This window comes from Alphaproteobacteria bacterium (genome assembly GCA_040220875.1).
Taxonomy (GTDB): Bacteria; Pseudomonadota; Alphaproteobacteria; order JAVJVX01; family JAVJVX01; genus JAVJVX01.
In genome coordinates this window covers 229,813-345,155 of the sequence record JAVJVX010000009.1, presented here as the reverse complement: position 1 = coordinate 345,155, position 115,343 = coordinate 229,813, and the positions used below count along the sequence as shown (strand labels likewise).

General features: G+C 60.9%; 95 protein-coding genes, 1 tRNA gene and 2 pseudogenes (2 of these 98 only partly in view). 70 read left to right on the top strand and 28 right to left on the bottom strand.

Features of this window, described 5'->3' with window-relative positions; genetic code table 11:
* Positions 1–2,691: the 3' portion of a LuxR C-terminal-related transcriptional regulator gene (locus tag RLQ26_11105; protein ID MEQ9089271.1), read on the top strand. It extends 36 nt beyond the left edge of the window; the window shows 2,691 of its 2,727 coding nt (coding positions 37–2,727); the start codon falls outside the window, past its left edge; its stop codon occupies positions 2,689–2,691.
* Between the two features lie 148 nt (positions 2,692–2,839).
* Entirely contained in the window at positions 2,840–4,012 is a 1,173-nt protein-coding gene (locus tag RLQ26_11100; GenBank protein ID MEQ9089270.1) for an LLM class flavin-dependent oxidoreductase, read from the top strand.
* A 16-nt stretch (positions 4,013–4,028) separates the two neighbouring features.
* Here the strand turns inward: RLQ26_11100 and RLQ26_11095 are convergent, their stop codons facing one another.
* The 3 genes from RLQ26_11095 to RLQ26_11085 form a co-directional block, all read right to left on the bottom strand.
* Positions 4,029–4,349: a hypothetical protein gene (locus RLQ26_11095; GenBank protein ID MEQ9089269.1), complete on the bottom strand. Its 321-nt coding sequence runs from the start codon at positions 4,347–4,349 to the stop codon at positions 4,029–4,031.
* 22 nt (positions 4,350–4,371) lie between these two features.
* Positions 4,372–5,589, bottom strand: coding sequence for an SRPBCC family protein (locus RLQ26_11090; GenBank protein ID MEQ9089268.1), 1,218 nt, complete (start codon positions 5,587–5,589; stop codon positions 4,372–4,374).
* 130 nt (positions 5,590–5,719) lie between these two features.
* Entirely contained in the window at positions 5,720–6,640 is a 921-nt protein-coding gene (locus tag RLQ26_11085) for a LysR family transcriptional regulator (protein MEQ9089267.1), read from the bottom strand.
* 213 nt (positions 6,641–6,853) lie between these two features.
* Between RLQ26_11085 and RLQ26_11080 the strand changes: the two genes are divergently transcribed.
* From RLQ26_11080 to RLQ26_11065, 4 genes are read left to right on the top strand one after another with little or no spacing between them, the layout of a single operon-like run.
* Positions 6,854–8,173, top strand: coding sequence for a Rieske 2Fe-2S domain-containing protein (locus RLQ26_11080; protein ID MEQ9089266.1), 1,320 nt, complete (start codon positions 6,854–6,856; stop codon positions 8,171–8,173).
* Entirely contained in the window at positions 8,170–8,766 is a 597-nt protein-coding gene (locus tag RLQ26_11075) for an aromatic-ring-hydroxylating dioxygenase subunit beta (GenBank protein ID MEQ9089265.1), read from the top strand. The genes RLQ26_11080 and RLQ26_11075 overlap by 4 nt, the downstream gene beginning before the upstream one ends.
* A gap of 37 nt (positions 8,767–8,803) precedes the next feature.
* Positions 8,804–9,649 carry an arylamine N-acetyltransferase gene (locus tag RLQ26_11070; protein ID MEQ9089264.1) on the top strand — a complete coding sequence of 282 codons (846 nt, stop codon included), beginning with the start codon at positions 8,804–8,806 and terminating at the stop codon, positions 9,647–9,649.
* Between the two features lie 49 nt (positions 9,650–9,698).
* Positions 9,699–11,138 (top strand): amidase, encoded by a 1,440-nt coding sequence (locus RLQ26_11065; protein ID MEQ9089263.1) that lies wholly within the window; start codon positions 9,699–9,701, stop codon positions 11,136–11,138.
* An 88-nt stretch (positions 11,139–11,226) separates the two neighbouring features.
* Here RLQ26_11065 and RLQ26_11060 read toward each other — a convergent pair whose 3' ends face one another.
* The 5 genes from RLQ26_11060 to RLQ26_11040 form a co-directional block, all read right to left on the bottom strand.
* Positions 11,227–12,555: a DUF1329 domain-containing protein gene (locus RLQ26_11060; protein MEQ9089262.1), complete on the bottom strand. Its 1,329-nt coding sequence runs from the start codon at positions 12,553–12,555 to the stop codon at positions 11,227–11,229.
* Between the two features lie 229 nt (positions 12,556–12,784).
* Positions 12,785–13,939 carry an aromatic ring-hydroxylating dioxygenase subunit alpha gene (locus RLQ26_11055; GenBank protein ID MEQ9089261.1) on the bottom strand — a complete coding sequence of 385 codons (1,155 nt, stop codon included), beginning with the start codon at positions 13,937–13,939 and terminating at the stop codon, positions 12,785–12,787.
* Positions 13,939–15,237, bottom strand: coding sequence for a DUF1116 domain-containing protein (locus RLQ26_11050; GenBank protein ID MEQ9089260.1), 1,299 nt, complete (start codon positions 15,235–15,237; stop codon positions 13,939–13,941). Before RLQ26_11050 ends, RLQ26_11055 begins: the two co-directional genes overlap by 1 nt.
* Positions 15,234–16,679 carry a type III glutamate--ammonia ligase gene (gene glnT, locus RLQ26_11045; protein ID MEQ9089259.1) on the bottom strand — a complete coding sequence of 482 codons (1,446 nt, stop codon included), beginning with the start codon at positions 16,677–16,679 and terminating at the stop codon, positions 15,234–15,236. Before glnT ends, RLQ26_11050 begins: the two co-directional genes overlap by 4 nt.
* Before the next feature lie 14 nt (positions 16,680–16,693).
* Positions 16,694–17,884 (bottom strand): aromatic ring-hydroxylating dioxygenase subunit alpha, encoded by a 1,191-nt coding sequence (locus tag RLQ26_11040; GenBank protein ID MEQ9089258.1) that lies wholly within the window; start codon positions 17,882–17,884, stop codon positions 16,694–16,696.
* Between the two features lie 265 nt (positions 17,885–18,149).
* Here RLQ26_11040 and RLQ26_11035 point away from each other — a divergent pair, with 265 nt between their 5' ends.
* On the top strand, positions 18,150–20,864 hold the full coding sequence (locus RLQ26_11035; GenBank protein ID MEQ9089257.1) for a LuxR C-terminal-related transcriptional regulator: 2,715 nt from the start codon (positions 18,150–18,152) through the stop codon (positions 20,862–20,864).
* Here the strand turns inward: RLQ26_11035 and RLQ26_11030 are convergent.
* Positions 20,849–21,580 carry a DUF2459 domain-containing protein gene (locus RLQ26_11030; GenBank protein ID MEQ9089256.1) on the bottom strand — a complete coding sequence of 244 codons (732 nt, stop codon included), beginning with the start codon at positions 21,578–21,580 and terminating at the stop codon, positions 20,849–20,851. The two genes, RLQ26_11035 and RLQ26_11030, sit on opposite strands and share 16 nt — an antisense overlap.
* Positions 21,581–21,753: 173 nt before the next feature.
* Between RLQ26_11030 and RLQ26_11025 the strand changes: the two genes are divergently transcribed.
* The gene (locus RLQ26_11025; protein ID MEQ9089255.1) at positions 21,754–24,384 is read left to right on the top strand and encodes an AMP-binding protein; all 2,631 of its coding nucleotides are present in this window, start codon (positions 21,754–21,756) and stop codon (positions 24,382–24,384) included.
* Positions 24,385–24,416: 32 nt separating this feature from the next.
* Here the strand turns inward: RLQ26_11025 and RLQ26_11020 are convergent, their stop codons facing one another.
* From RLQ26_11020 to RLQ26_11010, 3 genes are all read right to left on the bottom strand, one after another.
* The gene (locus RLQ26_11020; GenBank protein MEQ9089254.1) at positions 24,417–24,713 is read right to left on the bottom strand and encodes a GYD domain-containing protein; all 297 of its coding nucleotides are present in this window, start codon (positions 24,711–24,713) and stop codon (positions 24,417–24,419) included.
* 71 nt (positions 24,714–24,784) lie between these two features.
* Positions 24,785–25,363 carry an HPF/RaiA family ribosome-associated protein gene (locus tag RLQ26_11015; GenBank protein ID MEQ9089253.1) on the bottom strand — a complete coding sequence of 193 codons (579 nt, stop codon included), beginning with the start codon at positions 25,361–25,363 and terminating at the stop codon, positions 24,785–24,787.
* 59 nt (positions 25,364–25,422) lie between these two features.
* On the bottom strand, positions 25,423–26,991 hold the full coding sequence (locus tag RLQ26_11010; protein MEQ9089252.1) for a trehalose-6-phosphate synthase: 1,569 nt from the start codon (positions 26,989–26,991) through the stop codon (positions 25,423–25,425).
* 651 nt (positions 26,992–27,642) lie between these two features.
* Between RLQ26_11010 and RLQ26_11005 the strand changes: the two genes are divergently transcribed.
* The 7 genes from RLQ26_11005 to treY are packed head-to-tail and all read left to right on the top strand — an operon-like array spanning position 27,643 to position 43,758.
* Positions 27,643–29,667: an alpha-1,4-glucan--maltose-1-phosphate maltosyltransferase gene (locus RLQ26_11005; protein ID MEQ9089251.1), complete on the top strand. Its 2,025-nt coding sequence runs from the start codon at positions 27,643–27,645 to the stop codon at positions 29,665–29,667.
* Positions 29,664–32,981 carry a maltose alpha-D-glucosyltransferase gene (treS, locus tag RLQ26_11000; GenBank protein ID MEQ9089250.1) on the top strand — a complete coding sequence of 1,106 codons (3,318 nt, stop codon included), beginning with the start codon at positions 29,664–29,666 and terminating at the stop codon, positions 32,979–32,981. Before RLQ26_11005 ends, treS begins: the two co-directional genes overlap by 4 nt.
* Positions 32,978–35,227 (top strand): 1,4-alpha-glucan branching protein GlgB, encoded by a 2,250-nt coding sequence (gene glgB, locus RLQ26_10995; GenBank protein MEQ9089249.1) that lies wholly within the window; start codon positions 32,978–32,980, stop codon positions 35,225–35,227. Before treS ends, glgB begins: the two co-directional genes overlap by 4 nt.
* Positions 35,224–37,308 carry a glycogen debranching protein GlgX gene (gene glgX / locus RLQ26_10990; GenBank protein MEQ9089248.1) on the top strand — a complete coding sequence of 695 codons (2,085 nt, stop codon included), beginning with the start codon at positions 35,224–35,226 and terminating at the stop codon, positions 37,306–37,308. The genes glgB and glgX overlap by 4 nt, the downstream gene beginning before the upstream one ends.
* On the top strand, positions 37,305–39,152 hold the full coding sequence (treZ, locus tag RLQ26_10985; protein ID MEQ9089247.1) for a malto-oligosyltrehalose trehalohydrolase: 1,848 nt from the start codon (positions 37,305–37,307) through the stop codon (positions 39,150–39,152). The genes glgX and treZ overlap by 4 nt, the downstream gene beginning before the upstream one ends.
* Positions 39,149–41,017: a 4-alpha-glucanotransferase gene (gene malQ / locus RLQ26_10980; protein MEQ9089246.1), complete on the top strand. Its 1,869-nt coding sequence runs from the start codon at positions 39,149–39,151 to the stop codon at positions 41,015–41,017. Before treZ ends, malQ begins: the two co-directional genes overlap by 4 nt.
* Positions 41,014–43,758, top strand: coding sequence for a malto-oligosyltrehalose synthase (gene treY, locus RLQ26_10975; GenBank protein MEQ9089245.1), 2,745 nt, complete (start codon positions 41,014–41,016; stop codon positions 43,756–43,758). The genes malQ and treY overlap by 4 nt, the downstream gene beginning before the upstream one ends.
* Here the strand turns inward: treY and RLQ26_10970 are convergent.
* Positions 43,688–44,884 (bottom strand): cation:proton antiporter, encoded by a 1,197-nt coding sequence (locus RLQ26_10970; GenBank protein MEQ9089244.1) that lies wholly within the window; start codon positions 44,882–44,884, stop codon positions 43,688–43,690. The genes treY and RLQ26_10970 overlap by 71 nt on opposite strands.
* A gap of 281 nt (positions 44,885–45,165) precedes the next feature.
* Between RLQ26_10970 and RLQ26_10965 the strand changes: the two genes are divergently transcribed.
* The 5 genes and pseudogenes from RLQ26_10965 to RLQ26_10945 all read left to right on the top strand — a co-directional run bounded on the left by RLQ26_10965 (position 45,166) and on the right by RLQ26_10945 (position 55,662).
* Entirely contained in the window at positions 45,166–45,372 is a 207-nt protein-coding gene (locus tag RLQ26_10965) for a dodecin family protein (protein ID MEQ9089243.1), read from the top strand.
* A 118-nt stretch (positions 45,373–45,490) separates the two neighbouring features.
* Positions 45,491–49,531 (top strand): annotated as a pseudogene (gene otsB / locus RLQ26_10960) (trehalose-phosphatase).
* The gene (gene ppsA, locus RLQ26_10955) at positions 49,524–51,929 is read left to right on the top strand and encodes a phosphoenolpyruvate synthase (protein ID MEQ9089242.1); all 2,406 of its coding nucleotides are present in this window, start codon (positions 49,524–49,526) and stop codon (positions 51,927–51,929) included. Before otsB ends, ppsA begins: the two are co-directional and overlap by 8 nt.
* Positions 51,926–52,927 (top strand): hydroxyacid dehydrogenase, encoded by a 1,002-nt coding sequence (locus RLQ26_10950; protein ID MEQ9089241.1) that lies wholly within the window; start codon positions 51,926–51,928, stop codon positions 52,925–52,927. Before ppsA ends, RLQ26_10950 begins: the two co-directional genes overlap by 4 nt.
* A 29-nt stretch (positions 52,928–52,956) precedes the next feature.
* Positions 52,957–55,662, top strand: a complete 2,706-nt coding sequence (locus RLQ26_10945; GenBank protein MEQ9089240.1) for a cation-transporting P-type ATPase — start codon at positions 52,957–52,959, stop codon at positions 55,660–55,662.
* 38 nt (positions 55,663–55,700) lie between these two features.
* Here RLQ26_10945 and RLQ26_10940 read toward each other — a convergent pair whose 3' ends face one another.
* A complete protein-coding gene (locus tag RLQ26_10940; GenBank protein MEQ9089239.1) occupies positions 55,701–57,044 on the bottom strand; it encodes an amidohydrolase in 1,344 nt (447 codons plus the stop codon).
* 277 nt (positions 57,045–57,321) lie between these two features.
* Between RLQ26_10940 and RLQ26_10935 the strand changes: the two genes are divergently transcribed.
* A complete protein-coding gene (locus RLQ26_10935; GenBank protein ID MEQ9089238.1) occupies positions 57,322–58,101 on the top strand; it encodes a response regulator transcription factor in 780 nt (259 codons plus the stop codon).
* A gap of 49 nt (positions 58,102–58,150) precedes the next feature.
* Here the strand turns inward: RLQ26_10935 and RLQ26_10930 are convergent, their stop codons facing one another.
* The 3 genes from RLQ26_10930 to nhaA are packed head-to-tail and all read right to left on the bottom strand — an operon-like array spanning position 58,151 to position 61,615.
* A complete protein-coding gene (locus tag RLQ26_10930) occupies positions 58,151–59,332 on the bottom strand; it encodes an acetate/propionate family kinase (GenBank protein MEQ9089237.1) in 1,182 nt (393 codons plus the stop codon).
* Positions 59,329–60,312, bottom strand: a complete 984-nt coding sequence (locus tag RLQ26_10925; GenBank protein ID MEQ9089236.1) for a bifunctional enoyl-CoA hydratase/phosphate acetyltransferase — start codon at positions 60,310–60,312, stop codon at positions 59,329–59,331. Before RLQ26_10925 ends, RLQ26_10930 begins: the two co-directional genes overlap by 4 nt.
* 58 nt (positions 60,313–60,370) lie before the next feature.
* Positions 60,371–61,615, bottom strand: a complete 1,245-nt coding sequence (gene nhaA, locus RLQ26_10920) for a Na+/H+ antiporter NhaA (GenBank protein ID MEQ9089235.1) — start codon at positions 61,613–61,615, stop codon at positions 60,371–60,373.
* A 336-nt stretch (positions 61,616–61,951) separates the two neighbouring features.
* On the opposite strand from nhaA, the gene RLQ26_10915 reads away from it, so the two are divergent.
* Positions 61,952–63,319, top strand: coding sequence for a TrpB-like pyridoxal phosphate-dependent enzyme (locus RLQ26_10915; protein MEQ9089234.1), 1,368 nt, complete (start codon positions 61,952–61,954; stop codon positions 63,317–63,319).
* Between the two features lie 12 nt (positions 63,320–63,331).
* Here RLQ26_10915 and RLQ26_10910 read toward each other — a convergent pair whose 3' ends face one another.
* Complete coding sequence (locus RLQ26_10910; GenBank protein ID MEQ9089233.1) at positions 63,332–65,476, bottom strand: lytic transglycosylase domain-containing protein; 2,145 nt, start codon at positions 65,474–65,476, stop codon at positions 63,332–63,334.
* 208 nt (positions 65,477–65,684) lie between these two features.
* Between RLQ26_10910 and dapA the strand changes: the two genes are divergently transcribed.
* Complete coding sequence (gene dapA / locus RLQ26_10905) at positions 65,685–66,560, top strand: 4-hydroxy-tetrahydrodipicolinate synthase (protein MEQ9089232.1); 876 nt, start codon at positions 65,685–65,687, stop codon at positions 66,558–66,560.
* Positions 66,561–66,567: 7 nt separating this feature from the next.
* A complete protein-coding gene (gene smpB / locus RLQ26_10900) occupies positions 66,568–67,041 on the top strand; it encodes an SsrA-binding protein SmpB (GenBank protein ID MEQ9089231.1) in 474 nt (157 codons plus the stop codon).
* Here smpB and RLQ26_10895 read toward each other — a convergent pair whose 3' ends face one another.
* Positions 67,042–67,689 carry a uracil-DNA glycosylase gene (locus RLQ26_10895; GenBank protein MEQ9089230.1) on the bottom strand — a complete coding sequence of 216 codons (648 nt, stop codon included), beginning with the start codon at positions 67,687–67,689 and terminating at the stop codon, positions 67,042–67,044.
* Positions 67,690–67,774: 85 nt separating this feature from the next.
* Here RLQ26_10895 and folK point away from each other — a divergent pair, with 85 nt between their 5' ends.
* The 13 genes and pseudogenes from folK (at position 67,775) to RLQ26_10830 (ending at position 80,500) form a co-directional block, all read left to right on the top strand.
* Positions 67,775–68,353, top strand: coding sequence for a 2-amino-4-hydroxy-6-hydroxymethyldihydropteridine diphosphokinase (folK, locus tag RLQ26_10890; protein ID MEQ9089229.1), 579 nt, complete (start codon positions 67,775–67,777; stop codon positions 68,351–68,353).
* A gap of 126 nt (positions 68,354–68,479) precedes the next feature.
* Positions 68,480–68,731 (top strand): annotated as a pseudogene (gene rpoZ / locus RLQ26_10885) (DNA-directed RNA polymerase subunit omega).
* 360 nt (positions 68,732–69,091) lie between these two features.
* A complete protein-coding gene (locus RLQ26_10880; GenBank protein MEQ9089228.1) occupies positions 69,092–71,248 on the top strand; it encodes a bifunctional (p)ppGpp synthetase/guanosine-3',5'-bis(diphosphate) 3'-pyrophosphohydrolase in 2,157 nt (718 codons plus the stop codon).
* An 18-nt stretch (positions 71,249–71,266) separates the two neighbouring features.
* Positions 71,267–71,854: a DUF2062 domain-containing protein gene (locus RLQ26_10875; protein ID MEQ9089227.1), complete on the top strand. Its 588-nt coding sequence runs from the start codon at positions 71,267–71,269 to the stop codon at positions 71,852–71,854.
* Positions 71,851–72,600 carry a pyridoxine 5'-phosphate synthase gene (locus RLQ26_10870; GenBank protein ID MEQ9089226.1) on the top strand — a complete coding sequence of 250 codons (750 nt, stop codon included), beginning with the start codon at positions 71,851–71,853 and terminating at the stop codon, positions 72,598–72,600. Before RLQ26_10875 ends, RLQ26_10870 begins: the two co-directional genes overlap by 4 nt.
* Before the next feature lie 9 nt (positions 72,601–72,609).
* Complete coding sequence (gene acpS, locus RLQ26_10865; protein MEQ9089225.1) at positions 72,610–73,029, top strand: holo-ACP synthase; 420 nt, start codon at positions 72,610–72,612, stop codon at positions 73,027–73,029.
* Positions 73,030–73,062: 33 nt separating this feature from the next.
* Complete coding sequence (gene lepB / locus RLQ26_10860; GenBank protein MEQ9089224.1) at positions 73,063–73,938, top strand: signal peptidase I; 876 nt, start codon at positions 73,063–73,065, stop codon at positions 73,936–73,938.
* Entirely contained in the window at positions 73,938–74,627 is a 690-nt protein-coding gene (rnc, locus tag RLQ26_10855; protein ID MEQ9089223.1) for a ribonuclease III, read from the top strand. Before lepB ends, rnc begins: the two co-directional genes overlap by 1 nt.
* Entirely contained in the window at positions 74,624–75,559 is a 936-nt protein-coding gene (gene era, locus RLQ26_10850; GenBank protein ID MEQ9089222.1) for a GTPase Era, read from the top strand. Before rnc ends, era begins: the two co-directional genes overlap by 4 nt.
* A 2-nt stretch (positions 75,560–75,561) precedes the next feature.
* Positions 75,562–76,287, top strand: a complete 726-nt coding sequence (recO, locus tag RLQ26_10845) for a DNA repair protein RecO (GenBank protein ID MEQ9089221.1) — start codon at positions 75,562–75,564, stop codon at positions 76,285–76,287.
* A 36-nt stretch (positions 76,288–76,323) separates the two neighbouring features.
* Entirely contained in the window at positions 76,324–78,543 is a 2,220-nt protein-coding gene (gene parC, locus RLQ26_10840) for a DNA topoisomerase IV subunit A (GenBank protein MEQ9089220.1), read from the top strand.
* Positions 78,544–78,570: 27 nt separating this feature from the next.
* Positions 78,571–79,116, top strand: coding sequence for a TRAP transporter small permease subunit (locus RLQ26_10835; GenBank protein ID MEQ9089219.1), 546 nt, complete (start codon positions 78,571–78,573; stop codon positions 79,114–79,116).
* Between the two features lies 1 nt (position 79,117).
* Positions 79,118–80,500 (top strand): TRAP transporter large permease subunit, encoded by a 1,383-nt coding sequence (locus RLQ26_10830; GenBank protein MEQ9089218.1) that lies wholly within the window; start codon positions 79,118–79,120, stop codon positions 80,498–80,500.
* Here RLQ26_10830 and RLQ26_10825 read toward each other — a convergent pair.
* From RLQ26_10825 to hemB, 6 genes are all read right to left on the bottom strand, one after another.
* Positions 80,497–81,621, bottom strand: a complete 1,125-nt coding sequence (locus RLQ26_10825) for a TRAP transporter substrate-binding protein (protein ID MEQ9089217.1) — start codon at positions 81,619–81,621, stop codon at positions 80,497–80,499. The genes RLQ26_10830 and RLQ26_10825 overlap by 4 nt on opposite strands.
* Positions 81,614–82,345: an arginyltransferase gene (locus RLQ26_10820; protein ID MEQ9089216.1), complete on the bottom strand. Its 732-nt coding sequence runs from the start codon at positions 82,343–82,345 to the stop codon at positions 81,614–81,616. The genes RLQ26_10825 and RLQ26_10820 overlap by 8 nt, the downstream gene beginning before the upstream one ends.
* Before the next feature lie 140 nt (positions 82,346–82,485).
* Entirely contained in the window at positions 82,486–83,577 is a 1,092-nt protein-coding gene (locus RLQ26_10815) for a flagellar motor protein MotB (GenBank protein ID MEQ9089215.1), read from the bottom strand.
* Positions 83,578–83,592: 15 nt separating this feature from the next.
* Positions 83,593–84,456, bottom strand: a complete 864-nt coding sequence (motA, locus tag RLQ26_10810; protein ID MEQ9089214.1) for a flagellar motor stator protein MotA — start codon at positions 84,454–84,456, stop codon at positions 83,593–83,595.
* 110 nt (positions 84,457–84,566) lie between these two features.
* Positions 84,567–86,993 (bottom strand): penicillin acylase family protein, encoded by a 2,427-nt coding sequence (locus RLQ26_10805; protein MEQ9089213.1) that lies wholly within the window; start codon positions 86,991–86,993, stop codon positions 84,567–84,569.
* A 39-nt stretch (positions 86,994–87,032) separates the two neighbouring features.
* Positions 87,033–88,052, bottom strand: a complete 1,020-nt coding sequence (gene hemB, locus RLQ26_10800) for a porphobilinogen synthase (GenBank protein ID MEQ9089212.1) — start codon at positions 88,050–88,052, stop codon at positions 87,033–87,035.
* A 204-nt stretch (positions 88,053–88,256) separates the two neighbouring features.
* Between hemB and RLQ26_10795 the strand changes: the two genes are divergently transcribed.
* The 7 genes from RLQ26_10795 (at position 88,257) to RLQ26_10765 (ending at position 94,846) form a co-directional block, all read left to right on the top strand.
* Positions 88,257–88,739: a MarR family winged helix-turn-helix transcriptional regulator gene (locus RLQ26_10795; protein MEQ9089211.1), complete on the top strand. Its 483-nt coding sequence runs from the start codon at positions 88,257–88,259 to the stop codon at positions 88,737–88,739.
* 99 nt (positions 88,740–88,838) lie between these two features.
* Positions 88,839–90,035: an 8-amino-7-oxononanoate synthase gene (locus tag RLQ26_10790; GenBank protein MEQ9089210.1), complete on the top strand. Its 1,197-nt coding sequence runs from the start codon at positions 88,839–88,841 to the stop codon at positions 90,033–90,035.
* Positions 90,032–90,913 (top strand): methyltransferase domain-containing protein, encoded by an 882-nt coding sequence (locus RLQ26_10785; protein ID MEQ9089209.1) that lies wholly within the window; start codon positions 90,032–90,034, stop codon positions 90,911–90,913. The genes RLQ26_10790 and RLQ26_10785 overlap by 4 nt, the downstream gene beginning before the upstream one ends.
* Positions 90,910–91,560: a dethiobiotin synthase gene (gene bioD, locus RLQ26_10780; GenBank protein ID MEQ9089208.1), complete on the top strand. Its 651-nt coding sequence runs from the start codon at positions 90,910–90,912 to the stop codon at positions 91,558–91,560. Before RLQ26_10785 ends, bioD begins: the two co-directional genes overlap by 4 nt.
* Entirely contained in the window at positions 91,557–92,870 is a 1,314-nt protein-coding gene (gene bioA, locus RLQ26_10775; protein MEQ9089207.1) for an adenosylmethionine--8-amino-7-oxononanoate transaminase, read from the top strand. The genes bioD and bioA overlap by 4 nt, the downstream gene beginning before the upstream one ends.
* 128 nt (positions 92,871–92,998) lie before the next feature.
* Positions 92,999–93,190, top strand: a complete 192-nt coding sequence (locus tag RLQ26_10770) for a hypothetical protein (protein ID MEQ9089206.1) — start codon at positions 92,999–93,001, stop codon at positions 93,188–93,190.
* 117 nt (positions 93,191–93,307) lie between these two features.
* Entirely contained in the window at positions 93,308–94,846 is a 1,539-nt protein-coding gene (locus RLQ26_10765; GenBank protein MEQ9089205.1) for an alanine/glycine:cation symporter family protein, read from the top strand.
* Here the strand turns inward: RLQ26_10765 and RLQ26_10760 are convergent.
* Positions 94,843–95,292 (bottom strand): MucR family transcriptional regulator, encoded by a 450-nt coding sequence (locus tag RLQ26_10760; GenBank protein ID MEQ9089204.1) that lies wholly within the window; start codon positions 95,290–95,292, stop codon positions 94,843–94,845. The genes RLQ26_10765 and RLQ26_10760 overlap by 4 nt on opposite strands.
* A 343-nt stretch (positions 95,293–95,635) precedes the next feature.
* Here RLQ26_10760 and rpiB point away from each other — a divergent pair, with 343 nt between their 5' ends.
* From rpiB to RLQ26_10705, 11 genes are all read left to right on the top strand, one after another.
* Complete coding sequence (gene rpiB, locus RLQ26_10755; GenBank protein MEQ9089203.1) at positions 95,636–96,088, top strand: ribose 5-phosphate isomerase B; 453 nt, start codon at positions 95,636–95,638, stop codon at positions 96,086–96,088.
* 15 nt (positions 96,089–96,103) lie between these two features.
* A complete protein-coding gene (gene glyA / locus RLQ26_10750) occupies positions 96,104–97,417 on the top strand; it encodes a serine hydroxymethyltransferase (protein MEQ9089202.1) in 1,314 nt (437 codons plus the stop codon).
* A gap of 27 nt (positions 97,418–97,444) precedes the next feature.
* The gene (gene nrdR, locus RLQ26_10745; GenBank protein ID MEQ9089201.1) at positions 97,445–97,912 is read left to right on the top strand and encodes a transcriptional regulator NrdR; all 468 of its coding nucleotides are present in this window, start codon (positions 97,445–97,447) and stop codon (positions 97,910–97,912) included.
* A complete protein-coding gene (gene ribD, locus RLQ26_10740) occupies positions 97,905–98,999 on the top strand; it encodes a bifunctional diaminohydroxyphosphoribosylaminopyrimidine deaminase/5-amino-6-(5-phosphoribosylamino)uracil reductase RibD (GenBank protein ID MEQ9089200.1) in 1,095 nt (364 codons plus the stop codon). Before nrdR ends, ribD begins: the two co-directional genes overlap by 8 nt.
* A 9-nt stretch (positions 99,000–99,008) precedes the next feature.
* Entirely contained in the window at positions 99,009–99,593 is a 585-nt protein-coding gene (locus tag RLQ26_10735; GenBank protein MEQ9089199.1) for a riboflavin synthase, read from the top strand.
* Positions 99,594–99,598: 5 nt separating this feature from the next.
* Positions 99,599–100,720, top strand: a complete 1,122-nt coding sequence (gene ribB, locus RLQ26_10730; GenBank protein ID MEQ9089198.1) for a 3,4-dihydroxy-2-butanone-4-phosphate synthase — start codon at positions 99,599–99,601, stop codon at positions 100,718–100,720.
* A 42-nt stretch (positions 100,721–100,762) separates the two neighbouring features.
* A complete protein-coding gene (locus tag RLQ26_10725; protein ID MEQ9089197.1) occupies positions 100,763–101,227 on the top strand; it encodes a 6,7-dimethyl-8-ribityllumazine synthase in 465 nt (154 codons plus the stop codon).
* Positions 101,228–101,287: 60 nt separating this feature from the next.
* A complete protein-coding gene (gene nusB / locus RLQ26_10720; protein ID MEQ9089196.1) occupies positions 101,288–101,806 on the top strand; it encodes a transcription antitermination factor NusB in 519 nt (172 codons plus the stop codon).
* Positions 101,784–102,767, top strand: coding sequence for a thiamine-phosphate kinase (gene thiL / locus RLQ26_10715; GenBank protein MEQ9089195.1), 984 nt, complete (start codon positions 101,784–101,786; stop codon positions 102,765–102,767). The genes nusB and thiL overlap by 23 nt, the downstream gene beginning before the upstream one ends.
* 94 nt (positions 102,768–102,861) lie before the next feature.
* Entirely contained in the window at positions 102,862–103,305 is a 444-nt protein-coding gene (locus tag RLQ26_10710) for a hypothetical protein (protein MEQ9089194.1), read from the top strand.
* A gap of 201 nt (positions 103,306–103,506) precedes the next feature.
* Entirely contained in the window at positions 103,507–105,594 is a 2,088-nt protein-coding gene (locus tag RLQ26_10705) for a sodium-translocating pyrophosphatase (protein MEQ9089193.1), read from the top strand.
* 79 nt (positions 105,595–105,673) lie between these two features.
* On the opposite strand, the gene bamE is transcribed toward RLQ26_10705, so the two are convergent.
* Positions 105,674–106,126 (bottom strand): outer membrane protein assembly factor BamE, encoded by a 453-nt coding sequence (gene bamE, locus RLQ26_10700; GenBank protein ID MEQ9089192.1) that lies wholly within the window; start codon positions 106,124–106,126, stop codon positions 105,674–105,676.
* Positions 106,127–106,395: 269 nt separating this feature from the next.
* Here bamE and RLQ26_10695 point away from each other — a divergent pair, with 269 nt between their 5' ends.
* From RLQ26_10695 to RLQ26_10655, 9 genes are all read left to right on the top strand, one after another.
* Positions 106,396–106,899, top strand: a complete 504-nt coding sequence (locus RLQ26_10695; GenBank protein MEQ9089191.1) for a ubiquinol-cytochrome C chaperone family protein — start codon at positions 106,396–106,398, stop codon at positions 106,897–106,899.
* 15 nt (positions 106,900–106,914) lie between these two features.
* The gene (locus RLQ26_10690; GenBank protein MEQ9089190.1) at positions 106,915–107,499 is read left to right on the top strand and encodes a DUF177 domain-containing protein; all 585 of its coding nucleotides are present in this window, start codon (positions 106,915–106,917) and stop codon (positions 107,497–107,499) included.
* A gap of 71 nt (positions 107,500–107,570) precedes the next feature.
* On the top strand, positions 107,571–107,753 hold the full coding sequence (gene rpmF, locus RLQ26_10685; GenBank protein MEQ9089189.1) for a 50S ribosomal protein L32: 183 nt from the start codon (positions 107,571–107,573) through the stop codon (positions 107,751–107,753).
* A 31-nt stretch (positions 107,754–107,784) separates the two neighbouring features.
* Positions 107,785–108,840 (top strand): phosphate acyltransferase PlsX, encoded by a 1,056-nt coding sequence (plsX, locus tag RLQ26_10680; protein MEQ9089188.1) that lies wholly within the window; start codon positions 107,785–107,787, stop codon positions 108,838–108,840.
* A 2-nt stretch (positions 108,841–108,842) separates the two neighbouring features.
* Positions 108,843–109,814: a beta-ketoacyl-ACP synthase III gene (locus RLQ26_10675; protein MEQ9089187.1), complete on the top strand. Its 972-nt coding sequence runs from the start codon at positions 108,843–108,845 to the stop codon at positions 109,812–109,814.
* 99 nt (positions 109,815–109,913) lie between these two features.
* Positions 109,914–110,228, top strand: coding sequence for an integration host factor subunit alpha (locus RLQ26_10670; GenBank protein ID MEQ9089186.1), 315 nt, complete (start codon positions 109,914–109,916; stop codon positions 110,226–110,228).
* An 8-nt stretch (positions 110,229–110,236) separates the two neighbouring features.
* Positions 110,237–110,674 (top strand): MerR family transcriptional regulator, encoded by a 438-nt coding sequence (locus RLQ26_10665; protein ID MEQ9089185.1) that lies wholly within the window; start codon positions 110,237–110,239, stop codon positions 110,672–110,674.
* A 74-nt stretch (positions 110,675–110,748) separates the two neighbouring features.
* Positions 110,749–110,825, top strand: a tRNA-Pro gene (locus RLQ26_10660).
* A gap of 578 nt (positions 110,826–111,403) precedes the next feature.
* A complete protein-coding gene (locus RLQ26_10655) occupies positions 111,404–111,652 on the top strand; it encodes a DUF2312 domain-containing protein (protein MEQ9089184.1) in 249 nt (82 codons plus the stop codon).
* Between the two features lie 51 nt (positions 111,653–111,703).
* On the opposite strand, the gene RLQ26_10650 is transcribed toward RLQ26_10655, so the two are convergent.
* Positions 111,704–112,387, bottom strand: a complete 684-nt coding sequence (locus RLQ26_10650) for a S24 family peptidase (protein ID MEQ9089183.1) — start codon at positions 112,385–112,387, stop codon at positions 111,704–111,706.
* Between the two features lie 405 nt (positions 112,388–112,792).
* Here RLQ26_10650 and RLQ26_10645 point away from each other — a divergent pair, with 405 nt between their 5' ends.
* The 6 genes from RLQ26_10645 to RLQ26_10620 form a co-directional block, all read left to right on the top strand.
* Positions 112,793–112,993, top strand: a complete 201-nt coding sequence (locus RLQ26_10645) for a hypothetical protein (GenBank protein ID MEQ9089182.1) — start codon at positions 112,793–112,795, stop codon at positions 112,991–112,993.
* A 575-nt stretch (positions 112,994–113,568) separates the two neighbouring features.
* Positions 113,569–114,006: a terminase gene (locus RLQ26_10640; protein ID MEQ9089181.1), complete on the top strand. Its 438-nt coding sequence runs from the start codon at positions 113,569–113,571 to the stop codon at positions 114,004–114,006.
* A gap of 99 nt (positions 114,007–114,105) precedes the next feature.
* Complete coding sequence (locus RLQ26_10635; protein MEQ9089180.1) at positions 114,106–114,294, top strand: hypothetical protein; 189 nt, start codon at positions 114,106–114,108, stop codon at positions 114,292–114,294.
* Between the two features lie 287 nt (positions 114,295–114,581).
* On the top strand, positions 114,582–114,785 hold the full coding sequence (locus tag RLQ26_10630) for a hypothetical protein (protein MEQ9089179.1): 204 nt from the start codon (positions 114,582–114,584) through the stop codon (positions 114,783–114,785).
* A 39-nt stretch (positions 114,786–114,824) separates the two neighbouring features.
* Positions 114,825–115,100: a hypothetical protein gene (locus RLQ26_10625; GenBank protein MEQ9089178.1), complete on the top strand. Its 276-nt coding sequence runs from the start codon at positions 114,825–114,827 to the stop codon at positions 115,098–115,100.
* Between the two features lie 109 nt (positions 115,101–115,209).
* On the top strand, positions 115,210–115,343 hold the 5' portion of the coding sequence (locus RLQ26_10620) for a hypothetical protein (protein ID MEQ9089177.1). 70 nt of this gene lie beyond the right edge of the window; 134 of the gene's 204 nt are visible here — the first part of the coding sequence; it begins with the start codon at positions 115,210–115,212; the stop codon falls past the right edge of the window.

Below are 115,343 nucleotides of genomic sequence, written 5' to 3'. Positions count from 1 at the left end.
CTGATCAGTCGGGATCGGCTTTTGGCCAAGGTTGCCCGGGCGCGGGCGTTTCCGCTGACCTTTCTGTCCGCACCCGCCGGCTATGGCAAGACCTGCCTCATGGCGCAATGGGCGGAAGAGTTGCGGGCACATGGCGAGTCGGTTTCCTGGGTCACGCTGGACCCGGCCGACAACAATCTCGAGGGTATCGTCACCTGTCTGACCGAAGCGCTTCGCCAATACGATGAGACGGCCGCGGCCCCGCCGGCCAATCTCCTGGGCCGAGCCTCGGCGAGCTCCGTGAACGCTATTGCCACGCATTTTGTCAATGTGATCGATAGCCTCGAACGGGAGATCTGGCTCTTTCTGGACGACGTCGAGAATCTTTCAGCGGAGCCGGTCCTTGGGCTTCTTTCCGGTCTCGCGACCTATCAACCCCGCAATCTCAGGCTGATCCTGTCGGGACGGCGCAACCCCGGTCTGCCATTCGCTGAACTGAAGGGGCGGGGCCGGCTGTGGGAAATCACCCGGGAAGACCTGAACTTTCTGCCGGAAGAGATCGCGGCCTTTTTTCGGGCGAACAATCTGGACGATCTGGCGGGTCCCGATATCGAAGCTCTCAGCCGGCTGACCGAGGGCTGGGGCGCCGCGTTGCGGCTTGTGCTGTTATCCCTGCGGGAAAAAAAGGCCGACCAAAGGCAGGCCTTCATCCACTCCCTTTCCGGACGGACGGAAGCGATCACCAATTTTCTGGCGGAGGCAGTATTCCGTAAATTGCCTGCGTCGCAGCAAAAGTTCCTGATCGAAACCTCGATCCTCGACAGATTCTGCCCCGCCTTGTGCGAGGCGGTGACCGGAAATACGGACAGCCAGAAATGTCTGGACGAGCTTCTGGCGGCGAACCTGTTTGTCCACGGGCTCGACGAGGAGGGCCAGTGGTACCGCTACCATGTCCTGTTTCGGGAATTTCTTGGGGGTAAGGCGGCACAGGACAAAGGCTTTGATTCCCTTGCCGCCCACCGGCGGGCCGCACTCTGGTTTTCCGATGCCGGGATCTTCGCTGCCGCCCTCGACCATGCTTTCGCCGCCGGAGATACGGTGCTGGGGGCCCGCCTCCTCGATCAGTGGGCGGATGTCATCATCACCGGCCGGGGGATGGAGAATATCGACACCTATTTCGCCCGCATCCCTGACGAGGACTTGCGCGCTTATCCGAAGGCACGGCTGGTTCAGGCCTGGGCGCTGATGTTGCGGTGGCAGTTCGATCCGGCCCGCCGGATCCTTTCGGAGACGGAAAACCGTCTGGCCGCGTCCCGGACCGGCAGGAAGGATGACGCGGCGGTCGCCCTTGCCGACCGGGCGCTTCATACCCGGTTGATGCTGGCGGTATTTTCGGACGACGTCGATACGATGTGGCGGCTCGGGCAAGCCTATCTCGCCCGTGAGCCGCGTGATCCCTATCTGAAGGGTACGGCCCAGGCGGCGCTTATCCAGGCGGAGAGGGAGCAGTACGAGTTCTCGCAGATAGACACGCGCGCCCTGATTGCTCAGGAATGTTTCGACGCCTCGGCCCGGCGGGAAATCGGCCACGGATTTCTTGCCGCCATCTATGGTGCAAGCAAGGCTGTTCAGGGTGATTTGGACGAGGCGGCCGCGCTCTATGAAGAGGGGCTCGCCCTGCTGCTTCGTCAACGCCCGGCCGATTCGCCCGTCGCCGCGGTCATCGGACCGCTCCTGGCGGATATCTCCTACGAGAGAGACGATCTGACGGAGGCGCGCCGGCTATTGGACCTCTATCTGCCCGTTGTCGGGGAGCTCGGCTTTGTCGACCAGCTCGTCGCCGGTTATCGATGCGCGGCCGCGATCAGTTTCAGAGACAAGGGCCTGAAGGCCGGGCTAAGCGTCTTGACCAAGGGCGAGGCTATCGCCCAGTCAAAAGGGTTTCGTCGCCTCTCCGAGGCGCTGCTTGAAGAAAGATTGAGGCAATTGCTCGAATGTCGGGAATTCGCCCGGGCGCGCCATTTGGCTGACCGGACCGGGCTGACCGGGCGGCCGGAAGCCTTTCATCCGGGCGCACCCGCCTCAATCGCCGACCAGATCCGAATGATGGCCTGGACTCGGTTGATGATCGCCGATGGGCGGCCGGATGTGGCCTTGCGCGCACTCCAGAAATGGACACGGCTCATCGAGAGCCGGGGGGCCTTTCGCCTACTTGTCCCGTTGCGTCTGTTGGAGGCACGCGCGGAACTGTCCCGGGGCGAAACCACAGCCGCGCGCCGCGCGTTCCGCGCCGCTCTCAAGCACGGACTCTTTGCCGGGCTCGTTCGGACGTTTCTTGATGAGGGGCAGGGCATTCGCGCACTTCTGGTCGACTATGCCGAAGGACTTGCCGCCGATAACGAGGCGATGCAAGCCTATGCTCGTCGCCTTCTGGCCGGGCTCGATCGTGAGTCCAAGAGCAATCCGCCGGCCCTGACCGTGGCCGCAATCGAGGAAGACGGGAGCACGCCTTCGCTTGAGACGCTCAAGAACCGGGAATTCGAAATTCTTCAACTCGTGGGCAGCGGCCTTTCGAACCGGATGATCTCCGGCAGCCTGGGGCTCACGGAGAATACGGTCAAATGGTACCTCAAGAAGGTGTTTGCGAAGCTTCACGTCCAATCGCGGTCCGAAGCGGTGATGAGAGCCCGTCAGCACGGTCTCATCCGTTAGGGGCCCGCTCTCCCTCGGGATTCCAGCGAACACCACCCGTGACGGGGGGTGTAGCCCCCCGTATTCACCGCTAGCGTAGACGGATAGCGATCGAAAGCACCCGGCCCGAAAGAGGGTATGGCGGGTGCACCGTCAAGGGAGGGCGGAGATGGAAGATCTCGGAGACCTGGCCGCGAAGTCCAGGGATGCAGACGCCTGGCGCCCGCCCATGCGTTTTGGCCTGATCGATGAAGCCTGTGTCCCGCATGGTGTCTCATTCTACCAGCGCTATCGCGAAATGATCGACGAGGCTGTGCTGGCGGAGGAGATGGGATTCGATTTCTGGGGGAGTTCCGAGCATCATCATCTGGTCGATATCGGCATAAGCTCGCCGGAAGTCTTTTTCGCCGCCGTCGCCCAGCACACATCGCGCATTCGCTTGCGTCACATGGTCCGGCTGGCCCTGTCCTTCAACCATCCTCTCAGGATCGCCGAACAGACGGCCACTCTCGATCTTGTCTCGAACGGCCGGGTGGATTTGGGGCTGGGCCGCTCGAATCAGGAAATCCAACTGGACGCCTTCGAAGTCGATCCGGGGGACACGCGCGAACAGATGATGGAATCACTCGAAGTCATCATGAAGGCTTTCAGTGGTGAATCATTTACTCACAAGGGAAAGAACTGGACGATTGAGACCCCGGTGCATCTCACTCCGCGTCCGCTCCAGACCCCGCATCCCCCAATTTTTCTTTCCGCGACAAGCGAAACGATGCACAAGCGAACCGGAGAGCTTGGCCTCGGCCTGTTGTCCTGGGACAAATATATGGGCTGGGACCGGGCGGAGAAGCACGCCAGACTCTACAAGGAGGCGATTGCCGAGGCACCGGACCAGGTCAGCCCCTTGCGCAACGACAACCTCTCGTTTCTCGTCATTCCGGCTTTCTGCGCCGAAACCGAGAACGAGGCACGGGAGAAAGGCGCGCCGATCGCCCTCGAGTTCATTCAGATGATCGTTAAGGTATTCCCATCGCTTGCAAACCGGTCATCCGACTACGATTACATGCGCGAATTCGCGGAGCTGGAAAAATACCAGAACGACATTGATTTCTTTCTGGAGAACTCGCCGGGCCTGATGGTCGGAACGCCGGACCATTTCGTCAAACAGATCCGGCGGCTTCACGATATCGGCTACGACGAAGTCATTCTCCGGATCGACGGCGCGATGGAACACGACGACCATATGCGGGCAATCAAGATGATCGGCGAGGAGGTCATCCCCGAGGTCAAGAACCCGCTGAACGTCGTGCGATCAGGGCTGTTTCCCAAGGGTGCGCTCCCCTGACCGGGAAGGCGCGCCGTCAGGTGTTGAAGGGCGTCGGTTTCATTCTGAAGGAATCGAGCCCGCCGCGCACTTGGGTGCTCTGATAGAATTCGACGGCTGGCGAGACTTCCGCCAGAGAAAGCACGAGATTTTTCAACGCCTCTTCTTCCGGCGGCATCTCGTTCAGCTTGAAGCTGTTGAGGTGGTCCATCACCGGATCGATCTTCTCCAGGACGGTCACATAAAACGCTTCAACCTCCTCATAGGGGGAAGCCATGCGCTTCTGATGGCGGTCGACTTCGGTCGGGAGCGCCCAATCGGCGTACTTCTCTAGGTCGGAAAATTGCGGAGGAAACATGCGCCTGGTTCCCTGATCTCTGTTATTGGGGTTCATTTACGTAGCGATCGACGACATGCATCGTCTGCCGAGCCGCGGTTTCCTCATCGTGGAAATTGAATGACGTTATCGCGCCCGCCCGGAGGCTTGATTGGATGGCCTCATGCATTGGCACATCTTCCTGCACGATGTCGCGGCCCGCGCATTTGCCATACTCGATGGCAAGCAGCTCGCCGGCATTCTGGGGTTCCGGGTAAAAGGCGGTTATTTCCCACAGGGTTCTGTCCTCACTGATGGGCCAGAAATTGTAGCGGAGATAATTTCCGTTGAGCACGAGCATGTGGAAATTGGGGAAAATACTATAGTAATCGAAGGTATGGGCATGTTCGTCATTGCCGGAAGAATCCTGCGAAAAGGCATCCACGAATCCGGACAGGTAGCGCATCGTGACGGCTTCCATGCGGCTCGGCCTGAAGTCGGGATGCGGGCCCGTCGTAATTCTGGAGTGATCGCCCAGAAGCTCGATTTCGATGCTGCGAAAGTTGCCGTCCGGATCATGGGGGATCGCCCGGCCATGGGATTGTTTGTGTACATAGGGCAGGTGGTAGCCCTCTTCCTGCGAGGTGGCGCAGATTTTCCAGTTGGCGGCCACCTCGACGAGATACCGGACACCATAGGTAAACTGTTCAAAGGGGTAATTCTTCAGTTCTTCCGCAACGGGACCGAGATAGTCGAGGAGGGGCGGCGCCGACTCGGGTGAAAGGTTGACAAAAACGAAACCTTTCCACGTATCCACGGCGACCTGGGCCAGGCTGTGCTTGGCCTTGTCGAGTTCCCAGAAATTTTCCTCGTCCGGCACGTAAAGCAGCTTGCCCGAGGTATCGTAGGTCCAGCCGTGGTAGCCACAGCTCAACGCGCCCTTGCAATGGCCGGCTTTATCCCAGACCAGTCGGTTGCCCCGGTGCTGGCAGACGTTATGAAAAGCCTTAAGTGAACCATCCTTGGCGCGCACGATGAGCAGTGACGTCCGCGCGACGGCAAGATCGATGGTGAAGAAATCGCCCGCGTTGGGGATCTGCTCGGCCCGGCCGACATTAAGCCATGTCCGGCGGAACAGACGCTCGCGCTCCCTCTCGAAATATTCGGGCGACGTCAGCGGGGCGATGGGAACCGGACCCGTCCCGATTTCGGGATGTTTGCTCAGATGATGGTTGGGCCGGTATTGCGTCTCGCCTGGAAAGCGCTCGGCGGTTGTGGTCATGGTTCCCTCCCGAAATCTGCCAGCAGTCAGGCTGGTAGAGTCAAACGCTAAGTCCTTCCCTCCGAATCAGCCAGCCCTATCAAATGCATTTCTACATAGTGGCTATGCAGTGCAAGCGATCCCGCGCCGATCAGGCCATTTCGTCTGTCCGGCCGGGGCCCCGGCCGAGCAGGCTGTCCTGCTCGTTGTGGAAGGTTCGGATCAGGAACTCGGAGACGGCCTGAATTCTGGCGACGGCCCGGAAATCGGGGTGACGAACAAGCCAGATCTCGCGCTCGGGTATGGATGCCGGCAGGGGCAGGCGCCGTAGACCGGCCGTCCCGTCGCCCAGGAAGCAGGGCAGGACGGCCACCCCCAGCTTCTCGCGGGTGGCTGCAGCCAGCGTCAGAAGGCTGTTGCTGCGAAACTCGACTTTGGGCGAGCGAAGGGCTTCCTCGAGCCAGAGCAGCTCGGGCAAGTCGAAGGTCGATTCGTCATAGGCGAGGATCGGAACCTCCTCGAGGGCCTCGAGAGAGTCTGTCCTCGTGAGGCGGTCCCAGTCGGCGGCGCCGTAGACACCAAAAGCCATGGTCCCCAGCTTGCGCGTGATGAGATCCGCCCCCTTTGTCGGCCGGGCCAGGCGCACCGCCATTTCCGCCTCGAGACGGGCCAGGTCGAGGGTCCGGTTGTCGGCCAGAATATCCAGGGTGATTCCCGGATAGGCCCGATGGAAGCGCGCAATGTGCGGGATGAGGAAGTGGCTGGCCAGGGTCAGGACCATGGTCAGACGCACATGGCCGGCAAGCTGAGAATCCTGACCCAGCGCGCGGCGCTGGATGCTGTGGGCGCGCTCCTCCATCTGCATGCCGAGATCGAGAAGGTCGCGGCCGGCATGGGTCAGCTCCAGCCCCCGGGCGCCCCGTTCAAAAAGCTGGGCCTTGAGAGATTTCTCGAGACTCGCGATCCGTCGACTGACAGTGGATTGATCGACGCCGAGTTGGCGGGCGGCGGCGGTGAGATTGCCACTTCGCACCACTTCGATAAAAAATCGAATGTCGTCCCAACGATCCATCCATGCAATCTTACATACCAGTCCTGCACAATTGAAGGATTAATGCATAGGTAAAACCCGCTAGGGTACCGACCGAAGCCAGCCGGAAACGGCCGCGCTCATTTGCCCGGCCAAGGATACGCGCAGCGTGCCATCGCCGGGCGGTATGTTTTAGGGACTGGCGCCAGGCGTGAGCCAGCTTGATATGAACCGATGACCACTTCAGACAATCACATGGCCCAGCCTTATCCGGGGGCGATATCAAACACTGGACGATGGGACGACTATGTCCGGGACTCCAAGGTCCATCGCCGCCTCTATGTCGACCCCGAGGTCTTCCGCGAGGAGAACCTGAAAATCTTTGGTGCGAACTGGGTTTATGTGGGCCACGAAAGCGAAATCCCGGAGCCTGGCGATTACAAGACGACTACCATGGGGACGCGCCCTGTCATCCTGACCCATGTGCCGGACGGGTCCTTCGCGGTTCTGTTCAACCGGTGCAGCCACCGGGGCACGCGCTTGTGCCGTGCTCCTTACGGATCGGCGAAAAACTTTCTCTGCCCCTATCATGGCTGGACGTTCGATCTGAAAGGGGAGTTGAAGGGCGTACCGATGGTTTCGGGGTACGGCTCGTCATTCAAACTTTCCGATTACAATCTCAGGAAGGCTGCTGTCGTCGATTCTTACAGGGGGCTGATCTTCGCCTCCCTCTCTTCCGATGTACCGCCGCTGGAGACATATCTGGGCAATGCGCGTCCCTATCTCGACCGGTTCATAGACAGATCCCGCGACGGCAGGCTCAAATTGCGCAACGGTCAACACCGGATGCTCGTCAAGGCCAACTGGAAAACCGTCTGGGACAATTCCACCGATGGTTATCATCCGGAAACCTCGCACCGATCCGTTCTGATGATGTCGGAGCGGCGCTACGGCCAGGGCAAGTCGCTGTCGCACTTCAATGGCGAGCCGGACGACACGGACATGTATCAGGTCTCGCTTGGCAACGGACATACTTTCCTGGACCAGTTTCCCGGCATGGGCAGCCTGTGGAAGCGCGCCCGCCCGACGCCCGGTGGCGATGCCTACGAGGCCCAGCTCATCGAGGAATATGGCGCCGAAGAGGCCCGCCGCCTGCTGGAGGAGGCCCCCGGACCGGGGATGAACCTGAATATCTTTCCCAATCTGATGACGATCGGTAATCAGCTTGTCGTGATCGAACCGTTGTCACCCCACAGTTTCGCGATGATCTGGCACGCCACCACTCTCGAGGGCGTGCCGCAGGAAATCAACGCCATCCGTGTCCGCATTGCCGAAGACTTCCCCAATCTCGGCGAGTCGGACGACATCGAGAACTGGGAGCAGATTCAGGTGGGGCTTTCCATTCCCGAGGCTGAATGGGTCGATATGAGCCGCGGGCTGGAGACGGACCGCCCGGAGCCCGACGCGGGGCTTATCTGGGGCAAGGTCACCAGTGATACGGGCATGCGGGGCTATTATCGGGAGTGGAAGAGGCTGATGAACAGGCCTCTGCCGGGAGTGGGAGAGGCGGCATGACGCGACGGGCATTGACGGGCATCCTCGAAGAAGCGCCCCCTTCGGTCTATATCAACGACCGCTTCTATCAGGAGCTGGACGAGCACCACACGCGTGGCCGGGGTCGCCCCGATGCACAGGAGATGCGCGAGGAAATTGCCAACTTCCTCGCCTTCGAGGGCCGACTTCTTGACGAGCAACGTTTCGAGGAGTGGCTGGAATTAATGGATGACCGGTGCCTTTACTGGGTGCCATCGAGCTATCCGCCGGACGCCGCCGGCAAAACAGTCTCGGTAACGCTTGATGACCGGCGCCGACTGCTTGACCGGATCGCGCGCCTTCGCACCGGATATGCTTATTCCCAGGAGCCCCCCTCGCGGACGCAGCGCAGCCTGTCGTCGGTGGAGGTCTGGCATTACGGCCCCGAGACGGGGGATTTCATTTCGCGAGCATCATTTCAGGTCGCGGAATTGCGAAACAGCGAGATCACGCGTCATCATGGCATTTACGAGCATGTGCTGCGCCCGGCGGCGGGATCCTTCGTAATCTGCCAGAAGCGCATTATCCTCTTGAATGCCGATGAAATCCTGCCCAACGTGAGCTTCATCTTCTAGGGCGCTCCCCTTCCCAAGTCCGACCAGAACCATTGCCATGTCCGAGACGTCTTCTCCGGCTGTTTCCGAAGAACTGATCCGGCGAGTCGCGGATCGCCTTGAACTCGGGTCGCATACCGAGCCCGATCTGGAAAACCTGGAAAAAGTCTATACAGCGTGGTGTCAGCACGTTCCCTTCGATTCGGTGCAGAAGCGCATCCATATTTCGGAAGGAGAACACGGGCCCTTGCCGCTTGGCACCAGCCAATCCTTTTTCGAGAATTTTCTTGCCCATGGGACGGGCGGCACCTGTTGGCCGGTGAGCGAGGCGTTCCAGGTTCTTCTTGCTGCGCTGGGTTTTGAATCGTATCGGATGGCAGGCGCGATGCTGGACTTCCCGCAAATTCCGGCACCAAGCCACGGGACTGTGGTGGTTCGCCTCGAGGGGCAGCCGTATCTGGTGGATCCCTTCATGCTGTCCGAAGTGCCGCTACCGCTGGATCCGGAAAATCGAACCGTGGTTGAAAAAGTACCATCCCTGCGCCTTGAGGCCGAATATGAAGACGGCCGCTTCATCGTCGATTGGCGTTTTCCGGCAAAACGCGACACCGTATTCCGGTTCGGCTCAATGCCGGAGTTTGATCCCACGACGGCCGAGGTTTTTCGAGAGCGCTACGCCTTGACCGGCGGGACGAACAGTGCGTTTAACCAAAGTCTTTACATCGTGACCAACCGCGGGGATGAAATTCACTCGATTTTTCAGGGTGAGTACACGGTCGTCTCCCCGGACGATACCGCAAGAACGAGAACCGCCGGGAAGGACCGCGACGCATTATTGCGTGATATCTTCCGGCTGTCGGATGAGATTATCGAAAGGCTGCCTGAGGACCAGGCGGGCAGTTGAGCGGGACTGGCCACGCAAGGCGCAGGCCGGCATCGGGGAGGATGACAGCATGAAAACCGGGGAATACGTCAAACTTGATGCGTTGGCTCTGGCCGATTTGGTGCGGCAAAAATCGGTCCGGCCGGCCGAGCTTCTTGCGGCCGCGCGCGCGCGGGCGGCAGAGGTTGAACCCAGTATCCATGCCCTTGTGCACGATATGGCGGACAGCGCTGCGGCTGCGATCGACGCAGGCCTGCTCGAGGGGCCTTTCACGGGCGTTCCCTTCCTCGTCAAGGATTTCGTCATCAGCCTCAAGGACGAGCCAACCAAGGCCGGGTCGCGTCTCATGGCGAGCTTCGCGCCGGACCGGGACAGCGAGCTTATGGCCCGCTATCGCCGGGCCGGCCTCGTGACCTTCGCCAAGACAAGCACCCCCGAATTCGGCTTCGGCGGGCATTGCGAGGCGGTTGCATATGGCGAACCCACGCGCAATCCCTGGGCGCTCGATCGAAGCCCTGGCGGGTCCAGTGGCGGATCTGCGGCCGCCGTGGCGGCGGGTATCGTGCCGGTGGCGCACGCCAATGACGGGGGCGGATCCATCCGCATCCCGGCCGCCTGTTGCGGCCTGTTCGGACTCAAGCCCAGCCGGGGACGCGTGCCGCTCGGCCCGGGTCTCGGAACCTCCATGGCCGGGCTGCCGGTGGAACATGTTGTTTCACGCACAGTGCGGGACAGTGCGGCGCTTCTGGATGCGACGTCGGGCCCCGATATCGGGGCGCCCTATTGGCTGCCGGCGCCGGAGGGGAGTTTTCGGGCCGCAGTCGGCGAGAAGCCAAAGGCATTGAGAATTGCCGTCAGTGAGGACTTTAACGGCGCGTTCAAGGTGGACCCGGCCTGCCGTCAGGCCGTCCGGGAAGCGGCGCAACTTCTGGAGGACCTCGGCCACCACGTTGACGAGGCCCATCCGCCTCTCGATGCGGATGCCTTCGTCGATGCCTGGTTCGTCGAAATGGTGATATTCATGGCCTTCGTGGCCAAAGCGGTGGCCGGCGCGACCGGCCGTGAAATCGGCCCCGATACGGTGGAGCCCGTCACATTGTCAGCCATCGAAACGGGCCTGCGCCTTCCGGCGACGCGGGCGGTCGCGGCTGAAATGACGCTCAATACGATTTCGCGGGATTACGGCCGATTTTTTGCCGATTACGATTTTCTGCTGACACCGACGCTCTCGGAACCTGCGCCCGAGATTGGCCGGATCAATCAGAACGTCCCGGGACTCGATGCGCTGAGTTATCTCAAGGATGGCCTCTTCGCTCTGGCGCCGTTTTGCGGGCCATTTAACGCCACGGGCGGGGCGGCGATGTCGCTGCCGCTCTACTGGACGGAGGATGATCGGCCTGTGGGCATTCAACTGGGCGGGAATATCGGGAGTGAGCGTGCGTTGCTTCAACTGGCGGGCCAGTTGGAGACTGCGCGCCCCTGGGCGCACCGCTACCCGGCGCAACCGTAAGAGCCAAGTAGAGGCGGCGGAAAAAAACGGGGCTCTCGACCGAGAGCCCCGTTTCTCGTGATTTCACATCCGCCAGGCGGTCGTCGGTTTAGCGGCCGCCTTCTTCCAGCGCGGTCAGCGAATAGTCAGACGCCTGGGCGCCGGGGACGTAAGAGTAGGTTTCCGTCCCGTTCTTTCCGCCAAGCACCGTGTGCGTCGCGTGGCGGCGCTGGTAGTCGATGAAGCTGGCCCAGCCCGGCGCCATCATGATATCCACCTTGCCGGACTCCGGATCGATGAACCCGTCCTGCACGGGAGCCGGGAACCAGCCGATATCGGACCATTTCCAATATTCGCCCTTCTTGTCCCAGGCATCCATGATTTGCGGGTACCAGTTGTCGGTCTGGATGTAGAGGATCTTCTTGCTGTAGGGATGGATTTCGGGCGGGATGCACTCGACAATCCAGACCTCGCGCGGCTGGTAGACGTCCTGCCGGGCCCAATAGGGTGCATGATCCGAGACGATTCCCGGGTAATCCCCGGCGTCCAGCCCGTCATCCTCGTGGCCGGGATGCCGGCTGTAGGCGGGTGCCAGGACCCAGCGCTTGCCCTTGATCTCGAGATTCTTGTACCAGCCGGGATAGGCATTGAAGTGGAAGATGTCGTCCTGGATTTCGTCGGTTCCGCCGATCGTATCCACCCAGGCACCGCCCGACAGACGACGCACCCGGCGGACTGTCCGGATATAGGCCCAGGTATCATCGAGCCGGCCGTCCGAGTAGCGGATGGTGAAGGTCCCGATACCCCTCACGTCCTGCGGGTGCTGAGCTGTCAGGAGTGTCCGGTGGAAGATACTGCCATCGCCTTCCATCGGGGCGTTGGCGCCGACGCGTGTCAGCATATGATAGCGACGCATCCACCATTTCTGGATGCGTTCCACCCCGATATCGGCGTCGACAAAGACGAAATTGATGACCTGATGAAATGAATCGCCGGTCCGGGATCCGTAAACCAGGTTCCAGATTGCCTTTGCGCCGCCCGCCGGATCATTCTCGGCGATCTCGGGGAAGGGGATTCCCGACTGATAATCCATGATGTCGTAGGTGTTGGGGTCGACCTTGGCCGTCCCCTTATAGCGCTCGGTGGCCTGCATAACGCGGTAGTCGTTGTCGTTGGCCTGCGTCGCGACCAGTTCCATCCGCGCCCCTTCGTTCCGGATTTGGAACTCCTTTTGGGAAAGGATCATGTCGCCGATCCGCTTGCCCTCGAACAGCGCGTCTTTCAGGTCATCGTATGTGCTCGCATCGATGATGGTTCCGGGCGGTACCTCCTGCCCTGCCTTGGATTCGGCTTGCGCGACACCGGCTGGGAGGCACAGGGCCGCGATCAGCCAGGTTTTCGTGAGAAACTCTCTCACGCCAAGCTCGTATTTCTTCATATTCCAACTCCTCTCGCAAATTACCGGGATCGTGTCGCGAGTGCCTCGGTCCGCCGGGCGGTCGCATCGGCCGTTCCACCCGGCTCGACCGTGTATCCCTTCGCCGGCCCTCAGATTCCCCAGATTTTCAACGCTTCCCCGGTCTTTAAGGTTATATCCTGAGCTACTTAGGTGAGGGGCGCGCCACCCTAAAAGGGGGGTGTAGTGCCCGTACGGGGCCGGAAACTCCCTATATCCTCCCATCGTCGATCAGGCCCATGCGGTCCAGATAGTGGTTCATCATGTGGTGGATCGTGTGCTCGTAGGGCGACATCCGGCCCGCGCGATAGGCATTCGAGGTCATCGCGCGCTGCAGCGCGGAGATCATGGCCTGGTCCTCGCTCGCGATAATTTGTTCAAAGTCGGCGTAGACCTTTGCCTTGCGCGCGAAGTCGGGGTCATCGAAATGCGTCTTGTGAAAGGTCGTGTAGAAGGTGATTTGCGTGCGGTTCGGGCCAAGGGGCCAGCAAATCCATATGAACACGCTGTCATAACGGCAGAACAGCATGATATTTGGCGAGATGTGTGCGATGCACGACGACGAGGGCGGCTGGCCTGCCCAGCATGGCAACCCGGCGAACAGCGTTTCGCCGGTCGGCGTCAGTGGAGCGCCCTGGTGGAAAGTGAAGAAATTTCCCCTCTCCAATAATTCCGGCACGTAGTTGTCGACATCCACGGCGCTGCCAAATGTATCGGCATGAAGCACCCGCAGATGGTAGACATCCTGGAAATTTTCCACGCCAAGCTTCCAGTTACACGGCAACTCGAAAGTCCATTTATTGGCCAAGCGGCAATCCTCGGCATGCACGAAAGCCAGGCGCTCGGCGGCGGTGCCTAGAAAATCGGTCAGATCGGCTGGCTCGTCCCCGAGATTGACGAAAACCCAGCCCTGCCAGGTATCGAGACGCACGGGCCGCAAGCCGCATTGCGCCGGATCGAAGCCCGGCACGCCCTCCATGTGGGGGGCATGGAGCAGCCTGCCATCAAGTCCGTAGGTCCAACCGTGATAGGGGCAGCTGAAAGCCTTGGCCGCGCCCGACTCGGTGGCCACGGTCACGCCCCGATGCGCGCAGGTATTGAAGAAACCTCGCAGAACACTGTCGGCCCCGCGAGAAATCAGAATAGGCTCGCCCAGCACATCGAAAGTAAAATAGCTACCGGGATCCGGGGCTTCTTCCACACGCCCGACACAGAGCCAGTCCTTGAGGAAAATCTCCCGTTTCTCCTGCTCGTAGATTTCCTCCGCCGCGTAAATCCGGCCCGGCAAGTGGCGCGCCCGGTCCAGCGGCCGCCTTGTGGCAGCGATTTCGTCGCACGAGGCGTTGGCGTTTTCCTGTCGAATCATCAACCTTCCTCCGGGTTCGACTCACGCAAGACAGAGTTGCTTATTTGGTGGCGAAAATCGTCAACGGCGGCTTTGAAGCAGTCGAGGGGGGCTCGCACAATTCCGGCGCCGATCTGCCCCCCGTTCCTGCCGGCAATGCCGATATCCATGACCGGCTGGATTCCGGTCTCGATGACCCGGAAAATGTCGATCCCCGTCGGAGTGCCGCGATAATCCAGCGCCGGGATTCGAAAATCGGGGTTCTCGCCCTCGGTTATCCGGTAGAGAGCCAGGTTACGCTCGATCATCTTTTGCGCCGAGCCTCCTTGATAGCGTTGCAGCGGAAACGCCGCGGCCTGTGCAAAGCCGCCCAGCCCGATCGTCTCGGTTATTGGGCTTTCCCCGCCCATCCAAGTGATATCGGCCTCGGAGAACCCGTCGAAGAGGCGTGCGGACACATCGGCATGCGGGCCCGTGTACCATAAATCGCCCAGCCCGCTGACACGGATTGCAAAGCCCCGGCAGTTGAAGGCCATCCCCGTCACCAGGCTGGAACCACCCACATTGTGAGCGGCATCGGCGGCGACTTTCGCGGCGGCCATGGACAGGCGCAGGAAAAAATAGTGGTCTTCGGTCATCGCCTGGACGGCGGCGTCTATGTCATTGTCGCCGTTTCTGGCGCGCCTCAGAAATGCGGGAACCAGTTCACGCAGAAAGAGAAGCGCCGCCGCGGTGTTCCGGCTGTGCAGTTCGTCGCCCATATGAAGTGCGCGAACCATCAGGGGCTTGAGGGGGATGCCGCCCGTATCGCGCACAGCCCGGGCGATGGCGGGGCTTACGACATCGGCGATGTATTTGAGGCGCCGGTGGATTTTCTCGTTGTACACACCATAATTGAGGCGTTCGGGATCGGTGCCTTCATAGATATTGCAGAACCCGATATTCCCGCGGCTCGTGTTCTCGACCACGAAAACCGGCATCGAGGCGGTGTAAATCCCCGCCAGTGAGCCGACGGCTCCATATTCGTGGCACCCGCCAATTCGGATGGTGCCGGCCCGCAACCGTTCGATGGCCTGTTGCCGGTCTCCCGCCAGACCCTCGTAAAGCGCGCCACCGATCAGGGCTTCGCGCTGTCCACCCGAATATTCCTCGAAGGGCATGGCGGGGCCCGAGGTCAGGATCAGATCGGGGCTCATGCCGGGCAGGGCGTCTATCGCCGGGCGGATGTCCCGCAGGACCGGTTCCGCTCCCGTCATGCGGGAAAAGGCCCTGGCGTTCGCCGCTTCCCGGGTTTCGTCCCTTGTCGCCGTGTCGGTCATCCGAATTTCGTCAGATAGGAATCAATTTCCCAGGGAGAAATCTCGTTGTGATAACGCCACCATTCCTCGGATTTCAGGGCGATATATGATTCGAAGAGATCGTCGCCCATAACCTCGCGGCCCAGCGAATCACCGCCGAAAGCCTCGATCGCCTCAAGCAGTGTCCTCGGGAGCTGTGCCACGCCTCGCGCCGCCAGTTCCGCGTCGCTCAGCTCGTACATGTTTTCCTGGTGCGGATCGCCAGGATCGAGATCGTTCTCGATACCATCGAGCCCGGCGCCGAGCATCATGGCGGCGGCGAGGTACGGGTTGAATGCAACATCCGCAGCCCGGCATTCCACGCGCGCGCTTGAAAGGTAGACCGAGCCGGGTCCGGGCTGCCTGTCCTCGATCTCGGGCCTTATCATGGGAACACGCAGCATGTGGGTGCGGTTGTTGCCGCCATAGGAAATGAAGATCGGCGCCCAGGTGTACCCGGTCATCGAGCCGGTCTTCACCAGGCGCTTGTAGGAGTTCACCGTGGGGCAGGTCACGGCGACAATCGCCGGTGCATGTTTGAGAATGCCCGCCAGAAACTTGTAGGCGAGGGGGGAGAGGCCGCAGTTGCGCGGGTCGCTGGCTTCGCCGAAAAGATTGCGGCCGGTCGAGATGTCCTCCATTGACATGTTCAGGTGGGCGCCGCTGCCCGTGCGATTATTGTAGGGTTTGGGCATGAAGCTCGCCTCGAACCCGTGGCGGCGCGCAACCTCCTTGGCCATGAGCCGCCAGAGGGTGTAACGGTCCGCCATGGTGACAGCGTCGGCATAGGCGAAATCCAGTTCGAACTGGCTGTTGGCGTCTTCGTGATCGAATGAATGAACGTCCCAGCCCATCTCGTCCATATAGCCGACGATCTCGTCGAGCCAGTCCATGTTCTCGAGCAAGTTGGCGACGTCGTAAGCCGCCTTGGCCAGCGTATCGTTGGGATTGGCCGGCACGATCGTGCCGTTTTCCCGGCACACCAGATATATTTCGCACTCGATACCCAGATTGAACCGCAACCCCAACCGCTCGGCGCGCGCCATCTGTTGCTTGAGAACGGTACGGGCACACATGGGCCAGGGGGACCGGCGGAAGGTCAGGTCGCCGGGCACCCAGGCGGTATCGCGACGCCAGGGCAGGATCGTCAGCTTTTCAAGATCGGGAATGACTGCGAGTTCCTCGTCGGACGGGCCCTGGCCAAGCCCGTCCAGTGCCGCGCCGGTATATAGTTCGGAACCGCGGGACATTCGTCCCAGATGGGAAAGGGGCACGGCCTTGCCCTTGGTGACGCCGTGCACGTCGACATAGGCAGCAAGGCAGTATTTTACCCCTTCCGCGGCCAAGGTGGCTTGCAATGCGGCAACGTCAACCGCGCTCTCCCGGCCGCCGGGTTCCGCTGTCGGAATTCCTTCACCCCCCATGGCCGTCATGCCGCCTAGAGACCCTTGCCATCGAGGACGCGTTCGATGACGTATCGGGCGATCTGGTTACAGGGCTTGTCGTAGGTGCTGAAGCGCCCCTGTTCGGCGAGGGTCGACGAAAATCCGCGCTGCATCGACTCGCACGCCCAGTAATCCTGTCCGTGGATCACGAGCAGGCAGTCAGTCGCGGACTTCAGTCGCGGTTCAAGATCCGGCAGCGCGGCCGTGGTCGGCGGAATGCAGACGTGGATGGTGAGATCGAATGTGCCCGGAGAACGCGGGAATATTCGATAGAAGCCCATCATTTCCGGCGAGACGAAAAACAGAAGGTTCGGATAGATGCAGAAGAACTGACCCAGATGATTCTCGCGTTCGGTCAGGCTGGGGATTCTGGGAACCGGCGAATGTTCTCCCGTGACGCTCCAAAGCGTCCCATGTTTGGCCGGAATTTCGCCAAAGGAATGCTCGTAATTCCCGTTGTAAGCGTCCGCCTTGGAAAGCTGCGTCGGCATCGGGTCATGCGTGCCCTTGTGAAGGCCCAAGACGTGATAAAATTCCATGAAATTGTCGAGCATCAACTTCCAGTTCCAGGGCGCCTGCTGTTCGGCCAGGACGACGGTGGTCATCTCCGACAGCTTGTAATTCTTGAGAATTTCGTCGGCGCCCTTCAGGCGCGGGCTGAGGGGCGTGGCGTCCTTGTTGAAGCTGACAAAGACAAACCCCTGCCAGACTTCGACCTTGAGGCGCGGCAGGCAAATTTTCTTGCTGTTGAAATTCTTGACGCCACCCATTTCCGGTGCGCCGTAAAGCTCGCCCTTGAGTGAATAGGACCAAAGGTGGTAACGGCACAGAAGCTCCTTGGTGTTGCCGGAGCCCTGGATCACCTCGGCGCCGCGATGGCGGCAGACGGTTGAAAGCGCCTGAATCTCGCCTTTCTCGTCGCGCAGGATGACGAGCGGGTTATCGAACAGGTCGATGCAGTAATAATCGCCCGCGTTTGGGATCTGATCGGCGCGCCCGACGCAGAGCCACTCCTTCATGAAGATGCGCTCTATTTCGAGCTGATAAAATTCCTCCGACGTGTAGGCGAGGGGAGGAAGCGTCGAAGCTTCCTCCAGCGGGCGAAGGCTGGCGTCGAAATCGCCCTGGCTGCGGAGTTTTGCCGCAATGGCGTCACCACTCGTCGTGTTATCTAAAGGGGCCATAGTGATCCTCCCGTTCAATTCGTCGGTTAGCCGTCGGGTGCGGTACCCCGGAAAACACCGGGCGCTGTTGGCAGAAAGGCTAGGGAGGGTGCTTGCGGGAGTCACCCGCGATTCGCATGGCTGACCTGCAGTAGAATCAAAAAATAAAATCGCGAAAAAACAAATGGTTAATAGATATCCTCTCGGTTAATCCGTATTTTCTTTCATCCCGGCGCCGAGTACCGTGATTCCAGGCCGGTACCGCCCGCCAGGAGGGGATGACCGCATGGCACCGACACGGGCTGCTGTCTCGCAAACCAACGCGCTGCCGCCCTTTCATTTGCGCCACGGGGTGGGGCGCGGGCACCTTCTCTCACCCTTCATTCATCAGGGCCGGCGGGTGCTGTCGGTGGTCGCACCTGCCGGCTATGGCAAGACCAGGTTGCTGGCCCAGCTCGCGCATCGGGTCCACGACGAGGGGACCGACGTGGCCTGGCTCAGCCTCGACGACAGGCACCGCCGTTATCAGCAATTCGTCACCGAGTTCCTTCAGGCTGTCTCACAGGGCGCCCCCTATGTGGCCAGCCGTTTTCCGGATCCGGCTATGGCCCTGGCCGATCGGGCAGAAGTCGTTCGGGCCCTGACGGCGACGCAGAAACCGCTCCTGATCGTGCTCGACGACGTTCATTTCCTGGACGACCCGTCCTGGGAGTGGCTTGGCTTCCTGCTCCGCGAAGGTCCCCCCTGGCTCAGCTTTGCCATCGCCGGACGGGTCAGCCCTGCCCTCGACTGCGCGACTCTTCGGCTGAACGACTCGATTGTTGAAATTGGTAAGGCGCAGCTTGCATTTGCACCAAATGAAGCACTGTCTTTTTTCGAAAGTCAGGGCCTCGCTTCGCTTTCCAGGGATGAAGTCGCCGCGCTTCAGGAAAAGACCGAGGGCTGGCCCGCCGCCTTGCAGCTGGCTGCGGTCGCGCTCAAGGAAGGACGCGTTCCACTCGATGCCATCAGCGAATTCGGCGCGCATGAGCAGTTGCTGTCGGAATATCTGTTGAACGAGGTATTTCACAACATGCCCCAAGGCGTTCGGGATTTCCTGCTCAAAACCGCCATATTGGAAAAGCTTTCCCCCGACCTTTGTGACGCCGTCACGGGCGAGTCGGACGCCCATCACCACCTGGCGGAAATCGAACGGTTAAACCTGTTCCTTTGGCCGTTGGACCCGGAGCGAAAATGGTTTCGCTACCATGCGCTGTTCGCGGATTTTCTTTGTCAGCGGCTGGCATCGAACATGCCCGCCAAGCGGGTCGAGCGCCTGCACCGTCGGGCGGCGGCCTGGTTCAATCGTCACGGATATATGGCCGAGGCCGTGCACCATTGTTTTGCGGCGAGTGATTTCAAGGGCGTCGTACGTATCCTCAACAAGCATTGTGACGAGTTTTATTACACCGGTCATTATGGCGAGGTCCTTCATTGGCTCGAACGGCTGCCGCCGGCGCTTCTCCGCCACCAGCCGCGGCTTCTTCTCAACCGCGTCTGGGCCCTGGTGCATGAATGGCGCTTCGATGAGGCGGAATCCCTGATCCGGACTGTCCGTCGCAACAGGGGCGAGGAAGCGGATCACGGCCAGGAGCTGGAGGCGCTGATCGCGCATCGCCGAGGCATGAAGCTCATGGTCGCCGACAGGCTGCTTTCGGCGCGTGATGTCTGGCGACGCCTTCTCTCGGAAACGACCTTCGACGACCCGTATCTGCAGGGCTCGGCAGATGTGGCCTTCGCATTTTCTCAGTACAATCTCTATTCCTACAAAGCGGCGCGGGATCACGCTGCGCGCGGCGAACAGCTTTTCCGGTCCAATCGGCAGCATTGCGGCAAGATATGGAGCGACACCTTTGCCTCAATCTGCTTGATCGGGATTGGTGAGGCCGGTCAGGTGGAAGGTATTTTGCGCGGCGCCGTCGAAGCGGCGAGCGAACATGCCGGCGCGCATTCGTCTTTCGTGGCCCTGCCGGCGCTCACGCTTGCGGGGTTCCTGTATGAGCGCAATCGCCTCGGGGAAGCGGTTCGCCTCGTCCAGCTCTATCTCAACAAGGCGACCACGCTCGGTGTGGTCGATCAGTTGATCGCGGGATATGTCGCGGGGATGCGTCTCGCCGATATGGGGCGGTTGCATGAAGAAGTGGCCGAGATTTTCGCGCGGGGGCTCGACTGTGCGGCGGCGCACGGGTTTTCACGTCTGCGTGCACACCTTGTGGAGGAGCGCCTCCGCGGGCTCGGCCTGCAGGGGGATGTCAGCGGATTTCTGGCGCTCGCCCGGCGCGAGGGGCTCCTGGATCACGGGACCGATGGTTTTTATCCCGGACGTCTTCAGACCTCGGCGGACGAGGCGCGCGCCCTGGCCCGGGCCCGCGTCGCATTCCGGCTGGATGAAGCCAGTGGCGCCGTTTCCGTCCTGCGTGCATGGATCGCCTTCCTTCGCCGCCGGGGTTATCGGCGGTCGGATTGCAATTTCAATATCGTCCTTGCCGATATGCTGTTCCGGCTAGACTGCGAGGAAGAGGGCCTGGACCGACTCTGGGACGCGATCCGTATTGCGGCCGAGACCGGAACCATCCGGCCCTTTCTGGATGAAGGTGACGTTGTCGTCGCCAGGCTTGGCGAACTGGCCAGCCGCCGCGGGCTGTCGGCGACGGAAGCCTCTCACCTGCGCATCGTTCTGGACCAGTGCCCCCCTGAATTGTTGCGGCGGTCGGCTGCTCGGGCCGGGCTTCAGCCGGACGGCGAGAGGCCGCAGCTTCATCGTGCCGGCGCGCCGTTAAAGCTGCGCGAGCGCGAAGTATTGCGCCGGATCGCACAAGGCATGACCAACGGCGAGGTGGCGGGCGACCTGTCGCTCGCGGTAGGCACGGTCAACTGGTATGTCCACCAGATCTATCAGAAGCTCGGGGTTCATCGGCGGACCCATGCCGTCAGCCGGGCGAGGGATCAGGGGCTTTTATAACCATCCGCATTGGCCGGCCCGCCATCGGGCGGCGCGGTCTCGCGGCGGGGAACACGCGACAGGCCCCTGAGGCGCTCGAAGAGCTGCGTCGCGGTAACGACACCGGTGGCGCTCAGTTCGACCCCTGCGGCGGCGATTTTCCGGGCAACCCAGGTATTGCAGGTATTGAAGACGTGAAACGGCCCGTGGGCGGCGTAAAAAAGACTCTGCCCGTAAAGCCCGGGCCCAAGCGGCAGCGCAGGCTGGTCGGCCGACGGGCGGGCGAACGAGCCGCCAATCTCACTGATAAGCCGCGCAAGTTCGGCGCGAGACAGGGGCAGAACGACTAGCCGATCTCCCGCACGCGGCAGGGCGTCGAACGCGGCCATGTGCATGACCGAACGCGACGGCAGCAGTCCAGCCTTCAGGGCCGTGAAGGGGCCGGGGTCGTCTGCGCGATAGTAATCGAGGTCGCCCCAGCCGAATTCGAGATAAGTGGCTTCCGGAAAATCAGCTATTTCAGGAATCGCCGAGGGAGAGATATCCCGCCGCGCGACGACGATGCCTGCATGCCAGGAGACCCGAAAAACATAGGCCGTTTCGGTTAAAGGGGCAGGCGGGACGGATGACGCGAGCGGCGGCACTCCTGGCGCGCAGGCGGCCACGATGACGGCGAGGGCCAGCAGCAAGGCAGCCCGGCAGCGCCTTCTGCCTGTGTGGGTGATGGAGGATTGCACTATCCGGCCTTTTCCCGGCCCTTCGGTGAGGAAGCAGGCAAGCAAGCCTAGCTATTTCTGTGACCCAAGTCATTACACCACCTCATAGCCACAAAATTTTTTTACTCTAGCCTGTTCGGATGGTTGCGGATTCTTCGGAAATTTTTGCTCCGCCGGCTTCGCTGCAGGCGTTCGTGAACGAACTTTCCTCGGCCGGCAGTCGGACCGCCATTCTCGCCTTCGAGGACGGGACAGAGCAGCGGCTGACCTATGAGGAACTGACGGCGGCGGCCGCACGGCAGGCCCGCCATCTGCGCGATCAGGGAATCGGTGCGGGTGATCCGGTTGTCCTGACCGGCCAGGGCGGTCTGGCCTGGGTCACCAACTTGCTTGCTCTCTTTCACTGTAATGCCTGTCCGGTGCCGGTCGATGTTCAGATGTCTATCAGGTCGTTCGAACACGTCCTCAAGGACAGCGGCGCGCGGCATGCGCTGTTGGGGGCCGATGCGGCAGATCGGTTCGAGGCGCCCTGCGATCGGGCCGGAATAATCGCGGCCAGAATTGGGGCGGCGGGAGCCGCCGGGCAGGGGACAGAAGAACAGCAGGAAACGGAGACACCGCTTTATTCCGCAACGGATCCGAAGGATCGGGCCATCCTGTTTTATACCTCGGGCACCACCGGTCCACCCAAGGGTGTCCCCCTGACCCACCAGAACGTCATTCACCAGCTCGGCGTCCTCGCCGGCGCTGGGGTGGTTAGCCGGGATGACCGGATCCTCCTGCCCCTGCCGCCGCACCATGTGTATCCGCTGGTCATCGGGATACTGGCGCCGCTGGCGCTCCGCCTCACGCTTGTGTTGCCGTCCGGCTTCACGGGAGGCCAGATTCTGGATGCGCTGAACCGCGGAAGGGCAACGCTGATGATCGGCGTCCCCCGCCTCTATGAGGCGCTGACGGACGGAATCGAGACTCGGTTTTCGAGCAGCCTCCCCTTGGGACGGTCCCTTTACCATGGCGGCCTCGCGCTCAGCCGGTTCTTTCTTGATTACGGTTTGCCGATCGGACCGGCCCTGTTCCGGCCCCTGCGTCGCCGTTTCGGCCCGGCGCTGCGGACGGTGGTGTCGGGCGGCGCCGCGCTCAAGCCGCGGACCGCGCGCACTCTCGAGGCGCTGGGGTGGCAGGTAGCGACAGGTTATGGGCTGACGGAAACCTCGCCGCTTCTTACCCTGGTCCGCCAGGGGGAAGGGCATCTGGAGACAGCCGGTCGGGCGGTCAAGGGAGTGGAACTCAAAACTGATCCGCCGGGCACGGCAGACCGGCCGGGAGAAGTTCTCGCCCGTGGGCCGGGTGTCTTTCACGGTTACCTAAACCTGCCGGACAAGACCCGAGAGGTACTGTCAGACGATGGCTGGTTCCGTACCGGCGATCTCGGCTGGATCGACGATCAGGGCTACCTTCATCTGACCGGTCGAAAATCCACCCTGATGGTGACCGCCGGGGGCGAAAATGTGCAGCCCGACGACATTGAGGAAGCTTATGGCGCCCACGAGGCCATTTCCGAAATTGCGGTATTCGAGCGCGAGGGACGGATCCTCGGGCTGATCGTGCCGGCCCCGTCTCTTGGCGCGCGCGATGACCGGGCGACCTTGATTCGCGAGGCAGTGCGGGAAGTATCGCGCACGTTATCTTCCTATCAGAATCTCGCCGAGTACCGCCTGACTGGGGAAAGCTTGCCGCGAACCCGGCTCGGCAAGATACGGCGTCATCTCGTCGAGGAGCGGTATGACATGGCGGGCGCCGCCGACCGGGGAGAGGGACGGTCCGAAGATACGGCCTGGCCCCGCGAGGAACTCTCGATCGAGGATGAGGCGCTGCTCGCCGATGAAAGGGCGGCGCGGACCTTCGATCTGGTACGGAAACGGGCGGGCCGCGCACGACTGACGTTTGACAGCGACCTGGGGCTGGATATCGGTATAGATTCCATCGAATGGCTTAACCTGTCGCTCGAGATCAGCGAGGCCACGGGCGTTGGGCTTTCCGAATCGGCCATCGCCGAGATTCGCACCGTGAGAGAGCTGTTGCAGCGGGTCACCGGCGGGAGCGAGCCGGGCATCGACCTGGAAACCGCGTTAAGCGATCCGGACCAGGTGTTGAGCGAGTCGGATCGCCGGTGGTTGGACCCGCCCGGGCCATTGGGAAAATGCGTCGCTTACGCTGGTGCGACGCTCAACATGTTGCTTGTGCGGGCTGTTTTCCGGTTGCGTGTCACGGGCCTGGAAAACCTGCCGGTGGACGCGCCATGCGTGCTTACCCCAAATCACGCCAGTTATCTCGATCCGCTTATTATTGGCGCGGCCCTGGGGCCGGGCCGGCTGCGTCACTTCTGCTGGGCGGGATGGACGGGCATGCTGTTCCGCGGTCCCTTGTCCCGCGCCATCTCGCGCGCTGCCCGTGTCCTTCCAATCGATCCGGTTGGTCGGGCCGCCTCAAGCCTCGCCTATGGTGCGGCCGCACTGAAGCGGAAAACGAGCCTGATCTGGTTTCCGGAAGGGGCGCGTTCGATAGATGGCCGGCTTGGGACGTTCCGGCCCGGGATCGGCCTCGTGACCGATCATTGGCCGGCCCGGATCGTGCCTGTGGTCATAGCGGGCAGTTTCGAGGCCTGGCCACGCGGGCGCCGCTGGCCTCGCCCGCACCCTGTCCGCGTGTCCTTCCTGCCGGCAGTGGACGCGGCGGTGCTCGCGCGGGATGGAAAGGGCGATACGAACGCGGAAAGGATCGTCAACGGTCTGCGCCGGCGCATGGCTGACGCGCTTGCGGATTGACCTCCGCAGAATGGCCGGCATCCTCTCGGCGCCTATAGCGCGCGGATCATGGACTTGAAGTCATCCCAGGGCACGGCCGGCCAGATCTCGGTGTGGGCATGGCCGCCGGTGCGTGTGAGCGCCGCGACTTTCGATGCGGTCTCGATATCCGGAGCTTCGAAAATATCGAGATAATCGTGGCGGCCGAGCAACGCATAGTTCGATTTCCAGCGGATCTCGGGACATTTTGACGCGATCTTCTCGGCCACGCCGCGCTCGAGCTCCTCGAGCGCCCGGGCATCAGTCGCTGCCTGCGGACTCAGTCGGGTGAGCATCACGAAGATGGGCATGATCTTACTTCCTATGTTTGTTGCGAGAAGAAAGGCAATCCGGCCCTTCCCAAAATCCGGGTGCCGGCGGTTCAGGCGCCGCCCTTGACCGGATGGTGCTTGCCGACGGGGTGAACGGTTGTGGCCTGGTAGCCATGCGCGCTTTCCTTTTCGGCGACAACGAGTCGAACCTCGTCGCCAAGGGACAAGGCCGGGAAGGCATCATTCAACACGGCATTCCTGTGGAAATAGACCTCGCCCTCCGGGGTTTCGATGAAACCGTGATCTGCCTCGGGGAACAGGCGACAGATCCGTCCGGTCCGAGGCGGCGCGTGTACCTTGACCTTGCCTTCCATCTCATTGACGGCGTCCTGAAGACGACGGGTGGCGTCGTCAAATGCGTCATGCACGGCAACCATGATATCCTGGTAAGCATCATTCCGCGTGTCATGCTGGTTGACCGTGATGTCGTGTCCCGGCACGTGCAGAAAAACTCCCACGTTATAGAGTTGGCCGTGGCGGCGGTGTCGGTGCGGTGCTTCGACGGTCACCCGGCAACTGACAATGTGCGGGAAGAGCTTTTCCAGCCCCTCGACGCGCGACCGAATTTCGTTTTCCACCGCCGGCGCCGAGTCGAGGTGCTTGAACGTTATCTGAACTGGCTTGTCCATGGTCTGCCTTCATGCCTGCGTATTGGGCTTCTGGATCGGCCTGGTGGCGGAGTCCGGTCTCAGTCCTCGCGATTTCGGTTGGCTGTCTGGCTCGCCCGGCCTCTGTCCAACTGGAGGAGGTGCTCGGGCGGCACGAACGATTGGGGCGGCCGGATTTCTGGACGTCCGGCCCGCGCGGGCCAGCGTGGTGCGGGCAGGGGACGGGCGGAATCGGGGCCGGTGGCCGTTTTCAGGGAGTGGAGCTTGAGCCCGGGTGCCGGATGAGCGGATTCCCGCAGGGACCGTAGAAAGTTCCGGCGCCAGGCGTGCACGTTGTGGGTTCCGATCCGTTTGCGCAAGGCCTGCCATCTGGCCTGGCGCTCGGCGAGTGGCATGACCAACGCTTTGCGCAGGGCGCTGGCCATGGATTCAGCATCGTACGGATTGACAATCAGTGCCTCTTCAAGCTGGGCGGCGGACCCTGCGAAGGCGGAAAGGATCAGCACTCCCGGGTCTGTCGGATCCTGGGCCGCCACATATTCCTTGGCCACGAGGTTCATTCCGTCCCGCAAAGGCGTGACCAGGCCGACACGACATGCGCGGAACATGGCCGCGACTTGCTGATGGCTGAAAGCCCGGTTCAGGTAGCAGATGGGCGTCCAGCCGAAATGGCTCAACTCCGCGTTGATCCGCCCCGAGAGGGCCTCGAGATCGGCTTTGAGTTGCTGGTATTCCGGCACGCCGAGCCTCGACGGCGCCGCGATCTGAAGAAGGGTTACCTGGCCGGCGAGGTCGGGCGAATCCCTGAGCAGTATTTCGAAGGCGCGGAAACGTTCAGCGATACCCTTGCTGTAGTCCAGGCGCTCGACCCCGACGATCCCGCTTTGACCATTGAGGCAATTGCGCAGGTACGAGGCATGCTCGGCCACGGGTTCCGAGGCTGCGAGCGTCGCGAAATAATCCGCGTCGATACCAACGGGGTGCACTTCTGTCCGGGGAAATCCGCCCGCGGGCAGTTGTCCGGGCCGACCCGAAAAGCCGGCGAATTTCTGGTTGACGAATTCCCTGAAATTTCGCTGACAGGTTCGGGTCTGAAAGCCGACGAGGTCATAATCCATAAGGGCGCGCGCCAGGTCGTGAGCCCAGGGAAGGGCGGCGAAAGTTTCGGGCGCCGGAAAGGGGATATGAAGGAAGAAGCCAATCGCCGAGCGGACGCCGCGGCGCCGGAGTTCAGCGCCGAGGGGGATCAAATGGTAGTCATGCACCCAGATTAAATCGTCGTGCTGAAGATGGGGCAGAAGGGAATCGGCAAATTTCCGGTTTACCGAACGGTAGGTGGCATACGCCTCGGCGTGCACCGTCGCGAGGTCTGCCCTACCGTGAAAAATGGGCCAGAGCGCCCGATTGGAGAAGCAGTTGTAGTAGAGTTCATGTTCGGTCGGTGAAAGGTCGATTGTGGCTAAGGTCTGGTTATCACAGTGATGAAGTCTCGCGGTTCCCGATGGGATATCCGTTGTGTCCCCGCTCCAGCCGAACCACATCCCGCCCAATTCCTTGAGGGCCGCGCTCAGCGCGGTTGCAAGGCCGCCCGCCGGTTGCCGGTTGGGCGATGCGGGGACGCGGTTTGAAACCAGAACGAGGCGGGGCATGGCCATGATCTCCAGGAAAGTTGGGCTCTTGCGTCATGGCGCGTCTCCGTCATGGCGCGGTTTCTGGATGGGGTGCTTTTGGCGCCTGGACCCGAGGACCTGGACCCGAGGACCTGGGCCCGGGAGTTGGTTTTCTCCCCCCCTGGGGCTCATCGGGAGTTGGGCGACAGGAGGCAATTGGGTTGCTGGGCCCCCCGGCCTCTCGCCGTTTTTCGATTGCCGAGAATATTTCTGTCGATGCAGGAATAGCAGGATTCCCAGGTGCCGTTGTTTGCGTGAAGCGCTGACGCAATCTGTTGCGTTCTTCCTTTGTCGTCATTGATTAGGATCAACCAGCTCGGTTCGAGGCCTCCTGTAGATTGGTTGCCTAAAGGAAATTCGGACGTGTTGCGCCTTGGCTTAGTCCGGTCCGACCAAACGGTGGCCGTCATACGCGGCATGGGAGGGACCGGCGATCCGCAGCCTACCCCCTTTGGGATATAAAGCGCTCCCGGAAGGAGCGTCGGCTGTTTATCAGGCTTGGTGCCATAGTGGCCCAGTGACCTCAGCGGCGCTCGTGATCGTGTATGCGCCCGCCCGCACACAGGGAGGTCGAGCGGAGGGCAGAGCACGCTCGAAAGTGGCAGACCACAACGATAGGCAGGCGCATCGATGAAGGCCGACCGGATCGCCGGGCTTAACAGCCGCCCCCAGACCGGGCGGCTTCGGGAGCTAGCGGCACAGCGGATTGCGATTGAAAACGTCGCCCCGGAAATCAATGGCGGGCGATTTGCGGCCAAGGCTGTGCCAGGCGAGGCGATAACCATCGAAGCGGACATCTTTTGCGACGGCCACGACGAATTGCGGGCGGCGGTGCTCTATTGTGTGGCGGGTTCGGCGGATTGGGCCGAAGTCCCGATGCGGTTTTACGATAACGACCGCTGGCGAGGCTTTCTTCGGATCGAGGAGGCCGCGCCGTATGAGTTCACGGTCATTGCGTGGCGGGATCTGTTTGCCACCTGGCGGGCCGACGTAAAGAAAAAATTAGCGGCCGGACACACGATCAAGGTCGAGATCACGGAAGGCCAGGAACTTTTGCGTCAGGGGCTGAATAATCTCGCGGTCCGGGACAAAGCCGACCACGATGCCCTTGCTGCGGTTCTCGAGACTGTGGCCGCCAGCTCTGACGACGGGGCACGGCTTGCGCTTCTCCTTGATGACGACGTCGCCCGGCGGCTTCTGCGAGCAGGGCCGCGCGCAAACATGACGCGGTTTGACAGGGTGCTGCCCATCCACGTTGACCGGCCGCGCGCCGCCTTCAGCGCCTGGTATGAGTTGACACCCCGGTCTCAATCAGGGGAGGCGGAGCGCCACGGCACGTTCGACGATGTCATTCGCCGGCTGCCCTACGTACGGGAACTCGGCTTCGATGTGCTTTATCTCACGCCCATCCATCCGATTGGACGGATCAATCGGAAGGGGCCGAATAACGCGCTGGAGGCGGCGCCTGGCGACCCAGGGAGTCTCTACGCCATTGGTGCGGCGGAAGGCGGGCATGATGCCATCCATCCCGCCCTCGGAAGTTTCGAGGATTTCGACCGGCTGGTCTCCGAGGCGGCTGCGCAAGGCATCGAAATAGCGCTCGATTTCGCTATCCAGTGTGCGCCCGACCATCCCTGGATAAAGGAGCATCCCGAATGGTTCGACTGGCGGCCCGATGGCACCATCAAGTTCGCGGAGAATCCACCCAAGACATATGAGGATATCGTCAACGTCCATTTCTATCGCGACGCGTTCCCCGGGCTGTGGCACGCGCTGCGCGACGTCGTCCTGTTCTGGGCGGCCAGGCGGGTGCGTATTTTTCGGGTCGACAACCCGCACACCAAACCCTTGCCCTTCTGGGAATGGCTGATTGGGGAGGTTCAGTCCCGTTATCCGGATGTGATTTTTCTCTCGGAGGCCTTCACCCGGCCCAAGATGATGAAACGCCTCGCGAAGGTGGGTTTCACGCAGTCCTACACCTATTTCACCTGGCGCAATACAAAGCGGGAACTGACGGAGTACCTGACGGAGCTGACGACGACCGAATGCCGTTACTATATGCGGCCCAATTTTTTTACAAACACGCCCGATATCAATCCGCATTTTCTTCAGAGCGGCGGTCGTGCGGCCTTTCGGATCAGGCTTGTCCTGGCGGCCACCCTGTCCGGCAATTACGGGATATATTGCGGATTCGAGCTTTGTGAAGCGCGCGCCCTTCCGGACCGCGAAGAATACCTCGATTCCGAGAAGTATCAGATCCGGGTCTGGGATTGGGACCGCCCGGGCCACATTCGCGACGATATCGCCCTTCTCAACAGGCTGCGTCGAACCCACCCGGCGTTTCGGGATTTCCGAAACGTCGAATTCTATAACGCCTGGAACGATCAGATTCTCTATTACGGGCGGCGAACGCCGGACTGCGGGAGCTTTGTTCTGGTCGCCGTTTCCCTCGATCCCCACCGTGTGCAGGAAGCGGAAATTGAGGTGCCACTGTGGGAGTTTGACCTGCCGGACAAAGCCTCGATCGGGGTGGAGGATCTGGTGAGCGGTGAGGTTTTTCAGTGGCGCGGCAAGATTCAGCGGGTCCGTCTCGACCCCGGTGTTTGCCCCTACGCCATCTGGCGCCTTTTCCGGGACTGGGAAGAGTCGCCATGAATCAGGATGCCTCCCAACTGGTCCAGACAAAACCCTGCCGCGGCCGCGTGACCAGACTCGCGCCAGACCCGGAATGGTACAAGGACGCCATCATCTACCAATTGCACGTCAAGGCATTTCAGGATTCTGAGGACAACGGCATCGGGGATTTCCGCGGGCTGATTTCGCGGCTCGACTACATTGAGGCTCTCGGTGCGACTGCCATCTGGCTTTTGCCGTTTTATCCATCGCCCCTGCGTGATGACGGCTATGACATCTCCGATTATCGGCGCATCAATCCGGCGTATGGCGACATGCGCGATTTTCGCCGGCTGGTGAGGGAGGCGCACCACCGGGGCCTGCGCGTGATCACGGAACTTGTTATCAACCACACTTCAGACCAGCACCCCTGGTTTCAAAAGGCGCGCCGGGCCAAACCGGGGTCGGCGGCGCGCGAATTCTATGTATGGAGCGATACGGATCAGCGCTACCAGGGCACCCGGATCATCTTCCTCGATACGGAGACCTCGAACTGGACCTGGGACCCCGTTGCAAAGGCGTATTACTGGCACCGTTTTTATTCCCACCAGCCCGATCTTAACTTCGATAACCCCCGTGTTCTGAGCGAGATGATCAAGACAATGCGGCGCTGGCTGGATGTGGGTGTTGATGGTCTTCGCCTTGATGCGATTCCCTATCTCATCGAGCGCGAGGGTACGAACAACGAAAACCTGCCCGAAACCCATGAGGTCCTTAAGGCCATTCGCGGTGTTCTGGACCGCGATTATGACGACAGGTTACTCCTGGCGGAAGCAAATCAGTGGCCCGAGGACACCGCGCCTTATTTCGGGGACGGCGACGAATGTCACATGGCCTTTCATTTCCCGCTGATGCCTCGAATGTACATGGCGGTTGCCCAGGAAGACCGTCACCCGGTCACGGATATCATTCGGCAGATGCCGGAAATACCCTCTCCCTGCCAATGGGCGATTTTTCTCCGGAATCATGACGAGCTCACGCTTGAAATGGTTACCGAGGAAGAACGCGATTATCTATGGCGGACATATGCCGAGGATGCCAAGGCCCGGATAAATCTCGGTATCCGGCGGCGTCTCGCGCCGCTGATGCAGAACGACCGGCGTAAGATCGAGTTGATGAACGGTCTTCTCCTGTCCATGCCCGGCACACCCATCCTGTATTATGGGGATGAAATCGGCATGGGCGACAATTATTACCTGGGAGATCGGGACGGGGTCCGGACGCCCATGCAATGGACGGCCGATCGGAATGCCGGTTTTTCAAGGGCCAATCCGCAGCAGCTCTATCTGCCGCCGGTAATGGATCCCATCTACGGCTACCAATCCATAAATGTCGAGTCGCAGGATCGTGACCCGTCGTCGCTTCTGAACTGGATGAGACGGATTCTGGCCGTCCGCGCGCAGCACCCGGTTTTCGGGCGCGGTGATATGAGGTTTCTCTACCCGAGGAACAGGAAAATTCTGGCCTATGTGAGGACATTGGGTGACGAAAAAATCTTGTGTGTCGCCAATCTTGCGCGTTCCGCCCAGGCGGTCGAACTGGACCTCGAAGGGTTTCGGGGTGCCGTGCCCGTGGAATTGTCAGGACAGACTCCTTTTCCGCCTATTGGCGAACTGCCGTATCTCCTGACCCTGCCGGGATACGGCTTCTACTGGTTCAGGCTAGAAGAGGCGGGGGAGGTGCCAAGCTGGCACGAACCTCCGCCCGAAGTGCTGCCCGAATTCGTGACCCTCACCGCGCCGCACGGGGCTGTTGGGGATATTCTGGTCGGGCGGGAAAGACGTCTGCTCGAAAGAGATATCCTGCCCAGCTTTCTTCCGCTTCAGCGGTGGTTTGCGGGAAAGGGCTCGAGAATAAAGGAGGTCGGCATCCGCTACCTCGGGGCCCGGGCCGGCACGACGCAGGGGCTGACCATACTCGATGTTGAAACGGACGGAGCCGGCGGCCGGTATTTCCTGCCACTGCAGATCCGCTGGGGAGCAGAAAACCTTCAGCCGGGAAACCGGCTCCTGTCGCACACCCTGGCGAGGGCCCGGCGAGGAGCGCGGCTGGGCGCGGTCGTCGATGCGGCTTTCGACGACGATTTCGCACGCGACCTGATGGCACTGATCTGGTCGGGTGAGGATCGGGAGGTGATTGACGGGAAGCTTGAAATCGACGCGACTGACCGGCTGCGGTCGATGCCCCGGCCTGCCGAAGTGCGCCGGACACTCGCGGAACAGAGCAACGTTTCAGCGATACTCGACGAATCCATCATTTTGAAAATCTACCGTGCCCTCAAAACCGGTCCCCAGCCCGATGTGGAAGTCGGGCGGTTCCTGACTGAAACGGCTGGTTACCCAAACACGCCCGCCTATCTTGGCGCAGTCACCCTCAGGAACGGCAGCGGTGACTGCACGACCCTCGCGAGCGCCTTCGCATTTGTGCCAAACCAGGGCGATGCGTGGGAAGTTCTGCTGGAGGCCCTGAGCCGGGATCTTGAAGCTCATTGTGCGATTACGGCGGATACGGGCTCTGAAAAGAATGACTTCGCTTTTCCTCTTGATATCGCCCCGGTCCTGGGTCGGCGCACGGCCGAGCTCCATGCCGCTTTCGCCACTTCCACGACGGATCCCGGATTTCGTACGCGGCCTGTGGGCCGCTCTGATCTGGATGGCTGGTCGGAGACCGCCGCGCAGGAAATTCGCGATGGGCTTTCCGAGCTTCGTGCCGCGGCGCGGTATGCCGGGGACGACCTCCAGGCCGAAATCCGGGCAGTTCTGGCAGCCGAACCCCGGTTGCTCGAGCGGATCGCCCGGGTGGCGCGTCTCGACCCGGTCGGTGACTGCACGCGGATTCACGGAGACCTTCATTTGGGTCAGGTACTGATCAGTAAGAATGATGTTTTTTTCGTCGATTTCGAAGGTGAGCCGCAACGCGAGATCGAGGAACGCCGACTCAAGACCTCGCCCCTGCGGGATGTCGCGGGGATAGTTCGCTCTTTTGATTATCTCGCTCAGGCGGCGATAGCGCGTATCAGGGACGTGACCGGAACCCTGAGCGAGCGCCAGAGAGAGCGTGCCATCGACTGGCGGTCGATGGCGAGCCGGGCTTTTCTTGAAAGTTATCTCGATGCGTCGAGGGGCGCGATGGCGGAACCTGAAAACCGGAACTACGCCATTTGCTTGCTGGATATGTTTGTTCTCCAGAAGGCTGTTTACGAGTTGCGATACGAAGCAAGCCATCGTCCGGCGTGGCTGTTCATCCCGATCCGCGGCCTTCTGGATATTGTGAATGAAGAGGAGTCCCCGATATGACGGCCGGTATTTCGGGCCGGAAGGTGGGTATCGTTGCTGAAGCAGACATGATGGGACTGATGTCGGGCCGGCATGGCGATCCCTTTCGCATCCTGGGCATGCATGGCGGCGACGGAGATGACGTAACCGTGCGCGTGATTGCGCCGGGGGCTGGTCGGGTCGAGGTGGTTGACAAGGAAACCGGGGGTATTGTCGCCCCTCTCGCTTGCCTGCATGACGAAGGTTTTTTCGCTGGAACGATTCCCGGACGCCGCGACCGGTTTCCCTATCGCTTGCGTCTTTCGGGGCTGGGCGGGGTTCGGGAAATCGAGGACCCGTACCACTTCGGCCTCATACTGGGGGAGCTGGATATTTTCCTGATGTCGGAGGGGACGCATCGGCACCTCTATACCCGTCTTGGCGCACACCCGATGGAGCTTGAGGGTGTGGAAGGGGTCGCCTTCGTGGTATGGGCCCCCAACGCGCGCCGGGTCAGTATCGTGGGGGATTTCAATAATTGGGATGGCCGGGTACATCCGATGCGTCATCGCCCGGAAGGCGGTCTTTGGGAGCTTTTCATCCCGGACCTAAAGCGGGGCGCCCTTTACAAGTACGAAATTCTGGGGGGCGGGGGCGAAATTCTGCCGCTCAAGGCGGATCCCGTAAGCTTTGAGCAGCAGTCGCCGCCCGAAACCGCCTCCAGAATCCACGGGCTTCTGGAATATGCCTGGGGCGACAGTGACTGGCTGGCCTGGCGCGGCACGGCGTTTGATCCGGCGATGCCGATCTCGATCTACGAGGTCCATGCCGGGTCCTGGTGGCGCCACGACGACGGGAGCAGCCCCAATTACGAGGAACTGGCGGACCGGCTGATCGCCCATGTTCAGGATCTGGGCTTTACGCATATAGAATTGCTGCCGATCTCCGAGCATCCCTTTACCGGATCCTGGGGGTATCAGCCCGTCGGCCTCTTCGCGCCGACCAGCCGGTTTGGACGGCCGGAGGAATTCGCGCTTTTCGTGGACAAGTGCCATCGCGCCGGCGTTGGCGTTATCGTCGACTGGGTGCCGGCTCATTTCCCCTCGGACCCGCACGGACTTGCCCGGTTCGACGGTACGGCACTCTACGAGCATCTCGATCCGCGCCTCGGCATTCACAGGGACTGGGACACCCTGATTTACAATTTCGGGCGACGGGAAGTTTCGAATTTCCTCCAGGCCAATGCCCTGTTCTGGCTCTCCCGATATCATGTAGATGCGCTGCGAGTCGATGCGGTGGCGTCGATGCTTTATCTCGATTACAGCCGCGAACCGGGAGACTGGGTCCCGAACGAGCAGGGGGGTAATGAAAATCTTGAGGCGATACGTTTCCTCAGACAGATGAACATCACCATTCACTCGGAAGTGCCTGGAGCTGCGACTGTTGCCGAGGAATCCACCGCCTGGCCCGGTGTGAGCGCACCCGTGGAGAGAGGCGGGCTTGGTTTCCGGTACAAATGGAACATGGGATGGATGCATGACACGCTGGAGTACATGAAAACCGATCCGGTTTTTCGGCGCTACCATCGGGACCAAATGACATTCGCCCTTATCTATGCCTTCAGCGAGAACTTCATTCTGCCGCTCAGTCACGACGAAGTCGTTCACGGGAAGGGCTCACTTCTGTCGAAAATGCCAGGAGACCGGTGGCAGAAATTCGCCAATCTGCGGGCGTATTTTGCCTTCATGTGGACGCATCCCGGCAAAAAACTGCTCTTCATGGGCGGCGAGTTCGGCCAGGAAAGGGAATGGAGCCATGACAGAAGCCTCGACTGGCATCTGCTGGATGATCCTCTCCATGCGGGTGTCCGCGATCTGGTCCGGGATTTGAATCTGCTCTACCGGGAGTACCCGGCTCTGCACCAGCTCGATTGCGAGTGGCAGGGTTTCGAATGGATCGACGCCAGCGATGCGGATCAAAATGTGCTCGTCTACTTGAGAAAGGGGATGGGGGATGGCCTCCCCGTGGTCGTGGTGGCGAATTTTTCTCCCGTTGTGCATCAAAATTACCGGATTGGCGTTCCTGTTGCCGGTAAATGGCTCGAAATTCTGAATACCGACGGTGCCTGTTACGGTGGCTCCAATGTCGGCAATAGCGGCATGGTCGAGGCGGAGCGAAAGCCCTGGCATGGCCGGGACCAGTCACTGAATCTGACCCTGCCGCCGCTCGCCACCCTGGTGCTCACTCCCGATCCGCCGGCGAAGGGAAGCCGGGGAGGCGGGCCGTGAGGCGCTTGAGTGAAGGGCGGCCTTACCCGCTCGGTGCGACATGGGACGGGTCCGGTGTTAATTTTGCCTTCTTCTCGGCAAATGCCCGGAAGGTCGAACTCTGTCTGTTTGACCGGAACGGACGGCGTGAGCTCGAGCGGATCGAATTGCCGGAATACACACATGAGGTGTGGCACGGTTACCTGCACGACGTGCGCCCCGGCCAGTTATACGGCTACCGCGCACACGGGCCGTATGAGCCGACTGCCGGTCACAGGTTTAATTCCAACAAGCTGCTGCTGGACCCTTATGCAAAGGCCTATCACGGCGACCTGCGCTGGCATGATGCAGCGTTCGGCTACCGAATCGGCCATCCGCGCGAAGATCTTTCGATGGATCGACGCAACTCGGCCTTCGTCATGCCGAAATGCGTGGTTATCGACCCGTCCGTAGTCTGGGGGGATGAGGTGCGGCCGCGACGGCCATGGGCGGAGACCATTATCTACGAAGCCCATCTCAAGGGCCTGACAGCGCGTCACCCGGATCTGCCGGAGTCCCTTCAGGGAACATTCGCCGGGCTCGCCAATCCGGCCGTGATTGATCACCTTGTCAAGCTTGGCGTCACCGCGCTGGAGCTGATGCCGATCCAGGCTTTCTTTGACGATCGCTATCTCGTGCAGAAAGGCCTCGTCAATTACTGGGGCTACAACACGGTCGGGTTTTTTGCGCCGGCTACACGCTATATCTCGCCGCACAGTGATCTGCACGAATTCAAGCTTGTCGTGCGTCGCCTTCACGAGGCCGGAATAGAAGTAATCCTGGACGTCGTCTACAATCACACCGCCGAAGGCAATCACCTTGGTCCCACCCTGTCCTTCAGGGGAGCGGACAACGCCAGTTATTACATTCTCGATAGCGATCCCCGCTATTACTACGACGTCACGGGCTGCGGGAATACGCTTAATCTGAATAACTCGCGGGTCCTTCAGATGGTCATGGATTCGCTGCGTTACTGGGTCGAGGAGGCCCATGTGGACGGTTTCCGCTTCGACCTCGCTACCGCGCTTGGCCGGGAGCGCGAGGCCTTCGACAATCAGGCAGTGTTTTTTGAAGCCGTCAAGCAGGACCCGATTCTTTCGGATGTCAAATTGATCGCGGAGCCCTGGGATGTCGGGCCCGATGGCTATCAACTGGGACGCTTCCCGCCGGGCATGGCCGAGTGGAACGGGCGATATCGCGACAGCGTGCGGGACTTCTGGCGTGGAGAGGAGAACGCGATGCCCGATCTCGCCCGTGGTCTCTTGGGGTGGGCCGATCTCTTCGACCATAGCGGGCGTCGCCCGTGGGCGAGCGTAAATTTCATCACCGCCCATGACGGATTCACACTGAAGGATCTTGTCTCCTATAACGAAAAGCATAACGAAGCCAATCTGGAGGACAATCAGGACGGACAGGACGACAATCGAAGCTGGAACTGCGGCGCAGAGGGACCCACGGACGACCCCAAAATTCTCGACCTCCGTGACCGGATGCGCCGCAATCTCATGGCCACGCTATTGCTGTCCCAGGGAACACCCATGCTTCTTATGGGGGATGAACTCGGTCGCAGTCAGGGCGGCAACAACAACGCCTTCTGTCAGGACAACGAGGAAGTCTGGATGAACTGGACCGGCAACACGGATCGTGACTTGGCACTTTCGGTGTTTATGTCAGGCCTTATCCAACTCCGGAAGAATTTTTCACTTCTGCGACAGACACAATTCCTGCACGGGCAGGAAATCGGCGAACAAAATCTGAAAAACGTGATCTGGCTCAAGCCTGACGGGTCTGAGATGAATGATGACGATTGGCACGACCCGGAAGTCGACACAATAGGGCTCCTTTTGAGCGAGGCCTCCCTGAACCAGGCGATCGTTCTGATCAACGGCAGCACGACGACAACAAATTTTTGCCTGCCGCCTTCAGAAACGGGCCGTCGCTGGCGGCTTCTGGTGGATACGGCAGTGGGCCGGATCAATCCGGACGAGCCGTTTTTTCATCCGCAAGAAATTTTTTCTCTTCCCGAACGGTCCTTGTTTCTACTGGCTTCAAGTCCGTCATGAGTGCGCGCTTTGCCTATCGAAAGTCTTGGGGGAGTGAGCTTCTTGATGGGGGTGGTGCGAGGTTCCGCCTGTGGGCGCCCGGTGTCGAGAGCCTCTGGCTTGTCGCCAAGGGAAGCCGGTTGGCGATGAATCCGGTCGGCGATGGCTGGTTCGAGTGCGCCATCCCAGAGATGGCAAGCGGCGACAGCTACGCATTTTCCCTGCCGGACGGAATGCTGGTGCCCGATCCGGCGGCCCGCGCACAGGCGGGGGACGTCCACGGTCCGTCTCTTCTGGTGGAGCCTCTCGCCTATGAGTGGCGGTGTGGGGATTGGCCCGGCCGTCCCTGGCCCGAGGCCGTGATCTACGAGACTCACGTCGGCACTTTCACGGGCTCGGGCACCTTCAAGGCTGTGCTCGAGCGGCTCGATCACCTGGCCGCCACCGGCATCACGGCGCTCGAACTGATGCCGGTTGCGCAATATGAGGGAAACCGGGGCTGGGGATATGACGGTGTTCTCATGTATGCGCCCCATCATGTCTATGGCGGTCCGGACGCCCTGAAAGAGCTTGTTGACGCGGCCCACGAGCGCGGCCTGATGGTCATCCTGGATGTCGTGTACAATCACTTCGGCCCGGATGGGAATTACCTGCACCATTACGCGCCGTCATTTTTCCATCCTGAACGCCAGACGCCCTGGGGTGGTGCCATCGCCTATGATGTCCCGGCGGTTCGCGACTATTTCGTGGATAATACTCTTTACTGGCTGGAAGAATTCCGGTTTGACGGCCTGCGATTTGATGCAATTGACCAGATCGAGGACGTATCGGAAGTAAATATTCTCGATGAGATCGGCCGTCTCGTCAGGACAAGGATCACCGATCGGCATATCCACCTGACGACGGAGGATGATCGCAACCTCACGCGGTTCCACGAAAAGGATCGGGTGGAAGCGCCGGGATATTACACGGCTGAATGGAATGATGACTTCCATCACGCAGCCCATGTTATCGCGACAGGTGAAACAGAGGGGTATTACATTGATTATGCCGCCGGGCGGGTGGAAAAGCTGGCCCGAAGCCTGGCCGAAGGGTTCGTCTATCAGGGCGAGGTTTCACGTTTCCGGGATAATTCTCCGAGGGGTGTTCCATCCGCCCATTTGCCGCCGACGACCTTCATAAATTTTCTGCAGAACCATGACCAGATCGGCAACAGGGCCTTCAACGAACGGCTCGTGACCCTCGCGCCAGCGCAGGTGATAGAGGCACTTCTGGCACTCCTCATACTGGGGCCGCATATTCCGCTCCTGTTCATGGGCGAGGAATATGGAGAGACCCGATCCTTCGGTTTTTTTACCGATTTTCAGGGAGAACTGGCGGAGGCGGTGCGGGAAGGGCGCCGGCGGGAATTTCGCCGCTTCGCGCGGTTTGCAGACGAAGCGAACCGGGATCGTATTCCAGACCCCAATGCCGAATCGACCTTTCGCACGTCTCAACTCGACTGGACCAGGCTGGCCTCGAAACGGGGCCGATCGCGGCACGAGCTTGTCAGCCGGCTCCTCGCAATTCGACGGGGCGAGATCACGCCCCGGCTGGCCGGTATCGACGGGCACGCCGGACGCGCCGAGACGCGTGATGACCGGACGCTCGGCGTGGTCTGGCAATTGGCGGACGGTGCGGAACTGAGAATGCTCGCCAATTTGAGCGACGACCCGGGCCCGGTGGCGTTTGCCGGCGGTGGGGGCAGGCTGCTGTTCGAATCGTCGCCAGGCCTTTCCCGGGCGGTTGGGGCGGGGGATCTTCCTGGCTGGGCGGTGCTCGTTTTCCTAAATGACGACGGCGGTCCGCAGGCGGAGGCGAAATGACGGGCGCGCGCGACACGTCCACTCTGGCGCGTCTGGCGTCGGCTTATGGCGTGCAGCGTAGTTATTTGAGCGATCGGGGCCGGATCCGTCGGGTCAGTGACGCAGTGGTCAGAGAGGTGCTCGAAGCAATGGGCGTGGCGGCAAGAACCAAGGCCGATATCGAGCGCGCCCTCGCACAAGCCCCATCCCCGCAGCCGGACCGTATGGTTGCGCCCGCCGGGCTGAAATGCTTTTTGCCGGACTGGCTGGAAAGAGATCGCGCCTGGGGGATCACCTGCCAGTTATATGGCCTGCGATCGGCGCGGAACCACGGGATCGGCGATTTCGAGGATCTTGCCCGGTTGGCTGAAATCGCCGCCCAGGATGGGGCCGACTTTGTCGGTGTCAATCCGCTGCACGCCCTGTTCAGTGCAGACCCGGACCGGTGCAGTCCGTTCTCCCCGTCGAGCCGCAGATTTCTCAATCCGCTTTACATTGCGATCGATCGCGTGCCGGGCCTTTCAACGCCGCCAGATTTCCGGCCGGAAGTAGTCTCAAGTCTCCGGGCGGGTCAGAGCGTGGACTATCGCGCGGTGGCGGACTTCAAGTTCCGCGTTCTGCGTCGGGCCTGGCCAAACTTCAAGAATGAAAATTCGGTGTCGGATTTCAATGCCTTCGTCCGAGAAGGCAGTGAAATGCTTTGGGCTCATGCGTGCTTCGAAGCGTTGTCTCACCATATGGCGGATCAGGGCAAAGGGGCCGGCTGGCATCGCTGGCCCGGCCCTTTTCAGGCTGCCGACAGCGCCGCAGTCACGGCGTTCGCACAGGATCACGAGGCGGATATCCGCTTTCACCTCTGGCTGCAATGGATCGCGGACACACAGTTGGCTGAAGCCATGCGCCGGGCCGGCGATGCCGGGATGCGCATCGGGCTCTATCTCGATTTTGCCGTGGGAACGGCGCCGGACGGGTCAGCCACCTGGTCACGGCCGGACCTGGTCGTGCGGGATGCCCACATCGGTTCGCCCCCCGATGCATTTTTTCAGGCCGGGCAGGACTGGGGTCTGGCGCCCATGTCACCACGCGTGCTGCGACAGGAAGATATGATGCCCTACCGCACTCTGATCGGGCGCGCGACGTGTCATGCGGGTGCCCTTCGCATCGATCATGCGATGAATATCTATCGCCTTTATTGGATTCCGGAAGGCCGCACGCCGGATGAGGGTGCCTACGTTCTCTATCCGCTCGCGGGAATGCTGGAAGTTCTGGCTGACGTTTCGGCAGCGAGCCGGACGCTTCTCGTCGGTGAAGACCTCGGCACTGTGCCAAAAGGATTCAGCGATATTTTGCGGCGGGCTCACATCCTGTCTTCGGAAATTTTGTACTTCGCCCGGGACAGGAAGGGATTTCACCCTGCCGGGTCCTATGTGCAGCAAGGCTTCGCCAGCGTGTCGACACACGACTTGCCGCCATTGCTCGCCTGGTGGGGGGAAGAGGATATTCACCTCCTTCGATCGATCGGCCAGATCGATAACGCGGAATCAGTCCGTCGCCGGGGAGAGCGTCGCCGAGACCGCGAGGCGCTCGTCAGACGGCTAACGGAAGAGGGCATTTGCTCGCAATTGTCCGGCGACGGTTTCAGCACCCTCGGCCCGCAACAGGCGGCCGATATCCACCGCTTTCTAGCGCGCACACCGGCCTACTTGCTGGGCGTTCAGGTTGACGATCTTTGTGGCGAGACGGCGCCCGTCAACGTGCCCGGGACCCATGACGAATATCCCAACTGGCGCCGCCGCCTGCCGCTGGACATCGAGGACCTGGGGCGGTCTCCTTTCTATCAGGCGATCGTGGCGGCGGTTCGTGCAGAAAGACCGCCTCGGCAATGACCGTGCCCGTGGCTACTTACCGGCTGCAATTTCGCGACGGCGTAACCTTCGAGGTGGCCGCTGGCCTCGCGCCGTATCTGCAGAAGCTTGGCGTGTCGCATCTCTATGGGTCGCCGATTTTCGCAGCGGGTCCCGAATCGGAGCACGGCTATGATGTGAGCGATTGCACGAAGCTGGAGCCGGCGCTTGGCGGCGAGGCGGGCTTTAAACGTCTCTCCCGGGCATTGACGTCGGCCGGGCTCGAGATGATCGTCGATTTCGTCCCCAATCATATGGGGACTTCGGAAAACAATCCCTGGTGGCAGTCGGTTCTGGAATGGGGTGAGGCGAGCGATTATGCCCGTTTCTTCGATATTGACTGGTCCGGGGGCCGGCTGATCCTGCCAGTTCTTCCGATACCCTACGGAGAAGCTCTCGAGGCAGGGCAACTGGGGGTCTCGTTCGACGCCAGGACGGGACGCTTCCTGTTTACCCATGGGAACAGCCGGTTGCCCCTTACGCCACCTTCCTACGCCCTGGTGCTCGAGGCCGGTGGCAACACGATGCTGGGAGAACTGGGGGCGCTTTTTCGGGCGGCGGGCCCGGCCGGGGCACCCCCGCTTCAGCGCCGGCTCGCCAGGCTGGCGGAAACGCCGGCAACGGGAGCGGCGTTGCAGGTGGCCGCTTCGACCATCTCAGCGGAACGCGATCGCCTCCATGCCGTGCACGAAGCTCAAACCTGGCGGCTCGCGGACTGGCGACTTGGGCGCGAGCACCTGGTGTATCGCCGGTTCTTTGAAATTACCGATTTGATTTGCCTGCGCGTGGAGGATCGGGCCGTGTTCGACGCGGTGCACGCCCTGCTGGGCCGTCTTCTGTCTGCCAGAGATGTTGCCGGCGTTCGGGTCGATCACGTGGATGGGCTGGCCGATCCCCGTGAGTATCTGGCGCGGCTTCAAACAATTTTCCCCGCCGGTGCTGCCTACGTTCTGGTAGAGAAAATTCTTGGCCCTGACGAGTCACTCCGCTCTGAGTGGCCGGTCGCAGGCACTACGGGATATGAGTTTATCGCGCCCCTGGCCGGGGTTCTCGTGTGGCCGGGCGGCGAAAAGGCGATGACTGCTGCTTATAGAGATTTCTCGGGTGAGAAAAAAGATTATGCAGAGGTGGTGGGCGAAACCAAGCGGGAAGTCTTTAGCTATAATCTCGCGGCCGAGCTCGAGACACTTACCGAGATGGCGCAGAAGATCGCGCTTGAGGATGCGTCGGCCCGTGATCTGGGCGCCGACACGTTGCGCCGGGCGATCGTCGCGCTGGCTGCGGCGCTGCCGGTTTATCGAACTTATGTAGACGCGGGCGGCGCGATGCGGGCAGATCGGGCGCTGATGGACAGCGCCGCCCGAAATGTCCGCGAGAGACATGAGACGGGAGACGGCCGTGCTGTCGAATTTGTCAAGAACCTCGTTTGCCGTGATGCCCGGTCAGACATGGACCCGGGCCGGGTTGCCGCGTTTTCGATACGCTTCCAGCAGACGACAGGGGCGGTCATGGCGAAATCGGTCGAGGACACGGCTTTCTACCGCTTCAACCGGCTTATCGCCCTCAACGAGGTTGGCGGCGCGCCCGGCCGTTTCGGCGCGCCCCTCGCACATTTCCATGACACCATGGCCAAACGTGGTCGTGAGCAACCTGCCGGCCTGTCGGCAACATCGACCCACGACACCAAGCGGGGAGAGGATGCCCGTGCGCGGCTTTATGTCCTGAGTGAGATGCCAGAAGACTGGGCGTGCGCGGTGGCCCGCTGGTCCGACCAGAATTCTCCCCATGCCCGGGACCTGGCTTGCGGCCGGGCTCCGACACGCAACGACGAATGGCTCTTCTATCAGTCCCTTTTGGGCGCCTGGCCGGCTCCGCTGGTCGAGGGCTCATCGTGGCGGCATGATCCGCACAACCTGGCCGAGTTGTGTCGGCGGATGGTGCGCTACATGAAGAAAGCCACGCGCGAGGCCAAACAGCGGACCAACTGGCTTGCCCCTGATGTCGCCTATGAAGCGGCCGTCTGCAATTTTGTCGAGCGAGCGCTCTCCCTTGAAGCATCCGCCGGATTTCTGGAGGATTTCGTCGCGACCGCGCAGCCGATCTGGCGGGCGGGCGCTTTGAACGGGTTATCGCAACTCGCGGTCAAATTGATCGCGCCCGGCGTGCCTGATTTCTACCAGGGGACGGAATTCTGGGATGTGAGTCTGGTTGACCCGGATAATCGGGGCCAGGTTGATTTCGACCGCCGTGCGGGCTGCCTCGCGAGGCTTTCCCAGGCGGCGCCCGAGGCTCTGGTGTCGGGCTGGGTTGACGGCCGGCCCAAAATGGCTCTGACCGGTGCTGGTCTGGCCTTGCGCCGCCGCCACCCGGCGCTTTTCGCTGAGGGCGCGTATGTGCCGCTTGAAGTCACGGGCACCCGTGCGGGTCATGTGATCGCTTTTGCACGGCGGCGGGGCGGTGCTCTCGCCATTGTCGTCGCGCCGCGCCTTGCGTTTTCGATGCTGCGCGGGACCGATCGGCCATTAGTACCAGCCAGGGCCTGGGAAGGAACGGTGGTTAGTCTGCCCCGCCTGGCGCGGCCTCTTGTTTTAGAGGATGTCGTGACCGGCCAGATCCATGAGGCGGATGACGTGCTTGATGTCGGTCATCTGCTCACCCGCTTTCCGGTTTCCGTGCTCGAGGGGGTTGCGCCTGATCCGCGCGAAGGATCGCAAGCCGGGTAAGAATCGGTCCCGCAAGCTCGAAGATGACTGTGGTGCCGATGATGACAGGCATGATCTGATCTCGGAGTTCGGGGAATCGGCTGGCTGCGACAAGCGCCATGCCAAGAGCCACGCCAGCCTGTGGTGTGATCGCAAGGCCAATCCACCGGCAATGGGCCGGTTCGCATCCCGATATCCGGGCACCGAGCCAGGCTCCGCTCGTAAGCCCGACGACCCGCAAAAATATATATGCTGCCCCGATAAGGCCGACGCCAAGAAGTGTCTCGAAATGAAGTGAGGCTCCGGCGAGGACAAAAAACAGCACCATGAATGGCCACTGGATATTGCTGATTTCATGAAACGGCCGCTCATGATGGTGCGCGAAATTTGCGATGATTGTCCCCGCGATCATGGCGGACAGAAGAAAGGAAACTTCGAGATAGAGCGCGAGGCCTCCGCAAAATAGCACCACGCCAAGTGCTTCCGTCAGCGTGGGCTGGCCAGGGGCGACACGCCCGGTCAGAAGTGCGGCGGGAAGACCGATGGCAGCGCCGACCAGAAGCGCGCCGCCCAACTCCCAGCCGCCATAGCTGAGGGCGCTCAGCATGTCGCCGCCGGCCATGGCCTGGGCGCAGGCAAGGAATACGCTGAAGGCGATAAGACCCCATGCATCGTCTACCGCGACGACTTCAAGCAGCAATTCGGTGAAGCGTCCCCTGTGGGGCACCTCGTCGACAACATTTGCGATAGCGGCGGGTGCGGAGGCAGGGGCTATCCCCGCCAGCAGAAGGCTTATGGTCGCATCGAAGCCAAGGGCAACGAGGCCGGCGAACATGATGGCCGCAACACCGATGACTTCGAGGGATGAAATCCAGAGCACTTGCGAGCCGGTCTTTCTCAGGTTCTTGAGCGAGAGTTTGCTACCGAGAAGGAATCCGATCATCAGGAGTGCAATATCGGCCGAGAGTGCATACCAGTGGTCAATCTCGACGGGCAGCAGGTCCAAGCCTGTTGGACCGACCGCCACGCCGAACAGGACCAGGAGCGTCACGCGCGGGAGCGGTGTGTATCTTGCAAATGCGTCGGTGGCGAGGCCGAGAAGCAGTAACCCGCCCAGCGTCATGAGTGTGATGTCGTTACCGGTCATTGTGCCTTGCTTCCGGTATGCCGGACGTCTCGGCAGGGATGGGCATACTCGGCAGTCCCGAATGCCCGACTATAGAATGGCCGTTTGATTGACATCAAACCTCCCCGGGTTCCCCGGATTCACGGTCTCGAGCGGAGAACGTCGACCCCGTCTTATCTGCCGGGGGCAACCCCGCCTCCAGGCGTTGAAACGGGAGACCTTGATTTGAATCAAAGTCCCAACCCGCAGCCGGCCGTTACAGTAACAAAGTTCTCTTGAGTTTCATAAAAAGAGAGGCCGATATGACAATGCTGAAAGTCATCGAGGTGCTGGCGCAGTCCGATAAGAATTGGGAGGATGCTGCGCAGAAGGCGGTCGATCAGGCCGGGAAATCGGTCCGCGACATCAAGTCGATCTACATCAAGGAAATGGAAGCCAGCGTTGAAAATGGCAAGATTACCCGGTACCGGATCAACGGCAAAATTTCCTTCCTGCTGGAAAACTCCTGAGATGTCAGTGGCGCTGTATTGACGCATGGTCACGGAGGGGCAGGACGACCCATACGAAAGGTCGGTATGCGAAGTGGCCGGAGCGGGTGTCGGCGACGATGTGCGCCACGGGACGGACATGGCGGTTCAGGCGGTGCTGTTCGACATGGATGGCGTCGTTACCGACACGGCCGAAGCACACGCCGCTGCCTGGCAGCGGCTCTTCGACGAATTTCTGAAATCTTGGTCCGCGCGATATCGCGTCACCCTTCACCCCTTCGATCCGGATCAGGATTACAAGTCGTATCTCGATGGGAAGCCACGTTACGATGGCGTGGAAAGCTTTCTCGCCGCGCGAGGCATTTCGCTTCCCTGGGGTCTTGAAACCGATGGTCCGGAAGCCGAGACGATTTGCGGTCTCGGTAATCGGAAGAACGAAATATTCAGGGCTTGGCTCGACGAAAACGCCGCGAAAGTTTTTCCGGGAACAATGGCCTTCATGGAGGCGCTCGGGAAAGCGGGCGTAAGGAAAGCGGTCTTTTCGGCAAGCCGCAACGCGGCGGCTGTCCTGCGAAGCGCCGGGGTGCTGCAATCATTCGCGGTACGGCTGGACGGGGATGAGGCGGCGTCGCTCGGGCTGCCGGGCAAGCCAGATCCTGCCATGCTGATCGAGGCGGCGGCGCGGCTCGGGATCCCGCCCGTGAAGACAGCGGTCATAGAGGACTCGATCGCGGGTGTCACGGCCGGACGTGCTGGCGGCTTCGGTCTGGTCATCGGAGTTGACCGCGGCGGGAACGCAGCGCAACTGGCCGGAGCGGGTGCCGATATCGTGATCAATGATGTTGCCGAGCTAACCTGCAGCCGGGCCGGCGAAATCGGAATAAAGCGGCTCTCCACGCGGCCCCTTGCCACCTCCCATCTGGATGAGATCCGGGGTCGTCTGGCCGGCCACGTCCCCGTGGTCTTCCTCGATTACGATGGCACGCTGACACCCATCGTTGAGGACTATCGGCGGGCCTTTCTGCCGGCGGACATGCGGCAGGCCCTGCAGACCCTGAGTCGTCGCTGCCGGGTCGCCGTCGTGAGCGGGCGCGATGTCGCGATCCTCAGGGGGCTTGTGCAACTGAACTCACTGTACTACGCGGGCAGCCATGGGTTTGAGATTGAGGGCCCGGGCGGCTGGAAGCAAAGGCTGGAAAAAGGCGTGGAATTCCTGCCTGACCTGGACAAAATCGAGGCACAGCTCCGGGCGCGCCTGACCGATATCGATGGGCACGCCGTCGAGCGCAAACGTTTCTCTGTTGCAGTGCATTATCGAAGGGCCGGGGTGCAAGATGTTCCCCGCATTGAAAGAATCGTGGAGGAAGCCCTCACGGAGTTCCCCCGGCTCCACATGGGCCACGGAAAAAAGGTCTTCAGGGTTCAGCCTGATATCCGGTGGGACAAGGGCCGTGCGGTCGAATGGCTGGTGGAGCGGCTTGACTCTGACCAATCTGCCATACTCCCTCTCTATATAGGGGACGATATCACGGATGAGGATGCGTTTCGGGTCCTTGCAGGGACTGGCATGTCGATCGCGGTCCGGGGTGAGGAGGACAGGCAAACGGCCGCCGATTACGCCCTGCCGGACACGGATGAGGTAGCCCGATTTCTGAAGTTCCTTGCGGAAACTGGCGCGGGGGAGGCCTGAATGGATCAATGGTGTTTTGGGTACGACAAGTATGAGCCCGACCAGGAAGGGTTGCGCGAAACGCTCTGCACGTTGGGAAACGGGTATTTCGCGACACGCGGCGCCGCGCCGGACAGCACGGCCGACAATGTTCACTATCCCGGCACCTATCTCGCGGGCGGCTATAACCGTCTGACGTCCAAAGTCGATAATCGCGAAGTGGAGAACGAGGATCTCGTCAATTTCCCCAACTGGCTGAGGTTGACCTTCCGAATCGATAATGGTGACTGGTTCCGGCTCGACGAAGTCGAAATTCTGTCGTTCCGGCAGGAGTTGAACCTGAAGGCGGGCCTGCTCACCCGGAACATTCGCTTTCGTGACACGGACGGACGCACCACGCGCTGGTTCGAGCGCCGCATCGTCAGTATGGCGAACCCCAATCTGGCCGCCCTTTCAGTGGAAATCTCGGCCGAAGACTGGGCGGGCGTTCTCACGGTGCGCTCGGTGCTCGATGCTGCGATCACCAACGCAGGCGTGGCGCGTTACCGGGACCTGTCCAGCCAGCACCTGGAGACGACCGATCTGCATCATCTGGGTGAAGATGTCATCTTTCTCAGGGGACGAACCACCCAGTCCCTTATCCAATTCTCCCAGGCGGCCCGTACGCGGCTCTACCAGAATAATGCCGAGATCGGGGGTAAGCGCGAGGTCAAAATCCTCAAAGACCAGATCCGACAGGACATCAGCCATCCCATCAAGAAGGGAGAGAGCATTACAGTCGAAAAGATCGTGGCCTTCCACAGCTCGCTCGATCAGGCGATCTCGGAGCCGGGTCTCGAAGCGAAGCGCACTCTGGCGCATACCGGTCGGTTCGAGTCACTTTTTTCGGCCCACGCACTTGCCTGGAATCACCTCTGGGACGAATTCGATATCATCCTCGAGGACCATCTGACGGAAGACACCGCCCTTAATCTGCGCGTGAACGTTTTTCATCTGCTGCAAACCGTGTCCGTTCATTCCGTTGATCGGGATGCCGGGGTGCCGGCCCGGGGTTGGCATGGTGAAGCCTATCGCGGACACATCTTCTGGGACGAGGTATTCATTTTCCCATTCATGACTCTTCGGATGCCGATGCTGACTCGTGCGCTGTTGCGCTATCGCTACCGCCGGCTGCCCGAAGCGCGCCGGTCCGCTCAAGAGGCGGGCTACGAAGGGGCGATGTACCCCTGGCAAAGCGGCAGCGACGGTCGAGAAGAGAGCCAGCGGGTTCATCTCAATCCGCGCTCGGGCCGCTGGCTGCCCGACAACACCTACCGTCAACGGCACATCAACGCCGCCATCGCCTACAGCATCTGGAAATACCATCAGGCGACCGACGACCACGAGTTTCTGTACTTCTACGGTGCCGAAATGATGCTTGAAATTGCCCGGTTTCTCGCCAGCCTTACGACCTATAACGCCGCGATCGACCGATACGAGATAAAGGGCGTCATGGGGCCGGACGAATATCATACGGCCTATCCGGATGCCGATCCCGAACAGGAAGGCGGGCTCGCCAATAATGCGTATACCAATGTCATGGCGGCCTGGGTCCTGACACGCACCTGCGATGTGCTCGACCTGCTTCCCAAAGTGCAGTGCGAGAGGATTTGCGAAAAAATCGGCCTCAGCCTGGATGAGATAGACCAGTGGCAGGTCATCAGCCGCAAGCTCAGGGTTCCGTTCCACGACGGCGGCATTATCAGCCAGTTCGACGGCTACGGCGATCTGGCCGAGTTCGACTGGCGGGCGTACGAGAAAAAATACGGCGACATACAGCGCCTCGACCGGATTCTGGAGGCTGAGGGAGATACACCAAACCGTTACAAAGTTTCCAAGCAGGCCGACGTGCTGATGCTTTTCTATCTTTTCTCGGCCGATGAGCTTCGTTTGCTGTTCGAGCAGCTCGGCTATCCGTTCGAGTACGATACGATCCCGCGCAATGTGGAATATTACCTGTCCCGGACGTCCCACGGGTCCACCCTGAGCCGGGTGGCTCATTCCTGGGTGCTGGCGCGGTCCGACCGTCCACGGTCGTGGCACCTTTTCCAGCGGGCGCTCGAGAGCGACATTTCCGATATTCAGGGAGGCTCGACGCGGGAGGGCATACATGTGGGCGCGATGGCGGGCGCGATCGATCTCATCCAGCGCTGCTTCCTCGGGATCGAGATGCGTGCGAACGTCCTGCATTTCGACCCAGGCCTCCCCGAGAATCTCGGCGGCGTAAAAGTGCGCCTGCGCTACCGTCGCCAGGTGCTCGATGTGGAGGCCAATCACGAGCGTTTGCGGATCGCAAGCCGTGCCTTTACCGCGAATCCCATTACCATTGCCTATCGTGGCCGGTTTCGCGACGTGGCACCCGGTGATAGCTACGAATTCCGGCTTTTGCGGCCGGAAGAGCGGGACCGGGACGAAAACCGGAAACCACCGGGGACGGCTTTGGCCTCAGGGAGGTCGGCGCAAAATGGGTAACGGCGATCTTCTGCGATGGTTTTCCGACATTTCCCGGGCTGACGTTGCCGTTGTCGGCGGCAAGAACGCTTCTCTGGGGGAAATGGTTGCGCATCTTGGCGAGGCCGGCATCAGGGTTCCCGGCGGGTTTGCGACAACAGCGACGGCTTATTGGGAGTTTCTCGAGGCAAATGAACTCAAGCCGGTCCTGGCCGAGCGGCTCGGGGCCTTGAAAGAGGATGGCAGCAATCTCGCCGCGGTCGGGAAATCCGTTCGCAGGCTGATTCTGGAGGCAGATTTCCCCGTGGCGCTTTCGGATGCCATCCTCGACGCCTATCACGATATGACGGAACGAAGCGGCCACAGGGTTGGAAGCGTGGCGGTTCGTAGCAGCGCGACGGCGGAAGATCTGCCGGAAGCAAGCTTCGCCGGACAGCTTGAGACATTTCTCAACGTGCGGGGGGACGCCGCGTTGCTCAAGGCATGCAAGAAATGTTTTGCCTCTCTTTTTACCGATCGGGCGATCATATACCGGCGAAACCACGGCTTCGATCACATGGACGTGGCCTTGTCGGTCGGCGTGCAGGAGATGGTGCGTGCCGACAAGGCAGGGTCGGGCGTCATGTTTTCCATAGACACAGAAACGGGCTTTCCCGGCAGTGTGCTGATCAATGCAGCCTGGGGACTGGGTGAGACCGTTGTTCAGGGCATGGTCGATCCCGACGAATACCACGTCTTCAAGCCCCTGCTGAGCCATTCCCATCTCAAGCCCATCATCGAGAAGTCGCTTGGTGGCAAGGCGCAGAAGATGATCTATGCGAAGGGCGGCAAAGGCAGTTCAAAGCTGGTCTCTACCAGGATGAAGGAGCGGTCCGCCTACGTCCTCAACGATGAGGAAATCCTGCAGCTGGCCCGATGGGCGGTGGTAATCGAAGAGCATTACGGTCAGCCCATGGATATGGAATGGGCGAAGGACGGGCGTACTGGAGACCTGTTTGTCGTTCAGGCAAGGCCCGAAACCGTCCAGTCGCGGCGGGAGGCCCAAACGCTCAAGTCCTACAAACTGAAAACGACGAGCCGCAAGCTCGTCTCGGGGCTGGCGATCGGAGACGCCATTTCTACCGGAAAGGTTTGTCGGCTGGACAGCGCCCGGGATATCGATCAGTTCGTGCCGGGGGCGGTCCTGGTTACCGGCATGACGGACCCCGACTGGGTTCCGATCATGAAAAAGGCGGCTGCCATCGTTACGGATCACGGCGGACGTACCAGTCATGCGGCGATCGTGAGTCGGGAACTTGGACTGACCGCTATCGTCGGCGCGAGCGGGGCAACAGATACCCTCCAGGACGACGACGAGGTTACAGTTTCCTGCGCCGAGGGCGCGCAAGGAAACGTCTACGAGGGGGCGCTGGATTATGACGTCCGGGAAATCGACTTGGGGCAAATCCCGGCGACGGAAACCAAAATTATGGTCAACCTTGCCAATCCGGCCGCGGCTTTCCGCTGGTGGAGATTGCCGACCGATGGGGTCGGGCTCGCTCGCATGGAATTCATTATCGGGACCCAGATCAGGATCCATCCGATGGCGCTGGTTCGTTTCGAAACGCTCAAGGATAAAAAGGCGCGTCGTGAAATAGATGCACTGACAAAGGCTTACGACAACAAGTCGGAATATTTCGTCGAGACCCTCGCGCGAGGAATGGCGCGTATTGCGGCGGCCCATTTCCCCAATCGCGTAATTGTCCGGATGAGCGACTTCAAGACGAATGAGTATGCCAGACTTATCGGGGGTGAGGCGTTTGAGCCGGCGGAGGAGAATCCGATGCTCGGCTGGCGCGGGGCGAGCCGGTATTACAGCGAAGGCTATCGGGCCGGGTTTGCCCTCGAATGTCAGGCGGTTCGCCGCGCCCGCGAGGAAATCGGCCTCGACAACATTGTCGTCATGATTCCGTTCTGCCGGACCCTTGAAGAGGCCGATAACGTGCTCGAGGTCCTCGCGGAGAATGGCCTGATGCGGGGTAAAAACGGTCTCGATGTGTATGTGATGGTGGAGATTCCTTCAAACGTCCTGCTGGCGGAAAAATTCGCCGAGCGGTTTGACGGCTTTTCCATTGGATCGAACGACCTGACTCAGCTGATCCTAGGGGTCGATCGTGACAGCAGCCTGTTGAGCGGCCTCTTTGATGAGCAGAACGAGGCGGTAAAGGCGGCGATCGGCGATCTTCTGTCGAAAGCCCGAAAATCCGGAATCCCGACCGGGCTCTGTGGCCAGGCGCCCAGCGACCACCCGGAATTCGCGGCCTTCCTGGTATCCCAGGGGATTACCTCAATATCGGTAAGTCCGGACAGTTTTCTGGCGGTCAAGGAAGTTGTGGCTCGGACCGAAGCTGAATCCGGTCGTCCGGAGAGTACCTTGTGAAAATCGTGATCTTCGAAATCGAGCCTTGGGAACGCGAGGCCTTCGCCAGTCTCGAACGGGAGCACGATCTGGTTTTTGAGGCGGGACGTCTGGACAAGCATTCGGCCAGCAAGCACAGCGACGCGGAAATCATCTCGACCTTCATCTATTCGGCCCTGAACCGGGAAGTGCTGAGCCAATTTCCCGGACTCAAGCTGATTGCAACCCGGTCCACGGGGTTTGACCATATCGATCTCGACATCTGCCACGCCGGCGATATTACGGTAACCAATGTTCCGAATTACGGTGAAAATACGGTAGCCGAACATGTCTTTGCGCTGCTCCTCGCAATCAGTCATCGCCTGGTCGAGGCGGTGGACCGGACCCGCCGGGGCGATTTCACGCAGGCGGGACTGACCGGCTTCGATCTCGAGGGCAAGGTCATGGGCATCATCGGGACCGGCAATATCGGCCGCCATACGGCGCGTATCGCCAAAGGATTCGGCATGGACGTGCTTGCCTATGATACCAGGCCGGACGAGGCAGTGGCGGAAGAGGTGGGCTTTGAATACACGTCATTTATGGATGTGCTTGGCCGGGCAGATGTCTTGTCTCTGCATGTGCCGGCAACGACGGAAACCCGTCATATGATCGCCGATAGGGAATTTGACGCCATGAAAGACGGGGTCGTGCTGATCAATACGGCCCGGGGATCCGTTGTCGATGTCCGAAGCCTGTTGAGAGCCCTGTCCAGGGGGCGGGTGGCCGCGGCCGGGATTGATGTCCTGCCGGAAGAGCCGGTCATCAGGGAGGAGGCGGAACTATTGCGCTCGGCCTTTAGCCGGGAACATGATCTGGAAAGTCTCCTTGCAGACCATATTCTTTTGCGCTTGCGGAACGTTCTGATCACGCCCCACAGTGCCTTCAATACCAAAGAAGCGGTACGTCGTATCCTTGATACGACCCGCGAGAACATCGAAGCATTTATCGCCGGCAGGCCGCGACATCTGGTCAGCTGACCGGCAGATCCATCGGACGAGGCGCGGTTATGGATGACGCTCACGCGCAACCGGTGGAAAAAATCCTTCGGATGAGCGGCGTTCCGCTGGAGAGCGGTCTTACTCAGCCGGAGGTCGCAAAGAGGCGCCGGAAATACGGGCTGAACCGCCTCAGTGAAACGGCGCGTCGCGGTGTCTGGACCATCCTCCTGGGCCAGTTCCGGGGCATTATCATCTATCTCCTGGCGGCTGCCGCGGCGCTGTCCTTTTTTCTCGGGGACTGGGCCGAGGGCTGGACCATCGTCGCGGTCCTGGCCATCAATTCCACAATCGGGTTTACCACCGAATTGCGGGCCATCAAATCGATGGAATCCCTGCGCCGGCTTTCACGGGTGCACGCCCGGGTCCGGCGCGAAGGTCGCACCGTTACGGTCCTCGCTGATGAAATTGTCCCCGGCGACATAATTCTGCTTCAAAGCGGAGACGTCGTGCCAGCGGACCTTCGTCTTGTAAACTCCGCCGGACTGCAATGCGATGAGTCAGCTCTGACTGGCGAATCTCTGCCCGTATCGAAATCCGTCGGGCGGGTCTCCTCCGATGCCCCCGTGGCCGAGCGCACGAGCATGGCGTTCAAGGGCACGGCCGTAACGCGCGGCACCGGTATCGCGATCTCGGTTGCTACGGGTATGGAAACCGAGATCGGCAAGATCGCTACCCTGGCTGCTGAGGCGAAAGCCGAGATTTCCCCTTTGGAAAAGCGGCTTGACCGGTTGGGCGGGCAGCTCGTCTGGGCGACGTTAGGCTTGGCGGTGCTGATCGGCGTCAGCGGCGTTTATGCCGGCCACCCGTTCGCGACAATGGTCAAGACTGCCGTGGCGCTCGCAGTAGCCGCCGTTCCCGAAGGTCTGCCTATTGTGGCGACAGTGGCGTTGGCCCGTGGCATGTGGCGTATGGCTCGCCGGAATGCGCTGATAGAGAATCTCTCGGCCGTGGAGACTCTCGGTGCCACGACCGTTGTCCTGACGGATAAGACCGGAACGCTTACCGAGAACCGTATGACCGTGGACCGGATCCGGGTTGTCGACGGAATCGTGCAGCTCGACTCGAAGGCCGGTGGGGTGCATCCGACTGACGCCCTGAGTGACCAGGGCAAGGCGGCAAATGGACCAGCTCGGTTGGCCCTGCGGATCGCTGCTCTGTGTAACAATGCCTCTCTCGCCACACCGGATAATCAGGGTCGGACGGAACGTGATGAGGGCGATCCGATGGAAATTGCGCTACTTGCGGCCGGCCGGAGGGCGCGGATGGAGGCAGGTTCGCTGGAGGCGGAATTTCCCAGGGTGGCTGAAGAGCCGTTCAGCCCCGAAACCCGGATGATGGCGACAATCCACCAGCCGCCCGCCCGCCCGGGAACGGACATGAACTATTTCGTTGCCGTGAAGGGCGCGCCGGAAGAAGTCATCAGGCATAGCGTGCGTCTGTTCGCGGGTGAAGGGGCGGTCCCGCTCGACGACGCCGGTCGAACAGACTGGCTGCGATACAACGATGACATGACCTTGAAGGGATTGCGTGTTCTGGCCGTGGCTATGAAGGAAGCCAGTCAGCCAAATGTCATGCCTTATGACGATTTGACTTTGGTGGGGCTGGTGGGGCTGTTGGATCCGCCCCGAGCCGATGTCGGTGCCGCTATCGAAGCCTGCCATAGCGCTGGGGTTCGCGTGGTCATGATCACGGGCGACCATGCCGGGACGGCGCTGACGATCGCGCAGAATATCAACCTTGCGGGAGACGATGCTTCGGTCATCGATACAGCCGATATCCGGGCGGGCGAAGTCATACCGCCCGCAGAAGAAGCCCGGTTTCTCCAGGCATTAGTCTTTGCGAGAGTTAGTCCGGAAACAAAACTCTCCATCGTCTCCCTGTATCAGAGGAACGGTGAGATCGTCGCCATGACGGGAGACGGGGTCAATGACGCACCTGCACTGAAAAAGGCGGATATCGGTGTCGCCATGGGCCAGCGGGGCACGGAAGTCGCGCGCGAGGCTGCCGATATGGTTTTGCGGGATGACGCGTTTCCATCGATCGTGGCGGCCATGCGCCAGGGCCGGGTTATTTTCGGGAACATCCGAAAATTCGTGGTCTATCTGATGTCCTGCAATCTCAGCGAAATTCTTGTCATTGGCGGGGCAGCCATGAGCGGCCTGCCGCTTCCGCTGCTGCCGTTGCAGATACTTTACCTCAACCTGGTTACGGATGTTTTCCCCGCTTTCGCCCTGGGGTTTGGCGAAGGAGATCCCCACATCATGCGTCGCCCGCCGAGGGATCCGCGAGAGGCAATTCTCGGCCGGGATCGCTGGATCGCCATCGTGGTTTATGGCGTTTTCATAACATCCGCAGTGATAGCCAATTTCGTTCTCGCGCTTGGTCCCCTGGGCATGGGGGAACAGCAGGCGCTGACGATCTCATTCTTGACCCTGGCGTTCGCCCAGCTCTGGCATGTCTTCAATATGCGGGCGTCGGATGCGCCGCTGCTCAGAAATGAAGTGACGGAAAACCCGTTTGTCTGGGGCGCTTTGGCGCTGTCTGCCGCGCTTATTACGGGCGCTGTGGCCGTCCCCGGCCTTGCGGACCTTCTCGGCATGGCCATGCCCGATTTCCGCGGCTGGTGTCTCGCGATTGGTGGCAGTCTGGTGCCGCTGGCCCTGGGGCTCGGGCTTCATGTCCTCCGGCCGAACTGGCTTCGGCGGATGCAATGACCGGCCTCGTCGACCCCGTGGTTTGTCCCGCGCTGGCTTCAGACGCCGGCCGAGCGTCGAAGCTCTTCCGCTCTCGTCTGCGCCCGCCGGATGACGGATTTCTCGTCGACGGTGAGAATTTCCCGGTTGCGGACGACAACCCGGCCCCCCACGAGCACGGTGTCGACATCGGCCGCGCGGGCGGAATACACCAGCGCGGCCATCGGGTCGTGCAGGGGGCGCATATGGCTTGACAGCGTATCGACGAGGACGATGTCGGCGGTTCGGCCTGGCGCAAGGCAGCCAACGCTGTCGCCCAGTCCCGCCGCCTGGGCCCCGCCGGTCGTGGCCATGGCGAAAACATCGGCAGCGGTCAGAACGCCTGAATCCAGGCGTGTTACCTTGTGCAAGAGCGCAGCGTCCTTCATGACTTCGAACATGTCCTGGGTATTGTTGCAGGCGGGCCCGTCGCAGGCGAGCCCCATGGTAATTCCGGCGGCGCGCATTTCGGGGACAGGAGAAACGCCGGAGGCAAGTATCATATTGGATGTGGGGTCGTGAATGACGGGCGAACCGTGCTCGGCGATGAGGTCGATGTCGCCGGGCGTAAGATGGACGCAGTGGTTGAGCATCACGTTCGGGCCGAGCGCACCGATGTCCGCGAGAAATTCCACATTTCGTTTCCCGCTTCGGGCACTGATCAGATCGTTATATTCGGGGGTCTCGGCCGTATGGAGATGGACGGGAACGGCCTTGTTTGTCACGAGATCGACTGTATCGGCCCAGTAGTTTTCGCTGGCAGACCAGGGCACGATGGGGCCGACGCCCACATGAACACGTTTATCCGTTCGCCATGTTTCGATGAGCCGCTGGCTACGCGTCGAGATGTCGATGGTTGCCTCGTGAAAGCCCGGTGCGAATTCTTCGTCATTGGAACACCGGAAGAAGAGCCCTCGTATGCCGGTCTCGGCAAGCGCCGCCACGGCGATTTCATCCGCGCCGTCGTCATATCGGGAGGAAAAAAATATCTCGCAGACGGTGGTGTTCCCCGATTTCAGGTTTTCGATCGCCCCGAGGGTGACCGCGAGCCCGTAGTCTTCGGGCGTCATCTGGTTCATGAAGGGTAATTGGGAAAGGGACAGCCATTGCAGCAGGGTACGATCCGTACCCAGAGACCGACCGAGTGTCATGCAGAGATGAGTGTGCGCGTTGACGAAGCCGGGGATCACAAGCTTGTCACGGGCGTCGATAACCTCATCCACGTCTATCTCTGGCTTTGGCCGGCCCGGCCCGATCGCCGCAATCTGTCCCTTTTCGATGAGGATGAAGCCGTTCTCGATGACCGGCTGTTCTTTGGTGGCCGTCAAGATCGTGCCGCCTTGAATAAGTAGAGAATCCGTCATGATCTTGCCCCCCAAAAGAAACGCGTGTGTGTCGAGCCTGTGTCGGCGGCGATTATTCCTGCCCGCGATGCCTTTCACAAGTGCGCCCGGCACTAAAAGGACATCGGACCCGAGTGTGGCGCGACAATGTCCATAAAATTGCGAAGGCATATCGCAAATTCGCCATATTTGGGAGGCATATGACCCGATAGAAGAGGGGTGGGAAGCCGCTGCCGAGTGCGGCATCGGTCAATCGGGTCTTCGCGGTTCCGGCCGCGGCGGGACGGAGGACACGCCCATGCCTGATCCCAACCGTAAACTGCGCGAAGAGACCGAGCCCGTCGCGACGGGGCGGGCGCCGGCTCCCGGGATTTCAGATGCGCGGTGCGTCGAGGGACGGGATACCGGTCGTCGGGCAGCCGGGGCAGGCGCGCCAGCCATCCTGATCATCGATCCTGACGCGATGGCGCGCCGCGGCACGGCCGCGATGCTTTCCGACAGGTTCGATACGCCTGAAATCACCGAGGCGGACTCTCTTTACGATGCCGCATCGATTCTGCAGCTCGGCAATGTCGATCTGGTCATTCTGGGCCTCGAAGCCGGCGGGGAATTTTTTGCCCTGCCCCGTGGTGAATTGAGCCCGTTGGCCGGCGCTGCGAAGACACTCGTATATGTGCGCTCATGCTCGAACGCGACCGCACTCAGGATTATTGCCGCTGGCATGAAAGGGCTGGTCTTTAAATCCAGCAACGCCCGAGTGCTGCTGAGCGCCGCGGATCTGGTCCTGAGCGGTGAGATATATCTCCCGGGTCGGCTTTTCCCCGTTTTCCATGATGTAATGCTATCGCTCCCCTCCGGGCTTTCAGTCGGCGGACACGCATCTTTGACAGCACGGCAGCGTGACGTTCTGGAACTGATTTCGCGCGGCTATTCCAACAAGGAGATTGCCCGGGATCTCGCCATGCTGGAAGGGACGGTCAAGGTCCACGTGAAAAGCATTTTTCGCAAACTCGGCGTAAAGAACCGGACCCAGGCGGCGATCGCCGGGCTCGGTGCACGTATGGAAGGGTTGGGCTAACAACGGGTCCACCCATCAGACTGTGCGGTCGCGGCGGCAGCTCGAAGAGCTACGTGGCGAGGCTTTCGTGGATATGACGAGCGACGATGCTCTCCTCGTCCGTCGGAATGACAAAGCAGGAAACCCGGGACCCGTCTGTGGAAATCACTTTTGCATTTGCGTGATTTCGGGCCGGTTCCACCTCGAGCCCCAACCATCCCAGAGCCGCGCCGATTTTTTCCCGCACGAGGGGGGCGTTTTCGCCGATACCGGCGGTAAAAACCAGAGCATCCAGGCCTTGAAGGGCGGCTGTCAGCGATCCGATTTCCCGCAATGTCCTGTAGACAAAAAGATCGACGGCAAGCTTGGCGCGGGGCGCGTCGCTTGCCAGCAGGTCTCTCATATCGTCACTGATGCCGGAAAGACCCAGAAGCCCCGATTGACGGTAGAGAAGCGCGGTCACCTCTTCGAGGCTGTAACCGGCTGGCCCCAGAAGGTGCAGGACCACGCCCGGGTCGAGATCGCCGCAGCGCGTTCCCATAGGAAGCCCGTCGAGGGCGGTAAATCCCATCGTCGTGGCGATGCTGTTCCCACCGCGCAACGCGCAGAGGCTCGCACCATGGCCCAAATGGGCGGCGATGACGCGGCCCTCGGCCACTGAGGGGGCTTTTCTTCGCAGGCTGTCGCGGACATATTCATAGGAGAGACCATGGAAGCCGTATCTCTCGACGCCCTTGTCGGTAATTTCTTCAGGCAAGGCAAACCGCCGGGCCAGGTCGGGCTGGGTCATGTGAAAGCTGGTATCGAAGCAGGCGATTTGCGGAAGATCCGGATAGGCGGACTGAACCGCGCGGATGCCCGCGAGATTGTGGGGTTGGTGCAGCGGCGCGAGAGAGCTCAGCGTCTCCAGCTCCGAGATTACGGCATCGGTAACGCGAACCGGCCCCGGGAATACACGTCCGCCATGAACGATGCGATGTCCCGCGGCGACCAGCTCGATCACGTCTTCCAGATTTTTTAACCAAACCAGGAGGTGCTCGAGGGCTCCGGCCTGCCCGGTATCCGGAGGCAGTGTCGTGTGTCGAATTTCGCCGTTGTCCGGATCCCGGACGGAAAAACGCGGGGCCCCGCCGATGCCCGTAATATCCCCCCGGTACAGGCGGACAGGATCACGTGTCTTGGAATTCTGGTCGAAAATGGAGAATTTCAGGCTGGAGGAGCCGGCATTCAGGACCAGATATGCCTTGGTCACGGTCGGGAGGTCTTTCTGTAATGGGCGAGAAGTACGGCGGCGGCGGCCGACGCGCACCTCGTCTGCACGTCGTCCGCCCGGCTGGTCAGAGCGATAGGGACGCGCGCTCCAGTGACGATACCGGCGAGTTGCGCGTCCGTCAGATATTCGAGCTGCTTTGCCAGCATGTTGCCCGCCTCGAGGTCCGGCACGATCAGGATGTCGGCGCGTCCGGCGACCGGCGAAACAATGCCTTTGGCGGCGGCGGCTTCCATCGAGATTGCGTTATCGAAAGCTAGCGGCCCGTCAAGCAGTCCGCCCGATATCTGACCACGATCAGCCATTTTGCAAAGCGCCGCGGCATCGACGGTGGATACGATTTTCGGGTTCACCGTCTCGATGGCGGAAAGGATCGCGACGCGGGGTTCGGCAATATCAAGCGCACGGGCCATGTCTATCGCGTTCTGTACGATATCCCTTTTGTCCTCGAGGTCAGGATATACGTTGATCGCCGCATCGCTCAGAAGCAGGGGGCGCGGATATGTGGAGATATCCACGACAAATACATGGCTGATGCGCCGCTCGGTGCGGAGGCCGAACTCGTGGTCTATCACGGGTGTCATGACTTCATCGGTATGTATGGCGCCCTTCATCAGGCCATCGACCTCGCCCGTCCGGGCCAGATCGACGGCCTTGCGCGCCGCCGCGTGGCTGTGTTCCGCGGCAAGGATTTCGAAATCCGAAATGTCGATGTCGGCGTCCCGGGCGGCCTGTTCGATCCTGTGCGGTGGACCCACCAGCACAGGTATGATCAGGCCATTCTTTTGTGCCTCGACTGCGCCGCTCAGGGAAAGCGTGTCGACCGGGTGTACAACGGCCATGCGGATGGCTTCAAATCGGCGCGCGCGGGCGATCAGCTCGGCATGGCCAGCGCCGGGTTCGTGATGCGGTTCCGCGATCATCGCGGGTTTGGTTGGTCGCACCCTGTCTCTCTTCGCCATTGGTGTGGTCGCCTTGCGCGATGTCTGAATCCTAACAATCGACTATGACAGAAGGATATCAGGTTTTTCGGCTGCTCGTCTCGGGCTTGCCGCCAGCCCCGACTGCCTTCGATTTTGTCGCGAATCTCAGTAGAAGATAACCGGTTAGTGCCGAGATCAGCGAGCCGCCCAACACGCCGATCCGCACGTCGACGGCATAGGCCGGGTCCGAGAAGGCGAGTGTGCCGATGAAAAGGCTCATGGTGAAGCCGATGCCGGCGAGAATGCTCGCCCCATAGAGTTGCAGCCATGTCACCTCGTCAGGCAACCGGCAGAGACCGCCCCTGATGGCGAGCCAGCTGAAGCCCGCGATGCCTACCTGCTTACCAAGGAACAGCCCGAGGGCAATGCCCAGCGGGACCGGGGCGAGGATGGAGTCCAGTGAAAGGCCGGACAGGGAGACGCCGGCATTCGCGAAGGCAAAAAGTGGCATGATTCCGAAGGCCACCCAGGGCAACAGGGCGTGCTCGAAGGTCTTCAGGGGGGACTCTCCATGTTCGTTCGTCGCGCGCAGCGGAATGGCGAGCGCAAGGGCTACGCCGGCCAGTGTCGCGTGTACACCGGATTTGAGAACGCACACCCAAAGGAAAATCCCGACCAGCACGTAGGCGGCCGTTCGGGTCACGCCAATCCGGTTCATGAAGAAGAGTCCGGTGAGCGCGATGGCCGCCATCCCCAACGAGAGGGGAGAGAGTTGGTGGGTATAGAAAAGAGCAATAATGATGATTGCGCCAAGATCATCCAGGATGGCGAGCGCGGTGAGGAAAATCTTGAGTGAAATCGGCACCCGTTTGCCGAGCAGGGAGAGTATTCCGAGCGCGAAGGCGATGTCGGTTGCGGCGGGGATCGCCCACCCATTGAGCGCGACCGGATCGCCGTTTGTTATCGCAATGTAAATCAGGGCGGGGACGATCATGCCGCCAGCCGCGGCAACGGCGGGCAGGGCAGCACGATCAAGGCTTGATAATTCGCCTTCGAGGATTTCGCGCTTGATTTCCAGTCCGACGAGCAGAAAGAAAATGGCCATCAGGCCATCGTTGACCCAGAGGAGAAGTGCTTTGGATATTCCGAAGTCACCAAGGCTGATGGTCAGGGGCAGGGCGAACAGCCCATCATAGTAGGGGCCCAGGGCGGAATTGCTGATAAGAAGGGCAAGCACGGCGGCGCCCATGAGGACGAGGCCGCCAGCGCTTTCAAGCTTCAGGAATTCCTTTATAGGGGCAAGCGGATCCTTGAGTGCTTCGGTCAGCTGATCCAGGGCCATCGCCTAATCCCGAACGGTTGCGCCATTCTTTCCTCGCTTTCCTTGTGGTCGAGTTTGCTGTGCGTTTCAAGTCTGGCACATCTTTTTCCCCGCCATGAGGCTCGAGGGTCGCCGGTTTTTTCCTTTTCCGTCTTGATGGATCGCGCGGTCTTCTCATTCATCGGAAGTTCGTTCTGTCCGGCAGCGGGATGCGGGCTTCCGGGGATTTGTGATTGTCGAAAAGGCGGAAATCTGCGGGATTTGGTCGCTGGCTGCGGCGATGGCGCTTGATTTTCGGGCAATTCCTCCGCTAATCCTGCCTGTCCATCATTCGAATTCGCTGGCCCGGGAGGCAACGTGTCCGAGACCGTGAAATATCTCCTTGATGAGGAGCGCATGCCGACGCACTGGTACAATATCGTGGCTGACTTCCCGGCGCCCCCGGAGCCCCCGGTCCATCCGGCCACGCACAAGCCTCTCGACCCGACGGATCTCGAAGCGATTTTCCCGAAGGAGCTTATACGTCAGGAGATTTCGGCGGAGCGGGAAATCGAAATTCCTGCCCCCGTGCGCAAGATCTACCGTCAATGGCGCCCGTCGCCCCTGTTCCGGGCCCGGCGGCTTGAAGAGTTCTTAGATACGCCAGCACGCATTTATTACAAATACGAGGGCGTGAGTCCGGCCGGCAGCCACAAGCCGAATACGGCCGTGGCGCAGGCGTTCTTCAACCGAGAGGCCGGGGTCCGCAAGATCGCTACCGAGACCGGTGCCGGACAATGGGGTTCGTCTCTCGCGTTCGCCGGCAGTCTTTTCGACATTGAGATCGAAGTTTTCATGGTTCGGGTGAGCTTCGAGCAGAAGCCCTACCGGCGGGCGCTGATGGAGGCTTATGGCGCCAGTTGTATCCCCAGCCCCAGTAGCGAGACCCAGGCCGGGCGTGATGTCTTGTCTGAAAACCCCGACAGTCCCGGCAGTCTCGGTATCGCGATTTCGGAAGCGGTCGAGCGTGCGGCCTCGCGCGACGATACCAATTACGCCTTGGGGAGCGTTCTCAACCATGTGTGTCTCCACCAGACGGTGGTCGGACTGGAGGCCATCGCCCAAATGGAAATGGCCGATGATTACCCTGACATCGTCATCGGATGCTCGGGGGGTGGAAGCAATCTGGCGGGGATTGCATTTCCGTTCATGGGAGCGGGGCTGCGAGGCGGGCCGAATCCCCGAATCATTGCGGTAGAGCCGGCAGCTTGCCCGACGCTGACGCGGGGCGAATTCGCTTATGATTTTGGAGACATCGCCCATCTTACTCCGCTCATGAAGATGCACACACTCGGATCGGCTTTCGTGCCGCCGGGGTTTCATTCGGGAGGACTCAGGTACCACGGCATGTCGCCCCTGATCAGTCACGCCAAGAGCCTGGAGCTTCTCGAGGCACGGGCATTGCGCCAACTCGGCTGCTTCGAAGCGGGGGTCGATTTCGCGCGAGTCGAAGGGATCCTGCCAGCTCCGGAATCAACGCACGCGGTCAAGGCGGCGGTCGACGAAGCCCTTCGTTGCAAGGAGGAGGGGCGGAGCGAGTGTATCCTGTTCAACCTTTCGGGGCATGGGCATTTTGACATGCAGGCGTATATGGATTTCTTTGCCGGCAAACTGTCGGACGACTCATATGACGAGGCCTCGCTGAGCCAGTCCCTTGCCAAATTGCCGGTGGTCGCCGCCGTCTAGCTCACCGCACGCTCAGCCAGGGCTGCTGTCAGGCGCACGGGCGTTGCTGCGCTCCCTGCCAAAGGGCGTTCTTTCGGGCGGCGGCAGGTGAAGATCCCGCGCCAGTCCGGCATCGGGATCAATGTCCTCGAGCAGTTGCCTGTAGATATAAAGATTCTCCAGCACTCGCTGGACGTAGTTCCGCGTCTCTGAGAAGGGGATCATCTCGATCCAGTCGACCATATCGACTTCGGGTCGGCGCGGATCGCCGTACTCCCGAACCCAGCGATCGGCCCGGTTGGGCCCGGCGTTATATGCGACCAGGCTGAGAACCTTGGATCCGTCAAACCGTTCCAGAAGATCGGCCAGATACGCCCGCCCGAGGCGCAGATTATAGTCCGGATCCTCCCTCAACCGTTGCCTGGAATAGGGGACACCGACCTTGCGTGCAACCGTCCGGGCTGTTGCAGGCATGATCTGCATAAGTCCTCGTGCCCCGGCGTGGCTGGTGGCAGTTGGCTTGAAACCGCTCTCCTGGCGCATGATCGATAAGATCAAGGCCGTTTCCACTTTTTCCAACTCGCTGCCTTCTGCACCGGTCAGCACGGCGGCCGAAACCGGCGGAGTTGTCGGGTAGGCGGTTGCGAGGCTGATGACCCCCTCCCGGATGGCGCGTCTGCCCGTCCGGACCGCCAGGTCCTGCCGGCCGGCCTCGATCGCGATTTCTGCGACCAGAACGTGCTGGGCAGGGGTTTCGGCGCGCAAGCTCAGTTTGCGCACGAAAGGGTCGATTTCCTCATTGAGGCCGAGAGCGCCCATGAGCCGGACAACCCTTACGACCTCGTCCTCATAAAAGGCCCGCTTCTCAGCCGGGCTGGGCCTGGGTGGTGCGGGAATCCGGCTATGCGTCAGCCCGCCGATGGCCAGCGCTTCAAGCCGCGCCAAGTGCCCGTAATAAGTGGTCACATATTCGGAAGCCTGCCGATACCAGCGGCGCGCACCCTGGCGCTGATCCAGTGCCGCCGCTGCGCGACCGGCCCAGTACGCGGCACGCGCACGGCTAACGGGATATCTCACGTTATCGAACAGGCGCTCGAAATGACCGAGCGCGGTTTTGGGGTCGTTGGCGAACCTCAGGGCGATCCAGCCGGCCAGCCATTCCGCCTCGGCGTATTCGACACCTTCTTCAAAGCCGTGGTTGGAAGCGACCGAGTAGGCAAGTGATGTCTCGCCGTTGCGCACCCCGTAGCGGGCCGCCAATTCACGCTCCTGCCACCAGTTATGGGGTCGCAGGGCTGGCGGCATCAGATTTGACAGCATGGCGAGAGTCTCGTCTGTCCGTCCGCGTCGTCGCCGCCAACTCGCGCGGTCAAAAGTCAAAAGCGCGTCGGATTTCAGATAACTGGGCACCCGCTCGATTGCATAATCGACTCCCGGTGCATTGGTCATCAGATGGACCCGCGCATTTGCAAGCTTTTGCCGGTCCTGCGAGACGAAGGGCATGATGCGCTTCGCTTCCGTCGTCCGTCTCTCACTCAGCAAATAGGACAGTCGGGCTTCATGATCGGACGTGGTCAGGACGTCTTTGTAGCTCCTTCGGATACGGCGCTCCTCACTCATCGAAAACTGGCCGGAGCGCCAGAGGCCTCGCAGAATTTCACGGCCCTTTTCGGCCTCTCCGGCGCGTAGCAGTGATTCGGCATGGCGCAATTTTCCGGCTGACGTGACCGGCTCGAACTGATCAAACCATTCGATGATCGTCTTGTCGCCAATGTCGTCATTGATGGCCGCCTCGGTTCTCGCGCGCAGGACATTCTGGTAGGGCCAGTCCGGGCTGTTCTTGAGGAAATCGCTGAGACGATCGAAGGAGAGATGCTGTCTCCGACCTTTGGTGAGCTCGAACCATTCGACAGCTTTGGCCACGAGCGGCGAGCCGGTCGCCCGGGCCTGGGCGTGGGCGTGTTGCCAGCGCCCGTCGGCCGCCGCACGAAACGCGGCCCTGGCCTTTTCGATATGGTCGGCCGAGAGGTCCTGAGCGTGGGCTGTTTGCGGGGCAAGAAGCCACCCGAGCGAGGCCGCGAGAACGAGCGGAAGCAAGCCAGGCCACCACCGCCTGGCGCGCCGTTGCCGTCGCCCAAGCGCGTCCGTTATTGTGCTCCAGTGCTTCAAACCCGTCACGATGACTTCCCCGGCCCGGCTGAGGGCCATCTTCCCCCTAAGCTCTGGAAATTAGCGAAAAAAGGGCCGTAAATCTAACGCCATTTAGGATAATCTCGGACCAGAAGCCGAGAGCCACGGCAGCGCTTGTCGGAGTCTCTCTCCCTGTCTATGGTGCAAAAAATTTCTTGCAATCCGGTTTCTGCCGCCGATTTGTCCAGAGGTAAGAATGTTCAGGGGCTCCTACACAGCGCTGATCACGCCCTTCAAGGATGGCCTGGTTGACGAAGATGGCATCCAGTCCTTCGTCGAATGGCAGATTTCTGAAGGCGTGCACGGTGTGGTCTCGTGCGGAACAACCGGGGAATCGCCGACCCTGACGCATCCCGAACACATGCGCGTGACCGAGCTTTGTGTCGAGGCGGCCGCCGGCCGCGTGCCGGTGATCGCGGGGACCGGGTCTAATTCGACGGATGAGGCGGTGGACCTGACCCGACACGCCCGGAAGGCTGGCGCGAGCGCCGCGCTGGTGGTGACGCCCTATTACAACAAACCTACGCAGGAAGGCCTGTACCAGCATTTCAAGGCGATCAATGACTCGGTCGACCTGCCGGTCCTCATATACAACATTCCGCCGCGGTGCGTGATCGACATGAGTGTCGAGACCATGAGCCGTCTGGCCAAGCTGCCCAACATTGTGGGTGTAAAGGACGCCACCAACGACCTGGCCCGGCCTCCTTTGCAACGCCTCGCATGTGGCGACGATTTCGTCCAGCTCTCGGGCGAGGATGGCACTTCGGTCGCCTTCCTTGGCCAGGGCGGTGACGGATGTATTTCGGTGACCGCGAATGTAGCGCCCGCCGCGTGCGCGCGGGTGCAGGAGGCTTGGCAGGCCGGCGATTTCGCGGCGGTACAGGAGATCAATGATCGGCTGGCACCGCTGCATGCAGCCCTTTTCGTGGAGACGAATCCGGCCCCGGTCAAATTTGCGGCGAGCCTTCTTGGTAAGTGCTCGCCCGAGTTGCGCCTCCCCATGGTGCCTCTTTCAGATACGTCGAAGGCAAAGGTCGAAACCGCAATGCGGTCGGCTGGCTTGCTGAATTAGGCCGTCCATGGCGGCGCAAAAGGGTCCGCCCCAACGTATCGCGGTACAGAACCGCAAGGCGCGGCACGATTACGAAATCCTCGAAAAATTCGAAGCCGGGATCGTCCTGAAGGGCTCCGAGGTAAAGTCCTTGCGGGCCGGGCATGGCAATATTTCAGATGCATATGCGCAGGAGGCGGGGGGCGAGATCTATCTGCTGAATGCGCATATCCCGCGCTACGACCCGGCGGGCCGTGATAATCATGAACCGATGCGCCCCCGCAAGCTGCTATTGCACCGGCGTGAAATCAATCGCCTGACGGCCCAGATCGCGACGCGCGGCATTACCATTGTCCCGCTTTCAATCAATTTCGACCACCACGGGCGGGCCAAGGTTCAATTGGGCCTGGGTCGGGGCAAAAAGGCGCACGACAAGCGGGCGGCAAAGAAAGAGCAGGACTGGAGGCGCGAACAGGGGCGGCTGCTGCGTGACAAGGGGTAGTCAGGCTTTAAGGCGTTGACGAATGTCTTGAAAGACCTTGTCGAACATCCCCGACGTCAGACGACCGGTATTCGTATTGTAGCGTGAGCAGTGATAGCTGTTGACGAGAAGAGGCCTGCCGGCCGGCATGTCGTGCCAGACGCCATGGCCGAAGCGAAAGCGGCTCGGCTGGCAGCCAAGGGCCCTGATCGCCTGCTGATGAGCGACAACGCCAAGGGCCAGGATTACCCTGAGTTGGGTCATGGTCGCGATCTCGGCTTCCAGAAAGGGACGGCAGTTTCGCGCCTCGTCCGGGAGGGGTTTGTTCTGCGGCGGGACGCAGCGCACCGCGTTGGTGATCCGGGCACCAGACATTTGCAGCCCGTCACCGGCCCTGGCCTCGTAAGTGCCGTGAGCGAACCCGAATTTATGCAGTGTCGGGTAGAGAAGATCGCCCGCGTAATCGCCGGTAAAGGGCCGCCCGGTTCTGTTGGCGCCGCGAAGCCCGGGGGCCAGGCCGATGACGAGCAGTTCTGCGGAAAGGGGGCCAAAGGACGGGACCGGTCCATTGTGCCAGTCGGCGTGGGCGGCTGCGTTTTCGCGGCGGAACTCGCATAGCCGAGGGCATCGGGGACAATGGGGGGCGGGCTCTGCACATGGACCGGTCATGGGTGACAGGTAGCCGAGCCACGCCGGCGGCGCAATCTCCGCGGTCGGCCTTTCTCACTGGCGGCGAGCCTGCTAAAGCAGGGTCATGACCTGGAAAATCACCCTGCCTGAAGCCGGTCGCCCGGCCCATCGACCGGAAACTTTGCCGGATGTCTGGCAATTTCCGATCGTCGTCGGGCTTGGTGCCAATTTGCCAAGCCCCAGCCACGGCGCGCCGGCGGAAACCCTGACGGCAGCCCTCGGGGCGCTGGAAGGGGCAGGGATAGGCGTGCTGGCGCGCTCCTCCTGGTTTGAATCCGCCCCGGTGCCGGCATCCGATCAGCCCTGGTTCGTCAACGGCATCGCGGTCGTCGAAACCGGGCGCAGTCCGGAAGCGCTCCTCGGCCTGTTGCTGCGTATCGAGGCCGAGTTCGGCCGGACCCGTGGGGCGCGAAATGAGGCTCGGATCCTCGATCTCGACCTGATCGCCTTCGGGGAGGTGGTACGGCAGGAAGAAAGGGGTATACAAATACCTCACCCAAGGCTGCAATACCGCGCGTTTGTCCTTGCCCCGCTGGCAGAAATTCTCCCCGATTGGGTCCACCCGGTGAGCCGGCGGCCGGTTTCGGAGCTTTTGGCGGCGATCCCCGGCGATCAGGCTGTCCGGCGGCTCGAAACCCGTTAGATTCCGGGTCTTTTGGCGCAATCTCGCCGCTCGGGACGGGTTGCTTTCCGGGAACCGCCTCCCTATATTCCCGGTCCCGCACGACCTGTGGAAAACCGGCGGTCCCGATCCGCCTCAGGAGGCCCGATGGCGCGAGTTACGGTTGAAGATTGCATTGAGATTGTCTCGAACCGGTTTGACCTGGTGTTGATGGCCAGCCAGCGCGCACGGGCCATCTCCGCCGGGGCGCCCCTGACTGTCGACCGTGACAATGACAAGAATCCGGTCGTGGCCCTCAGGGAAATCGCCGAGACGACCGTGGAGATCGATGCGCTTGAGGACAGCCTTATCCACTCCCTGCAGCGCCATGTCGATTTCGACGAGCCGGAGGAAGAGGAAACGGCGGTGGAAGACGGCGAGGCCTTGCCGGCGCCGGTGGGCGAGGCGCCGACGGTCCAGAATCCCTCCACTGACGATCCGCTGGCAGCTTCGTTGGCGGCGCTGGAGGTGTCTTATGGCGCCGAAGAGGTGGAGCCCGAAGAAGGCGAGCTGGATGCTGCCGTCGAGGAATCGGTCCGGTCCGGTCCGGCGGCTGACGCCGACGACGTCAGCGGTTCCGGCGAGACCGCCGGGGATCAGCCGGAAGCACCCGAAAAGCCGGGCGAGTCCGGGCAGAATTAACGGCTCCTACCCTAAGGCGGTGCTACAATCGGGGCGGCGCCGGGCCTGACCGGCGCCTGAAACTCGGGTCCACGTGGCATGATTCGCCAATTTGAGCTTGTTGAGAAGGTGCGCACCTACGATCCGGCGGCGGACGAGGAACGCCTGAACCGCGCCTACGTCTTCGCGATGAAGGCCCACGGCAAGCAGGTCCGCGCCTCCGGCGACCCTTATTTTTCCCACCCCCTCGAAGTGGCCGGCATTCTGGCTGACAAGAAGCTCGATTCGGCCACGATCATCACTGCACTGCTGCACGACGTTATCGAGGATACCGATGTCGAGCCGGCCGAGATTCGCGCGCTGTTTGGTGACGAAATCTCGCGGCTGGTCGACGGCGTGACCAAACTGTCGCAGATCGAACTCCAGTCCGAGCAGACCAAGCAGGCGGAGAATTTCCGCAAGCTCGTCCTGGCCATGTCCGAGGACATCCGCGTTCTCCTGGTTAAATTGGCCGACCGTCTCCACAACATGCAGACGCTTGAATATATCAAGGAGCCGGAGCGGCGGCGGCGGATCGCCACCGAGACGATGGACATCTTCGCGCCCCTCGCCGAGCGGATCGGCATCCGCGACATGAAGGATGAATTGGAAGACCGGGCGTTTGCTGAATTACACGCGGACGCACGTCAATCGATTCTGGCTCGCCTCGAATTTCTGCGATCCGAAACGGGTGGCATGGTCGACCAGATCATCGCCGAATTGAATTCGGTCATGGCCGAGGCCGGAATCAAGGCGCGGGTCGCGGGGCGGGAGAAAACACCGTATTCCATCTGGCGGAAGATGGAACGAAACAACGTGGCCTTCGAACAGCTTTCCGACGTCGTGGCCTTTCGGGTCATCGTCGAATCGGTTGATGACTGCTACCGGGCGCTCGGCCTCATACACCAGAAATACCGCGTTGTACCGGGGCGATTTAAAGACTACGTCAGCACGCCCAAACCCAACCAGTACAAGTCATTGCACACGGGCGTCATAGGGCCGCTCAAAAAGCGGATCGAGCTTCAGATCCGCACCGAAGACATGCATCGCGTGGCGGAACTGGGTGTGGCCGCGCATTGGGTTTACAAGCAAGACGTCCCCGAGTTCGAGGGCAGGCAATATCGTTGGCTTCGCCACTTGCTGGACATCCTGGAGCATGCCTCGGGTCCCGAAGAATTTCTCGAGCATACGAAACTCGAAATGTTCAGCCATCAGGTGTTTGCCTTTACGCCGAAGGGCGATCTGATCGTCCTGCCCGCACAGGCGACGGCCGTCGACTTTGCCTATGCGGTGCACTCCGAAGTCGGGAATACCTGCGTGGGTGCCAAGGTAAACGGCCGCATGGTGCCGCTCAGAACCCAGCTTAGCAACGGAGATCAGGTCGAGATCGTTACCTCCTCGGGCCAGAAACCGTCCCCAATCTGGGAAAGTTTCGTCGTGACCGGACGGGCGCGGTCGCAGATCCGGCGCTTCGTACGGTCCGAACAGCGAAGCCAGTACATCAACCTCGGCCGCGCGATTATGGACAAGCTGTTCCGTCAGGAAGGATATGAATTCGCCGATAAATCCCTGGCGGGTGTTGTGGGGCAGTTCCGCGTTGAGACGGAAGAAGACCTGCTCGCCCGGGTCGGAGAAGGGTTGCATACCGGAAAGGAAGTGTTCGAGGCCATTTTCCCGGGACACAAGCATGTCGAACGGGCGGAAACGGTAATTCCCTTCAAGGGTAAAGATCGCGCCATTCTGCGCAAGGACCGGCCCGGCACTCACGCCGTGCCGATCAAGGGCCTGACGCCAGGCCTCGCAGTGCATTACGCCAATTGCTGCCATCCGATTCCAGGAGACCGCATCGTCGGCATCGTGACGGCAGGGAAAGGGGTCACGATCCACACGATTGATTGCGACAATCTCGAAAGTTTTTCGGATCAGCCTGATCGTTGGCTCGATGTTGCCTGGGACTCCCGCCAGACCGAGGGCGAGAGCTTTGTGGGGCGCCTTCAAATGGTTGTGGCAAACGAGCCGGGCTCGCTGGGACAGCTTTCCGGCGTCATCGGAAAAAACCAGGGAAATATCATCAACCTGCGGTTCACAAGCCGGTCATCGGATTTTTTCGATATGGTCATGGATGTCGAGGTGGCTGACATACGACACCTCTCTGATATCGTGGCGGCCCTCAGGGCTACGCCACAAGTCAATTCCGTGGAGAGGGCCCGCGGCTAGGGGGCGGAGCGCAGCCTTATGTTATTCAAACGGCGTACCGACCTTCCCCTTCACCGGAGATTGTCGCACCTCCTATGGCCGCGTTCCGGATGGTCGCGCACGGCGCGGTACCTGACGCATCGGGTATCGCGGATATCGGACTCGCCGCATGCTATCGCCGCCGGCCTCGCCTGCGGCGCGGCCGTGTCCTTCACGCCCTTTCTGGGATTTCATTTTGTGCTGGCGGCCCTTCTGGCCTGGCTCATGGGGGGCAACTACCTTGCCTCCGCGGTCGGGACAGTGGTGGGCAATCCCTGGACTTTTCCAATTATCTGGCTGTCGATTTACCAGCTCGGGACCTGGATGCTGGGCCTGGAGGGGACCGTTTTTCATGAGCACCAGATGACTTTTCAGAGTATCTTCGATAACCCTTTTGAGTTGCTTCTGCCCATGGCTTTCGGGGGCCTGCCGACCGCGGTGGTGGCGTGGTTCGCCGTCTACTGGCCGACGCGGCGGGTGGTTGCCGCCTATCAGGCGGCCCGGCGCGCTCGACTGGCAAAGGAGCCGGCCGAGAAGGGCGAAGCCGGAAAATTCGGAAACAGGGAAAACAGAAAAGATCCGAAATGAAATACCTTCGACTGGGCGTCAATATCGATCATGTGGCTACGATCAGGAACGCGCGGGGTGGTCTGCACCCTGATCCGGTTCGGGCGGCCCTGCTCGCGGCCGAAAATGGGGCGGACGGGATCACCGCCCATCTTCGCGAAGATCGCCGGCACATCTCGGACACTGATATTCGCAGGCTGGCGACTGAAGTTCCGGCGCCCCTGAATCTGGAAATGGCCGCGACCGGCGAAATGCTGGAAATAGCCCTTCGGCACCGCCCACATGCGGTCTGTCTTGTCCCTGAAAAGCGCGAGGAACTGACGACGGAGGGCGGTCTGGACGTGGCGGGCTCGGCCGCACATGTCGGTGCGTATGTCGATGCCTTGAAAGGGGCGGATATTCGCGTTTCCCTTTTTGTCGATCCGGAGGAGAGGCAGATCCGTGCCGCCATGTCGGCCGGTTGCCAGGTGGTCGAGCTGCATACGGGCCGGTATTGCGAGGCCGCTGGGGCCGGGCGGGCAATCGAGCTGGCCCGGCTGCAGAAAGGGGCGGCCCTGGCCAGTTCCCTCGGCCTCGAGGTTCATGCGGGGCATGGGCTGAGTTACGCGACAGTAGGTCCGGTCGCGGCTATCCCGTCGATCGTGGAACTGAATATCGGCCATTTCCTGGTTGGCGAAGCCATTTATACGGGCCTTGCTGCGGCCATAGGGCAAATGCGCGAGGCGATGGAGTCGGGCCGGCGCGGCTCGGCAACAGAAAGCGCCTGAAGCAATTCCATGATTTTGGGAATTGGCAACGATCTCATCGATATCCGCCGTATCGAACAGACACTGGACAGATTCGGCGCGCGCTTTGTCGAGCGCGTTTTCACCCCGATCGAGCAGGAAAAGTCCGAGCGCCGGCGCAACAGGGCGGCGAGTTACGCAAAGCGGTTTGCCGCGAAGGAGGCCTGCGCCAAGGCCTTGGGAACCGGGTTTCGGGACGGCGTGTTCATGCGCGATCTTGGCGTGGTAAATCTGTCCTCGGGGCGGCCGACCATGGTGCTGACGGGCAGTGCGCTTCTCCAGCTTGAACGCATAACGCCGGCGGATTGCGATGCCCGGATCGATCTTACGATCACCGATGATTTTCCGTTGGCGCAGGCGATTGTCATTATTTCGGCGGTTCCCCGGGCGCCGGATCTCCCTGTCACCTGATTACCTAATACCAACGTTTCTGGAATTTTTCTTATGTCACCAAAGGACAACGGACCGAACAAAGAGGCTTCCGCTTCTCGCGAAGAAGGGCATTCGGATCGGGGCGACGCGGGTCGGGCAGACGCCGATTCGCGGAAAGGCGAGTCGAAATCCGGCTCCGGGGCGGAACGCGGGGGCCTCGTCGAGACCGTCAGGACGATCGTTTATGCCATCCTGATTGCGCTTATGATCCGGACCTTTGCCTACGAGCCGTTCAACATTCCATCAGGGTCAATGATTCCGACCCTGCTGGTGGGCGACTATCTCTTCGTTTCCAAATTTGCCTATGGCTACAGCCGTCATTCCTTTCCGCTGAGTTTTCCGCCATTTGACGGCCGGGTTCTGGGCAATATGCCCGAGCCGGGCGACGTCGCCGTCTTCAAGCTGCCGCGGGACGGGCGGACCGACTATATCAAGCGGATTATAGCCCTGCCCGGAGATACGGTTCAGGTGCGGGGCGGGAGCCTTTATCTGAACGGCACCAGAGTCCCCCGGGAACGATTGGCCGATTATGGCTATCGGGACCGATTCGGGCACGCCATCAACACGCGCCGTTACCGCGAGACCCTGCCCAACGGCGTGTCCTATGATGTGCTCGAAATTTCGGACGAAGGGGCACTCGACGATACCGGCATCTATGTCGTGCCACCGGGTCACGTCTTCGCCATGGGTGATAACCGGGACCGGTCGCTCGACAGCCGGGTTCCGGGCGACAACGGCGCCGGCGGCGTGGGGTTCATCCCGTTCGAGAATCTGGTCGGCCGGGCGGAAACGATCTTCTTTTCCACGGACGGTTCGGCTTCTTGGTGGGCGCCTTGGAGCTGGCCGGGTGCCATTCGTTACGATCGCCTAATTAAGACAATCGAGTAATGTCAGATCGGACCAAAAATTTTTCGACCTTGCAGGCAATCATCGGTCACGATTTCGCCAACCCAGGGCTTCTGGCCGAAGCGCTGCGCCATGCGAGTGCCGCCGCGCCCGGGGCAACCAGCTATCAGCGGCTGGAATTTCTGGGTGATCGTGTCCTGGGGCTCGTCATGGCGGAAATGCTGCTGGCTCATTTTCCCGCGGATGCGGAGGGCCCCCTGGCACGTCGGCACGCCGCCATGGTGAGAAAGGAGACCCTTGCCGCTGTAAGCGAGGAGATGGACCTTGGAGCTTATCTCCTTGTCTCGCCGGGCGAGGAGGCGGCTGGTACCCGGGAAAGCACAGGCGTCCTGGCTGATGCCTGCGAGGCCCTGATCGGCGCGTTGTTTCTGGATGGCGGATACGAGAAGGCGGCGAATTTCGTGCGGCGGTTCTGGGGGGCACGTCTGGTGGAGACGGTCAACGCGCCAGTCGACGGCAAAACGGCCCTCCAGGAATGGGCGCAAAAACAGGGGTTGAACCTGCCCGTGTATCGAGTGGTTGAACGCACCGGCCCCGATCATGCGCCTGAATTCGTGATCTCGCTGTCCATCGACGGCGAGGCGTCGGAGCTGGGTAGGGGGGCTTCCCGTCGCGCGGCTGAACAGGATGCAGCCGCGCGGTTTCTGGCCAAGCGGGGCCTCGCGTCGTGAGTTCAAATCGGACCGATTCCGAAAGCAGACATCGCTGCGGCGTCGTTGTGATCCTTGGCGCGCCCAATGTCGGAAAATCCACGCTTTTGAACGCGGTTGTCGGGCAGAAAGTGTCGATTGTGACGCCCAAGGTCCAGACAACGCGCGCGCGTGTTCGCGGAATAGCGATAGAGGGTGACGTCCAGATCGTTTTCACTGATACCCCCGGCATATTTTCACCGCGCCGACGATTTGATCGCGCCATGGTGAAGGCGGCCTGGTCACGGACAGGCGATGCCGACCTGATCCTGGTGATGGTGGACGCGCGAAAAATCGTTACCGCCGGTGCGATTGACGAAGATACGCGCCGGGTGCTGGCTGGCCTGGCACAAAGCAAGCCGCCGGCCTTCCTTGTGATCAATAAGGTGGACGCCGTGACGCCGCACAAATTGCTGTGGCTGGTGAAAGCCCTGAACGATCTTTCGACGTTCGACTCGACCTTCATGATTTCGGCCCTCAAGGGTGATGGCCTGGCCGATCTTATGGCCGAAATTTGCGGAAGAATGCCGGAAGGTCCATGGCTTTTCCCGGAAGACCAGGTTTCGGACCAGCCGACGCAGTTTTTTGCCACCGAAATTACGCGGGAGAAGCTGTTTTTGCGGCTGCGCCAGGAGTTGCCCTATGCTCTGACGGTAGAAACCGAATTATGGACGGAAAATAAGGACGGCAGCGTACGCATAGACCAGACGATCTACGTCGAACGTGAGAGTCAGAAGCCCATTATCGTCGGCAAGGGCGGGCGCCAGATCAAGGAAATCGGGCAGGCGGCCCGGCAGGAGCTGGAGAGGTTTCTTAACCGGCGGGTCCACCTGTTTCTTCACGTCAAGACGCGGGAAAACTGGGCCGAACAGCGGGAGCACTTCCGCTCTCTCGATCTGGATTATGATGCCTGACCATGGAATGGTGCGATAATGGGATCCTCCTCTCTGCCCGCCCACATGGCGAACACGCTCTTATCCTGTCAGTGCTGACCGAAAACCACGGGCGACACGCCGGCCTCGTGCGTGGCGGCGCCGGTGCCCGGGCACGCGGCCTTTACCAGCCGGGCAACGAACTGACAGTGACCTGGCGAGCACGCCTGACAGAACACCTCGGGTCCTACAGTAGCGAAATGCGCTGCGCCTGGCCCGCGCTGGTACTGGATGAACCTCTCCGGCTGGCCGCACTTACATCGGCCTGTGCGGTCGCAGAGGCGGCGCTGCCTGAACGGGAAAGCCATCCGGCGGTGTTTCTCGGGTTGCGGGCGCTGTTCGATGCCCTCACTTCGGACATGTGGAGTGCCGCATACGTTCAGTGGGAGGTGGCCCTCCTGTCGGAGCTGGGCTTTGGGCTGGATCTTTCGGCCTGCGCGGCAACGGGTGAGAGGGAAACGCTGGCTTATATTTCGCCGCGCACCGGCCGGGCGGTTTCCCGCCTTGCGGGCGAACCCTATAAGGATCGCCTGCTGCCATTGCCCCGGTTTCTCACCGGAAAATACGACATGAACGACGATGCGCTGGCGGAAGAGATTCGGCTGGCGCTGCGCGTGACGGGCCACTTTCTCGACCGACACGTCTGGGGTCTCGCAAATCGGCCGGAACCACCAGCCCGCACCCGCCTGATTGATCGATTAGCCCATTGACCTACTATATATAGCTGTGGTGGGTAGGATCCCGATATGACTGACAAGACCGCCGCCCAGATACTGGATATGCCGCTCGCCGACGCCCTGGGCGAGCGGTACCTCACATACGCATTGTCCACAATTTTGGGGCGGTCCCTGCCGGACGTGCGCGACGGGCTCAAACCGGTGCACCGGCGCCTGCTGTTCGCCATGCGGCAACTGCGCCTCGACCCGGGGTCTGGTTTCAAAAAGTCCGCCCGGGTGGTCGGTGACGTAATCGGCAAGTTTCATCCCCACGGCGATGCGGCCGTTTATGACGCTCTGGTCCGCCTGGCGCAGCAATTCGCGGTCCGGTATCCGCTGATCGATGGGCAGGGCAATTTCGGCAACGTCGATGGCGATAACGCAGCGGCCATGCGTTATACCGAGGCGCGGCTCACCTCAGTCGCCCAGGCCCTGTTGGACGGGATTGACGAGGACACGGTCGATTTCCGGCCGACCTATGATGGCGAAGGGGAGGAGCCGCTTGTCCTTCCGGCCCGATTTCCAAACCTGCTGGCGAATGGCGCGACCGGAATCGCGGTCGGCATGGCCACCAGCATCCCGCCACATAACGCGGGCGAGATCTGCGCTGCCCTCCTGCACCTGATCAAAACCCCGCGGGCGACGATTGACAAGCTGGTGGACCTCATGCCGGGGCCCGATTTCCCGACCGGAGGCGTCCTGACGGAGGATCGCGAGACAATTGTTCAGGCATATTCCACGGGGCGCGGCAGTTTCCGTGTTCGCGCCCGCTACGAGGTGGAGCCGCTCAAGCATGGACAATACCAAATCGTGGTCACCGAGATTCCCTACCAGGTACAAAAGGCCCGACTGGTGGAACGAATCGCCGAGCTGCTTCACGCCAAGAAATTGGGGGCATTGCAGGACGTGCGAGACGAATCGGCCGAAGATATCCGTCTCGTTCTGGAGCCCCGGAACCGGAACGTGGAGCCGGAAATCCTGATGGAGTCCCTTTACCGGCAGACCGATCTGGAAAGCCGAATTTCCCTGAATATGAACGTACTGGACAATGGCAGCATCCCGCGAGTTATGAGCTTGCGCGAGGTTCTGCAGGCCTTTCTGGACCATAGACTTGACGTCATGGTGCGGCGGACCCGGTTTAGGCTCGAAAAAATTGCCCATCGGCTCGAGATTCTCGAGGGGTATCTGATTGTTTTCCGGAACCTCGATGCGGTCATCAGGATTATTCGGGACAACGACGAACCCAAGCCGCCGCTTATGAAGCGTTTCAAGCTCTCCGATGTGCAGGCGGAAGCGGTGCTTAACATGCGGCTCAGGGCACTGCGGAAACTTGAGGAAGAGTCCCTGCGGGAAGAGCATCGGACGCTGACGACGGAACAGAAATCTTTGCGCGGGCTGCTGCGTGACAAGAAGCGCAGGCTTGTGGCTCTTACGGAGGAAATCAAAGAGATCCGGAAATCTTTTGGGCCAGGGACACTGACGGGGGATCGCCGAACTGAAATTTCGGCCGCGCCGGACGATTTGGTCGTTCCCATTGAGACTGTCGTCGAGCGCGAACCGGTCACCGTGATCTGCTCTGAAAAAGGCTGGATCCGGGCCCTGAAAGGCCATGTGCAGGACATTGCCGCGCTTAAATTCAAGGAAGGCGACGAGGGGCGTTTTGTTCTTCCGGCCGAGACAACCGACAAGCTCCTCGTCTTCGCCACGAACGGCCGTTTTTACACCCTTCCGGTTGATCGGCTGCCTAGCGGGCGGGGCCATGGGGAGCCGGTCAAGCTGATGGTGGATTTCGGGGATGACGAGGATATTGTCTCGCTTCTTATCCATGAGCCCGAGCGACGGTTGCTGGTCGCGGCGGCCGACGGCCGGGGTTTCGTGGTTGAGGAAAAGGATGTCATGGCCCAGACAAGAAACGGAAAACAGATCCTGAACCTGTCGGCCGATACGCAGGCCCGGGTTTGTTGCCCCGTGGAGGGCGATAGCGTTGCCGTAATCGGGGAAAATCGGAAGCTTCTGGTTTTTCCCGTTTTGGAATTGCCCGTCATGGCCCGCGGGCGCGGGGTCCAGTTGCAGAAATACAAGGATGGCGGGCTTTCGGATAGCAAGACGTTCGACAAGGCGGACGGACTGTCGTGGCGCCTTGGCGATCGTGTGAGAACAGAAGCCGATATCCGGCCCTGGCAGGGGAAACGCGCCCAGGCGGGGCGGCTGGCCCCGCGCGGCTTCTCGAAAGATAACAAATTCTCATAAGAACCACGAAGAAGTCGGGGAAAAAGGGTGGGGGCCATACTCAAATTCGCGAATGCGGTCGACCGGCTGAATGCCGGGGTCGGCAAAGTCCTCTCGCTTGCCGTGCTGGCCATGGTTCTGATCGTATTTCTTATCGTCGTTCTGCGGTACGGGTTCAGTCTGGGTTGGGTCGCGCTGCAGGAATCCTATGTCTGGCTCCACGGGCTGATTTTCATGCTGGGGGCGGGGTTTACGTTGCAGCGGGACGGCCACGTGCGGGTCGATATTTTTTACCGCGGGCATTCAAGGAAATTTCGCGCCTGGGTGAACCTGGCCGGCACGGTTCTTTTTTTGATGCCGCTGGTGATCACTATCGCCTGGGTGTCGGTGCCGTACGCGGCCGACTCATGGGCACGACTTGAAGCTTCGCGGGAGGCCGGGGGCCTGCCCGGCCTTTTCGCGCTGAAATCGGCGATCCTCGTGTTCTGCGTTTTGTTCGGTCTTCAGGGACTGTCCCTCATGGCGCGGTCGGTGGCGACATTGTTCTCGGCCGGAACGGCCGAGGCTCCACCCCGGCCGGGCGAAGGCATCTAGGATGGGCCTGGAATCGGGCGCGATTGCGCTTGTCATGTTTGGCGTTACCTGCGGCTTCCTGTTGACAGGCTACCCTGTCGCCCTTGTTCTCGGCGGGGTCGCCCTCATCTTCGCCGGATTGGGTACACTGGGAGGCGTATTCGATCCGTTTCTGCTGGGTGGGCTGCCATCCCGTTACTTTGGCATCATGACGAACGAGGTTCTGGTCGCAGTACCGCTTTTCGTCTTCATGGGCGTCATGCTTGAACGCTCGAAAGTGGCCGAAGACCTTTTGCAGACGCTGGGGCTTCTCTTTGGCTCACTTTCCGGCGGGCTTGGAATTTCCGTTGTTCTCGTCGGCATGTTACTGGCGGCGAGTACCGGAATCGTCGGCGCAACAGTCGTCACCATGGGGCTTCTGAGCCTGCCCACGATGCTGAAAGCGGGCTATGACCCAAAGCTGGCAACCGGCGTCATCTGCGCATCCGGAACGCTGGGCCAGATCATACCGCCTTCCATTGTCCTGATTCTGCTGGGTGACATTCTTCAGGGGGCCTATGGAGATGCGCAGCGGGCACTTGGAAATTTCGCGCCCGAACCCGTCTCGGTCATGGATCTCTTTGCCGGTGCGATTTTCCCGGGCCTGATCTTGGCGGGCTTGTATATCGCCTGGCAGATCCTGATGGCCATTCTGCGGCCGCACTCCAGCCCGCCACTAGGCGGCGACCAGTCCGCCGGTTCCGTATGGCGGCAGGTGCTTAAGGCCCTGCTGCCGCCATTTCTTTTGATTCTGGCGGTGCTTGGCTCCATTCTGGCGGGCATTGCGACGCCGACAGAGTCCGCCGCTGTCGGCGGGATGGGAGCCATGCTGCTCGCTGCCCGGAGAGGGGCGCTGAACCGTCGGATTCTCTCGGAAGCCCTGTCGTCCACCGTCCAGATCACGACGATGGTCTTTGTCATCCTTCTCGGCGCATCGGTCTTTTCGCTGGTATTTCGAGGCTTCGGCGGGGACATCCTTATTCACGATCTGTTGTCGGACCTGCCCGGCGGTGCTTTTGGTGCCATGCTCGTCGTCATGGCCGTGATGTTTTTCCTCGGTTTCTTTCTCGACTTCATCGAAATCATTTTTGTGGTTGTGCCCATTGTAGGACCGGTCCTGTTGCAGATGGGACTGGACCCGGTCTGGCTCGGCGTGATGATCGCGATAAATCTGCAAACCAGTTTCCTGACACCGCCGTTTGGCTTTGCGCTTTTCTATCTTCGCGGAATCGCCCCGGATGAGGTGGCGACGCTCGATATTTACAAGGGGGTGCTGCCGTTCGTTGCCATGCAGGCTCTGGCGCTCGGGGCCGTCGCCTATTGGCCAGAATTGGCGACCTGGCTGCCGGCCAGGCTTTTCGACTAGCCGGCGGGGCTGATCATTTTCGAGCGAACATCAAGATAGGACTTGTTCGACAGATTGGACCAGGCAGACGCGGCTTTCAGGAAAGCCTCGATGCTGGTCAGAACCTCGTCGCTCATGGCATCCCGGCTGCGAATGTCACCTGTAACTTCCTTGGTCAGGCGGGCAAGTTCCTGCAGGACCTCATCGGGAAAATGCCGGAGCTGCACGCCGTGTCTGGACGTCAGAACATTGAGTGCAGCGTTATTTCGCGCGGTGAATTCGCTGACCATGGTGCCGTTCGCCGCGCGGCAGCAGGCGGCCACGATCTCCTGGAGATCGTTGGGCAATTCCTCCCAACGCTCGAGATTGATAAAGCAATCGATACAGGCCGCCGGCTCATGCCAGCCCGGATAGTAGTAGTAGTCCGCCCCCTGATAGAGGCCGAAGGCAAGGTCGTTATAGGGGCCCACCCATTCGAGGGCATCGATGGCGCCCGATTTGATCGAGGTGAGGAGTGCCCCGCCCGGGATATTCACCACATTCACCCCGGCGGAACGCATGACTTCTCCGCCGAGGCCGGGAATACGCATTTTCAAGCCCTTCAGGTCGTCGATGGAACTTATTTCGACGTTGAACCAGCCGCCCATCTGCGCCGTGGTATTGCCGGCGCTGAAGAACTTGCAGCCGAACCCCCGATAAATCTTGTCCGCCAGCTCCTGACCACCACCAAATTCGTACCAGGCGTTCTGCTCCTGTACCGTGAAGCCGAATGGCACGGCCGACAAGAACTGGGTGGCCTCGGCCTTGCCCTTCCAATAATAGGGGCCGCCGTGTCCGAGATCGGCCGTCCCGTTCGCCACGGCGTCCATTGCCTCGAAAGCGGGGACGAGCTCGCCTGCCCCGTAGACGGTGACCTGCAGCCGCCCGCCGGACGTCCTGTTGATCAGATCGGCAAGATGGGCGGCGCCGGCTCCCAGACCCGGAAAGCCCTTGGGCCAGGTGGTCACCATCCGCCAGCGGATCGTATCACTGGCGATGGCCGGGGCGGGGAGCGTGGAAGCGGCCGCGAGCGCGGCCGAGCTGCCGGCAACTGTTTTCAGGAAGTCACGCCGCCTGGTGCGCGTGCGGGATGCGTTACTCATGCTCTTTCCGTGTAGTCCTCTGAGGCCGTGACAGTGGCACCCATCCTTCCTGAGTGTACCGTTCGAGCGGCTGAAAGCGAGCCTTATAGGACATCCTTGGTGAATCCGCGATCCAGTATCCGAGGTAAATATAGGGAAGCCTTTCCCGGCGGGCAAAATCGACCAGCCAGAGAATGGTATAGGTGCCGAGACTCCGCTTCTCGAGAGCCGGATCAAAGAAGCTGTAGACGGCGGAGAAGCCGTCATCCAGACAGTCGACAAGTTTAGCTGCGACGAGGCGGCCTTCCGGATTGCGGAATTCGACGATGGTGGAATGGACAGGCGATTTTTCGACCATATCGCGATATTCCACCCATTCCATCGCAGCCATATCCCCGTCCTCGTGACGCGCGTCGAGATAGGCTTTGAACAGACGGTATTGTTCCTCGGTCGCGGAGGCCGTTCGCATGGACACGCCGATATCGCCGTTTCGACGGATGATCCGGCGGAAGGAGCGTGAAAAGCGGAAATGATTCGCGGCGATCCGGACCGGCACACAGGCATCGCAGGCCGGGCAATGGGGCCGATAGACAACCGCCTGGCTGCGGCGGAACCCCGCCCTGTTCAGATTGTCATAGGCCTGCTTTGCCGTCCGGCGATCGAGTTTCGCAAAAACGCGACTTTCCCGCTTTCCCTCAAGATAGGGGCACGGCATGGTTCCGGTCTGAAAAAGCGTGAGGCGCATGGGCGTGGGTTCCCGGCGCGGCGACGCCGCCCGTCGGTTCGGTGGTGGCTCGGACCTGGGGATTTTGCTGGACGGCAAGCGGCGCGACAAGGGGGAATGCCGATCGCCGGCGCCCCCGAATCCGCGGTCTGGCTGTCCCGTCAGTCCGGGGTCGGCCTGGGGGGCTGTACCATGATCGGTCGCAGGTCGGCCTGCGCCCCGGCCTCGACGGCGGACATGCTCGTCTCCGATTTTCGAAGGAGGACGATGCTGATGCGCCGATTGCGCGGAGATTCGGGGTCTTCCGGGAGCAACGGCTCCTGATCCGCCTTGCCCGTGACATAGGCGATCCTGGATCTGGGCACCCCAAAATCGAGGAGCGCCCGACGGCTTGCATTCGCACGATCCGTCGAAAGCTCCCAGTTGCTGTACCCCGAATTGGACATATAGGGGATGCCGTCGGTATGGCCCGTGATCGATATACCGTTCGACATCGACATTATGACCTTGCCAATCTGTTGCAGAAGCTGGCGGGTATGGTCGTACATCTTGGCGCTGCCGAGAGGGAACATCGACAGGCGGTCCTGATCGACGATCTGGATTCTCAGCCCTTCCGGCGTCTGGTCGATGATCAGATTCTCGCTCAGGTCACGTAATTCAGGAACCTCCTGGATAGCCTGACGCAATTTTTCTTCGGCAATTTCAAATTCGGTCCTTTCCTTCTCCGCCACGAGTTCGGCAAGCGTCTGTTCGTCGAGGGTTTTTTCATCGACTGCCGCGCCGGTGTCGCCGAGCGCTGTTTCTTCGATCGCCGGCTCTTTATCGGTCTCGGTGCTCTCTGCGACAGGATCGATCTCGGGGTCCACGCCGAGAGGTTCTTCGGAGATATTTGATTTTTTGGCTTCGGCCAGATCATCAGCGTCGGACTGCGGGCTCGTGATCGAAGGGACGGTCACGGAGAACATGGGTTCGGTCGGCGTTGCAGTCATCGGACCCGGTGAGATGGCGGACTGCCCTTCCAGCATGCCCTGGCCGCCAGTATTCGAGGTATTGACGCCCACGACGGGGGAAAAGTAATCGGCGATCCCTTTTTTCTGCTCGTCCGTCGTGACGTTGAGAAGCCACAAGAGCAGGAAGAAGGCCATCATCGCGGTCACGAAATCAGCATAAGCGACCTTCCACGCACCACCATGGTGGCCGTCATGCCCGCCACCCTTCTTTTTCTTGATGATGATGACGCCTTCATTCGCCATGGGATGAGCCGTCCCTTAGGTGGCGGATGGAAGTTCATCGACGGCCTGTTCCACCTCGTAAAAAGTGGGACGCACGTCGGTCAGCAGGGCCTTTCTGGCGAACTCGACGGCAATCTGTGGTGCGTAGCCCTCGACATAGGCAAGGAGTCCCGCGCGGATGCATTCGTAGTATTTCGTTTCAGCATCGTAGACGGCCTTCAGCGAGGAGGCCGTGGGACCGACGAAGCCGTAAGCGAGGAACACGCCCAGGAACGTCCCGACGAGGGCGCCGGCGATGGCCTTGCCGAGAACTTCAGGTGGCTCCGAGATAAGGCCCATCGTCTTGATCACGCCAAGCACGGCCGCGACGATCCCAAGGGCGGGTAGCGCATCCGCGACGGCCTGGACGGCCGAGGAAACCTGGTTCGATTCATGATGATGCGTCTCGATCTCCTCGGTCATGAGGTCCTCAAGGGAATGTTTGTTTTCGGTCCCCAGAGTAATCATTCGCAAATAGTCGCAGAGAAAAGTGACCGCATGGTGGTTCTTGTGGAATTTTGGAAACTGCGCGAACAGTTCGCTTTCATCGGGATTCTCGACATGAGGCTCCAGAGCGAGCGGCCCTTTCGACTTGGCCAGCTTGAAAACCATGTAAAGCAGGCTGAGGAGTTCGAGATACGCGGCCTTGTCGTAGGGACTTCCCTTCAGCAGTGTCCCGACCGCGCCGAAGCATCGTTTTATAACGGGCAGGGGGTTGGCAATGATGAAGGCCCCCAGCGCGGCCCCGCAGATGATGACCACTTCAAAGGGCTGCCAGAGGATGTCGAGGTGGCCACCGACGCCGAGGTACCCCCCGATGACGCAGCTAGCCACGATGATGGCGCCGATTATTACGAACATGCCCGCCGAACGCACAGAGAATTGCTGTTATCGGAACCAGTTATCGTGGAACTAGGTTAACAAGCAGTTAGGGAAGCGCCTGGGATCGCAGCCAAGTAAGGCCGCGGGGCCTAGTTTTTCCGCCGATCGGGGGCGGGCTGCAGAATGAGCCGGTCGCCGTCTCGCGCCGCAAGGGGCCGAATTTTGACGTAGCCGCCATCCCGCCAGGGTGCGGCAAGGTCCATATAATGCGCCGAAAGCACGTGGCCGGATTGTCCCGGCGTGGCGATGAAGAGGGACTCGTCGAGGTTCGACAAATCGAAAACGGCACGCATGCCGGGGCCGTGAATATGGGTAAAGGGACGCGCGGGATCGGAGAACCTGGTTGTGCCTCGGTTGATGGTGTCGTCATTCCCGTCTGTCGATATTTCTTCCCCGGAAAGCCATCCGAGCACTGGTAAATGCGAAAGAATCGGGTGATCGAACGCCACTTCGTGCACCCGCCCCCAGGTCCATGCCGACATGTCCGAACCCAGATTCTCGCGAAGGTTTTCGATCGTCCGCCGGAAAGACATACTCACGATTTCGGCGCAGGTCTCCGCATACGGGGTGGTGACATCGTCACACCAGGCCGGGTTGGTCTGCAATGTATTGAGCAGGAACAGGTAGCGGGGCGCCCAGTACCTCGGAAACTGATCACGCAGTTCGTCACGATAAAGGCTGCGTCCCAGTTCGCGCACCCAGGCTGTAAAGACCAGCGCCTCGACGCTCTCACGCGACATTTCGCCATCCCAGCCCTGCAGGCGCTGAAGCAACTCGCGGTGCCCGAAATCCGAAGGAATCATGCCCGTCATGAGAGGTGCCAGCCGTCGGGCCGACAGGGACAGGGTGTCGCGCTGCATGGCGACGCTATGGGCAGGGGACATCCGGCTTTCGCTCGCCAACAAATCGCTGATCCGTTGTGCCCGAAACGGCGCCGGCCAGTCACGTGTGAGGAAATGGGGGTAATCGGGCGGTACGATCCGGTTGTTGGCGGCCAGGATCTGGCCGGATTTCGGGTTATAAGCTCGGGGTAGGTCCTCGAACGGGATGAAGCCGCTCCAGCCGTACTCGCCGGTCCAGCCCGGCGTGGGAACGAGGCCCAGGCCCTTCTTGCGAATCGGAACGCGCGCGGCCGCAATGAAGCCGATATTGCCCGCGACATCAGCATAGACGAAATTCTGATGCGGCGCGTGGAACTGGCGCAGGCTGTCCTGGAATTCCGTCCAACTTCCAGCCCTGTTGAGTTTCATGAAGGCTTCGGCGCTTTCGTCGTCGGTGCGCAAATTCGGGTCTGCGAGAGCGATTGCGAAGCCCGCGCCGGTCGCGGCATTCGGGATGATGTCGGAGATGATCGGGCCGTGACGGGAACTGCGAACCGTCATCCTGACCGGTGGCTGGCCACGCACCTCGATGATTTCCTCGTGCGTGCGAAAAGGGGCCGCGCCGGTTTCGGTCAGGTAATGATCAGGCTGATCCGGGTCAAGTTTCTCGATCACGAGGTCCTGGGTATCGCTGTGCGTCGTGGTTAGTCCCCAGGCGATGGATCCATTATGGCCGACGATGTGAAAGGGCACCCCGGGGGCCGTCGCCCCCACAAGTGACAGGCCGGGCGCGTGGAGGCGGGCGAGATACCATGTGCCGGGCACGCCCAGTTGAAGATGAGGATCATTTGCCAGGATTGGCATCCCCGTTTCGCTTCGGGTTCCGGCGATCACCCAGCTGTTCGAAGCGGAGCGGCGCGTTGCGAATTCATCGGGGACAGCCTCTGCCAGTTTTCCAACCAGGGCTGAAACGTTGGCCTGATCCGATCCATCCAGACCGTCTGTCCGGAAATCGCCATGGCTGGCCTGCTGGGTGGTAATCGGCGCGTCTTCCGGGTAAGCCGGCCAGAGTTCGGCTATCTGAGCGGGGTTGAGCCATTGCGCAAGCTCGGTCCGCATCAGTTCCTCGCGCCAGTTCCCGGACAGCCGCATGTTCATCACGCGGCCCCATACCAGGGAATCCGCCGGACGCCACGGTTCGGGCGAGTAGCGCAGGATTTGAAATGCCGGCGGCAGCGGTCCGTCCCGATACTCGAGATACGCGTTGACGCCGGCGGTATAGGCATCAACGATTTCGCGCAGCCGCGGAGAAGCCTGCCGGTACGCCTCGCGAGCCAGACCGGCGAGACCGAGCGTCCTGGTAAACCGGTCCGAAGGGAGTCCGGGCTCACCGATAACCTCGGCCAGCCGGCCATTGCCCAACCGGCGCATGAAATCCATTTGCCACAGCCTGTCCTGAGCGTGGACGTAGCCGAGCGCGTAGACCGCGTCTCTCTGACTTGCGGCATCGATCCGCGGAATCCCGACCTCATCGCGCGTTATCACAACCTCTGCGGTGAGGCCGGGAAGCGAGACCGTGCCCGAGGTCCGGGGCAGGGACAGAAAAAACAGGCCATAGACGGCGACCGCCACCAGCGCCGCGCCGGTGCCAGCGCCAACAACCGTCCATTTCAGCCAGGCAGGTAGCTTTTTCATCAGGTTCGAATCTTTTGCGCGAAGGCTTCTATCGCGCGTCTAGCCGGTCTTGAGTCTGGCTGCGACGGCCGGCGCGCCATAAGTGAAGACGGCGGCCGCGCCGGCCCGCTTGAAGCCCTGCAGAGTTTCGATCAATGCGGCGTCGCCATCAAGCCACCCTTTTTCCTGCGCCGCCATCAGGGCCGCGTATTCACCGCTTACCTGATATGCCAGCACCGGGACCGGGAAAGCGGCCCGAATCCGGCTCAGAATATCGAGATACGGCGTGCCGGGCTTGACCAGGACCATATCGGCGCCTTCGGCCAGGTCCAGCGCGACCTCGCGAAGCGCCTCGTCCCCGTTGGCCGGGTCCATCTGATAGGTTCTCTTGTCTGCCTGGCCCAGGGCCGAAGCGGAGCCGATAGCCTCCCGGAAGGGTCCATAAAACGCCGAGGCATATTTGGCCGCATAGGAGAGAATGCCGGTGCTCTCGTGCCCCTTTTCATCGAGCGCCTGCCGGATCGCTCCGACGCGCCCGTCCATCATGTCGGACGGGGCCACGATATCGGCGCCGGCTGCCGCGAGGAGACAGGCCTGCGCGGTCAGGCGGGCCACTGTGGCATCGTTGGCGACCAGACCGTTCCGAATCAGGCCGTCCTGCCCATGGCTGGTATAGGGATCAAGCGCCACGTCGCAAATGAGCCCGATATTGGTGCCCGCCGATTTGAGGGCGGACACCGCCCGGCAGATGAGGTTATCCGGCCGCAGCGCTTCATCCCCGTCGTCGGTTTTTAGGGCCGGGTCGACCTGCGGAAATAGCGCAATCGCCGGAATACCGGCCTCCTCTGCTCTCGCCGCCTCGTCCAGCAGGATGTCGATGGTCAACCGGTCGACACCCGGCATCGACGTCACGGGCTCGCGACGACCTTCACCCTCGATGACGAAAACCGGCCAGACAAGGTCACTGGCGGATAGACTGGTTTCCGCGACAAGCCGCCGATTCCAGTCGCTTTGCCGGTTCCGGCGCAGGCGGGTGGCCGGGTATCGCCCCAACTCACCAGCAAATTTTGTCCAATTCATGATGGTCTGTCGCGGCCGACGAGGCGGCCGTTCCCTGGATCAAAGACGCGCCACTCTTGGGCAATATTCGCCGTAATTCAAGGGCTTCAAAACCATGCCTTCCGAGGCCCGCGAAATGTCGGAGACAATTTAAACTGAAACTTAATAAATGGCGATTACCGTCTGAGTATCGGGAAAAATACGTGACAGTCTGAGAGTATTACCTTGGAACAGACCTATCTAGAGATCATTGGCACGATCGAACGGCTTCACCGTCAGTTCCTCGAAGTGGTGAAGCACGAGCTCGACCGGATGGGCGTTGAAGACATCAACAACATCCAGACCCTCATCCTGTTCAACATCGGACGTGATGAGGTGACCGTGGGCGAGTTGACGGCACGGGGCTATTATCTCGGTTCGAACGTCTCCTATAACCTGAAGAAAATGGTGGAATCAGGATACCTGGAGCAGAAGCGATCGACCCATGATCGCCGGTCCGTGCGGGTGAGCGCGTCCCAGAAGGGTCGGGATCTGTGCGTTCAGGTGGCGGACATGTATAAACGCCACGTCGAGCGGCTGCCGGAAGAGAATATCGGGCAGGAAGATCTCCGGACGGCGACCGAGACCCTGAAGGGGCTCGGCCGGTTCTGGATCGAGGAAGCGCGCGAAGTGAGCGCAGTCGTGCCATTCCCCAAGATGACCGCCTGAGGCACTCCGGCCGCGGCTTAGGCCGGCCACTCGCCGGCAAGCCACCCCACATTGACAGCGCCCCGGCCCCGGGAAGATAGTGCTCCGGAGCTTGGGGCCATGGGCGCATACTTTCGAGACCTTTATCAGGATTATTGCCGCCGTCGGCGTGAAGACGGCCTGAGTCGCAGCATCCGGGCCTTCGGTCCCGTACGCGCCGGCCGCAGCCAGGCCGGTGCACGCGAACTCCTGAACTTTTCCTCCAATGACTATCTCGGCCTCGCGACGCATCCCGAACTGGCAGCGCGCGCGGCCCTGTGGGCGCAGCGTTGGGGCGCCGGCGCCGGTGCCTCGCGGCTTGTGACCGGGACTTTTGATGCGCATCTGGCGGTCGAGCGCAAGCTTGCTAACCTCAAGCAGACGGAGGCAGCACTCGTCTTTCCCGCCGGGTTTCAGGCCAATGTCTCGGTTCTGGCCGCCCTGCTGGATCGCCGAATACTCGGACTCGAACCGCTGGTTTTCGCCGATCGCCTGAATCATGCCAGCCTGCATCTTGGCTGCCAGGCGGCCGGCGCCCGACAACGGCGCTATCGGCATAATGATTTGGCGCATCTCGAATCTTTGCTGGCGGCAGCGGATCATGAAAAGCGGCCGAAATTCATCCTGACTGAATCGGTTTTCAGCATGGACGGCGATCGGGCCGACATTGCCCGTCTGGCGGCGCTGGCCGCGCGCCATAACGCCCTGCTTTATGTCGACGAGGCGCACGCCACGGGGGTATTGGGTCCTGGTGGGGGCGGGCTGACGGCCGGGATATCAGCCGATCATCTCCTGGCGATGGGAACCTTCAGCAAGGCCTTGGGCGGTATGGGCGCCTATGTCGCTGGCCCGCAGGACCTGATCGATTTTCTTGTGCAAACGGCCGCCGGTTTTGTCTATTCGACGGCCGTGGCGCCCCCGGTCCTCGGTATGATGGATGCTGCTCTGGATCTCATGCCGGCGATGGAGGGTGCCCGAGCGGAACTGGCGCGGAGCGCCGATCGCCTGCGGGCCGCATTTCAGGCCGCGGGTTTCGGGACGGGAGCATCCGACACTCAAATCGTGCCATTGATTTTGGGGCCGAGCGCGCGGGCGCAGGCGTTCGCCCGGGCCCTCGAAGAAGCGGGCATCCTTGGGGTTGCGATCCGCCCACCGACGGTTCCTCAAGGGCAAGCGCGCGTGCGATTCGCTGTAACGGCGGCACATGGCGAGGCGGATCTGGATCGTCTGATCACATGCATTGCAAGGCTCGGCCGTAACCGGGTGGCGGCCGAATGAGCGAACGGCGAATGGCGGACAAATGCCGAGGGCGTATCCGTTCGGCGTTTGATGGCGCGGCGGATAGTTACGATTCCGAAGCCCGCCTCCAGCGCCTGCTTGCCCGGCGCCTGGGAGCCCTCGTGTCAAAACTCCCCCTTCGCGAGAATCCGCGGATGCTCGAATTAGGGTGTGGCACAGGACTCTTGACTCGGGAATTGTTGCGGAGAAATCCCTCGGCTTCGCTGCTGGCAACCGATCTGGCGCCCGGCATGGTCGGGGCTTGCCGGAAGAGAGTCGGGGGCCTCGCGGAGACGGCGCAGGGTTGCGTGCAATTCGCTGTCATGGATGGAGAAGCTCTTTCCATTGATGGCCGGTTCGATCTGATTGCCGCCGGCATGGTCGCGCAATGGTTCAGCCGTCCGGTTGACGGTTTGCGCGCTGCCGCACGGGCACTGGAGCCGGAGGGATATCTGGTCTTCTCCCTTCTTGGCGCGGGGACTTTCAGGGAATGGGCGGATCTCGTGCGGCAGGCGGGGGGCGAGCCACGTGTCCGGCAATTTCCCGCACCCGCGGATTTTGTCGTCTCTGATTGGGGCAAGGCGTGGTGCCGGGTTTCTGCTGAGACTCATGTGGTCAACTACCGCTCGCCTGCAGAATTTCTGCGCAGCCTGCGCCGGATCGGGGCCGGTACCGGGCGGGAGAATATTCCGCCCCTCGACCGGCACCGGGCCAGACAGGTGTTGGAACGGGGCCGCGCCCAGGTTCCATTTCAGCAGAGCTACGAAGTAATAGTCGGCCTCATCGGCGGTGAGGGCGCGCCCGCTCCGGACTGTGGCATTCTGTCGGAGCTCGGGCGCAAGCCGGCCGCCTGGCGCGGCGGACAGGCGCGCCCATGACGTCTCGCGGATATTTCGTGACCGGAACCGATACGGATGTGGGCAAGACGGTCGTGTCCGCGATTCTTTGCCGGGCCCTCGGGGCGGGATATTGGAAACCCGTTCAGGCGGGACTTCAGCCGGCGACGGATGTCCAGACGGTTAAACAATTGGCCGGCGGGAGCATGGGGCCGATCTTTCCTTCCCGCCATGTTCTCCGGCAACCGCGCTCGCCTCATGAAGCGGCGGCCGCGGAGGGCGTCTCGATCGATCTGAGCGATTTCAAGCTGCCGGAATCGACCGGACCGCTCGTCGTCGAAGGTGCCGGCGGCGCCCTGGTGCCTTTGAACGGGCATGCGGTCATGGCAGATCTCATGAAATCACTGGGGCTGCCGGTTGTGGTTGTGGCGCGGACGACGCTTGGCACGATCAATCACACTTGCCTGACGGTCGAGGCGCTGCGAGGGCGTGGCATTCGGCTGGCGGGGCTAGTCATGAACGGCGAACCAGATGCGGAAAATCGGAAGGCACTCGTGCATTACGCGCGGGCGCCTGTCCTGCTCGATGTGCCGCGGTTCGAACGGCTCGACGGCAATGTCATAGAAGCCTGGCTGGCGAGTTTGCCAGTCAGGAATTTCATTCAATCGAGCAAGAGCGACGAAATATGACAGGCGAAAGCGTCAGAGATCTGGACAAACACGTATGGCACCCGTTTACGCAGGCGCAAACCGCCGTGGAGCCGCTGGAGATTGTTGCCGGCGCGGGTGTGGAGCTGACTGATCGCCAGGGACGTGTCTACCTCGACCTCATTTCAAGCTGGTGGGTGACGCTACATGGCCACGGGCGGTCGGAGATCGCCGACGCGATCTCGAAGCAGGCCCGGGTTCTGGAACATGTCATCTTCGCGGATGTCATCCACGCGCCCGCTTTGCAATTGGCGGAACGGCTGACAGCACTTTTGCCCGGGCCGCTCAGCCGCGTTTTCTATTCGGATAATGGCTCGACCGCTGTCGAAGTCGCACTGAAGATGGCGCGGCAATACTGGTTCAACCAGGGGGTTCCTAAGAAATCCCGCTATATTGCGTTCGAGGGGGGGTATCACGGCGACACGCTGGGCGCGATGTCCGTCGGCAGCAGCTCGGGGTTTTATGCGCCATTCGAGGATATGCTGCTGCCGGTTTCCTTCGTTCCGTATCCGGAGACCTGGGCCGGTGACCTTGAGGCGGAGGAAAAAGAGCGCGCGGCGCTGGCGGCTCTGGAGAGGCTTCTTGCCCGAAACGGGCCAGAAACAGCCGCGATTATCATCGAGCCCCTGGTGCAGGGGGCCGCCGGCATGCGCATGTCGCGGCCAGCCTTCGTGGACGAAGTGGTCAGGCTGGCGCATCACCATGATGTCCTTGTCATCTTTGACGAGGTCATGACCGGGTTCGGCCGGACCGGCACGATGTTCGCCTGCAACCAGACAGCCGAATCCCCGGACATCATCTGTCTTTCAAAAGGTATAACCGGAGGTTCACTGCCGTTAGCGGCGACGGTAAGCAGCGAGGCGATATACGGCGCATTCCTGGGACAAAGCTTTGATCGCGCGTTTGCTCATGGTCACTCCTACACGGCCAACCCGTTGGGATGTGCCGCCGGGCTGGCGAGCCTGGATATATTCGGGGCGGACGCAACCTTGAGCCGGATCGGGGAAATCGAGGAGCGGCTGCACGAGGGGGTGACTGCCTTGCAGGGCCATCCAAAGGTTGAAAAAGGACGGGTAACCGGCGCCATCGCCGCATTCGACCTGGTTGCGGGCGACACGGGCTATACCTCGGCCGTGGGGCCGAAGCTGAAGCGGTTTTTCCTGGATAATGGCTTGTTGCTGCGCCCGCTCGGAAACGTGGTCTATCTGTTGCCGCCGTATTGTGTATCGGATCGAGAGCTGGATCAGGCCTTCGAGATCATTGGGCAGGCTTTTGACCGGATCGTACTGTGACGGGCAGCCCCTAGCGGTGTTGCGGAATGGCGTCAGGAAATTAAGAGTATTTTAAACATGTTCCTGAAGGCTCTGCCACCATCGCAAGAGCCCCCGTGTCGACCCGGGCTGCCCCCAAGAGATCGCGCATGTCCGGACAAGAGGTCATCATCGAATTCTACCCGGTCGGGAACGCCGTCAAGGTCAGTGCGGTCGATCCGGTTACCCTGACAGAAGTCTGCATTGTCGGTGACCCGCGACTTGGTGAGGATATGCTGTCGCGGACTGCGATCCGTAAGCTCAACTACGTTCTTTCGCGAAAGCGCGACGGCCTGGACTGACGCCGGGCGCCGGTTGCAACGCGGGCCGCAGACCGGGCCATCGCTTGTGCAATCCCGTCGGCCATGGTCTATTCGTGCCGCGTTTCCATCCGCCTGGGGAAGCTAAAAGGGGGCAGCATGCGGGCGAGTCGGCCGGCAATCATCATACTTCTTGGTCTGGTCGCAGTGATCTGGGGTGTATCCGCCTTTGGCGCGGAAGGCGTCGTTTCGCTCGACGACCGGATCAACAACGTGCTTGGCCCCGTCTCCGACGCTGTGGCCGGTGTCGTCTTCTATTCGGTACCGTTCGCGGGCTCGGATCTCAAGCTGATCGTCGTGTGGCTCATCGTGTCGGCGGTTATTTTCACCGTCTACCTGCGCTTCATCAATATCTGGGGGTTTCCCCACGCTTTCCGTGTGGTGGCTGGTCGGGCCAAGAAAGAGGAGGGGTCTGACGGCGGCGGGGGCGAAATCACGCATTTCCAGGCCTTGACGGCCGCGTTGTCGGGCACGGTCGGTCTGGGGAACATCGCCGGCGTGGCGGTCGCTATAGCACTTGGGGGGCCCGGCGCCGCGTTCTGGATGACGGTTGCCGGCTTTTTTGGCATGGCGTCCAAATTTGTCGAATGTTCACTCGGCCTCAAATATCGGGTCATTCACGATGACGGCTCGGTCTCGGGCGGGCCGATGTACTATTTGAGCCGGGGGTTGGCCGAAATCGGCCTGCCGCGGTTGGGGAAGTTTCTGGCGGTCTTTTTTGCGCTTATGTGCATGGGCGGTGCGGTGGGTGCCGGCAACATGTTTCAGGCGAACCAGGCCTACCAGCAATTTGTGAATGCGACCGGCGGCGAAGCCAGCGTGCTTTACAATCAGGGCTGGTTGTTCGGGCTGATCATGGCGGCGTTGGTGGGGCTGGTGATCATCGGCGGGATACGTTCCATCGCCCAGGTGACGGAGCGACTGGTTCCGCTTATGGGCATCGTCTATCTCATTGCGGGGCTTGTCGTGCTGATCTCGTTGGCTGATCACTTGCCATGGGCCGTGATGCACATCGTGACGGAGGCCTTCACGCCTGCTGCCGGGTTCGGAGGCATGGTGGGAGTCCTCATCGTAGGTTTTCAGCGTGCCGCGTTTTCGAATGAGGCGGGGATCGGCTCCGCACCTATCGCCTACGCCTCGGTCAGGACGCGTGACCCGTTGTCCGTCGGCTATGTTTCTCTTCTCGAGCCCTTTATCGACACTATCGTGATCTGCAACCTGACGGCCCTGGTCATTGTCGTTTCCGGCGTTTATGCCGATGGCAGCGATTTGAATGGCGTGAGGCTGACTTCCGCGGCGTTCGAATCGGCCATTTCCTGGTTTCCCTACGTGCTGGCTTTGGCGGTAGGCCTGTTCGCCTTTTCCACCATTATCACCTGGTCGTATTACGGGCTGAAATCCTGGGCCTACCTTGTCGGAAATACGCCCTTTTCCGACCACCTGTTCAAGGTAATGTTCTGCAGTTTCACGGTTATCGGCGCCGCCATGTCGCTGGACAAGGTCGTCCAGTTCTCGGATGCCATGATTTTCACCATGGCGTTCCCCAATGTGATCGGCATGTATTTATTGGCCCGCCATATCAAGCGTGACCTGTTCCGGCCGGAGGGCGAAGGCGACGAGAGCCGCCGGCAGCCTTAAGCTTTCGGGCCTGTCCGGCGGGATTTGGTTTCTCCCGGCTTGCGCCCGAGGCCGATTTTCTTGGCAAAAACCGAGCGCTGCGCGGCATAATTCGGGGCCACCATGGGGTAGTCCGCCGGCAGGCCCCATTTCTCCCGATATTGCTCGGGGGACAGGCCGTAGGCCGTGCGCAGGTGTCTTTTCAACATCTTCAGCTTCCTGCCGTCCTCCAGACAAATGATGTGATCGGGCGTAATGGATTTTCGAATCGGGACCGCCGGCTTTTTCTTGCCGGCGCGTGCCGCGTCCGCGGATTTTTTATCGTTCAGCTCGGACAGGGTGCGGTAGACCGTGTCGATGACGCGCGGCAACTCGGCCGAGCCAAGATTGTTGAATGATGCGTAGGCCGTGACGATTCGCGTTGCCATCTTGAGCAAGTCGTCGTGGGACGGTTTTTCCTGTGCCATCTTCTTCTCAGCTCAAGGTCGATTGCTTATTGTTTGTTTTATCCGCTGCAAGGCCAAAAGACTTTTGTCCGACAGTTCTTGATTGTCGATTTTTTTGATTGGTCCGCGCAGCGAAACCCGTTTTATTTGTTTTTTTCCATGATTACAGGGCATTTGACGAGAAGGGCCTGGATTTACTGAAACTTCATTTAAGCATTTGTTGTGCGCCGGGAGCAATCACCCAGTTTTGGGGCATTCCGGCCGATTTCCGGCATTCCGCCAGACCTAGTGGCAGGCTGGTGCCGGGGAACGAGATTTGGTATCGTGCCGCTCCCATTTTTGACGGATTCTCAGAAAACTGGCCATGGCCCCCGAACGCATCCTGGTAGCGGCAGATCATGCCGGTTTTCCGCTGAAACAGAGGCTTTCGGCGCGGCTGGACCAAGCAGGCTACGAGGTCGTGGATCTGGGGACCGACGGCGAGGAATCGGTGGATTATCCCGATTTTGGCGCAGCCCTGGCGGCCGCGCTTGGCGACGGCAAGGCTTCGCGCGGGGTTGTCATTTGCGGCACGGGAATAGGCATCTCCATTGCCGTGAACCGTTTCCCCTGGGTCCGTGCTGCGCTGTGCCATGACGGGCTCTCGGCCCGTTTCGCACGGCAGCACAATGACGCCAATGTCCTGGCCCTGGGGGCACGGCTGATCGGAGAGGAAACCGCCTGGGATTGTCTCACGCAGTTTCTTGCCACGCCGTTCGAGGGGGGGCGGCACGAAAACCGGGTAGCCAAGCTCTCGGCCCTGAACAATTCGGAGTGAAGGAAGATACCTGAAATGACAGTAGCCAGCAGCAGGGGCGAATCTCCCTTCGACCCTGATTTCTTCGACGCGCCCCTGGCGGCCCGGGACCCGGCGATCAAGGAGATCATCGAGGCCGAGCTGCGACGCCAGCAGGACGGAATTGAACTGATTGCGTCCGAAAACATTGTTTCCCGCGCGGTTCTTGAAGCGATGGGGTCCGTCCTTACCAACAAATACGCCGAAGGCTATCCGGGCCGGCGGTATTATGGCGGTTGCGAGGAGGTGGACCGGGCCGAACAGTTGGCGATAGACCGGGCAACCCGGCTGTTTGGCTGCGGATTTGCGAACGTCCAGCCCCATTCGGGCTCGCAGGCAAATCAGGCGGTCTTCCTGGCCCTGCTCAAGCCCGGAGATTCGATCCTCGGCATGTCGCTCGCCGCCGGTGGCCACCTGACACATGGGGCGCGTCCCAATCTTTCGGGCAAGTGGTTCGAGGCGCATCAGTATGGCGTGCGGCGCGAGGATGCACTGATTGATTTTGATGAAGTGGAAGAACTGGCCCGGACACACAAGCCCCGCATTATCATTGCCGGCGGATCAGCCTATCCGCGCATCATAGATTTCGCCCGGTTCCGGCAGATTGCGGATGAGGTTGGCGCATATCTCATGGTCGATATGGCGCATTTCGCGGGGCTTGTCGCCGGCGGCGTTCATCCCAGCCCATTTCCTCACGCCCATGTGGTCACGACGACGACCCACAAAACGCTGCGCGGTCCACGTGCCGGTATGGTTCTGACGAACGACGAGGAAATCGCCAAAAAAATAAATTCGGCAGTCTTTCCCGGCCTGCAGGGTGGTCCGCTGATGCATATCATCGCTGCCAAAGCGGTTGCCTTTGGTGAAGCGCTCGAGCCTGCTTTCCGGAACTACGCGGCCGCGATTGTTGAAAACGCGCAAACGCTGGCCACGACGCTGAAAGGGGCGGGTTGCGAAATCGTTTCCGGGGGCACCGACACGCATCTGATGCTGGTCGACCTTCGGCCCAAGGGGCTCACGGGCCGCGTGGCGGAGGCCAGCCTGGAGAAGGCGGCCATCACCTGCAACAAGAACGGCATACCGTTCGATCCGGAAAAACCCGCCGTGACCTCGGGAGTCCGGCTTGGGGCGCCGGCCGCGACAACCCGGGGCTTCGGCACAACAGAGTTCCGCCGCGTGGGCGAGCTTATTGCGGAAGTGTTGGACGGATGCGCTGCGAATCCGGAAGATAACGGCAAGGTCGAAGCAAAAGTGAGAGAACAGGTAATCGCGCTGTGTCGTCGGTTTCCGATTTATCAGGGCCTGAACTAGAAATTCGATGGGGGAGTTAGGCGGGGAATGAAGTGCCCTTTTTGCGGTAGCGAAGATACTCAGGTAAAGGATTCGCGCCCGGCCGAGGACGGTGCCGCCATCAGGCGTCGCCGCCACTGTGCCAACTGCGGTGCCAGATTCACGACGTTTGAACGGATTCAGCTTCGTGAATTGATGGTCATCAAGAAAAACGGTCGCCGTGCGCCATTCGACAGGGACAAGCTGTACCGGTCGATGGAAACGGCCCTGAGAAAGCGGCAGATCGAGCCGGAAAAAATCGAGCGGGCTGTCAGCGGCATCGTTCGACGTCTGGAAAGCATGGGCGAGTCCGACATCGCGTCCGACGTTATCGGCGAAATGGTGATGGATGCCCTGCGCAGCATAGATCAGGTGGCCTATGTGAGATTTGCCTCCGTGTATCGAAATTTCCACGAAGCCAGCGACTTCGAGGATTTCGTCGGGCAATTGGGGTCAAGTGACAAGCCCGTTGACTGACACGGATTTCATGCGGGCTGCCCTCAGTCTCGCTCGCCGCTCTCTCGGGCGGACAGGCCCCAACCCTGCCGTCGGCTGTGTCATCGCCCGCGACGGCGTACCGGTCGGACGGGGATGGACCCAGCCGGGGGGCCGCCCCCATGCGGAGACCGAAGCGCTGAAGAGGGCGGGGGCGGAGGCAAAGGGGGCAACGGCCTATGTGACTCTCGAGCCCTGCGCCCATCACGGCAAGACGCCACCCTGCGCCGACGCGCTGATCGAGGCCGGAATCGCGCGCGTTGTCATCCCGTTCGAGGATCCGGATCCTCGTGTGGCGGGAAAAGGGCTCCTCAGGCTGGCCGAAGCGGGGATTGCGACAACCAAGGGAGTTCTTGATACCGAAGCGCGGGAGGTCAATTGCGGCTTTCTCAAACGGATCCAAAGGGGGCTTCCCTTCGTAAACCTGAAACTGGCGACGACGCTGGATGGGCGGATCGCAACTGAAAGTGGGAAGAGCCGCTGGATCACCGGACCGCTTGCACGTTTACACGTTCACCGGATGCGGGCGGAGTTCGATGCCGTAATGATCGGAGCGGGGACTGCCATCCAGGACAATCCGGATTTGACGTGCCGCCTTCCGGGCATGGCCGCTTACTCTCCCGTGCGTATCGTGGTTGACAGCCGCCTTTCATTGCCGCTCACGCATAACCTGGTGCGAACCGCGCATGAGATCCCCACCTGGATCCTGTCACTTGGCGAGGCCGACAGCGACCGGCGGGCGGCTTTTGTGGATCAGGGCGTCGAGATCATCCTGTGCGGGCGCGGCCGGGAAGGCTCTGTCGACTTGAAGGATGGCTTGAAGGAAATCGCGGGGCGTGGCATTTCCCGCCTTCTTGTGGAAGGGGGCGGCCAATTGGCTGCAGGGCTGCTGAGAGGGGGGCTGGTCGATGCACTCTCATGGTTTCACGCACCCGGGATCATGGGAGAAGACGGGATCCCGGCGGTCAGCGGGCTGGGTGTCGAACTGATCGAGAATATGCCGCGTTTTCGACGCCAGGCCTGCCAGAAAATGGCCGAGGATATGCTGACAACCTACGTGCGCGACTGATTGAGAACCATGTTCACCGGAATCATCACGGATATCGGAACCGTAGATGCCATCGAAAAGGCTGGCGACACGCGATTCAGGATTCGCACGTCATATGAGACCGGTACGATCGATCTTGGGGCTTCCATCGCGTGTTCAGGGCCATGCCTGACCGTCGTCGACAAGGGGCCGGGAAATTTTTCGGTTGATGTTTCAGCCGAAACCCTGTCCAAGACCACACTGGAAGCCTGGAGGGTTGGCCACAGGGTTAATCTCGAGCGTGCGCTCAAGATGGGAGACGAACTGGGGGGGCATCTGGTCTCCGGTCATGTCGACGGCACGGTTCGCGTTCTCGACATCCGGCCCGAAGGAGATAGTCTCAGATATGTTTTCGGTGTGTCGGAAGATTTGCGCAAGTTCGTCTCTCCGAAGGGCTCGGTCGCCCTTGACGGTGTATCCTTGACTGTCAACGAAGTCGAAAACGGCAATTTTGGGATCAACATAATTCCGCACACTCAGTCCGAGACCACCTTGGGCGCCCTCAAGATCGGCGATCGCGTCAATTTCGAAATCGATATGCTGGCGCGTTATATCGCCCGTTTAATGGAGAGCTGATCGCTTTGTCTCACAGTAAGTTTCTTTCCGATCCCGATGACATCATCGAAGAAGCGCGCAATGGTCGTATGGTCATACTCGTGGACGATGAGGAGCGGGAAAACGAAGGTGATCTGGTTATCCCGGCCCAGATGGCCACGCCCGACGTCATCAATTTCATGGCCAAGCACGGGCGTGGCCTGATTTGTCTCGCTCTTAATCGGCGCCGGGTTGAAGAGTTGGGGCTCTCACTCATGAGTCAGGCCAACCAGTCTCGGCACCAGACAGCGTTTACCGTTTCCATCGAGGCACGCGAAGGTATCTCGACAGGGATTTCAGCGCACGACAGGGCACGGACCATTGCCGTGGCTATTGATGAATCCAAGGGCCAGACGGATATTGTCAGCCCGGGGCATGTTTTTCCACTTGTGGCAAATGATGGCGGTGTCTTGCTTAGGGCGGGTCACACCGAGGCCGCCGTCGACATCGCCCGTCTCGCCGGGCTTTATCCGGCCGGCGTGATTTGCGAGATCATGAACGACGACGGCACCATGGCGCGCATGCCGGAGCTCGTCGAGTTCGCGAAGGAGCAGGGGCTGAGAATTGGCACGATTGCCGATCTCATCGAATATCGCCGACGTACCGAGAAACTCGTGGAAAGGACGCTGGAGGCGCGCATCGACAGCCGCTTCGGCGGGCTCTTCAAACTCTTTGTGTACGTGAACAATGTCACCTATTCGGAGCATATCGCGCTGGTGAAGGGCGACATTTCGACCCCTGAGCCGGTCCTGGTCAGGATGCATGCGCTCAATGTGCTGGATGATGCGCTGGGCCACACGGTGTATGGTGCCTCCGGCCGGCTGCACAGCGCCATGCAGATGATTGCCGACGAGGGCCGGGGTGTTGTTGTCGTGATCCGGGAATCGCGGGCGACGGCTCTTTCCGACGCTGTCCGCCACATGGTGGACCCGGGTGGACAACACAATCCTGAATTGCGGGATTACGGCGTGGGGGCCCAAATCCTTCTCGACCTCGGAGTATCGGACATGATTCTGCTGTCAAACACGTCGCGAAACATCGTAGGGATCGAAGGCTACGGCCTGCGCGTGGTGGATCAGCGCCCCCTTGATCTTGGCATCCAGGGATGAGGCGGCTTTACCCGGACGCAATACCGCATAGGATGATGACCCATGTCTGACGCACCCCATATCATGATCGTTGAAGCGCCCTATTACACGGATATCAGCGAGGAATTGGCGAAGGGCGCTATCGCCGTGCTGGAGAATGCCGGCGCAACCCATGAAAGGGTGCCGGTTCCCGGCGCTTTTGAGATCCCGTCGGCGATACAAATGGCAGTACGGTCGCTCGATTTCTACAACGCCAGGAAGCGTTATGACGGGTATGTCGCGCTGGGTTGCGTCATTCGTGGAGAAACATCCCATTACGATATCGTTTGCGAGCAGACTGCGCGCGGCGTCCAGGACCTCACGCTCAAATATACGCTTGCCATCGGGTTCGGCCTTTTGACCGTGGAGAACAGGGACCAGGCCTGGGTGCGCGCGTCCCGGGAGCAGGGTGACAAGGGCGGCGAGGCCGCCAGGGCGTGCCTTCGGATGATCGAACTGAAGCGGGACTTCCGACTTTATCCCCGATGAGGGCGGCGAGAATAAGGGCATCTCGCCCAGCGCCCCTGGCATCATAATTTGCGAGCCGATGTGGCGAACACAGATTCCAGAAAAAAATCCAGAGGTTCTTCAGGACCCCGTCGCACTTCCCGCCTCGCGGCGGTGCAGGCGATTTACCAGAGCGAGATGACGGGCGTCTCTCCTCAGGAGGTGCTGGGAGAATTTGTCGATCATCGCGCGCGCGACGGTTCTCTCGGCCTCGGGTCGGCAAAACTGTCCGAGCCGCTTCTTACCGATCTGGTGCTTGGCGTTGCGCGAGAAAAATCCGCCATCGAGGCCGAATTGAAGGAAGTGCTCACGCTGGCACGCGGCCTCGACCAGATCGAGCCGCTGGTACGTGCTGTTCTACGCGCTGGTGCCTACGAATTGCTGCGCGAGACCGGCACTCCCGCACGGGCGATCGTGTCCGAATATGTCGAGGTCGCGGACGCGTTTTTTGAAGACCGCCAGACCCGTTTCGTCAATGGTGTCCTCGATGGACTTGCCCGACGGCTGCGTGCCGACGAGATGCAAGGTGGAAAAAAGGATGGCGGCGAAAACCTCCGGTGAATTTGCCCTGATCGAGCGCTATCTGGCGCCGCTTGCAAAGGATTTCGCGCCGGCGCTCAGGCTGAAGGATGACGCCGCCGTGTTCGCGCCCCCACCGGGACAGGATATAGTCGTCACCGCCGACGCGATGGTTGAGGGCGTCCATTTTTTTCCGGACGATCCGCCTGATAACGTCGCAAGGAAGCTGCTGCGGGTTAATCTGTCCGATCTTGCGGCCATGGGTGCGGCGCCGTACGCCTACTTCCTGACCCTCGCGCTTCCCGCCTCGCGGGGCGACCACTGGATGGCGGGTCTGAGCGCCGGTCTTGCGGCGGATCAGCAAACTTTCGGGCTCTCCCTGGCTGGCGGCGACACTGTCGCCACCCGCGGACCCGCCGTCCTCTCCCTGACGGCGGTGGGTCTGGTGCCGGCGGGCCGGGCCCTGCGGCGCGACGGTGCCAGGGCGGGCGACGGCATTTATGTTTCCGGTTCTATCGGGGACGCAGCGCTGGCGCTGGAGATCCGGGAAAACCGCGTGCCCGATCCGGGGCCCGAGAGTCGCGCCTGGCTGGCGCATCGACTGGCCCTGCCGGATCCGCGTCTTGCGCTGGGACAAGGGCTGGGCGGGTTGGCGACGGCGGCGATAGATGTGTCGGATGGCCTGCTGGCCGATACCGGCCATATTTGCGAGAACTCCGGCGTGGGAGCCGTCCTCCGGGCCCGCGACGTGCCGCTCTCGGCGGCGGCCGCCCTAATCGTCGGTAATGATCCCGACCGGCTCGCTCTGGCTCTTTCCGGAGGCGATGACTATGAGCTGGTGTTTACCGCCCCGCCTGCGCGCGCGCCCGAGGTCCTGGCCCTGGGATCAAGGGCGGTTGGCGTGACGCGGATCGGCGAGATCGTGCCCGGACATGGCGTGGCATTGCTGGACCAGGCGGGAAATCGTATGGAAAGCCCCAGACGCGGCTACGCGCATTTCTAAAATTCTCTTTCTTATCAGCTACTTATAATTGATCTGTTGTTTACGGGCGCTTTACCTGAGGCGTTCAGGATGGGTTCCGCAGAAGGAGCCCGTGATGCCACGCCGGAAACCGTCCAAAGTCGCTGTCTGGAGCGCCCCGATTATCGGGCTGGCGCTGCTGCTCGGCCTGCCGGGGCGGTCGGCCGAGGCCGCCGCGGCACCCGCCGAGGCAGGTGAAACCGCCCGCTATCTCTCCCTGGAGCCCGTTGTGATCTCGGTTATCCGCCAAGGGCGGCCATTGAAGCAGATATCCATCACCATCGTGCTTCACGTCGTGGGCGAGGAAGACATCGAGAAAGTCAAACGGCTTCAGTTGCGGCTGGTGGATGCCTATCGTGGCGAACTGCACCGGCTCCTCTCGGTTCCCTATCCAGGCGGCCATGTCCGCTTCGATGCCGGCCGGGCGAAGCAAATTCTCGATCAGCGCACGGACGCGATCCTGGGAGAAGGGACTGTCCGCGAAATCCTGTTCACGCGGATTCTCGAGCAGCAAGGCTAGCGTCAGGAGGCGCCGGCGGAACCCGCGCGGCCCGATTTTCGGCCTTTTTTCGGCATCTCGCAGGTTGCGCCCTGTGGCCGGTTCTGGCATGTTCCAGCCGGCCTCGCGAGGGGTAGACAGGGGCCATTCAGGGGGATGGCGCCCACTCCGGGCACCTTCCACGAGTCCTTAACCTTCCGAAAAATAACAAAGGGTTGGCGAATGTCAGCGTATTACTGGTTCGTGATCGCATGCGGGGTTTTGGCCCTGCTCTACGGTCTCTATGCATCTCGTGCGGTCATGTCGGCGCCTGCCGGTAACGATCGCATGAGAGAGATTGCCGGCGCCGTTCAAGAAGGCGCGAGAGCTTACCTGAATCGGCAATACACAACGATCGCATTGGTCGGTGCCGTCATCGGCATCATCTTGGGCCTGTTCCTGGGCATCTATGCGGCTATCGGGTATTTTGTCGGTGCGATCCTCTCCGGCCTGGCCGGCTATGTCGGGATGCACGTATCGGTGCGAGCGAATGTCCGGACCGCGGAAGCAGCGCGGACCAGTCTCCAGGGAGCGCTCAAAATCGCGTTCCAGTCCGGCGCTGTCACGGGCCTGCTCGTGGTCGGTCTCGGCCTGCTGGGCGTGGCAGTCTATTACATCTTCCTGCGCGATCATTTCGGTGGAGAGGCGCGGCCGATCGTCGAGGCCTTGGTGGCGCTCAGCTTTGGCGCCTCGCTGATCTCGATCTTTGCGCGTCTGGGTGGCGGCATTTTCACCAAAGGCGCCGATGTCGGAGCCGACCTGGTTGGCAAGATCGAAGCCGGTATTCCGGAGGACGACCCGCGGAACGCGGCTGTCATCGCCGATAACGTGGGCGACAATGTCGGAGACTGCGCCGGTATGGCGGCCGACCTTTTCGAGACTTACGCGGTAACGGTCGTTGCGACGATGCTTCTTGGCGCCATCTTCTTCTCAGGGGCGGCGCAAGAGCAAATGATGCTATATCCGCTGCTGGTCTGCGCCGTGTGCATCGTGGGCTCCGTTATTGGCACTTTCTTCGTTCGCCTTGGCGCGAGTCAGAACATCATGGCCGCCCTGTACAAGGGTTTTATTGTTTCGGCGGTTTTGTCGGCTGGACTGATCGGCGCGATAACCCATTTTCAGCTCGGATTCACGACCGAATACCAGCTCGTCGGGGGTGCGGTGATCGAAGGTCGGCATCTGTTTTATTGTGCCCTTATCGGTCTCGTCGTAACCGGTCTGATGATCTGGATTACCGAATACTACACCGGGACCGGCTATCGGCCGGTCAAGAGCGTAGCGAAATCCTCGGAAACAGGGCACGCAACCAACGTGATACAGGGGCTCGCCGTTTCGATGGAAGCGACGGCACTCCCGGTCATCGTTATCTGCGCGGCCATCATCGTGGCCTATCTCACGGCGGGCCTGTTCGGAATTGCCGTCGCCGCGACGACGATGTTGGCGCTTGCCGGCATGGTGGTCGCACTTGATGCATACGGGCCGGTAACAGACAACGCGGGCGGCATCGCCGAAATGGCTGATTTGCCCGAGGACGTCCGAAAAACCACCGATGCTCTCGATGCTGTCGGGAATACGACGAAAGCCGTTACCAAGGGATACGCGATTGCGTCGGCCGGGCTGGCGGCGCTCGTTCTGTTTGCCGCCTACACGGAAGATCTAAATCATTACTTCCCCGAGGCTTCAGTGGCATTCAGCCTGAAGGACCCGTTCGTGGTCATCGGCCTGTTCATCGGCGGTCTGCTGCCGTTTCTCTTCGGCGCGCTTGCCATGCAGGCAGTGGGCCGGGCCGCCAGCGCCGTTGTCGTGGAGGTTCGCCGGCAGTTCAAAGAGATCCCGGGCATCATGGAAGGAACGGCCCGGCCGGAATACGGCCGTGCCGTGGACCTGCTGACCCGTTCGGCGATCAAGGAAATGATTGTTCCCTCATTGTTGCCGGTCCTGGCGCCAGTGTTGCTGTATATCGTCGTGATGGCGTTTGGCGGACAGTCGGCAGCGTTTACGGCCCTGGGGGCGATGCTGCTTGGGACTATCGTCACAGGCCTGTTCGTGGCGATTTCGATGACCTCCGGCGGCGGCGCCTGGGATAACGCCAAGAAGTACATCGAGGATGGTCATTACGGTGGCAAGGGCTCGGAAGCCCACAAGGCCGCGGTGACCGGGGACACGGTTGGCGATCCTTACAAGGACACGGCGGGACCGGCGGTCAACCCGATGATCAAGATCACCAATATCGTGGCGATTCTCCTTCTGGCGATCCTGCACGCCATCTAGGAAGCCGCCTGAGCGGTCGATCAGACCCCCCGCCGCCTACCCCGCGGCGGGGGGTTTTCTTGCGCGGTGACGAGCCGGTCTAGTTGCCGACTCGACCGATATTGCCGAGGATTTGCTCGATGGCGGTGAGAGAGTGACCGGCAGTAGGTGTTTTTCGTTCTACCATCTGGACAAACTGCCCATTGTCGCGATCCAGATGGTCGATATCTTCAACGACGCCGTCCCCATTAAAGCTGATAACGACCACGCGCTGGTCCAGCAGTTCGGGTTCGAAAAAGGCCACCGCCTCGGAGTACTGACTGACGTAATACCACTTGTCGGCTGCGAATGTGCCTGTCGTCGACGGGGTGCCGAGCGCCCGGACCACGTCCTCTTTCGAGGAAACGCCGGGGGTCAATTTCGAAAGCTGGGGCTCCTGGGGAAGATTGCCCGCCTGATGTTCGATCGGCGCGCAGCCGCCCAGCACGAGGAGGCCGATCACGGCAGTCGCCGCCAGGGAGTTCGCTCGCGTTCTGGTCGAAGTTTTGGCCATTTGATGCGACCCTGTCAGTCCTGTCAGTTCACTCTTGCTTGCCGGTCACGGCGTCGAGCCGGTTTTCGGGAGCCAGGGGCCACCGCCAGCGTGCGGGCGCCGAGGGGGTTTACAATGGCGCTCCCAGTCCCCATTAATCGCAGAAATGTAGGGCGGCGCCCGATTTTGTCAATGATCCTTAAGGTTAAGGGCCGGCTGTGCGCAGATTTCTCCGAAAACTAGGTTTTTCAGCCCGCAACCCGGCTGCTGAAGCGCTGTATGCCACAGCGGTGGGAGCAGCGCGGGAGCCGGCTTTTTATGTCGAGCTGGGGGTTCCGGATACGGCGACTGGCCGGTTCGATCTCATTGTTCTCCATGTTTTCTTCCTCATTCGACGATTGAGAGAGGCTGATTCGGAGGCGCGCGACCTGGCACAGGACCTATTCGACCATATGTTCGCCGATATGGATCGCTCACTTCGGGAAATGGGTGTGGGGGACCTGTCGGTCGGGCGCCAGGTAAAAGCGCTGGCCCAGGGATTCTATGGGCGCTCCGCCATGTTTGAGGCCGCGTTGGCGGCGCCGGAAACGGATATGGCGGGCGTGCTGCGGCGCAATCTTTATGGCGGTGACGAGACCGTCAGTACGCCGGATCGCCTGGCGAGCTTGTCGCGCTATATCGAAGCTCAGGCAAAGGCGGTGGCGACGCAGGATGTGGACGATCTGAAGAGGGGCCTGGCGGTCTTCCCGGTCCTTCCGACACTCGGCGCCACGGCCGACGTGCTGGACCATTGAGGAAAGCGTTTTTGGATGCCGGACAAAGCAGAGCCGAAATCGGAATTCGCCTGCCGGATCAGTCTCGCCACAGTGTCCGAGGCAGGACTCGAAAAAAGGCTTGCGGCAAGTGAGCCCGCCCGCGCGGCCCTTGTCCGGCGGCTCGGGATCGTTGATCTGCCCCGGTTTAGCGCGACTTTCCGGCTGGCGCCCCGGCGGGGAGGTCGAGCCTACCTGCTGGATGCTCATCTGAGCGCGGAGGTTGTCCAGTCCTGTGTCGTAAGCCTGGAGCCGGTGGCGGAGGAAATAGAAGAGGACCTTCGCATTCTGTTCGATCGTGACATGACCCCGGATCCGGAAATGATGGGGCCGCCCCAGGAGGGGTTGTTTGAAGGCGAGGTGACCGATTTCGAGCCGCTGGATGGCGGCGAAATCGATATTGGGGAAATCCTTTGCCAGTTTCTTGCCCTGGCCCTTGATCCGTATCCGCGGCGGCCCGGGCTTGAAGCCAATTTGCCGCGTGAAAACGACAGGGAAGAGGAGCAGCCGCAGGCCCCGAGAAAAAATCCTTTTTCCAGTCTTTCCAATATGTTAGAGCATAAAGGGCGACAAAAACGCTAACTCTTGCCCCTCCGGTACTTTTCCGATAAACAAGCTGCGCCTGGCGGGTTAGCCGCAACTGGAGAGACTGAATGGCCGTTCCGAAGAAAAAAGTATCGCGTTCGAGGCGGGATCTGCGCCGGTCTCACCACGCCTTGGCGCCGGTGGCCTCGGCCGAATGCCCCAATTGCGGCGAGCTGAAATTGCCGCACCATGTCTGCCCCTCCTGCGGCTATTACAGGGACCGGGAAGTCGTTCTGAGCAGCGACATCTAGGGCCCGGTACGGGACCGGATAGGGGGAGCTTTTGTCAGCGGAGTTCACTGTCGCGCTGGACGCCATGGGCGGCGATCGGGCGCCAGACGTCGTGGTCAAAGGTGCGAACATTGCCCGCGAACGCCACCCCAGCGCCCGGTTCCTCTTCGTTGGCGATGAGGGCCAGGTGGCGCCCCTGATCGAGCGCTTCCCCAAACTCAGTCAGATTTCAAAGATTCGTCACACCACCGACGTGGTCACCAATGACGACAAGCCCTCGGTTGCCTTGCGTAACCGACGGAACTCCAGCATGCGACTCGCGATCAACGCCGTCGGTGACGGGGAGGCGGCCGCCGTCGTCTCCGCTGGTAATACCGGCGCTTTGATGGCCATGAGCAAGTTCGTTCTGAAAACTCTTCCCGGCATAGACCGGCCCGCGATTGCCAGTGTGTTCCCGACGCTCCGGGGTGAAAGCGTGATGCTTGACCTTGGGGCCAATATCGAGTGTTCGGCGGCCAACCTCGTGCAATTTGCGGCCATGGGTGAGGTATTCGCCCGTCTTACGCTGGGAATTCTTGAGCCAACGGTAGGCTTGCTGAACGTCGGGGAAGAAGAACTCAAAGGTCGCGAGCCCGTGCGGGCCGCGGCGGTGGCGCTGAAGGCATCCCGGCTCAATCAGAATTTTCTGGGCTTTATCGAGGGTGACGACATCGCCATGGGCACGGTCGATGTGATTGTGACCGACGGATTTTCGGGAAATGTCGCCCTCAAGACGGCAGAAGGCGTTTCCAAGCTGTTTTCGACATCCCTTCGACAGGCTTTCGGAAGCTCCTTCATCGCCGGTCTTGGTTATCTTCTTGCGAAGCGGTCCCTGTCCCGACTCTGGATGCGCATGGATCCCCGGCAATATAACGGGGCGGTTTTCCTCGGGCTCAATGGCATCACGGTCAAGAGTCACGGCGGTACCGATGCACTGGGATTTGCGAGCGCTATCAGCGTCGCGGTGGATATGGTGCAACAGGGGTATAATGATGGTATTCGGGAAGAAATCGCCGTGCTGAATGCAGAAACCGCATCCGGGGCCGGCGAACAGGCGGCTGCGATTTAGGTATGCAGCATTCGAGAATCATTGGCAGTGGCGCCTACCTGCCGGAAAAGGTTGTGACCAACGACGAGTTGGCGCGCCGGCTCGACACTTCCGATGAATGGATCGCCCAGCGGACCGGGATTCGTGCCAGGCATATCGCCGCGCCCGGCGAGCTTACGTCGGACATGGCGGTCTGCGCGGCAGTTCGGGCACTTGATACGGCAGGACTGACCCCATTCCAGATTGACCTGATCGTGGTGGCGACGAGCACCCCGGACGAGACCTTTCCGGCTTCGGCTACGCGGGTGCAGGACAAGCTGGGGGCGGCCAACGCGGCCGCTTTCGATGTGCAGGCGGTCTGTACCGGTTTCGTTTACGCGCTGGCGGTGGCGGACAATTTTATCAAGGTTGGGCAGGCCAGACGGGCGCTGGTCATCGGGGCCGAAACGTTTTCGCGGATCCTGGACTGGGAGGACCGCTCGACCTGCGTTCTTTTTGGTGACGGCGCCGGCGCCGTCGTGCTGGAGGCGGTGGAGGGAGAGATCGGCAGCGGCGATCGGGGTATCCTGTCCACACACCTCCATTCCGACGGATCGCTTCATGACATTCTGTACGTCGACGGTGGCCCGTCCAGCACTGGCACGACAGGGCATCTGCGCATGGAGGGCAAGGAGGTCTTCCGCCACGCGGTGACCAAGCTGTCCGAGGTCATCCAGGAAGCTCTCGATGCTAACGGCCTTGAGGCGGACGCCATTGACTGGGTTGTACCGCATCAGGCCAACCGGCGGATCATGGAGGGCATGGCACGGAAATTTGGACTTCCTGTCGACCGTGTCGTGATCACGATCGAGGACCACGCCAATACCTCGGCCGCCTCCATCCCGCTGGCCCTGGATCAGGCGGTGCGAGATGGCCGGATACAGCCCGGCAACCTCGTCCTGCTGGAGGCCATCGGTGGGGGGCTGACCTGGGGTGCCGGCCTCGTCCGTTGGTAATCCTCGGCTGAAGCGGGCTTTGAGGGGGAATGTCCATCCCCTTGAAATCATTGATTGTTGACTGTCTAAGGGCTATTCTGGTTTTAGGAGGATCGGCGGATGGCTGGAAACACCGTTACCCGAGCACAACTCAGCGAAGCGGTATATCAGGAAGTGGGCCTGTCGAGAAACGAGTCGGCCGACCTTGTCGAGTCAGTCCTCAAGGAAATTTCGGACACGCTGATCAAGGGCAGCTCGGTGAAAATCTCCTCCTTCGGGAGTTTTGCGGTGCGCCAGAAGGGGCGGCGCATTGGCCGGAATCCCAAAACAGGTGAGGAGGTGCCGATCCTGCCTCGCAGGGTTCTGGTATTTCGTCCATCCCACGTCCTGAAGGAACGCATTAACCGTCGTCCGGCAGCGGACACGACTGACTGAATTTTCTGATGTCGGAATCTCGTGATCTAGATCTCCAGAACGGAGATCGGGAATCGCCCCAAAAATCCGCCGCGGCTTTCCGGACGATCAGCGAGGTGGCCAACCAGCTGGAAGTGCCGCAGCACGTCCTGCGCTTCTGGGAATCAAAGTTTCCCCAGGTCCGGCCCATGAAGCGGGCTGGCGGGCGCCGCTACTACCGTCCCGAGGATGTTCAGCTTCTCCGCCGTATTCGTGAATTGCTCCATCAGGACGGGTATACGATCAGGGGTGTTCAGCGGCTCTTGAAAGAAAAGGGTGCACGGGCACTCGTCAAGGACAAGGGCCAAAACCCGGAGGTCAAGACGGCGGCACCTTCTGGACTGTCATCGAGCGCGCGCGCCAAGCTGAGTGCCGTCGTGGCCGAACTCCAGGAAATCCGGGCCGAACTGGACGGCGATCCAAAGTAAATTTCCGTCAAAATCGTGGCTGCCCTTGTTGCAGTAGAAGGCCTGCGCAGCTAGATTTGCGCGGTTTCCAAGGTCGGAGCGTAGCGCAGTCTGGTAGCGCATCACACTGGGGGTGTGGGGGTCGTGGGTTCAAATCCCGCCGCTCCGACCAATTCCGCCGTCTCTGGTTTGGCCGGTTCTGCTGCCACGTGGGCCAGTGATCGGAGTCTCCACAACGACGGTCCCCTCCAGCGGTTCCCGCGAAAGCAAGGTAATCTCAGCCTTTTCGCCGTCTGCGGCCGATACAAAAAGTACGAGGCCCATGGGGCTTGCGTTCAGGTTGCAGGCCGCGAGTATCATATGCCCTGCGCGCAGAACACCATCATGGCCGCGAAAATAATCCGGGCCGAGCAGGCGGTCAGGGCCGTCGGGCGTCCGATAATGCCAGAGCCAGAAGCCGCCACCGCCGCCGAGAGCCCTGAGGGATGACAATTCCAAAGCCATGGCTTGCTCCTTTTTTCTGGTCAGGCATCGGGAAGGGCAAGTGTACGTAAAATACGTACATGTGGTCAAGCGGTGCATTACGGCAAATCGGGAGACGGGCCTGACTGATACAAAACGCATCTCTCATTGACGATATCGACGCAACTGGAGAGAGTGCCGGCCAATTCCGGGGTGCCAAAAAAGAGCCGGCCAAATGTTCCGGCCGGGTGGCCCGATTGGTGACATGCGTATGGGTAGAGGAAGTTTATGGCAGAAGCAGCAGGAGTGGCCGGCGAACATTTACGGCGGTATGTGGAACGGATTGAGCGCCTCGAAGAAGAGAGGGCCGAGATTGCGGGGCATATTCGCGAAGTCTATTCCGAGGCGAAAGCGAACGGTTTCGATGTGCCCACTTTGCGGCAGGTGGTGAAGCTTCGAAAGCTCGATAGCGCCGATCGTGCCGAGCGCGAGGCCCTGCTGGATCTCTACAAGAGTGCTCTTGGCCTGGTCGGGTGAGGCATCTGGCAGGCTCTTAAGGCGGCGCCGAACTTTACATCGGCATGGGGATCAGACCCGGCGTCCCAGCCAGATCACTTTCCCTGCGACATGGATGGACTCGGGCGCCAGGTCCGGATAGGCCGAATAGGCAGGATTGTCGGATGAGATCGTAAGACGCCCAGTCCCCGGGTGCAGGGTCACGCGCTTAACCTGGAGCACGTCATTGAGCCGGATGACGAAAATACCGTCCTGTCTGGGCACTGTCTGAGTGAAATCAATGAGGATGTGATCCCCGTCGACGAGCGTGGGGAACATGCTGTCGCCCCGGACCATGATGACCCCCAGGCTGGCGGGGGCCGCGGTAGTGACGCTTTTCAGCCATTCCGGGAGAAAGGCAAGGCGACCAGTCTGGTGTTCGGCGTCCACCATGGTGCCATCGCCGGCGGCGGCCGCGACGTCGTAAACAGGCACGAAAACGAGATCATCGGATTCTGCCTTTTGCTTTTCACGCATGTTTCCCGGCATAGCGGGGGTGAGCTTTTCGAGATCCCGATGCGGAACGCCGTGGCGGGCCAGGACGGGCAAAATTGCGTCCAACACCTCGATCGGCAGATACGGTTTCTTGTATCGGTCCTCGTAATGCTGATAGCGGGTCGCCCCCCAACCGATCTCGCGCGCCATTTCCCGCAGCGATAGACCGGCCTTTTGCCGCAGGGCCTTCAGGCGAGATGCTGCCTGTGAGGTGTCGGTCATGGTCACCTCCTCCTTTCAGATTTCTTTTTCGGGCCCGTCGACACGGTTTTTTGCGACATTCCCCTTGACGGATGTACGCAAAAATAGTACTTATGCGTACAGTTCCGGCTTCCCGAGGAAGCCCCGGGTCGCAGACGCAGGTGATGCCGTATGATCAAGCCCCCTCCCAGTAGACCGTTTCCAGAAAACATCGTCAATTTTCACGCCGCCCTGAGGGCGCAGGAGCCTGAGCGCTGGCGTGCCTACCGTGCGGCCGCGGCATTATATCCCGATGTTGCCGGTGGTGCCGGCCCTGGAAATCCAACCTATCGCCATTTCACAAAATGGATCCGCGTTTTCGAGCGTTTGCCTGAGGAAACAGGGTGAAGCAATGGCGCAAGAACCGATAGGGGATTCAATTCCTTCATGAAATCAAGCCTCTCCAGCGTGGTGGCATCCGGCCGTAATGCTGACGATGCCCGGCGGACATTCGCCCGTCTGCAGAATGGCTGGCGTGGGGGGGTCCTGGTGGTCAGGCTCGACGATGATCGCCTCACCTGGCCCGAGAAAGAGCTAATCCGCCAGATCGGCGAAAAACTGTATGGAGAACGACATGGCAGGGACTGATTCCGACCGGGACCCACCTGCAGGAGAGGCCCGCCACGCGGAAATCATCCGGCGCCTGGAAGAGGCCGCTGACTTTCTGAAGCGCCTGCCCAGGCCAAAAGAGCTTCTATACCTGAAGGGAAAATGGAGTTCCTGGCCGGCAGTTATCCACGTTGCCGGAGAAGCATACGGGTATGGCACGCCGACGGCCGCACGAATCCCCCCCAATGCGGACCAGATCGATCGGATGGACGAGGCAATCCTTTGGCTTTTATGGCTGGAGAAGCGGGAGGGCGAGCTCGTCTGGTTGCGGTGCTCGGGGATCGCGTGGCGGGACCTGGAATACGTATTTCGTCGGAGCAGCCGGACACTGCAGCGGCGGTTCAGGACGGCAATCACCGAGATCCGGCGCGAACTCGATCAAGCAGCCGGGCCGGCTGGCGCCAGAGGGAAAGATTTTTTTCCGGGAAGGTCAAAAAAACGCTTGTCGCAGATGTCGTGAATGTTATATACGTACAGTCATACGCTGAAGACATACAAAGCAGGGCCGGCCACCAGCCGGCCCTTTTTGATTCGGAACCAAAGAGCAGAGAATCATGACGAACCAGGTTCTGGCACCCCGGAAGTTTGACCGGGCCCGCCGGGGAGCTTTTCTCGAGGCCCTGCGGGAAAGAGGCGTGGTCAGTGTCGCCGCCGCCGAGGCCGGAATTTCCCGTGCTCAGGCATATCGGGCCCGGGAGAAAAGTCCGGCATTCAGGGCGGCCTGGCGGGCGGCTCTCGAAGAAGCGCTTGATTTACTCGAATCCGAGGCACGACGGCGTGCCCTCGAAGGGTGGGACAAGCCGGTTTTTTACCAGGGGAAGCAGATCGGCGTAGTCCGGGAATATTCTGACCAGCTCCTCATGTTTCTGCTTCGGGCGTACCGTCCCGCAAAATTCCGGGAGCGTGTCTCCGGTAATGAAGAGGTCCCAACAATACGGATCGTCCAGTTTGGCGGCGAGCGGGTGCCCGAAAATGCAATACCGGCGGAGTAGGGGGTCGAGTAGGGGTTCCGCGACAAGGCCCCTCGAAAAATTACATCGGCTGCTCTACTCTCTCTGTCGTTTTGGAACAGGCATCGCTTGGGGGGCGGAATGAAGATATTTTCCTTGAACGGATCGACAGGAAGCTGGCTTGTCACGGCCGAGGACGCGGCGGCGGCAAGGGCTCTCTTGCCCCCGGATGCGGCGCCTGACGAGGTAATCGAACTCGTGGATGGCTTTGAGGGTGAGGCGAAGGTGATCGCCTCCGGTTCGGGGCCACTCGTGCAAACGAAAAACTGATCATCAGCGAAAGACTGTAAGAAAGGCGCTTTCCTGCGGGGAGGCGCCTTTGCCACGCGTGCACGTTCTGCGTGCCAGCCGCATGTCAGTTGGGCAATCTGTCGCAGCTTCGTGAAAAGTCTGGCGATCCGGCGCGCGGGGCCACATAATAACCCTATCAACGTTGTGGAAATATCTAAGTGGAATTCTCGGGTATTTGGGACCCGACCCTCACGCCCCGTTGAAAGCGGACACCGATCGCAGATTTGGGGCAGCAGGGGACCAACCGCAACCGAGGGGAGAAGACGATGAAATTATTTGCAGTGAATGGCGAAAGCCGGTCCTGGCTGATCATCGCCGAGACGGAAGCCGCCGCGAAATCCTTGGCGGCGGCGAGAGCGGAAAAAGTCTTTGAGGTTCTCGATAACGTCAAGGGTGACGCGGGTATCGTGGCGGAGATGAACGCGCCGTTCGTGCCGGACATTCAGGAACTGACCGAACGGGCCGCTTGAAACAGCGTGGCGCCTAAAGAGTTATTGGAGGGACATCCTATGAAACTTTTCATCGTGAACGGTGAAGACCTGTCCAAGGGTGGTGTCCGCAAGTGCTGGATGGTCATCGCGCAGAACCCAACGAATCTTAACCTGATGCTACCGGATGATTTTGAAACGGAAGAGATCATTCGGGTAGCCGATGGCTTTGTCGGTCGGGACCGTCGGCTCGGCTCGTGCGGATCCTGGGCAACGGTCACCGAGGCGGCGGCGATGCTCCACGGCATGCCAGCGTCTAACCCGCCGATCCCCGCGCAGTCCACCAGCGGCGTCTGAGGTCCGGCCTCTCGACAGAGCCTGGGTTGGTTGAGCCCGCGAATTGGGCGTGGTAAGACCTCCGCCACGGGTCAGCGCCTAAACGCGGCAATGTCGAAGGGGAGTGAGAATGAAGCTTTTTGTGGTGAATGGTTCGGATCCCCACTCGGGGAGCCCACGAAGCTGGGTATGCATCGCGCAGAACAATGTGAATCTTTTGATGTTACTGCCCGATGATTTCGAGGCGGAAAAGATTTACATCGT

Coding starts and splice junctions, on each gene's coding strand:
- RLQ26_11100 (MEQ9089270.1), top strand. CDS start 2,840: ATGGAAGATCTCGGAGACCTGGCCGCGAAGTCCAGGGATGCAGACGCC.
- RLQ26_11095 (MEQ9089269.1), bottom strand. CDS start 4,349: ATGTTTCCTCCGCAATTTTCCGACCTAGAGAAGTACGCCGATTGGGCG.
- RLQ26_11090 (MEQ9089268.1), bottom strand. CDS start 5,589: ATGACCACAACCGCCGAGCGCTTTCCAGGCGAGACGCAATACCGGCCC.
- RLQ26_11085 (MEQ9089267.1), bottom strand. CDS start 6,640: ATGGATCGTTGGGACGACATTCGATTTTTTATCGAAGTGGTGCGAAGT.
- RLQ26_11080 (MEQ9089266.1), top strand. CDS start 6,854: ATGGCCCAGCCTTATCCGGGGGCGATATCAAACACTGGACGATGGGAC.
- RLQ26_11075 (MEQ9089265.1), top strand. CDS start 8,170: ATGACGCGACGGGCATTGACGGGCATCCTCGAAGAAGCGCCCCCTTCG.
- RLQ26_11070 (MEQ9089264.1), top strand. CDS start 8,804: ATGTCCGAGACGTCTTCTCCGGCTGTTTCCGAAGAACTGATCCGGCGA.
- RLQ26_11065 (MEQ9089263.1), top strand. CDS start 9,699: ATGAAAACCGGGGAATACGTCAAACTTGATGCGTTGGCTCTGGCCGAT.
- RLQ26_11060 (MEQ9089262.1), bottom strand. CDS start 12,555: ATGAAGAAATACGAGCTTGGCGTGAGAGAGTTTCTCACGAAAACCTGG.
- RLQ26_11055 (MEQ9089261.1), bottom strand. CDS start 13,939: ATGATTCGACAGGAAAACGCCAACGCCTCGTGCGACGAAATCGCTGCC.
- RLQ26_11050 (MEQ9089260.1), bottom strand. CDS start 15,237: ATGACCGACACGGCGACAAGGGACGAAACCCGGGAAGCGGCGAACGCC.
- glnT (MEQ9089259.1), bottom strand. CDS start 16,679: ATGGGGGGTGAAGGAATTCCGACAGCGGAACCCGGCGGCCGGGAGAGC.
- RLQ26_11040 (MEQ9089258.1), bottom strand. CDS start 17,884: ATGGCCCCTTTAGATAACACGACGAGTGGTGACGCCATTGCGGCAAAA.
- RLQ26_11035 (MEQ9089257.1), top strand. CDS start 18,150: ATGGCACCGACACGGGCTGCTGTCTCGCAAACCAACGCGCTGCCGCCC.
- RLQ26_11020 (MEQ9089254.1), bottom strand. CDS start 24,713: ATGCCCATCTTCGTGATGCTCACCCGACTGAGTCCGCAGGCAGCGACT.
- RLQ26_11015 (MEQ9089253.1), bottom strand. CDS start 25,363: ATGGACAAGCCAGTTCAGATAACGTTCAAGCACCTCGACTCGGCGCCG.
- RLQ26_11010 (MEQ9089252.1), bottom strand. CDS start 26,991: ATGCCCCGCCTCGTTCTGGTTTCAAACCGCGTCCCCGCATCGCCCAAC.
- RLQ26_11005 (MEQ9089251.1), top strand. CDS start 27,643: ATGAAGGCCGACCGGATCGCCGGGCTTAACAGCCGCCCCCAGACCGGG.
- treS (MEQ9089250.1), top strand. CDS start 29,664: ATGAATCAGGATGCCTCCCAACTGGTCCAGACAAAACCCTGCCGCGGC.
- glgB (MEQ9089249.1), top strand. CDS start 32,978: ATGACGGCCGGTATTTCGGGCCGGAAGGTGGGTATCGTTGCTGAAGCA.
- treZ (MEQ9089247.1), top strand. CDS start 37,305: ATGAGTGCGCGCTTTGCCTATCGAAAGTCTTGGGGGAGTGAGCTTCTT.
- malQ (MEQ9089246.1), top strand. CDS start 39,149: ATGACGGGCGCGCGCGACACGTCCACTCTGGCGCGTCTGGCGTCGGCT.
- treY (MEQ9089245.1), top strand. CDS start 41,014: ATGACCGTGCCCGTGGCTACTTACCGGCTGCAATTTCGCGACGGCGTA.
- RLQ26_10970 (MEQ9089244.1), bottom strand. CDS start 44,884: ATGACCGGTAACGACATCACACTCATGACGCTGGGCGGGTTACTGCTT.
- RLQ26_10965 (MEQ9089243.1), top strand. CDS start 45,166: ATGACAATGCTGAAAGTCATCGAGGTGCTGGCGCAGTCCGATAAGAAT.
- ppsA (MEQ9089242.1), top strand. CDS start 49,524: ATGGGTAACGGCGATCTTCTGCGATGGTTTTCCGACATTTCCCGGGCT.
- RLQ26_10945 (MEQ9089240.1), top strand. CDS start 52,957: ATGGATGACGCTCACGCGCAACCGGTGGAAAAAATCCTTCGGATGAGC.
- RLQ26_10940 (MEQ9089239.1), bottom strand. CDS start 57,044: ATGACGGATTCTCTACTTATTCAAGGCGGCACGATCTTGACGGCCACC.
- RLQ26_10935 (MEQ9089238.1), top strand. CDS start 57,322: ATGCCTGATCCCAACCGTAAACTGCGCGAAGAGACCGAGCCCGTCGCG.
- RLQ26_10925 (MEQ9089236.1), bottom strand. CDS start 60,312: ATGGCGAAGAGAGACAGGGTGCGACCAACCAAACCCGCGATGATCGCG.
- nhaA (MEQ9089235.1), bottom strand. CDS start 61,615: ATGGCCCTGGATCAGCTGACCGAAGCACTCAAGGATCCGCTTGCCCCT.
- dapA (MEQ9089232.1), top strand. CDS start 65,685: ATGTTCAGGGGCTCCTACACAGCGCTGATCACGCCCTTCAAGGATGGC.
- smpB (MEQ9089231.1), top strand. CDS start 66,568: ATGGCGGCGCAAAAGGGTCCGCCCCAACGTATCGCGGTACAGAACCGC.
- RLQ26_10895 (MEQ9089230.1), bottom strand. CDS start 67,689: ATGACCGGTCCATGTGCAGAGCCCGCCCCCCATTGTCCCCGATGCCCT.
- folK (MEQ9089229.1), top strand. CDS start 67,775: ATGACCTGGAAAATCACCCTGCCTGAAGCCGGTCGCCCGGCCCATCGA.
- RLQ26_10880 (MEQ9089228.1), top strand. CDS start 69,092: ATGATTCGCCAATTTGAGCTTGTTGAGAAGGTGCGCACCTACGATCCG.
- RLQ26_10875 (MEQ9089227.1), top strand. CDS start 71,267: ATGTTATTCAAACGGCGTACCGACCTTCCCCTTCACCGGAGATTGTCG.
- RLQ26_10870 (MEQ9089226.1), top strand. CDS start 71,851: ATGAAATACCTTCGACTGGGCGTCAATATCGATCATGTGGCTACGATC.
- acpS (MEQ9089225.1), top strand. CDS start 72,610: ATGATTTTGGGAATTGGCAACGATCTCATCGATATCCGCCGTATCGAA.
- lepB (MEQ9089224.1), top strand. CDS start 73,063: ATGTCACCAAAGGACAACGGACCGAACAAAGAGGCTTCCGCTTCTCGC.
- rnc (MEQ9089223.1), top strand. CDS start 73,938: ATGTCAGATCGGACCAAAAATTTTTCGACCTTGCAGGCAATCATCGGT.
- recO (MEQ9089221.1), top strand. CDS start 75,562: ATGGAATGGTGCGATAATGGGATCCTCCTCTCTGCCCGCCCACATGGC.
- parC (MEQ9089220.1), top strand. CDS start 76,324: ATGACTGACAAGACCGCCGCCCAGATACTGGATATGCCGCTCGCCGAC.
- RLQ26_10830 (MEQ9089218.1), top strand. CDS start 79,118: ATGGGCCTGGAATCGGGCGCGATTGCGCTTGTCATGTTTGGCGTTACC.
- RLQ26_10825 (MEQ9089217.1), bottom strand. CDS start 81,621: ATGAGTAACGCATCCCGCACGCGCACCAGGCGGCGTGACTTCCTGAAA.
- RLQ26_10820 (MEQ9089216.1), bottom strand. CDS start 82,345: ATGCGCCTCACGCTTTTTCAGACCGGAACCATGCCGTGCCCCTATCTT.
- RLQ26_10815 (MEQ9089215.1), bottom strand. CDS start 83,577: ATGGCGAATGAAGGCGTCATCATCATCAAGAAAAAGAAGGGTGGCGGG.
- motA (MEQ9089214.1), bottom strand. CDS start 84,456: ATGTTCGTAATAATCGGCGCCATCATCGTGGCTAGCTGCGTCATCGGG.
- RLQ26_10805 (MEQ9089213.1), bottom strand. CDS start 86,993: ATGAAAAAGCTACCTGCCTGGCTGAAATGGACGGTTGTTGGCGCTGGC.
- hemB (MEQ9089212.1), bottom strand. CDS start 88,052: ATGAATTGGACAAAATTTGCTGGTGAGTTGGGGCGATACCCGGCCACC.
- RLQ26_10790 (MEQ9089210.1), top strand. CDS start 88,839: ATGGGCGCATACTTTCGAGACCTTTATCAGGATTATTGCCGCCGTCGG.
- RLQ26_10785 (MEQ9089209.1), top strand. CDS start 90,032: ATGAGCGAACGGCGAATGGCGGACAAATGCCGAGGGCGTATCCGTTCG.
- bioD (MEQ9089208.1), top strand. CDS start 90,910: ATGACGTCTCGCGGATATTTCGTGACCGGAACCGATACGGATGTGGGC.
- bioA (MEQ9089207.1), top strand. CDS start 91,557: ATGACAGGCGAAAGCGTCAGAGATCTGGACAAACACGTATGGCACCCG.
- RLQ26_10770 (MEQ9089206.1), top strand. CDS start 92,999: ATGTCCGGACAAGAGGTCATCATCGAATTCTACCCGGTCGGGAACGCC.
- RLQ26_10765 (MEQ9089205.1), top strand. CDS start 93,308: ATGCGGGCGAGTCGGCCGGCAATCATCATACTTCTTGGTCTGGTCGCA.
- RLQ26_10760 (MEQ9089204.1), bottom strand. CDS start 95,292: ATGGCACAGGAAAAACCGTCCCACGACGACTTGCTCAAGATGGCAACG.
- rpiB (MEQ9089203.1), top strand. CDS start 95,636: ATGGCCCCCGAACGCATCCTGGTAGCGGCAGATCATGCCGGTTTTCCG.
- glyA (MEQ9089202.1), top strand. CDS start 96,104: ATGACAGTAGCCAGCAGCAGGGGCGAATCTCCCTTCGACCCTGATTTC.
- nrdR (MEQ9089201.1), top strand. CDS start 97,445: ATGAAGTGCCCTTTTTGCGGTAGCGAAGATACTCAGGTAAAGGATTCG.
- RLQ26_10735 (MEQ9089199.1), top strand. CDS start 99,009: ATGTTCACCGGAATCATCACGGATATCGGAACCGTAGATGCCATCGAA.
- RLQ26_10725 (MEQ9089197.1), top strand. CDS start 100,763: ATGTCTGACGCACCCCATATCATGATCGTTGAAGCGCCCTATTACACG.
- thiL (MEQ9089195.1), top strand. CDS start 101,784: ATGGCGGCGAAAACCTCCGGTGAATTTGCCCTGATCGAGCGCTATCTG.
- RLQ26_10710 (MEQ9089194.1), top strand. CDS start 102,862: ATGCCACGCCGGAAACCGTCCAAAGTCGCTGTCTGGAGCGCCCCGATT.
- RLQ26_10705 (MEQ9089193.1), top strand. CDS start 103,507: ATGTCAGCGTATTACTGGTTCGTGATCGCATGCGGGGTTTTGGCCCTG.
- bamE (MEQ9089192.1), bottom strand. CDS start 106,126: ATGGCCAAAACTTCGACCAGAACGCGAGCGAACTCCCTGGCGGCGACT.
- RLQ26_10690 (MEQ9089190.1), top strand. CDS start 106,915: ATGCCGGACAAAGCAGAGCCGAAATCGGAATTCGCCTGCCGGATCAGT.
- rpmF (MEQ9089189.1), top strand. CDS start 107,571: ATGGCCGTTCCGAAGAAAAAAGTATCGCGTTCGAGGCGGGATCTGCGC.
- RLQ26_10675 (MEQ9089187.1), top strand. CDS start 108,843: ATGCAGCATTCGAGAATCATTGGCAGTGGCGCCTACCTGCCGGAAAAG.
- RLQ26_10670 (MEQ9089186.1), top strand. CDS start 109,914: ATGGCTGGAAACACCGTTACCCGAGCACAACTCAGCGAAGCGGTATAT.
- RLQ26_10665 (MEQ9089185.1), top strand. CDS start 110,237: ATGTCGGAATCTCGTGATCTAGATCTCCAGAACGGAGATCGGGAATCG.
- RLQ26_10655 (MEQ9089184.1), top strand. CDS start 111,404: ATGGCAGAAGCAGCAGGAGTGGCCGGCGAACATTTACGGCGGTATGTG.
- RLQ26_10650 (MEQ9089183.1), bottom strand. CDS start 112,387: ATGACCGACACCTCACAGGCAGCATCTCGCCTGAAGGCCCTGCGGCAA.
- RLQ26_10645 (MEQ9089182.1), top strand. CDS start 112,793: ATGAAATCAAGCCTCTCCAGCGTGGTGGCATCCGGCCGTAATGCTGAC.
- RLQ26_10640 (MEQ9089181.1), top strand. CDS start 113,569: ATGACGAACCAGGTTCTGGCACCCCGGAAGTTTGACCGGGCCCGCCGG.
- RLQ26_10635 (MEQ9089180.1), top strand. CDS start 114,106: ATGAAGATATTTTCCTTGAACGGATCGACAGGAAGCTGGCTTGTCACG.
- RLQ26_10630 (MEQ9089179.1), top strand. CDS start 114,582: ATGAAATTATTTGCAGTGAATGGCGAAAGCCGGTCCTGGCTGATCATC.
- RLQ26_10625 (MEQ9089178.1), top strand. CDS start 114,825: ATGAAACTTTTCATCGTGAACGGTGAAGACCTGTCCAAGGGTGGTGTC.